This window comes from Bacillus cereus group sp. RP29 (assembly GCF_040459765.1).
Lineage (GTDB): Bacteria > Bacillota > Bacilli > Bacillales > Bacillaceae_G > Bacillus_A > Bacillus_A paranthracis.
Map to the genome: position 1 here is coordinate 115,344 of NZ_JARVHN010000001.1, position 115,343 is coordinate 230,686.

Here is a 115,343-nt window from a genome sequence, read left to right on the forward strand (position 1 = left end):
CATTTTTTACATTTCACGGTGCAGAGCATAGTCGCTTTACTCATTCGTTAGGTGTATATGAAATTATTCGTCGTATGATTGATGATGTGTTTGATGGCAGACCGAATTGGAATGCTGAAGATAGATTGTTATGCTTATGTGCGGCATTACTTCATGATGTCGGTCACGGTCCGTTTTCTCATTCGTTTGAAAAAGTATTTTCATTAGACCATGAGAAATTTACGCAAAAGATTATCGTTGGAGATACGGAAATTAATCGTGTATTAAGTCGTGTGGATAAAGATTTCCCACAAAAGGTAGCCGATGTAATTGCGAAAACATCTACTAATAAATTAGCGATTAGCATGATTTCCAGTCAAATTGATGCAGATCGCATGGACTATTTATTAAGAGATGCGTATTTCACTGGCGTAAAGTATGGAAACTTTGATATGGAACGTATACTGCGCGTTATGCGTCCGTACGGAAATCAAGTAGTTATTAAAAATAGTGGTATGCATGCTGTTGAACATTATATTATGAGTCGTTATCAAATGTACTGGCAAGTATATTTCCATCCAGTAACGCGCAGTGCTGAAGTTATTTTAACGAAGATTTTACACCGTGCAAAATCATTGCACGAGAAGTACTATACATTTAAAAATCATCCGGTTCATTTCTATTCTTTATTTGAAGAAGAAGTAACAGTAGAGGATTATTTAAAGTTAGACGAGAACGTTATGTATTATTACTTCCAAGTATGGCAAGACGAAGAGGATCCAATTTTAAGTGATTTATGCCGTCGTTTTATGAATCGAAACCTATTTAAATATGTAGAGTTTACAGATAAGCACGGTTTAGATAATTGGATGGAATTAAGTAGCTTATTTAAAAAGATTGGACTCGATCCAGAATACTATTTAGTAGTTGATTCAACATCAGACTTACCGTACGACTTTTACCGTGCTGGTGAAGAAGAAGAACGTCTGCCAATCTTACTTCTTATGCCAAATGGAGAGCTTAGAGAGCTTTCACGTGAATCGGATATTGTTGAGGCAATTACTGGTAAGAAGAGAAGGGATCAAAAGCTATTCTACCCGCATGATTTAATCTATGAAGATGGAAGAAAAGGAAAATATAAAGAGAGAATCATCGAGTTACTCGAAGGAAAAAAATAAGAAGCAGCTAAAAGCTGCTTCTTATGAAAGAACTTGAAATTATTTGTCGCTTAAGCGTTTTCCGCCAACTGCATAATGGTTTTTAGACATTTCTTCGATGAAAACAACGATGTTTTCTTCAGGAGCACCAGTTGTTTCGCTTACTGCTGCTGTTACTTTCTCAGCAAGAGCTTTCTTTTGTTCCTCTGTGCGTCCTTCTAGCATTTTCACTGTTACGTATGGCATATATAATCGCTCCTTTTATGTAAGTTACACTCTTATTATAGCGGATTATGTGGAAGAACAATCAAAAAACAAATAATTTCTTTTTTTGACATATTGAAGAGGAGATGAAGCATGGATCAGTTATTTAGATACCCGTTGCACCAAATTCCTTTGGTAGCAATGGCCATTATTATCGCATTATCAGTGCATGAATTTGCGCATGCATATGTAGCATATAAATTTGGAGACGATACAGCAAAGAGACAAGGGCGCTTAACTTTATCGCCGATGGCACATTTAGATCCTATCGGGATGATTGCTGTATTAATTCTTGGTTTTGGTTGGGCGAGACCAGTTCCTGTTAACCCATATAACTTTAAAAGACCTCGTCTTGCAGGTATATTAGTTTCAATTGCAGGACCGATTAGTAACTTAATTTTAAGCGCAATCGGTTTAATTATTTGGTATAGCTTATTAACATTTGGTGTATTAGACTCAATTCCATTTGCAGTAGCAGATACGCTAGCTCAATTTTTCCAGATTTTTATTATGTTGAATATCGTTTTACTTGTCTTTAACTTATTACCAATCCCGCCACTTGATGGATATCGCGTAGTGGAGGATTTAGCACCAACAAATATTCGTGCGAAAATGACACAGTATGAAAAGTACGGGGCAATTGCTTTATTAATTCTAGTTATTACACCGCTTAGCAATTACACAATCCAACCTATTTTTAATGTTGTCATTCCATACGTATTTGCATTTTTAAACAGTATTATTGCGCCTATCTTTGGCCTTTTATAATCATTAAGTGAGGAGGAATTTACATATGACAGAGAAAAAGAAAAAAATCGGTTTTAATATCGTGAAAAATGATTCAACAGATGGACATGGTGGTTTTGGCGTTGGGGCATTAAGTCTAGAAAACATTTCACCTGTATTTGTCGATGTACTAGAGAAAACAGCATTTGTTGATATCGGTGCGATGCATGCACGTAGTACAGTAGAAAAAGGTATTAAATTTTTAACAAATAAAGATGAAGTTCCAAACGGAAAACCATACTGGCTTGTATGGGTAACGATTGAAAGAACAGCAACAGGTGCGTATTACGCAGGTGTAACAGCTTGTGAAATGACAGTTGACCGTGAAATTCGCCGCGGATATAAGTCACTTCCAGAGCACGTAAACAAAATGGATAAATCATTGAAGCGTCACATTATGGTTGAACATATGGACGAATCATCTAAAAAAGTACTTGGTACATTCTTAAAAGAACATAATGAAGCGATTTGGAACGAGTCTAGCGAAGAATTGCGCCGTGCATTATTAAGTGAATAAAAGAAAAGGATGTCTCACTAGTCGATTGTTGACTAGTGAGACATCCTTTTTATTTTGGCTTGTTGTATGAAGATATATCAACGATTCGACTAGGAGGCTATTCCACGTTCAGTGAAATAGCTTGATATTCTACCAAGGAAGATATTTTTTCCACCAACTTGTTTTTTTCTTTTCTTCAGTTGTCTTTTCAAATTCCTCTTTATCATCAACGTGATCCATACAATATTCAGTTGGTTCTGTACCTTTTGCAAAATACATTTTCACTGAAATTGGACAATTTTTTGTAGCGATTTTCCCGTTTTCAGGGTTAATATCGACTGCAACGACGTCACTTGGTTGTTTAAACTCTTTTTTAGGTTGTCCATCTAAGCCTTTCTCCATCGTATCAGTCCATATTCTTTTCGCATAGCCTTGTTCTGCTACGTTTGAAATTGATTTAGGTTGATCATATCCAACCCATACGCCAGTTACGAGTTGCGGGGTAAACCCAATCATCCAACTATCTGTTTCGGTAGAACCAGATTTTCCGGCATAGGTTCTTGATAGTTTAGATAACATTGATTGACCAGTTACAGCAGCATAACTGCTTAGTTTTTTATTAAACATGCCTGTCATCATTTCTTCCATCACAAATGCTTTGCTCTTATCAAGAACTTGTTTACTATCCAAATGAGCATCGTATAAAATATTTCCTTCATGATCCATAATGCGGCGAATGAAAATAGGTTTTACTTCTCTTCCCCCGTTTGCGATCATGCTATAAGCGTTAACCATTTCAATTGGTTTTACAGGAGATGTACCGAGCGCGAGGGAAGGGACATCTTTTAATGCACTTTTAATGCCGAATTGCTTCGCCGTTTTTGTAAGAATGTCTTCGCCTAAAAATAAATTGGTCTTCACGGCATATATGTTATCAGAGACCGCAAGAGCTTGCGCCATTGTTACAAAATCGTCTGCATAATAGTCTTTATAGTTTTTCGGTTTATACTTTGAAACACCGTCACCTAAAGTGAACACGGTGTATTCGCTTTTTAAGCGCGTAGCAGGGGTGAATCCTCGTTCTAATGCCGCATAATATAGAAATGGCTTAAATGTAGATCCAGGCTGGCGAGCGGCCTGTGTAGCCCTGTTAAATTGACTTGTATTATAATCAGTTCCACCAACAAGGGCAGCTACTTCACCTGTTTTTGGATTCATAGAGACGAGCGCAGTTTGTATGTTTGTCGTGTCAGGTATGTGGTCTTTTACAGCTTGTTCTGCAACTGATTGTAATTTTGGGTCTAGCGTTGTATAAATACGCAAGCCGCCTTTTTGTAAGGCTTGCTCATCTAATCCGACATCGCGAAGAAGAGAAGCTTGTACAGCATCTTGGAAATAAGGCGCAACCTCTGCGACTTTTTTCGTATCTAATGAAGCGAAAGTTAGTGATTCTTTCTTTGCTGAAGCTGCTTGTTTCTTCGTAATATAGCCTTGTTCTACCATTTCATCTAATATAAGAGATTGTCGTTCTTTCGCACGATCTTTTTTTAAAAAGGGAGAGTAGACACTAGGTCCTTTTGGTATACCCGCGAGCATACTAGCTTCCGCTAATGTTAATTCTTTTGCTGTTTTATCAAAATATAGACGGGACGCAGCTTCGATTCCATAAGCACCATGCCCGTAATAAATTGTATTTAAATATCCTTCTAAAATATGATTTTTATTATAATTCACTTCAAGACGGATTGTGTACATTGCTTCTAATAGTTTACGTTTCCACGTTTTATCATGATCTAAGTATAGGTTACGGGCATACTGTTGTGTAATCGTACTAGCGCCTTGGACTTTTGCCATCGCTTTTAAATCAGCAACAATGGCACCAGCGATACGCTTCATATCAAAGCCATGATGTTTGTAGAATCTTTGATCTTCGATAGAAAGTGTTGCCTCTTTTACGTAAGGAGAAATTTCATTGAGAGATACATTGTATCGTTTTTGCATCTCATTACTTTGTCCTATAACAGTGTCATCATTAGCATAAAAGACACTTGTTTGCGGGACAGCGACAGGAGGAGGTCCCATAATTTTTGCAACTATAATAATAACAAAAAAGGAAAAAACGAAAAAAAGAACAGAAGAAAACATTACGGTGAAGAAAAGACGTTTATATTTTTTAAGTTTTGGATTCATAGTTTGATCCATCTTTTTCAGCCCCTCATTCATACAAACATTATTGTATTAGTATTGAGGGTTTTCGATTATTTTAAACAATGAAATTTCGAAAATAAAGAGCTCCTTCAATCAAGAAAGGAGCTCAAATGCACGTGCTGGCCAATCGGTAATAATGACATCTACGCCATAATCAATCATAGTTTGTAAATCTTTGTATTCGTTAATTGTATAAGGGCGGAAAACGTACCCTTGTTTTTGCGCGAGTTGAACAAATTCCTTTGTTAGTAGTTGAAAGTTTGGGTGTAAACCAGTTGCATCTCTATTTTTTGCTTCGGCGATAGGATCAGCAAGTGGCTGGTCATATAAAATGGCTCTTGGGATTTCAGGAGCAATTTCTGCTAATAATGAAACAGAGTCGTGATTAAATGAAGAGAATACAATTTGATTAGAAAGATGATATTCTCGAACGAGAGCAACAACTTTTTCTTCAATGTTTGGATAGTGAATGACATCTGTCTTTAACTCAATGTTGAGCTGTAACTTTGTTGTAGATAACCAAATGAATACTTCGCGTAACGTTGGGATTTTTGCTTCATGGAAAGAAGGATCTTTATGGCTGCCGGCATCTAAAGCTTGTAACTCTTTTACCGTTTTTTCAGAGACAAGACCTACATCATTCGTTGTACGATCGACTGTTTCATCGTGAATTACGACAAGTTCACCATCTTTTGATAGGTGGACATCAAGTTCAATGCCATGGGCGCCGATGCGTTCAGCTTCTTGGAAGGCAATCATCGTATTTTCTGGATGTGTTCCTTTTACGCCGCGATGAGCGAAAATAAGTGGTTTACTCATGTGAAATTCTCCTTATGATTTCTTTTCTTTCATTATGAAACTGCTTTTGAAAAAATACAATTTAATATGACAAACATTTACAAAAGTCTAACAGTTGCACAAAAGTTAACGTTAACGTAAAATGTAATAATCGAGTGAAGGGAGGAATAAACATGTATAAGATTGATGAAGTTACAAAGCAAGTTGGTTTAACAAAACGTACACTTCGTTATTATGAGGAAATTGGTTTAATTCATCCCCCAGAACGTAGTGAGGGGAACATTCGCCTGTATACAGACGAAGATATCGCTAGAATTAAAAGAATTGTGGAAGCGAAAGAAGTGTTAGGGATTACGCTTCAAGAAATGCAACATTTTTTATCGTTAAAAGAAAGAATGGAGCAAAGAAGAAATAGTGAGAATCCCCGTGATCGTGAAGTGATTCAAGAAATTAAAGAGATGCTTGAAAAACAAGTGCAAACGCTAGACGAGAAAATGGAGCAAATGCAGCGTGTAAAGGGAGAACTTGAAGACAGCTTACATCGTGCAGTGACATTTTTAGAGAATACAAAAGGAGAGTAATCAAAATGGAGAGCAAACAAAAACTAGGGAGATTGATTACAGTGTTGGCTACTTTCCTTGCCTTTTCAGGTATAGGGGTAGTCGATCCAATTTTGCCAATTATTGCTGAAAAGATTGGTGCATCGCATTGGCAAGTAGAGATGTTATTTACAGCATATATTTTAACGATGGCAATTATGATGTTACCAGCTGGAATATTTGCATCGAGATTTGGTGATAAACGAATGATGACAATCGGTCTTGCCATCGTGACTGTATTTGCGTTTATATGCGGTATATCGCAAACGATTGCTCAGTTATCTCTTTTCCGCGCTGGATGGGGATTAGGGAATGCGATGTTCTTCGCAACGGCGATGACTTTATTGATTGCATTAAGTAAAGAAGTTCATGAAGCAGTAGGGTTATATGAAGCAGCTATCGGTTTAGGAATGGCAGGTGGACCATTATTAGGCGGGATATTAGGTGGACATTCTTGGCGTTACCCATTTTTTGCGACGAGTATTTTAATTTTCTTAGCATTTATTTTAGTTTTCTTCTTTGTGAAAGAACCAGAGCGAAAAGTGAAGCGTAAAGCGGCAGGCGTAGGAGAATTACTTAACCTGGTGAAGTATAAGCCGTTTATGCAAGGCGCCATTTCAGGAATGTTATACTACTACGGATTTTTCGTTGTGTTAGCATATTCACCACTTATTATGCATTTATCTGCTATTCAATTAGGTTTTGTATTTTGTGGATGGGGACTCGCGTTAGCTTACGGTTCTGCAATTTTAGCACATAAGCTAGAAGGGAAATATGAGCCGAAAACATTGTTGAAAGGCAGTTTACTCGTATTTGCGCTGTTCTTAATTGCACTATTCTTCGTGAAAATTATGTGGTTACAAATTGTATTAATTGTTCTATCAGGATTAGCATCAGGATTAAATAATGCATTATTTACAAGTTATGTAATGGATATTTCACCTTATGAAAGATCTGTTACATCTGGTGTTTATAACTTCGTTCGTTGGTTAGGTGGCGCAATTGCCCCCATTTTATCAGGGATTATCGGCCACGCTGTTTCACCGCAAAGTCCATTTTTAGTAGGTGGGATTGTTGTATTAGCTGGTTGTGTAATGATTTTAATTCCGATTCGAAAACAGGTAGAAGTAGAGAGAAAAGCCCTTTCTTAAGAAAGGGTTTTCTTTATATGTATATGTTAGAACGCTCTGACTAAAATATATTTTCGGTATTTTTGTACTTTTAACTATACATTTTGGATGTTTTGTTTTATTTTTGTTAGGGGACATTAATGATGTCCCTATTATAAATTTGCATTGAAAGGCGTGATTGTACGATGGAACTATGGTTCACTGAAAAACAAACAAAACATTTTGGGATTACGGCGCGTATTAACCGCACATTACATACGGAGCAAACAGAATTCCAAAAACTTGATATGGTCGAAACGGAAGAGTTCGGAAACATGCTTATTTTAGATGGCATGGTTATGACAACAGAAAAAGATGAGTTCGTTTATCATGAAATGGTAGCGCACGTACCTTTATTTACACATCCAAACCCTGAAAACGTATTAGTTGTAGGTGGCGGCGATGGCGGTGTTATTCGTGAAGTGTTAAAACACCCAAGCGTAAAGAAAGCAACTCTTGTTGAAATCGATGGAAAAGTAATTGAGTACTCTAAACAGTACTTACCATCAATTGCAGGTGCATTAGATAATGAGCGTGTAGAAGTAAAAGTAGGAGACGGTTTCCTACATATCGCAGAAAGCGAAAATGAATATGACGTAATTATGGTAGATTCTACTGAGCCAGTAGGACCAGCAGTAAACCTATTTACAAAAGGCTTCTACGCTGGAATTTCAAAAGCGTTAAAAGAAGATGGTATTTTCGTTGCACAAACGGACAACCCTTGGTTTACGCCAGAACTAATTACAACTGTGTTTAAAGATGTAAAAGAGATTTTCCCAATTACTCGTTTATACACAGCGAACATTCCAACTTACCCAAGCGGTCTTTGGACGTTCACAATCGGATCTAAAAAACATGATCCATTAGAAGTAAGTGAAGAGCGTTTCCACGAAATCGAAACGAAATACTACACAAAAGAATTACACAATGCAGCATTCGCATTACCGAAATTTGTTGGCGATTTAATTAAGTAAGAGAATCGCACGGAACAAATAAAGTGTAAATAGCTCATTTAAGGTGTTTGTCCAGAAGACTTGAACATGCTAGCTATTTACACTTCTGTAAAGAAAATTGTCTTCTTTGTATGAAATAGAAGACCCGGTAAATCGAGAAAGAGGAGCAACTCGCTCCAAATTTGAGAAATAATGAAAGGTTGGGATACCTTAAGTTCCACATAAGGAGGAAAAGAATATGCGTTTTGATGAAGCTTATTCAGGTAAAGTATTTATTAAAAGTCATCCAAGTTTTGAAGAGTCGAAGGTAGTTATTTATGGGATGCCTATGGATTGGACAGTAAGTTACCGTCCGGGATCTCGCTTTGGCCCTGCACGTATTCGTGAAGTATCAATCGGTCTTGAAGAATATAGTCCGTATTTAGATCGTGAACTAGAAGAGGTAAAATATTTTGATGCGGGTGATATCCCATTACCATTCGGAAACGCACAGCGCAGCTTAGACATGATTGAAGAATATGTATCAAAACTTTTAGATGCCGATAAGTTTCCACTAGGTCTCGGCGGTGAGCACTTAGTGTCTTGGCCAATTTTTAAGGCAATGGCAAAAAAATATCCGGATTTAGCAATCATCCATATGGATGCTCATACTGATTTACGTGAATCGTATGAAGGGGAGCCTTTATCCCACTCTACACCAATTCGTAAAGTGTGTGATTTAATTGGTCCGGAAAACGTATATTCTTTCGGAATTCGTTCTGGAATGAAGGAAGAATTTGAATGGGCGAAAGAAGTAGGTATGAACTTATATAAATTTGACGTATTAGAACCGTTAAAAGAAGTATTACCGAAACTTGCAGGACGCCCAGTCTATGTCACAATCGACATTGATGTATTAGACCCAGCTCACGCTCCAGGAACAGGAACGTTAGAAGCTGGTGGTATCACATCTAAAGAATTATTAGATTCCATCGTAGCAATTGCAAATTCAAATATAAATGTAGTTGGAGCAGACTTAGTAGAAGTAGCTCCTGTCTACGACCATAGTGATCAAACACCAGTCGCAGCAAGCAAATTCGTGCGGGAAATGCTGCTCGGTTGGGTGAAATAAAAGCGGAATCCGCTGTAGCTGGATAAAATAAGAGCCCTCTATATGATTAGGGGCTCTTATTTTGTCGTTATGTGTCGGTAAGTCGATATGTCTTGTCGAATCGTCGATATAATGAAAAAATCGTTGATATATTTTGAGTTGTGATCGATATATTTGAAAAATCGTCGATATAATTTCATTTACCATTACGTAACATTAAAAAGAGCTATTCCTAAACAACGGGAATAGCTCTTTTTCTTATGCAACCTTCTCTTCCGAAGTAATGCCGCGAATGTCATCAGCAGAGCGAATTGGATATTTACGGAACACAATTGATCCGATGTATCCAACAATCGTGGTAACGATTCCACATAATATAGCAGCAATTGTTACTTTTACAACGTCATTAAATCCGAATAAAACAAGAAGTCCTGGGATTGGTGATGCTGTTCCTGGTGCATTATTAACGAGCTGGAACAGAGATGTAATAATACCAGCAAGTGCACCGCCAACGAAGTTTGTCGCATAAATTGGAATTGGATTTGCTGAAACAACATCGGCTTGTGTTAAAGGCTCGATTGCTACAGCAATTGTGTCTTTCTTTGAACAAATCTTTAGTCGTTTAAAGAAAATAAAGTTCATTGGGGCTGAGGCTGCTACGGCAAGACTACCAATTGCCATTGGTAAACCTGTTAATCCAAGCATTGCAGTGAGTGCCATAGAACTCAGTGGAGAGGTAGAAATAACTGTTATTAATCCACCAAGCATAATACCCATGATAATAGGGCTTTCTGTAGTTGCAACTGAAATCATAGAACCAATTTTACCAAGTGTTGCGTTAACGAGCGGATCCATAAGCATTGCCATTCCGCGTGAGATTGGTGCAGCGATAAATAAAATTGCTAAAAACTCTACACCAGCCGGCAATTTCTTTTCGAGAAATTTTACGACGAAGGCACAAACGTATCCAGCGAAAAATCCTGGTAAAATACCAAATCCACTAGTAGCGATACCGATTAAAACAGCATATACGGGGGAAACACCGATTGCTAATGCGACTAAAATCGCTGCTGCGACACCGCTCATACTACCGGAAGCTTCTCCTACTGATTGTAAAAAGTCATTATGAAACATTTCTCCACCTATATAACGATGAAATGCTTCAATAAGAAAACTTGCGATTGCTGCATTAGCTAAAGCACCCATTGCTTTCATGCCGTAAGGAGCACGGTAACTAAAAAGTGTAAATAGACAAAGTACAACAAGTAATAGTGCTAAACCTTGCAAGATAGCCATTTGAAAACTGTCTCCTTTGATTTTTGTAATAAAAATTTGTATCATTCAATAATAATATAAAAGTGTATGAAACGGAAAAATTTTTTCTTGGGAAATTGCTATAAGGTGAAAATGCCTTACAATAATGTAAGGAAAGTGTAAGACTTTTAGATAGAGTATAGTATGCCATTTTTCGTATAATACAAGTATAGATATATGACTAGGGAAAAAGAAGTGCAAACAGGAGGTTCATGTATGAAATTGGTAATTAAAGTTTTAGTTGTATTCGCCATTATTCTAGGTGGAACAGCGTATTATTTGAACACAAAAACAGAAGGTGTACATGCTTTTGTAGACAACTTCTTTTCAAATAAAGAAATACAAGATTATTATGCGGTTATAGATAAAGGTGAGAAAAAAGACGGAGAATACTTGTATACTTTTAAAGGGTATACAGAAGACGGAAAGTTACAGGTTATTAAAAGAATGATGAACCGTGAATTGCATACGGGTGCTTTTATAAAAATTTATGCAAAAGGTATGCAAGGAAAAGGATGGGCTGAAATCCCGAAAGAATCAATTCCGCAAAAAGCGTTGGAGAAAATAGAAAAACGATAAAAGGAGCGACCTATTCGCTCCTTTTTTAGTGCGTTAAAATAGTGATAGATGTTTTTTCTTTGTTAGAAATGATTGTTGCACGTCCGCCAATTGGGAAAGTGAAAATCGGGGTTGTATGACCGAAACTTGCGTTTGCAATGATAGGGATATGTGCAAGCTCAGGCTTTGAAGCAATCATTTCTTGCACGTCTTCTATCGTACATTCTGCGCCTTTTTGCATCTTTCCTATAACGATGCCTTTTACATGTTCAAAATCTTGCTGCTGCATAAGAGAATGTAAATATCGATCAAAAGTTTTAAGAGTAGCTCTCCCAGTTAAACTATCCTCTTCAAGAAATAAAATTTTATCTTTTAAGTTTGGCATATATGGTGTACCTTGCAGTAAGTTCAATGTGCTCATATTACCACCGATAATATCTCCCGTAGCTTCTCCTTCGTGAATCGAAACGTATCCTTCATTCTTAATAAACTCTCGATTTTCCTGATCAATGTACCAAGAATCATCACTCCATGTTTCAGATGGTAGGACTTCAATCGGCTCATTAGAAGTTACGCATTTTAAAAAGTAATCTGTTGTATACTCGAGCCCTTTCTCCATTCCAAATGAAGAGAAATGGGGGCCTGAATATGTAACAAGTCCTGTTTTAGTGTAAATTGCATTATTTAGTGCAGTGATATCCGAATAGCCACAGAAAAATTTCGGGTTTTCTCGAATTAAATCGTAATCGAGATGTTTTAATAAGCCATTAGAATTGTATCCGCCAAGTGTCGTCAAAATGGCTTTTACATTCGGGTCTCTAAATGCTTCGTGAAGGTCTTGAACGCGTGAAGAAATAGAAGAGGAAGCAAATCTGTCTATCTCATCAGCATATGTTGAAAATGTAACGTGAAAGCCCATGTCGGTTAACTTTTTTACAGCAAGCTTCCTGTTTTCAGTTGAGACAATACTTAAACTACAAGATGGTGAAATCACTCTAATTTCATCACCTTTTTTCAATTTTGTTGGTAGCACTTCATTCACCTCTTTAAAAGAAAGAATATTTAGATTTAAGAAATATTTTATCATATGAAATAAAGTGAAAGTGAATTATGTTTTGAAATGGAGTTTTCCTGATTTTTCAGCAGACAGACAGAGGTTTTTTTTGATATGATAGGAAAAGTGATTTATTATATACATTATTTAATATCTATAACAGTTGAAAGGTGTGCAAGACGTGGAGAAACAACTTGCAGGCTTGCCGGTACACGTTCATTTCGTAACAGAAATCCGTGAAGGGGCGAGGAAGGAAACCGTTGCTTTTGAAGCAAATGGTCAATACTATGTAAAAGGTCAAGGTACATACGTAACATTCCAAGAGCCGAACGAACAAGGCGAAGTGAAAACAATTATTAAAATTCAAGATGAACAAGTTCTCATTATGCGTTCAGGTGCTGTTTCTATGCGTCAAACGCATGTGAAAGGTGAATGGACAACTGGTACGTACACGAGTGAACTTGGTACGTTTGCATTGCAAACAAAGACTGATAACGTTCTTTTTAAATGGTCGGATGAAAAGAAAAAAGGACAACTCTTCTTAACGTACGCATTGCTTCTAAGTGAACAAGAAGCTGGCAGATATACAATTACGATTAATTTGAAGGAGGCAAAATAATGAATTCTTTAGAACAAGTAAAAGGATTAATTAAAGAAGAAATTCAAGCTGCTGTATTAAAGGCAGAATTAGCGACAGAAGAACAGATTCCAAATGTAGTATTAGAATCTCCAAAAGATAAAACAAATGGTGACTTCTCTACAAATATGGCAATGCAACTTGCACGTGTTGCGAAAAAAGCACCTCGTATGATTGCAGAAGAATTAGTTGCAAACTTCGATAAAGCAAAAGCTTCTATTGAAAAGATTGAAATCGCAGGTCCTGGTTTCATTAACTTCTACATGGATAATAGCTACTTAACAGACTTAATCCCAACGATCGTTAATGCTGGTGAAGCTTACGGTGAAACGAATACTGGTAAAGGTGAAAAAGTACAAGTTGAGTTCGTATCTGCGAATCCAACAGGTGACCTTCACTTAGGGCATGCACGTGGTGCAGCAGTAGGTGACACGTTATGTAACTTATTAGCAAAAGCAGGATATGATGTATCTCGTGAGTACTACATTAATGATGCTGGTAACCAAATCCATAACTTAGCTCTTTCTGTTGAAGCTCGTTACATGCAAGCTTTAGGCTTAGAGAAAGAAATGCCAGAAGACGGATACCATGGTGCGGACATCATTGCAATTGGTAAGCGTTTAGCTGAAGAGTTTGGCGATCGTTATGCGAAAGCTGATGAAAAAGAAAGTTATGAATTTTACCGTGAGTACGGTTTAAAATATGAGTTAGCAAAACTTCAAAAAGACTTAGAAAGTTTCCGTGTTAAATTTGATGTATGGTTCTCAGAAACATCATTATACAAAAACGGAAAAATCGATCAAGCTCTTGCTGTATTAAAAGAGCGCGACGAAATCTTTGAAGAAGACGGTGCAACTTGGTTCCGTTCAATGACTTACGGTGACGATAAAAACCGTGTGTTAATTAAAAATGATGGTTCTTACACGTACTTAACGCCAGATATCGCGTATCACCGTGATAAATTAGAGCGTGGTTTCGATAAGTTAATCAACATTTGGGGTGCTGACCACCACGGTTACATTCCACGTATGAAAGCTGCTATTCAAGCGCTAGGTTACGATAAAGAAACACTTGAAGTAGAAATCATCCAAATGGTACAACTATACCAAAACGGTGAAAAAATGAAGATGAGTAAACGTACAGGTAAAGCAGTTACACTTCGTGAGCTTATGGAAGAAGTAGGCGTGGACGCAATGCGTTACTTCTTCGCAATGCGTAGTGGCGATTCTCATTTAGATTTCGACATGGACTTAGCTGTATCAAAATCTAATGAAAACCCAGTATATTATGCACAATACGCTCATGCTCGTGTATGCAGTATCCTTCGTCAAGGTGAAGAATTAGGATTAGCTACAGGCGGAGACGTGAACTACAAACTTGTTACTTCTGAGAAAGAAGTAGAATTACTGAAAAAACTTGGTGAATTCCCAGCAGTAGTTGCGGATGCAGCACAAAAACGTTTACCACACCGTATTACAAACTATGCATTTGAATTAGCAGCAACATTACACAGCTTCTACAATGCAGAAAAAGTATTAAACCAAGATAACTTAGAATTAAGTAAAGCTCGCTACGAGTTAATGAAAGCAGTACGCACTACACTTCAAAACGCATTAGCAATCGTAGGAGTATCTGCGCCAGAAAAAATGTAATTAAGAAAAGCGGAGCCGACTGTTTAGTCCCGAAGGCTAAGGTTCTTTCCCACAGAAGATGCATTTTATCTTCTCGTGGGGAAGGTTCTTAGACGGAAGGGGCTAGGAGGCAGAGCTAGACATAAAGAAAAGCGGAAGCGGCTCGTTCAGAATAGGAGGGGGATGGAGCTCCTGACAGAGAGGCGTACTTTGCCTCGGAGGAAGGCGCGAAGCCACCGAGTATTCTAGCCGCTGGAGCTGGACAATAGAGAAAAGCGGAGCCGATTTTTCGCTTTCAGTAAAAGGCAATCACACGATGTTGTGATTGCCTTTTTGTATGGAAATAATAAAAAAATAAAATTTTATCAAACAAAAGGAGAATTTGCGTCGTCTTATATAAATGACAGGAGGTTTATGATGGAAGAAAAGGTAGAAGAATTGATTGACATATATAAGCAGCAAATATATTCCTTATGCTATAAGTTAGCGAAAACGAAAGAAGATGCGGAAGATATTTTTCAAGAGACATGGATAAAAGTTTTTTCATCGCGGCACCAACTTTCTTACGTGGAAAATTATAAAAAGTGGATTACTACGATTTGTATTCGTACGTTTTATGATTTTTATCGTAAAAAGAAAAGATGGAAAGATCGTGTATTGGATTTATTTCATAAAGAAGATGGCGGAGAAATAGAGCATGCAGATGATATGAATATATCAGAAGAGTTTATTCAAAAAGTCGAAGCAGAAATGATACGAGAAGTTATACAGTTATTAAATGAAAAATATAAAACAGTGCTCGTACTCTACTACTATGAACAATATTCTTACAAAGAAATGAGTGAAATATTAAATATACCAATTGGTACGGTGAAATACCGCCTTAATTATGCGAAGAAGCAAATGCGAGAACATTTGGAGGGGTTCGTTTATGAAGGAAGATAAATTTGATCAAAAGATAAAAAGTAGTTTAGCGGGAGAGATGATTCCTAGCGAAGAGCTAATAAATAATACGAAGCAGGGCATGCGAAATGCTCGGAAATTAGAGAAGAGATGGGTTGTTTTCATTCATGCTATTTGGATGATTGTATTAACAGTCACCCTAGAGCAGTTTATTAGTCATTTGGATCATAAAATAACTATCATTATAACGATAGTTATTATGATGCACCTATACATTCCTATATATGTTGTCATACAGTCATTTTTAAAGAAGGAGTATAAATTACATGATAGAGTTCGCTAACCCGTTTGTAATATTTGAAGTAGCTGGAGTGACAATGCTTTTAGCTTTTATAGCACTGTTAATATGTGTTGCATCATGGGTATATACAGATGCGAAAGCACACCAAATGAGTAAAGGGTGGAGTGTTTTAGCGGTTATATTGCCATTCTTTATTGGATTTTTATTATATATGGTAAGAAGAAGTAAAAAGAAAGTTGAAGGAGAATATAAGATGAATTTTGTTAAAAAACAGAAGGTAACATTAGTTGCGATATTGGCAAGTACAATGTTTGTATTACTTAGTGGTTTTACTTTTGCACAAACGTTAGATGATGCGTGGAGAGCAGGAGATATATATTTAGAAAATGAGAAGCAAGGGGAAACAAGTTACGAGGCAAAATTTTCATCATGGGATATTGCTGGGAAGGAAATTGAATTTGAGTATGCAAAAGATACAGAAGTAACATTTTCTTATGAGACGGATGCAAAACGTGGGAATTTATGCTTTAGCTTGTATGAAAGGAAAGGAGAAGGAGAAGGTATAAAGGAGTTAAAAGAAATCTGTGAATCCAAAAAAGGTACTTTTAAAGCTACATTGAAAGCGAATGAAAAGTATGTATTTAGTATAAGTGGTTTAATGGTGAAAGATGGTTTTGTAAAAGTGAATTGGGAAACAAAATAAAGGCCCTTGGGAAGGGCCTTTATTTTATCGGATTGTATACGTAACCGAAAAGCTAACAGGACTATAGTAAACATAAGGTGCATGAAATTGAACGTACATATTCCCATCTGTTTTTGCAGTGAAAATTCGGCCGTAGCCATCAGAATAACGTCCAATAAGGTTATGATTTGAGTCATAAACACTGTAACTAGGGGTTTTGCTGTTAGGTTGAACTGTTAACTCTTGTCCCTTTTGAAGGAAAACAGGTTCTTGTTCAGAACTACTTCCAGTTTGCAAAGAATAAAATTTTGTAAAGCTTTGTTCTTGAGTAGCGGCAGCGGCCTTTGTTTCAGGAATAAACGCGGTAGCACCAGTAATTCCTGCTAAAGTTAATGCACCGGCTAAAATCATTTTTTTCATAGTAAAAAAGCCTCCTTATTAGTTGTAATCATTTTTGTTACAGTTAATATTGTATACGATAATGAGTAGGAGAAAATATGCTTTTATGCATATATATTTTTTCTCAATAAAAGACCACTGATAAAAATCGGTGGTCTTTTAAATGACTAAGCAGCTTTTTGTTCAGTTTGAGCGACAGGTTTTTGAAGTGTATTATAAACTCCTGTTCCAATAACCTCTAATGCCATTTTCATACGTTCAGGTGAAATGTTCTCAAATACGTTATCTTGAGGTGTGTGATATACCTTTTCGATATGATAGATTAATGGATTCCAACTATCGACACCCATCCAAATAAATAGAGCGGCAGGAATCCCAACTTCAGCAAATGGTACGTGATCACTAGAGCCGAATTTTCCTTGCAGTACAAGGTCATTATTTAACTGTTTACCTGCTTGCAAGGCTGCATCTGTTACAAGGTTTGGAGAACCGTTAGGCGTCATAGCATATAAATTCTTTGCTTTATCGTAATTTGTTGCGACCATGTCTGCGTTAAAGACACCTAAAATTCGATCGCGTTCTTTTTGGGATAAACTATTAACGTAATAATCGGAGCCAAGTAAGCCAGTCTCTTCAGAACCGAAAGCAATAAAACGAATTTCTTTATCAGTTTCTACATTTTGAAAAGCACGAGCTAATTCTAATACTAATCCTGTACCAGAAGCATTATCATTTGCTCCAGGTGCTCCAACGACACTATCGTAGTGTGAACTTACAACGACAGCTTTTTCATTACCTGTACTGTTTTTTGGTTTCTTTTTAGCGATGACGTTTAATGATGTTAAATTAGATTCATGTCTCGCTTTTAGGGAAAGAATTGTTGTTCCTTTTTTAGCGATTTCTTCTTTAAATGCATTTCCTTGCGCATAAGCAAGACCGAAGACAGGGATAGATTGCTTTTTCGTTAGGCGGGGATTGAAAGTTTGTCCGTAGTTTCCACGTCCACCAATTAAACTGTATAAAAGAACACCTTTTGCTCCTTTGCTAACGGCATTTTCAACTTGTTTATTATAGTCAGCTACTGTTGTTCCTCTTTCGAATAGAACAATTTTTCCATTTACTTCATTTGGGATATCCTCTAATTTTGTCCCACCTTGAACAAAGATAAGAGGAGCCGTAACAGATTCTGTAGAAATTAGTGCGTTAGGGGCAGCACCAGCTTGCCAATTACGCTTTGTGGATAATGGTGATTCAATAAATCCAACGTATTGATCCGGCACTTGGAATGGTTGATATTCTACTTCGTAGCCCATTGATTTAAGCTGCATACCGACGTAGCGAGAAGCCCATTCTTCTGATTTTGTCCCGCCAGGTCGAGGACCAATTGTTTCGGATAAGAAACGGATGTGTTCGATAGCGCGGCTTGCATCAACTTGTTTTGTAATAGATGAAGTCTGTGTGATTTCTGAAGTGGAATCAGCTTTGGCTTGTCCAATCGGAGCTAAGCTAACAGCGAGTGATACAGCAAGCAAAGAGCTTACTATTTTTTGTTTCAAAGATTTTTTCATTTTTTCCTCTCCTATTCTTCTATTCTCTCTGACTGACAAAAGAAGACGGATAACGACTTCATTTTACCCTTATCTTTATTGTTTTTCAATATTCTGACATTGAGAAATAAAAAACGCTATATGCACATTTGCATATTTTTGACGGAGATATGTATGCTATCATTTTAAACGAAGGTTCGCTTTCTATTTGGAAAGCTCCTACATTGCATGAATCTAGTGTACCCAAACTTTAGATTATGTAGAGAAAAGAATCCACTGTAGGGTTTCTTTTCTCGTGTTTGAATCATGTGATGATAAATATGTTTCCGCATTTCATAATTATCATCAGTGATATATGTAAGGCATCCATATGAAAATACGAGGCTGTTCAAAGGTTTTCCGTACTTTTGGACAGCCTCACCCCGTTAAAAGGACGATACGCTATGTATCGTCCTTTTTTGTATAAAAAAACACCCAATCAAATGTTCACTTGATTGGGTGTGAAAAACTATTAATAATATTTTTTGCGTTTTGTAGCTAAAATACTTAACAAACCAGCTAGTAGAAGTAAGATACCTACTGTTTGAGTAGAATCTTTTTTGTGACCTGTATTTGGAAGTTCTTTCCGCTTATTTTGGTCATCTTGCTGTTTGTTTATTTGTGTTTCAGAGTTACCTTTTTCTAGTTCTTCGGAAGTTCCTTTACCGTGTGCTTCAGGATTTCCCTTTTCTAGTTCTTCAGAAGTTTCTGTACCAGGTGTTTCAGGATTTCCTTTTTCTAGTTCTTCGGAAGTTTCCTTACCTGGTTTCTCTTCTTTATTCGGAGGAGTAATTGATTCATTATCTCCACCTGATGAAGATTCAATCTTTTTATTTGAAACTGTAATTTGTAGTGGTGCAGCTTGGGCTTTTTCAATTGTAAAGCTTATTGGTGATGCATCTAATTGATAGCCTTCAGGAGCTTTTGTTTCCACTAGTTGATAATTGCCAGGTTTCAAATCATTTACGATTAATTTACCATGCCCATCTGTTTTTAAGCCTTCTCGTGCTACTTTTCCATCTTGATCTAAAATATTGAAAATGGCACCCTCAAGTGTTCCATTGTGATCCATATCAACTTTAGTTAATTCTATTGAACCTGTTGTTAAACTATTTAACGCTGTAACAGAAGTAACTTGAGATTGTCCTTTCGTAATAGTGAAAGGAATTGGCTTAGCGTTTAAATCGTACCCAGTAGGAGCTTTCGTTTCAATAAACTGATAGTCACCCGGACGTAAATCAGAAACAGAAATTTTTCCATCTTTATCAGTAGTTAAATCAGAGTGAACGTCATTGCCGTTCACTCTGATTTAACTACTGCACCTTTAAGAGCAGTACCATCGACATCATCTACTTTAGAAAGTTCCACAGCGCCCTTCGTTAAGCTATTTGTAGCAGTAACAGAAGCTGTAGCGGTTTGACTCTTTTCAACAGTAAAGTTGATAGGAGTTTGATTTAAGTCGTAATGAGTAGGAGCCTTTGTTTCAATGAATTGATAGTCACCCGGACGTAAATCAGAAACAGAAATCTTGCCATCTTTATCAGTAGTTAAATCAGAACGAACGTCATTGCCGTTCATATCAACAATTTTAAAGATAGCTCCTTCAAGAGTAGAGCCGTCGATGTCATCGACTTTCGTTAATACCACAGCGCCTTTTGTTAAGCTATTCTTAGCAGTAATGGAAGCTATTTTTTCTTGTCCTTTTTTAACTGTGAACTTAATAGGTGTTTCGTTTAAGTCATAATGGTTAGGAGCTTTTGTTTCGATAAACTCATAGTCTCCTGGCGGTAATTCATCCACAACTAAACGGCCGTTTTTATCAGTAGTTAAATCAGTACGGACGTCGTGTCCATCCTTATTAACAATTTTAAATACCGCACCCTCGAGTGTTGTGTTTTCTTCAACATCATCAACTTTAATTAACTCCACACTACCTTTCGTTAAGCTGTTAGTAGCTGTAACGAAGACATGTTTTGTCTGACTTCTTTCAATTGTGAACTTAATAGGATCTTCATTTAAGTCATAATGTTTCGGAGCTTTCGTTTCAATAAATTGATAGTCTCCAGGTTGTAAGTCTTTAGCGATGATTTTTCCGTCTTTATTGGTAACTAAATTCGTACGAATATCATTACCGTTCATATCAGTAATTTTAAATACCGCACCTTCTAGCGTTTCTTTCGCATCTAAAGAGTCAACTTTCGTTAATTCAACGCCACCCTTAGTTAAGCCATTTTTAGCAGTAACAGAAACGTGAGTTGTTTGGCTTTTCTCGATAGTGAAAGGAATCGGTGTTTGATTTAAATCATAATGTTTCGGAGCTTTCGTTTCCACGAATTGATAATCTCCTGGTCTTAAATTAGAAGCAGAAACTTTCCCGTCTTTATCAGTAGTTAAATTTGTGCGAACAATTTTCCCTTTCGCATCAATGATGTTAAATACTGCATCAGAAAGTTTTGTATCTGGATTTATATCATCCACTTTAATTAACTCTACCGCACCTTCAATTAAGCTGTTCTTAGCAGTGACTTGTAACTTCTCTGCTTGGCTTTTCTCAATTGTAAATTTAATTGGTGTAGCATCTAGTTTATAGTGCTTAGGAGCCGTTGTTTCAATAAATTGATAGTCTCCAGGATGTAAATCGGGAATAGAAACTTTACCTTTCGCATCTGTCGTAATGCCAGTGCGAACGTCATTGCCGTTCATATCAACAATTTTAAATACTGCACCTTCAAGAGCAGTACCGTCGATATCATCCATTTTAGAAAGTTCTACCGCACCTTTTGTTAAACTATTTTTAGCAGTAACAGAAATCGGTTCGGTTTGTCCTTTTTCAATAGTGAAAGGAATCGGTTCTTTATTTAAATCGTAATGTTTCGGAGCCTTTGTCTCGATGAATTGATAATCACCTGGACGTAGGTCAGGAACGCTAATTTTACCTTGTGAATTTGTAGTAAGATTCTCGCGAATTACAGTACCCTTCATATCAACAATGTTAAATACTGCGCCTTCAAGAGTAGCCCCGTCGACGTCATCCACTTTAGAAAGTTCAACGCCGCCTTTTGTTAAACTATTTTTCATAGTAACAGTAGCAATACCTTTTTGGCTTTTTTCAACTGTAACTACAATTGGTTTTTTGTCTAAATCATAATGTTTCGGAGCTGTTGTTTCGACAAATTTATACGTACCAGGACGTAAATTTTCAACAACGATTTTTCCTTCATTATTTGTTTTTAAATCTGTTTTAAGCACTTTCCCGTTTTGGTCTAGTAAATTAAATACCGCATCAGAAAGTTTCATTTGATCGTTTAGATCATCTACTTTAAGTAGTTCAATACTACCTTGTTGTAAGCTATTTTTAGCAGTTAAAGAAATAGCTTTCTTTTGTCCTTTTTCAATAGTGAAAGGGATCGGTGTTTCATCTAAAACGTAATGCTTAGGAGCTTTCGTTTCGATGAATTGATAATTACCTGGACGTAGGTCATCGATTTCGATTTTCCCTTTACTATTTGTAACAAGATCTTTATGGATTACAGTACCCTTCATATCAACAATGTTAAATACTGCACCTTCAAGTTTAGTGCCATCGATGTCATCTACTTTAGAAAGTTCAACGCCACCTTTTGTTAGAGCGTTTTTAGCCGTAATATGAAGAGTTTCAGTTTGGCTTTTCTTAATTGTAAATTCGATCGGTGTTTTATTTAAATCGTAATGTTCAGGAGCTATTGTCTCAACGAATTGATACGTACCAGGACGTAGGTTTTCAACAACAATTTTTCCTTCAGCATTTGTTTTTAAGCCTTCTTCAACTACTTGTCCGTTTTCATCTAATAAATTAAATACAGCATTAGCAAGATTCGTATTAGTATCAATATCATCAATCTTTGTTAGTTCAACGCTACCTTTTTTCAAAGTGTTTTTACCTGTAACGTTGATCTCTTTCGTTTGACTTCTTTCAATTGTAAATGGAATCGGTGTTTCGTCTAATACATAGTGCTCAGGAGCCTTTGTTTCAATGAACTGATAGTCTCCAGGACGTAAATCAGAAACGGAAATTTTTCCATTTTTATCTGTACCAAGGTTTGTGCGAACTTCGTTACCCTTCATATCAACAATTTTAAAGATTGCACCTTTTAGCATTGTACGATCGATGTCATCAATTTTCGTTAATGTGACTGCACCTTTCTTTAAGCTGTTAGTAGCAGTAACAGTAATGTTTTCTTTTTGACTTTTTCCGATAGTGAACGGAATAGGATCGTTGGCTAACGTATAGTCTTTGGGAGCTTTTACTTCAATAAATTGATAGTCACCTGGGCGCAAGTCAGAAGCAGAAACTTTACCCTGCTTATCGGTAGTTAACTCTTTACGAACCACCTTTTTCGTATCATGAGCATCAACAATGATAAATTCTGCGCCTTCAAGAGTAGCGCCATCAACGTCATCAACTTTTGTTAAAGTAACGCCACCTGTAAGTAAACTATTTGTTACAGTGACAGGGACTGGAAGATCATCCTTGCTACCTTTTTTAATTGTGAACTTAATAGGTGTTTGATCTAATTTATAATGTTCAGGAGCTGATGTTTCAATAAATTGATAATCTCCTGGTGCTAAATCAGGAATAACTATTACTCCGTAATCATCTGTTTTTAAATCTTTCGCAATTTCTTTGCCTGTTGCGTCTTGTAATGTGAACACTGCGCCGGCAAGAGCGATACTACTCTCCACATCATCTTCTTTAATAAGTTTAACTTTTCCTTTCGTTAAACTATTTTTAAATGTAAGTGGAAGAAGTTTTTGTTGTCCTTTTTCGATTGTAAATTCAATAGGTTCTACATTTACATCGTAATAAGTTGGAGCCTTTGTTTCGATAAGTTTATAGTTACCAGGACGTAAGTCGTCAACAACTAGCATTCCTTTACTATTCGTAACAAGTTCCGTACGAACATCTTCATTTGTATCTCTATTAACGATTTTAAATACCGCACCTTCAAGTGTTTCCTTTTCATCTGCAGCATTCACTTTTGTTAATTCAATACCGCCTTTTGTTAAGCTGTTTTTAGCAGTAACAGTAGCCGACGTTGTTTGACTTTCTGTAATTGTGAACTTGATTGGATTTGTATTTTTATCGTAATACTTCGGTGCTGTTACTTCGATAAATTTATAATCGCCAGGGCGTAAGCCAGTAGCGATAGCTTTACCATCCGCACCAGTTTTTATATTTTCGCGAATGACTTTCTTTTCATCATTAGCATCGACAATTTTAAATACCGCACCTTCAAGAGCTGTACCATCGATATCATCAACTTTCGTTAATTCAACATCTCCTGGTTTTAAAGCATTTTCAGCTTTCACAAGTAGAGTTTCTTTCTGACTTCTATCGATTGTAAATTCAATAGGTTCTGCTCGTAAAACGTAATGTTCAGGAGCAGCTGTTTCAATAAATTTATACGTACCAGGACGTAGCTTATCAGCTTTTGTTTTTCCATCAGCATCTGTAGTTAAGTCAGTACGAACATCATTATTATTTACATCCACAATTTTAAATACGGCACCTGCAAGAGGTTTTTTATCACCGAATTCATCAACTTTTAATAATTCAACTTCTCCTGTTTTTAAACTGTTTGTTGCCGTAACAGTAGCAAAAGACTGTTGGCTTTTATCGATTGTAAACTCGATAGGCTTTGTATTTAACACATAATCCTTAGGAGCTTCTGTTTCAATAAATTTATACGTACCAGGCTCTAAGTCTTTAACAGTTACTTTACCATCGGCACCAGTTTTTACATTTTCGCGAATGACTTTCTTTTCATCGTTAGCATCGACAATTTTAAATATAGCACCTGCAAGAGCTGTACCATCGATATCATCAGTTTTTGTTAAAGTGACGCCACCTTTAATGAGGTGATTTGTCGCAGTAACAGTAACTGCCTTCTGTTGACTTTTTACAATTGTAAACTCAATTGGTGTTTTATCTATGTCGTAATCTTTAGGAGCCTTTTCTTCAACAAATTGATAGTCTCCAGGACGTAAATTTGTTGCTTCGATTTGTCCCTGATCATTTGTCGTTAATTTTCCATAGCCGGGGATTATTTTGTTTTTTCGGTCCCGTACACTGAACTCCGCACCTGCTAAAGTTTTTCCATCTTTATCGACTTTTGTTAAAATGGCCGAACCTGGAATCAAGCTGTTTGTTGCAGTGCGGTTTATTACTGTTGTTTGATCTTCCGCGATTTTAACCTCAATCAGTCGATCATCTAATTTATAATGCTCAGGAGCCTTTGTTTCTTGTAAGTAGTAAGTTCCTGGTTTTAAATGATCTACAGTAATTTGTCCTTTATCATTTGTTGTTAATTTTTCATGTTCTGAAATTATTTTTTTGTCTTTATCAAGTAGTGTGAAAACGGCACCTTGTAGTGTTACGTTTTTGTTCAGGTCATCAGACTTTGTTAAAACTACTTTCCCGACAAACTTCTTATTTACAAGTTTATATGTTGTAGTCTCTTGTGTACCAAGTTCAACAATTTTCCCTTGTTTTAACTCCCAGCTAATTACATAGCCTTCAGGAGCCTTTGTTTCTTTTAATAAATATTTATCGCGTTTTAAGTTATTAAATTTAGCGATACCATCTTTGTCTGTTGTAATTTTACGGATAACAGTTTTACCTGTACGATCGTATAAAGTGAATTCTGCTCCAGCTAATGGAGTGTTCTTATTGTCGTTATCTACCTTTATAATTTCAAGGTTTCCACGACCTTTAGTAGCAGATCCTCCGCCGGAACCGGAAGACATTCGTACTTCAATCGTTTCGGTAGTTTCTGTATTTGTTACTGTTAACTTATTGCCTGTGATTTTTGCTTTATTACTTACTTTTTCTTTATCGTCTGCATTAATAAATGAACGATATTCTAAAATATAAGCTCGATTAATTTTCTTCAAGAAAGCAATTTCAAAATGTTGCTTTCCGGTATTATTGTCTGTTGTTATTTTGAGTTTATAGTCTGTTCCTTGTTTTAATTCATTTGCTGTATCTTTTGTTACATTTCCATAGTAATCGACAGTTGTAGGATATAAGTGGAATGAATCTTCCACAAGTACTTGATTCTCTGTTGGATCGTCTGTTACAACTGCGTCTGCAATGGTCGATTGGCTTTCATTAATTGCAATACTCCAATTAATATAGTTGTCATCTTGCACAGCTTTTTTAGTAACGAAGCTGCCACCTTTATTTACTTGAGCATCACCTTTAAGCGTGTTTACAATTTTAGAGCCATCTTTTAACTCTGCCTCGTTTTTGTAGATGCCTTGGATAAGTTCACCATCGAGGCTTGTTTTAAAGATAATATAGTAAGGTGAATTAATTGATTGTTTGAAATGAACCTTTAGGGTGTTTTTATTTTTCTCTGTAGGTTCTTCAAGTTCATATTTCTCAGTTGGTACAGCATTACCAGGTTGTGCATTGTCAGGACTTCCATTTAAAATCATATCGCGCACTTCAATGGATCCTGGTACTAACTTTTGTTTATCTTGTATTACGTCTATAACATATGGGTCTTTAATCTCAACATTATTATAATTAAAACCTATTATCCAAGTGATTTCTTTCGTTTGGGCGTTATAAGAACCGTATTTATATCCATTCGCCTTTGTGAAAGTATCAGGATCAAAGTCCGCTTCAACTTTATTTGATTGTGGATTGGACCCTGCGTCTATCCAAGATAGGTTACCTGTATTTTTAAATGAAGTTTTACCACTTTCTAATTTTGTATAGTCAAAGTCTGTCGTATATTTTACGACTAATGTCTTTGTCATATTAGACTGATATGTACCTATAAGGGTAATTTTGAAACCTTTATCTGTTACATCTAAAACATAATCAGTCCCAGCTTGAAGGGTATAATCTCCGTCTTTAATTTCTAGTTTTTTATCTTTTAATTGTAATCCACCATGGTCAAAGGTATCCGTAATGATCGCGTTGTTTAATGGATAGTTGTTATTATTTACCGTAATTGTCCAGGTTGTTGTTTTGTCTTTATAGTTTGTTTCAGCTTTATTATTAGATTTAATAATATTTTGCTGCTTGAAGCCAACTTCATTTTCTTTACTTGAACCATTATCAGCTGTAACTGTATTTTTTATTTTTCCATCTTTTATGACATTACTAGTTGGCTTTGTTTTATAGGAAATTACATAAGCACTATTAATATCCTCATTAAACTGTAAGTCGAATCCATTCTTCTTGTTACTTACAGTGTAATTATTAACAGTATCTCCTGTTACAAGCCTTCCATTATCATCGTAGGAAGCGTTTTTCACAACGATAGAATTTGCATCTAGTTCATGTGTATCGTCAAAAATATCTTTTAAAAGTGCATCAGTTTTTTTGATATTTTTTTGATCACCGTTGTAAGTAATTGTCCATTCAATCGTTTGCGTCTTTGGATCATATTTACTTGTTTTGTTTAAATGTGTACCACGAGAAACCGTTACAGTAGAGCTTGCGTTTTGTTGTTTTTGATTATCACTCGTTATCGTAACGTTATTTCGGAAGTCTTTTATATTTTCATCAGTAATTTTTGTGGCATATTCGATTTGGTATGCTTTACTGATATTCTCCTTAAAAGCAATCTCCAATTTTGAACCATCTGATGAAATAATTTTGTAATCTTCTGGATCGGCTTCTTTACCACGTGTTGCGTTCCCGTTAACATCAACTTCTAAATAATAAACTTTAATAGAATCTTTATTTAAGCTTGTACCTTGTGGGATGTTATCTTTAAAAACGGCGTTTTTAAGGGTGTCTTTCGTTTTATTCATCTCTACTGTCCAATTAATCTCATTTGTATTAATTGGTCTATCAGGTAACCCCTTTTTATTCGTGGCTGTTTTTACATTAGGCTTAAAGTCAACTGTAATAGAAACATCGTTATCTTTAATTGGGAAAGGAATTTCTTGTGTTGTTGTACCTTTAATTTCAGCTTTATTAAATTCTGTCTTTAATTGTAGGTTACCAACAACATCTGGATGTTCTTCAACATAATCGTTAAATGTCATCGTGACTTTTCCATCTTTTGTAACAGTAAAGTTACCAATTGGATTGTTTTCACTATCGTATAAAGGACTGTTAATTGTATTGTAAATCTTAAAGTGTTTAGGAAGATCAAAAATATAGTAATCTCCATTTTTAACATTCATCGATTTTAAAAGTTCCCATGTAAACTCAATATTGGCAGGGGAATCTGTACTTGGACGGTTATCCTCTGTAAATGGTTTTCCGTCTTTATCCGTCAACTTTACACCCGTTAAAATGTTTGTTGTTATTTGCTTTGGACCTGAATTTGTACCCTCAGCAGGATCGCTTGCTAGATTTTGTTCTTGGTTATCAGCAGCAGGTTTAGTTGCTGGATTTTGTTCCGGATTGTCAGTAGCAGGTTTAGCTACTTGATCTGGCACTTGTTTATTAGTATCCTGTTTGGTTCCATCTTCTTTAGAATCTTCTACTTGAATAGGAACTGTTATAGGCTGAACCAGTGTTCCTAAAGGAAAAGCGATTTGAACTGATTTTTCTTCAGTCTTTAAAGTTGGGTTAAACACAGTATCAATTTTAATTTTTCCTTTAGCGTCTTTCGAATTTTCTACTTGATCATTAAATATTAGTTTTAATTTATTATCTTTAGCTGTTATAAAATATTGACCAATATTTTTTTGATCTGTTACTAAATCTCCTTGTAAATCTTTAGATACTTTTAATGCAAGTGGTATTTGAAGTACTGCTGTATCGTTTGCATGTACAACTTGTTGATCCTTTATTGACCAAGCATATTCTACTTGAATGGTTGATCCTATCTTTATTAAGTTGTTAGGATTTTTTGCTTCGTCAATAATCTGATCCGTTGCATCTTTCATCTCAACAGTGTCAAATAATGAAGTTTCCTTTAAAGTCTCAGCTTTTGCCTGATTGTACGGGAAACTAATAAACTGTGAAAATAGTACAAATACAATTAAACATATATTGAAAAGTTTTTTCATTTTGCCTCCTTTGAACATTCATTTGTTCACTGAGGAATATATTCCACATGAACAAATGGAATATAAAAAAAGTTAATTATTATAAAGTATTTGTTGCTACTATCCCTCCGTTTCTATGTACGTTCTCTGACAGAATAGATGTTTAATTAAAGGCATATACAAAGTAACGTAAAAATCTGGAATATACATAATTCGACAAAAAATGTCGAAAGTATGCTGATAAAAGGAACGATATCAGACCTTTATATACAAGAGCATTTTCTTGTGAATGTGTTATGAACTGGATAGTCATAAAGGTAGGTTTTACGATACATGCTAACCAAAGTAATGTATCCCAAGTTAAAAGTTTGTTTTTTGTTTTAAAATTATGTGGAAAAAATCTGAATAGGGTTGATTTTGGTTAGGGTGAAGACAATATGCACTTTGAAAATATTCATTTATGTAATATGAAATTGAGATAATTGTATCTTAAGAATGTCACTTATTACATTTATGAAAATTAACTTTCTGCCTAGAGAGAGTTGTACAATTTGTGGACCGAAGTTAAGATGGTACAGTTCCTTTTCGGATTTAGTGGAATATAAGTTATTTATAATATTCGGCTAAATCATTACTGCGGTCATTTTTGAAGCTGTTTTACATAAGAAAAAAGAAGGTATCCCTTTTGATAATAGTGTTATCTTCTCTTAAAGATGATTATGAATAACCTTCGCTAAAGATTATATACTTAAATGATAAAGAGTTCAACAGCGGTTTAACAAATATTTTCCAAAAATTAAAAATGACCGTTTTAGTAGAAAAATTCTAAAAAACGGTCATTTTTAATTTTATATTTCTGTTAAAATAATCGGTTCGCCGCGTGTTACGACAACTGTATGTTCACATTGTGCAACAAGGCTTTTATCAGGTGTAACGAATGTCCAACCATCATCGCCACGTTCGATAATGTGATCAGCTTTCATAGAAATGAATGGCTCTACAGCGATAACAAGACCGTCTTTTAGAAGCGCATTATCCATTGGATCAAAATAGCTTAAAATGTGGTTTGGTGCTTCATGTAAGCTAAGACCAATACCGTGGCCAGTTAAGTTTTGAATAACATTGTATCCATTTTTATGTGCAAAGTTTGAAACGGCACGACCAATTTGGTTTTGTTTTGAACCAGCTTTCACCTTTTTCATTGCTGCCCAAAAGGCATCAACAGCTGCTTGGCAAAGCTTTTCTTTTGCTTCATCTTCTCCAAGTACAAATGAAATACCTGTATCTGCATAATAACCATCAAGTGCTGCAGATACGTCGACATTTACAAGGTCGCCTTCTTTTAATACACGATCACCTGGAATACCGTGAGCAACTTCTTCATTTACACTGATGCAAGTTACGCCAGGGAAATCATATTCTTTTTCAGGCGCAGAAATAGCACCATGCTCATCTAATACTTTTTTGCCAATCAAATCAAGCTCTTTCGTTGTCATACCTGGCTTCGCTTCTTTTTTCATTTCTTCACGTGCAAGCGCAACGATGCGGCCGATTTTTCGTAAGCCTTCTAAATCTTGTTCATTACGAATAATCATGAAAACCACTGTCCTTCCTCGAATATATATCTTATCCGATTGTATCATGTTTATTTTCGTCCTGCTACTCGCTTGCGGTATGCAGGCTGATTCCTCTCATAAAGAATACATGACAATTGTCATATCGATGTCATGACGCATCATACTGTTTCCTAAGTTTTCCAAGGAATACAATGTAAATATAAGAAACAGCGGGGGTGGAGAGATGGAAAAGATTATTGAAGTAAATAGTGTTTCTAAAACATTTAAACATAAAAAAGCAGTAAATAACGTTTCATTTCATGTGAGTAAAGGAGAAATCGTAGCACTGCTTGGACCGAATGGTGCAGGGAAAACGACGACGATGTCGATGATGCTTGGATTAAAGGATCCGACGGAAGGAATGGTTTCTACATTTGGAAAGAGTCCAAAGCATAGAGATGTTCGTAATAGACTCGGCGCGATGTTACAAGAAGTAAGTGTTATTGATAGCATTACGGTGGAAGAGGCAATTGAGTTATTCCGCAGCTATTATACGAATCCGATAGCGAAAGAAACGTTGCTACAGTTATCGAATTTAAAATCGGAACGAAAGCAAAGATGTGAGAAATTATCAGGTGGTCAAAAGAGAAGGTTAAATTTCGCACTCGCACTTGCAGGAAATCCAGATTTGCTATTTTTAGATGAACCGACAGTTGGAATGGATATTACGTCTCGAAGAACGTTTTGGGAAACGATTCGAAAGTTAGCAAGTGAAGGGAAAACAATTATTTTAACGACGCACTATTTAGAAGAAGCGGATGCATTGGCGAATCGTATTTTATTGTTTGCAAATGGAAAGATTATCGCAGACGGTACACCAGATGAGATGAAAGCGACGATTTCACGAAAAACAATTACATTTTATTCGAAGGAAAGTATTCCTGTAAAATTATTAAAAGGGTTACCAAGCGTAACAGAAGTACAATCAAACGAAGGTCACTTCACTTTAATAACTGAAGATACGGATGCAACCTTAAAAGCAATTTATGAAAAGAACTTACCTGTAACAAATATTTCAGTTGAACGTGGAAGTCTTGATGAAGCATTTGAACAGTTTGTCGCAAATCAGAAGGGGGAAATCGCATGAAAGCTTTATGGATGCAATGCAAAATAGAAATTTTACGTACGTTCCGCAATAAATTATTTATCTTTTTCTCATTATTAATGCCAGTTATGTTTTACTACATTTTCACTAATGTTATTCAAGTGCCACAAAACGGAGATGCGTGGAAAGCGCATTATTTAATCTCAATGGCGACGTTTAGTATTGTAGGGACAGCACTTTTTAGTTTCGGTGTAAGGATTTCTCAGGAAAAAGGGCAAGGGTGGACACATTTGTTGAAAATTACACCACTTCCAGAGGGAGCGTATATAACAGCAAAGATCATCGCTCAAACAGTAGTAAATGCTTTTTCAATCTTAGTTATTTTTATTGCAGGAATATTAATTAATCATGTTGAGTTAACGGTAGGGCAATGGATTGGTGCTGGATTATGGTTGTTGTTAGGTGTAACACCATTTTTAGCATTAGGAACAGTAATAGGTTCTATTAAGAAGGCGGATGCAGCAGCGGGTTTAGCGAATATTTTAAATATGAGTTTAGCTGTAATTGGCGGTCTATGGATGCCAATCGAAGTATTCCCGAAAATATTAAGATCTATCGGTGAATGGACACCAACATATCACTTCGGAAGTGGTGCATGGGATATTGTAGCTGGAAAATCAATTGGTTGGGAAAATATCGCGGTATTAGGAGGTTATTTCCTTATATTTGTTGTAGTATCAATATATATAAGAAAAAGACAGGAAGCGGTATAAATGACAGAGAAGAAGAGGATTGAAATTTTTCCGAAACATATGGGATTCTTTCCGTATATGTGGCTCGTTTACTTGTTATTTCCAATTTATAATTTAACACAAGTATCGGGATGGAAGCTTGTAATAGGAAGCGGTATGTTGATAGTTTTCATGATCACATACCGTCAACTTTATTTTGTTCAGAAGACGTTTATTTTATGGGCTTGTACTCAAATGATACTTACGCTTTTATTTGCTTTATTTTATAATCCCTTCATGATATTCTTTGGCTTTTTCACAGCAAGTGCAATGGGGTTTGCACCAAGTAAGAAAGTATTTCGGATATTACTATGTTTGTTAGTTGTAATGCTTGGAGTATTTGTATTTATAAATATGAATCAACTAACACCGACAAGTTTAGTAAATATCGTTCCGATGTTTATTTTAATGTTACTTACACCATTTGGAATGCGTAATTTTAATCAAAAAAAGATGTTAAGAAATCAATTAAACGAAGCGAATGAGCAAATTAAAGATTTAGTGAAACGTGAAGAACGGCAACGAATTGCAAGAGATCTTCATGATACGCTCGGGCATACGCTATCACTCATTACTTTAAAGAGTCAGCTCGTGGAGAAATTAATTGTAAAAAATCCGGAGCGTGCAAGTGCGGAAGCAAAGGAAATTACACAAACATCTCGTACTGCTTTAAAGCAGCTAAGAGAATTAATTTCGGATATGCGTATGATTACAGTAGAGGAAGAGCTAGAGCAAATAAAGGCGATCTTACAAGCTGCTAATGTTGAATTAGAGATCAAACAAGAAACGAGTGCAAGTTCGCTATCACCCATTGAACAAAATATTTTAGGAATGTGTTTACGTGAAGCTGTTACGAATGTTGTAAAGCATAGTAAGGCAACGCGGTGCATAGTTTCTGTACGAGAATTACAAGGTGAATTGATTTTGACAGTAGAAGATAACGGAATTGGTTTAGCGGATCAAAATCACGATGGGAATGGTATTCGTGGTATGAAGGAGCGAATCGCTCTTATTGATGGATTTGTTGAACTGGGTACGATTAATCCAGGAACACTATTAACAGTAAAAGTTCCAGTTGTTATTAGAACAGGAAAAGATGAGGTGAAGGCATGATTCGAATTATTATTGCAGAAGATCAGCGAATGCTTCGTGGTGCGTTAGGAGCCCTACTCGATCTAGAAGATGATATTGAAGTAATTGGGCAGGCTGCAAACGGGGAAGAGGCGCTAAAACTAATTGAATCGTTAAAGCCTGATGTAAGCATTATGGATATTGAAATGCCAATTCAAAGTGGATTAGATGTTGCGGAAACGTTAAAGAAAGAAAATTCAGCGTGCAAGGTAATGATTTTAACGACATTTGCGCGTCCTGGATATTTTGAACGAGCAATGAAAGCTGGTGTGCACGGATATTTATTAAAAGATAGCCCAAGCGAGGATTTAGCTGCATCGATTCGCAACGTAATGAAAGGTAAACGAGAGATTTCTCAAGATTTAATGTTCGGCTTATGGCAGGAGCAAAATCCGTTATCAGATCGTGAAAAAGAAGTATTGCTACTTGCGAAAGAGGGAAAGACGGCAAATGAAATCGCCAAGGCACTTTATCTTTCGCCAGGTACAGTACGTAATTATATTTCTGAAGTATTAACGAAGCTTGATGCGAAAAATAGAATTGAGGCAATTACAATTGCGGAAGAAAAGGGATGGATATGAAAAGAAGTTTACCTATGAATGGTAAACTTCTTTTTTTCTTATAAACAACGGTTTCACTAGAGAATTACGTCTTAGTTGAATTGCTTGGAAGTTGAAGTGTAGTACATAATGAAGATTTTACTTCATTTTTCGACAAAAAATTTGTTATAGTTAGATTAAGTTGTTGGTCTAAATTTTGGACCAATTTGCCACTAATAGTTGTAATTACTCCATTTTTATCTACTTTTACAATGAAATCTTGACCATATACTTTATAGTTTTTGAAAGATTGTTCAAGATGAAATTCGGTTTGATTTTCTTTATCGGTAGGTTGAAATTCTCCATTTTTTTCAGTTTTTACTTGCTCTTGTTGAGCCTTAGCCCCATTTACCTCACCTTTTAAATAGTTTTTCGCAATATTTTCTTTCGTATCATTTTGGGGTTGTGTTAATTTCTAAATTGTTAAACTAGGCTGAGCAATTTCAACTTTTAATTCATTTTGTCTAATTCTTGGGTGTGGATCGCTTTTGCTGATAAAGGATAAAAAAGACCGAGTGTAATAAAAGCATGGGCAAGTTTTCTATAATTTATCTATAATACTCCTAATCTATTATTGTATATGGGATGGATTGTATGAAAAATTTGCCGAATTTTATATATATATTATGCATTATTTCATATCAAAAATTGTCGAATTCACTTTATTGTAGTGGTATGACAACTCGAAAAATTAGATTGTTATAGTGGGATGGTGAGTAAGTATGCACGCAGAAAAATTAGGAAGTGAAATTAAGAAAATTAGGGTGATGAGAGGATTAACACAAAAACAGTTATCCGAGAATATATGTCACCAATCGGAAGTGAGCCGAATTGAATCGGGCGCGGTATACCCAAGTATGGACATATTACAAGGTATTGCAGCAAAGTTACAAGTTCCCATTATCCATTTTTATGAGGTACTTATCTATTCTGACATTGAAAGGAATAAGCAGCTAAAAGACCGAATTATTACGCTTTGTAAGCAAAAGAAATATAAGGAAATTTATAATAAAGTATGGAATGAGTTGAAAAAGGAAGAATATCATCCTGAGCTTCAGCAGTTTCTTCAATGGCAATATCATGTGGCTGCTTACGTATTGAAAAAAATTGATTACGAATATTGTATTTTAGAATTAAAGAAATTGCTCAATCAACAATTGGTAGGTATAGATGTATACCAGAACCTGTATATTGAAAACGCAATTGCAAACATTTACGCTGAAAATGGCCATTTTAAGAAGAGTATTGAGTTATATGAAAATATATTAAAGCAATTAGAAGTATTGCATGATAATAAAGAGTTTGATGTGAAGGTGAGACATAATTATGCAAAGGCATTATACTTAGACAATCAATACGAAGAAGCACTTTGTCACGCAAATAAAGCCATTGAACTATCGTGTCAAATTAATAGTATGACATTGATTGGACAGTTATACTATCGAAAAGTTGAGTGCCTAGAAAAGCTAGAGTGTGATAGAGCAGAAATTGAAGATGCTTACGAAAAAGCTTACTTCTTTTTCGATATATTAGGAAACCATACATTAAAAGAATCAATTATAAAAAGGATGAAGAAATAAAAAAGATTTAAAAAGAAAATATGCATAATTGCATAAGATGTGGATAAATTTTCATGATATATTTAAAGAAAAAATGTGGGTGATGGAATATGAAAAAACTACTTATTGGTAGTCTGTTAACGTTAGCAATGGCATGGGGTATTTCATTAGGAGATACAGCTTTAGAGAAAAACCAAGTAATTTCTCATAATGATCAAGAAGTACAATTAGCTTCAGATGTACCTTTTGAATATTAAAAAAAACAACCGTCTTACTTAGACGGTTGTTTTTTTGTGGAGTAACCTCCAAACGTCTTTACTAGAAACGGGCTTGCTAATAAAGAATCCTTGAATGTGGTCACAGTTTTGCTCATATAAAAACTTCCATTGTTCTTCAGTTTCTACACCTTCTGCGATAACTTCTAAATTTAGTTCTTTTGATAGTGTAATAATGGAAGAAATAATCGCTTCCTCTAAAGGACTAGTTGTAATTCCGCAAATAAATTCTCGAGCAATTTTTAATGTATTAATTGGATATTTTGTTAAATAAGCTAAAGAACTATAACCAGTTCCAAAGTCATCAATTGAAATTTGAATACCGAGATTTTGAAGTTGTTCTAGTTTTGCAACTACAGATTGATTTTGGTTAATGGCGATACTTTCTGTAATTTCGATATCTAGTGCTTCTGGTTTTAACTCTGTTTCTTCTAAAACTTTTGAAATAGTTGGGATTAAATCTGCATGATTAAATTGAACTACAGATAAATTTACACCGACTTTTAAGTGAGAGAAACCTTGATTATGCCATCTTTTCGCTTCTAAGCAAGCAGTACGTAAAATCCAATTTCCAAGTTCAATAATGAATCCAGTTTCCTCTGCTAGAGGGATAAATTGGGCTGGGGATACGATACCGAGCTTTGGATGTTTCCAACGAATTAATGCTTCAAAACCAATAACTTGTTTTGTTTTTGTGCTTACTTGTGGCTGGTATTCAAGGAAAAATTCATTTTGTTGTAATGCTTTTGAAAGTTCTCCTTCTAAGAAGTTACTCTCATTTTGAGCGATACTCATTTCTTTTGAGAAGAAAACAAATCGGTTTTTTCCATTTGCTTTCGCGCGATACATAGCCATATCAGCATTTTTCATTAATGCTGTTACATCAGTTCCACAATCAGGGTACATTGCAATTCCGATACTTGGTGTAATAGACAGTTCTTCATCTTTAATGAAGAATGGTTTGTTTAAAATATTTAAAATTTGTTCAGCTATAAAGGCCGCACTTTTTTCTGAGTACATATCTGGTAATAGAATTGTAAACTCATCTCCACCTTGGCGAGCAACGACATCTTTTGAACGTAGGCAACTGCGTAATCGTTTTGCTACTTCAATTAATAACAAGTCTCCGACGTCATGACCGAGTCTATCGTTAATTTTTTTGAATCGATCTAAATCCAGAAACATGACGGCAACATCATTTGCGCTAGCCTGAGCGGTATTTAAAATGTTTTTTAAATCTTTTTCAAACTTACGGCGATTTGGTAATCCGGTAAGTGCATCATGAAAGGCTAAATGTTCTACTTGTTTTTGTTTTTCATATAAAGTTGTAATATCACGTGCTATGCCAAACATCCCGACAACTTCCTTGTTTATGAAAGTAGGGATGAGTGTAATGTGAAGGTAATAGTAGTAACCTTCTTTTTCCTTTGTACGAACTTCTAAAGTTTGTGGTCTACCTTCTTTCGTTAGTTGTAAAGCTTTCTTTAGTAAATCATGGTCTTTTGAGTCAATAAAGTGTAAAAGGGAATAGCTTTCTACTTCACAATAGTAGGCAGTAAATAAGCTTTCGCAAGCTGTATTAGACTGCTGGAAAATACCATACATATTTAAAGAGAAAACAGCATCCGGGTGATCTTCGAATAAAGATTTATAACGTTGTTCACTTTTTGATAAAGCAGATGCACCTTCTTCTACTTTATCTTCTAGTTGTGTAGTCAACTGTTCGTATGTATCGATTAGTGCCTGATTATCTTTCCACATATAAAGTTGTCGTAAGAATAATAAGATAAGAGATAATACTAGACCGATCAACATGAACTTATCATCCCAAGGTTGAAAGATAATAAAAGAAAAAGTAATGATTATACTAAAATAAGGTAATATAAAGCGCACATAATCAAACCGATAATATTTTGTTTTCGTTTCATGCTGTATTGGTTTATCTAAAATATATAGTATGGATGACAAACCAATTAATAAAATCGAAGCAGTATGTATTAAGTAAGAGACTTCAGAAGAAGGTTTTATCCCTGCGTTTAATTGAAACAGGTGTATATATCCGTACACGAGTATAATAGTAAAGCCGATAATTAATGAAATTCTGCTAGAAGAATATTCTTCTCTTCTATATAGACTAATTACGGCGTAGATTACTAATGATTGTGCAATAAAATATCCAATTAAAACCCAGGTATCTGTTGTTAACATACGAAAGCTTGAAATGTCCAAAATAAAAGTTAAGGTAAAATAAATATTCATAATAACGATAAAGATGCTATCGAATGAAAATTGAGCTAGTCCTCTAATAGAGTAATGTTTTATGAACTTTATAGCAAAGCCAGAAAAGAGCAAAATATATTGTACGATAAAAAAGGGCAATGCCTTATATGAGAATATGACTTGGTCATATATAGAAAGTGAATGAAGAAATAGAGTTATCTCCATTGTCAATCCACATAGGCAAGTGCATAGTACTAAAACCCAAAATAATTTGTCACCGCGCTTCATTTTCTTAATTGCTTTATATAGGCAATAGCAAGAAAAGAGTGTAGCGAAAAAAAATAAGAAGAGAATTCCAATTTCTTTTATATTTAAGTCCTTAGGGATAAGAAATATCCAAAGAGAAAATATAATTATGTACATCGTGACAAAGTGTACGTATTTTTTTTGATTAATCATATTATGACTCCGTTTCAATAAAGTTGAATCACAGGTGGAAAATGCTAATTCCAATCATAGCATATAAAATAGGATGTTTTTTACTAAAAAAATTACTTTTTTTGAAAAAAATAGCTCAACATTACAATTTACCATTGTAATGTTGAGCTACTTATTCTTTTTACCCCTCTTATAGAGGATAATTCATGTATGAATTGCAGCATCGCTAAATCTTTCTGTTTACTTTCAATCATAATATCGAAATTATGATTGATTTTTTTTGCAACGTGTAAGAAAGGTTTAATAAACTCTAAATCAATATATTCCGCGTGAGCCCTAAATTCTTTTTTTGATTTAGGAGAGGAAATGTGAACTTTAGGAACGATATTTGTATGTGACCAAGTTTCAAAAATTGCAGGAAGTAACTCTTCTAACGGTTCTTCGCAAAGATTTGCCATGTGATGGTGATAATCAAATACGAATGGGATCTTTTCTTTTTGGCAAATAGATAAAGTTTCAGCAGTTGTATATGTTTTATCATCATTTTCAAGTGTCATTTGCCTCTTTATATGTGCAGGAAGTTTTTTTATGTTGTCATGGAAACGTTCAACCGCTTTTTCTTTATTTCCGTAGGCACCACCTACATGGATGTTAATATAAGAAGAATCTGCAATGCCTATTGCATCTAATACTTTATAATGATAGGTCATATCTGTAATAGCGTTAGTCGTAATGTGTGGTTTGTCGCTTGTAAATAGTGTAAATTGATTCGGATGAAAACTTACTCGTAAATTATGTTCTTGAATTAATGCCCCAATTGTACGCCAAAGCGGTGTGAACAATCCGATGTAATCAAACTCGACTTCGGGATGTGTTGCAAGTGGGACGATGGAAGAAGATAAGCGATATAATGGAATTTCATGCGCTATATTGTAATGAAGAATACGTATTGTATGCTCAAGATTCTGCCGCGTAACATCGTATAATTTATCTTCTCGTTCTTGTTTACTAAGCTTTTGAAAGCTTGTAAATGTCATCGTTTTAGCCGGAGAACAGTCCCAGAGTGCCATTGCATGTGAGACATATCCGAAACGCATAATCATAATGAATACATCTCCTTTATGCATTATCTTTCCTATAGGAAGAAAGCAAGTATTGTTCCTATCCATTCTTTGCCTCTATTAATGAGAGAATTCGGACTAACATCTTTCAAGGAAAGTAATGACGCATTTTCTAGATCTTCGTGGAATTTATTTTTTACTGTTTGTATAAAATGTTCATCATATAAAAGGCAGTTGATTTCATGGTTAATATATAAACTTCTCATATCAAAGTTTGCAGTTCCGATATCACAGATATAGTCATCAACTATAATAACTTTAGCGTGAAAAAAACCTTGTTGAAATGCGTAAATATTACAGCCAGCTTGTATTAACTTTCGGCAATATGGGAATTTTGCTTCTCGAACAAGGGGGTGATCCGCTTTTTCTGGAACGAGAATCGTGATTTGAACCCCTCGTTTTCGTGCTTCTAATAATGCGTTCATAATTTTTCTTCCAGGAATGAAATAGGGTGTACCGATAAAGAGTTCCTTTTTTGCACCTTCAATTAAATGTAAAAAAGTATGTTGTAAATAGGCACCATCAGTTGGAATAAATTGATGTTCGATAGTACCGGGTTGCTGTTTCGGAAAATAAAGAGAAGCGTCCAATAAATTTTGGTTTGTATCATCAAACCAGTCATGTAAAAATTGCTTTTGTAAATCTTGTACTCCTTCGCCTGTAAGACGTAAATGATAGTCCCTCCATAATCCTAACCGCTCATTATGTCCCAAATACTCTTCACCAATATTAAATCCCCCAATGTAACCAATTTTCCCGTCGATAACTGTAATTTTTCTATGGTTTCTTTGATTTGCAGAAAAGAAAGGAAAAGGAAACTTTACTTTGTGACAAAATGAAAAAGAGATACCATGTTTTTGTAGGGAGCGAACGGCCTCGTTTGATAAATGATGGCTTCCCAATCTATCGAGTAAAAGTCTTACTTCAATTCCTTCCTTTGCCTTATCAATAAGTAACTTTAAAAATTCTCGGCTGATTGTATCGTTTTTTACAATGAAAAACAAAACGTGCACATGGTGTTTCGCCTGTTTTATATCAGTAAATAGAGTGTCATACAAATCTTTTCCGTATGTATAAAGGTGAAAATCACTTTGACGTAAAGGGAAAGAACGAGAACGTACACGCCTTAAATGAACAATTCTCCCATAAGAAAGATCAATTACAATCCAGAGAGCAATACCTATTAATAAGAGAGATAAGAAGAACATGAGTAAATTCCCTCCTTCACGGTCTTTTCACCATTTGTTTTTTATAAATCAAACATTCATTTTATTCGGTTATTTGTGGGCTAATAATTAGTAGGGAGTAAATAACTTCTAATGATTAAAGTTTCACTTTATAGTTTCACCGAAATAAACAGCTTTATTAAAAAATATGTTGTTGTATAACAAAAAACTGTTGACTGAATGCTCACTCATTATATAATGAAGGTAGGGGATAAAATTCAGAAAATTATATGTTTTTGAAGATTCTAAAAAAGAAAGAGGGCTTACAAAGAGAGGGGTAGCATAAAAATGAATAGCTTACTGATCATGAATTGGCTGGCTGCCATTGCTGTTATTGCTTATGCGGGATATTTGTTTGTGTATCTTATACGAACGAGGATGGCCTACATACAGTTAGGAAAAAAGATTGAATTTGACCGTCGTTTTAAAGAGCGTTGGGATCTCCTTAAGGTCAATGTTTTCGGTCAGAAAAAGCTGCTGAAAGATAAAAAGAGCGGCATTATTCACGTTATGTTCTTTTACGGATTTATTCTTGTCCAATTTGGAGCAATTGACTTCGTTTGGAAAGGACTCGCACCAGGATCACATCTTCCACTTGGACCACTATACCCTGCATTTACATTCTTCCAGGAAATTGTCACACTTGTTATTTTAATTGCAGTCTTTTGGGCTTTTCATCGACGTTATGTTGAGAAGCTAGTTCGTTTAAAACGTAATTTCAAATCAGGCCTTGTTCTTATCTTTATCGGTGGCTTAATGATTTCTGTGCTACTTGGTAATGGGATGGGAATTATATGGCATGGCGAGGAGCTTTCATGGAGTGAGCCAATCGCTTCTGCAATCGCTTACGTTTTCTCAGGGATAAATGAAACCGTAGCCATTTCTGTGTTCTATTTCTCTTGGTGGGTGCATTTACTAATTTTGTTAACATTTTTAGTTTATGTTCCACAATCGAAACACGCGCATTTAATTGCGGGACCAGCTAACGTTTTCTTCGGCCGTCTTTCAAATCCAGGGAAACTTGAAAAGATTGACTTTGAAGATGAAACACAAGAAACATTTGGTGTTGGTAAAATCGAAGATTTTAGACAAAATCAGCTTATTGACTTATACGCTTGCGTAGAGTGTGGTCGTTGTACAAATATGTGTCCGGCAACAGGAACAGGTAAAATGTTATCGCCGATGGATTTAATTTTAAAACTTCGCGATCATTTAACTGATAAAGGAGCGGCAGTAACATCAAAAGCGCCTTGGGTTCCAGTAGTTGCTTTTAATAATACACAAGGAAATCAGTTAGCGATGATGGCAGCTGGGAAAGGGCAACAAGAATCAGCGGCTGCAACACTCGCTTACGATCCAAGTTTAATTGGAGATGTTATTACAGAAGAAGAGATTTGGGCTTGTACAACGTGTCGTAACTGTGAGGATCAGTGTCCAGTTATGAATGAGCACGTTGATAAAATTATTGATTTACGCCGCTATCTCGTTTTAACAGAAGGAAAGATGGATGCGGAAGCACAGCGTGCGATGACAAACATCGAGCGTCAAGGGAATCCGTGGGGTCTAAACCGTAAAGAGCGTGAAACTTGGCGCCAAGGTGATGATGAAGTAACGGTTCCAACTGTAAAAGAAAAATCGAAAGCTGGCGAGGAGTTCGAATATTTATTCTGGGTTGGTTCAATGGGATCATATGATAATCGTAGTCAGAAGATTGCGATATCGTTTGCGAAGTTGATGAACGAAGCAGGCATTTCATTTGCGATACTCGGTAATAAGGAAAAGAACTCTGGAGATACACCGCGCCGTCTTGGAAATGAATTTGTCTTCCAAGAGATGGCGACAAAAAATATCGAGGAATTTGAAAAAGCAGGAGTGAAGAAAATCGTTACGATTGACCCTCATGCTTATAACACATTTAAAAATGAGTATCCGGACTTTGGCTTGCAAGCAGAAGTCTATCATCATACAGAACTGTTAGCTCAGTGGGTGAAAGAAGGACGCTTAAAACCGGTTCACGCTATTGAGGAAACAGTTACGTACCATGATTCCTGCTACTTAGGAAGATACAACGAAGTATACGAAGCCCCGCGTGACATTTTGAAAGCGATTCCTGGTGTGAATCTTGTAGAAATGGCACGTAACCGTGAAACGGGAATGTGCTGTGGAGCAGGTGGTGGCTTAATGTGGATGGAGGAAACAACAGGTTCACGCATTAACGTTGCTCGTACAGAACAAGCATTAGCTGTACAGCCATCCATTATCGGTACAGGATGTCCGTATTGCTTAACGATGATTAGTGATGGGACGAAAGCGAAAGAAGTTGAAGAGAAAGTTCAAACTCTCGATGTAACAGAGATTTTAGAACGCTCAGTGATTGGACAGAAGAAAGAAGCAATCTAGTTTGTAGGAATGCATACAACTTTAGAAAGAGGTGCAATGATTGCACCTCTTCTCAACGTAGGGATACCGAGCGAGCGCTCAGTGTTAAAAAATGAAATGGGGGAAAGAAACATGAGTAAAACAGTTATTTTAAGTGCTGCAAGAACACCAGTTGGAAAATTTGGAGGATCTTTAAAAGATGTAAAAGCAACAGAACTTGGAGGGATTGCAATTAAAGCGGCGCTTGAAAGAGCAAATGTTTCTGCTAGTGATGTTGAGGAAGTTATATTCGGAACGGTTATTCAAGGTGGGCAGGGGCAAATTCCGTCGCGCCAAGCGGCGAGGGCTGCTGGAATCCCTTGGGAAGTGCAGACGGAAACAGTGAATAAAGTTTGTGCATCGGGGCTTCGTGCGGTTACGTTAGCGGATCAAATTATTCGTACTGGCGATCAATCATTGATTGTAGCTGGTGGTATGGAGTCGATGAGTAACAGTCCTTACATTTTACGAGGAGCAAGATGGGGATATAGAATGGGCAACAACGAAGTCGTTGATTTAAACGTTGCTGATGGTTTAACATGCGCATTTTCAGGTATACACATGGGTGTTTATGGCGGAGAAGTTGCGAAGGAAGATGGAATTTCTCGCGAAGCGCAAGATGAATGGGCATATCGTAGCCACCAGCGTGCGGTTTCAGCACATAATGAAGGACGTTTTGAAGAGGAAATCGTGCCAGTAACGATTCCGCAAAGAAAAGGCGATCCTATTGTCGTTGCAAAGGATGAGGCGCCACGCGCGGATACAACAATTGAAAAGTTAGCAAAATTAAAACCTGTATTTGATAAAACAGCGACAGTGACAGCTGGTAATGCACCAGGCTTAAACGATGGTGGTGCTGCACTTGTATTAATGAGCGAAGAAAGAGCAAAGCAAGAAGGAAAAAAGCCGTTAGCGACAATTTTGGCACATACAGCAATTGCAGTGGAGTCTAAAGATTTCCCGAGAACGCCAGGTTATGCAATTAACGCATTGCTTGAAAAAACAGGCAAGACAATTGAAGACATCGATTTATTCGAGATTAATGAAGCATTTGCAGCAGTAGCAATTGCAAGTACAGAAATCGCAGGAATTGACCCAGAAAAATTGAATGTAAATGGCGGCGCAGTAGCGATGGGACATCCGATTGGAGCAAGCGGAGCGCGCATTATCGTTACACTAATCCATGCACTTAAGCAACGCGGCGGTGGAATTGGAATTGCTTCGATTTGTAGTGGTGGCGGTCAAGGCGATGCAGTGATGATTGAAGTTCACTAATTAAGATTAGAAGATATATAGTTTATTAAAAATTAAGGGGGAAGAAGAAATGGGTGTACAAAAAATTGTTGTAATTGGTGCAGGACAAATGGGATCAGGAATTGCGCAAGTATGTGCAATGGCAGGATACGATGTGAAGGTACAAGATTTAAAACAGGAGCAATTAGATAGAGGATTGGCTATTATTACGAAAAACTTAGCACGCCAAGTAGAAAAGGGGCGCATGAAGGAAGAAGAAAAGGAAGCGACATTAAACCGTCTTGCAGTAACGCTTGATTTAGATTGTGTGAAGGAAGCGGATCTTATTATCGAAGCAGCTGTCGAGAAAATGGATATTAAAAAGAAAATCTTTGCGAATTTAGATGAAATTGCTCCAGAACACGCAATTTTAGCGACAAATACGTCATCTTTGCCAATTACAGAAATTGCCGCGGTAACGAAACGTCCGGAAAAAGTAATCGGTATGCACTTTATGAATCCGGTTCCGGTTATGAAACTTGTTGAAATTATTCGTGGTTTGGCTACAGATGATGCGGTATACAAAACAATTGAAGATATTACGAAGAAAATTGGCAAAGTACCAGTTGAAGTAAATGATTTCCCAGGATTTGTATCGAATCGTATTTTATTGCCGATGATTAACGAAGCAATTTATACGTTATATGAAGGTGTAGCGACGAAAGAAGCGATTGATGAAGTAATGAAACTTGGTATGAATCACCCGATGGGTCCTTTAACGCTCGCTGATTTTATCGGTTTAGACACGTGTTTATATATTATGGAAGTGTTGCATGAAGGTTTAGGTGATAGTAAATACCGCCCATGTCCATTACTGCGTAAGTACGTAAATGCAGGATGGTTAGGACGTAAAACAGGTCGTGGTTTCTACGTTTACGAATAAATCCCCCTTTGTTACAAAATAGTGGTCTTACCAAATTATTAAAAGGATTTATAGCAAATGGAGGCGGAGTATATGAACTTTCGTTTTAATGAAGAGCAACAAATGATGAGAAAAATGGTTCGAGATTTTGCACAGAAGGAAATTGCTCCCTTTGTTCCTAGTATGGAACAAGGGGTGTTTCCAAAAGAGATTTTGCAGAAGATGGGTGAGCTTGGATTAATGGGAATTCCAGCGCCTGCAAAATACGGCGGGGCAGAAATGGATTTTATTTCTTACATTTTAGCAATTGAAGAAATTTCAAAGGTAAGCGCAACGGTTGGTGTAATTTTAGCTGTACATACGTCAGTTGGAATGAACCCGATTTTATATTTCGGAACAGAAGAACAGAAAGAGAAATACGTTTCTAAACTTGCGACTGGTGAATATTTAGGTGCATTTGCATTAACAGAACCAAATGCAGGATCGGATGCAGGAAGTTTGAAATCAAGAGCTGTGAAGAAAGGCGATCATTACATTATTAATGGATCGAAGGTGTTCATTACAAATGGTGGTGAAGCAAGTACATATATTGTATTCGCTTCTACAAATCCAGAGGCAGGAAAGAGTGGGATTTCTGCATTCATAGTAGAGAAAGATACACCAGGCTTAATTATCGGTAAAGATGAGCATAAAATGGGACTGCTCGGTTCTCGCACTGTACAACTTACGTTCGAGGATATGAAGGTACCGGCTGAGAATTTACTTGGTGAAGAAGGACAAGGATTTAAGGTAGCAATGGCGAATTTAGATGTTGGAAGAATTGGGATTGGGGCGCAAGCATTAGGGATTGCTGAAGCGGCGCTTGCATGTGCGATTGATTATGCGAAAGAACGTGAGCAATTCGGAAAGCCAATTGCGGCGCAGCAAGGGATTGGCTTCAAACTTGCAGATATGGCAACTAGTGTAGAAGCGGCGCGATTACTCGTATATAGGGCGGCATCGCTAAGAGCGCAAGGATTACCATGTGGTAAGGAAGCATCTATTGCGAAATTATTCGCTTCTAAAACAGCTGTTGAAGTTGCGATTGAAGCGGTGCAAGTATTTGGGGGATACGGTTATACGAAGGACTATCCAGTAGAAAGATTTTTCCGTGATGCGAAAATCACGCAAATATATGAAGGAACGAGCGAAATACAGAAACTTGTTATTAGCCGGGCTTTATAAAAGCATAAGGGGGAGACGGGCATGCATTTTAAACTATCAGAAGAACATGAAATGATAAGAAAAATGGTTCGAGACTTTGCTAAGAATGAAGTAGCACCGACGGCAGCTGAGCGTGATGAAGAAGAGAGGTTTGATCGTGCAATATTTGATCAAATGGCCGAGCTTGGTTTAACTGGTATTCCGTGGCCTGAAGAATACGGCGGAATTGGAAGCGATTACTTAGCGTATGTAATTGCTATTGAAGAATTATCGCGTGTATGTGCTTCTACAGGTGTAACATTGTCTGCACATACTTCGCTTGCTGGTTGGCCAATTTTTAAATTTGGAACAGAAGAGCAAAAGCAAACATTTTTACGACCGATGGCTGAAGGAAAGAAAATTGGTGCGTACGGCTTAACGGAGCCAGGGTCTGGATCGGATGCTGGTGGAATGAAGACGATCGCCAAAAGAGATGGAGACCATTATGTATTAAATGGATCAAAAATATTTATCACTAATGGTGGTATTGCTGATATTTATGTTGTTTTCGCATTAACTGATCCTGAATCGAAGCAGCGTGGCACGAGTGCATTTATAGTGGAAAGTGATACACCAGGATTTTCAGTTGGGAAGAAGGAGAGTAAATTAGGGATTCGCTCTTCACCAACAACTGAAATTATGTTCGAAGATTGCCGTATTCCTGTAGAGAATTTACTTGGTGAAGAAGGACAAGGGTTTAAGATAGCGATGCAAACATTAGATGGTGGCCGTAACGGTATTGCGGCGCAAGCGGTCGGTATTGCACAAGGGGCTTTAGATGCTTCCGTAGAATATGCAAGAGAGCGTCATCAGTTTGGGAAGCCGATTGCGGCGCAACAAGGGATTGGCTTTAAACTTGCAGATATGGCAACGGATGTGGAGGCGGCGCGTCTTCTAACATATCAAGCAGCTTGGCTGGAATCGGAAGGGCTTCCGTATGGGAAAGAGTCAGCGATGTCAAAAGTATTTGCAGGTGATGCAGCGATGAAGGTGACGACGGAAGCGGTACAAGTATTTGGTGGTTACGGTTATACGAAAGATTATCCAGTAGAGCGATACATGCGAGATGCAAAGATTACACAGATATATGAAGGAACACAAGAGATTCAAAGGCTCGTAATTTCTCGTATGTTAACGAAGTAGGATCAAAGGCGTAGGTATTTTCCTACGCTTTTTCCTTCCAAAAAATAATAGAGAGGTGAAGGGGATGGTTAAACATAATGTGCATGCATCAGTGAAAGATGAAAAATTAGTTGCGTTAAGGCGTGAACAAATGATTAAAGGTGCAGTACAACTGTTTAAACAAAAAGGATTTCCGCGTACAACAACGAGAGAGATTGCAAAGGCAGCTGGATTTAGTATTGGAACGCTTTATGAATACATTCGTACAAAAGATGATGTTTTGTATTTAGTTTGTGATAGTATTTATGAACATGTAAAAGAAAGGTTAGAGGAAGTAGTTTGTACGGAAAAAGGAAGTGTAGAAAGTTTAAAGATAGCAATAACGAATTATTTTAAAGTGATGGACGAATTGCAGGAAGAAGTATTAATAATGTATCAAGAGGTACGCTTTTTACCGAAAGAATCACTCCCGTACGTATTAGAAAAGGAGTTTCAAATGGTAGGAATGTTTGAGAATATTTTAGAACAGTGTACGGAAAACGGAACATTTACATTAAATAAAAAAGAAATACAGCTTCTTGCGCATAATATTTTTATACAAGGACAGATGTGGGGATTTCGACGTTGGGCGTTGCAAAAGCTATATACGCTCGAGGAATATACAGACATGCAAATTAGGTATGTATTACAAGGGGCCCATATGCTTCCGAAATAAGGAATGCACAAATTATAATTTTACTACCCTATAAAAGTTTCCCGTTTTTTTTGTAGCATATTTGTGCGACTTTTGTTTATAATGAATAGTATGGATTTTTTTAAGCAGGCCGTTATATATAAGGTTATATTTGATGAAAGGAAGTGCCGCATAAGTGGATTTTAAGCAATATTCACCAGAAGAGCTAAAAGAATGTTCAATGATTGAAGTTGTACATAGCGTTTTAGGGGATAAAAAACAAGCAACGACATTCAACGAGTTGGTTCAAGAAATCGCTCAAGTGCTGGGACTATCTCAAGAGCAAGTTAATGCGAAGATCGCACAATTTTATACAGACTTAAACATCGATGGACGTTTCATTAATTTAGGAGAAAATCGTTGGGGATTACGTAGCTGGTACCCATATGAGCAAATCGATGAAGAAATCTTGCCTCAACCAAAACCGAAGAAGAAACGTAAAGTTGAAGAAGACGGTTTTGACGACTACATTGAAGAAGATGAAGATGACTTTGATGATGTAGACGGAAATGAAGACGAAGATGATGATGTAGAAGATTTGGACAAGGTTCTTGAAGACGAAGACGGAGACGACGATGATCTTGATGATTTAGAGGACGATGAAGATGACTTCGCTGAAGAAGAACTTGAGTATGATGAAACTGAAGAAGAAGAAGAGGAAGAACTGTAGTTCTTGACTTTTCATTATCGTCCATGTAGAATCATTTTTGGGCTCTTTAAAAAAGGACGATAATACTTTTAAAGTGTAAATATAAAAGAAAATTGCTCCCTACTTATTACTTTATGTGATGAGGGGAGCAATTTTCTTTTTTGTTTTTTGTTTAGAAAATAAAAAGAGTCTAACAATAAGATGGATACAGTGTTATCTACATACGTTGCGCTTTGCAACGGTGATTATATAACAGCAAAATAGAAGGGAGCTTTTTCATGACTAAGTATATTTTTGTAACAGGCGGTGTAGTATCGTCTTTAGGTAAAGGTATTACAGCAGCATCTCTTGGAAGACTTTTAAAAAATCGTGGTTTAAACGTAACAATTCAAAAGTTTGATCCATACATTAACGTAGACCCAGGGACTATGAGCCCATACCAACACGGTGAGGTATTCGTAACAGATGATGGTGCAGAAACTGACTTAGACCTTGGTCACTATGAGCGTTTCATCGACATCAACTTAAACAAATACAGCAACGTAACAACAGGTAAAATTTACTCTTCAGTTCTTCAAAAAGAGCGTCGTGGTGAATACCTAGGAGGAACAGTTCAAGTTATTCCTCACATTACTAACGAAATTAAAGAGCGCGTATACCGTTCTGGTCGCGAAACAAACGCGGACGTTGTTATTACAGAAATCGGTGGAACTGTTGGTGACATCGAGTCTCTACCATTCTTAGAAGCAATCCGTCAAATTAAGAGCGACATCGGTCGTGACAATGTAATGTACATTCACTGTACGTTAATCCCGTACTTAAAAGCAGCGGGTGAAATGAAAACAAAACCAACGCAACATAGCGTTAAAGAGCTTCGCAGTTTAGGTATTCAACCAAATATTATCGTTGTTCGTACAGAAATGCCTGTTTCTCAAGATATGAAAGACAAGCTTGCATTATTCTGTGACATTGATACAAAAGCAGTTATTGAAGCACGCGATGCAGATACTTTATATGCAGTTCCATTATCTCTTCAAGAGCAAAATATGGACCAAATCGTTTGCGATCACTTAAAATTAGACAATCCAGCTGCAGATATGACAGAGTGGACTGCGCTAGTTGAAAAAGTGCGTAACCTTTCTAAGAAAACAAAAATCGCTCTTGTTGGTAAATACGTAGAGCTTCAAGATGCATACATTTCTGTTGTAGAAGCACTTCGTCATGCGGGTTACTCTTTCGACACAGATGTAGAAGTGAAATGGGTAAATGCTGAGCACGTAACAGCAGAGAACGTACAAGAATTAGTAGGAGACACAGATGGTATCCTTGTACCAGGTGGCTTCGGTGATCGTGGTGTAGAAGGTAAAATCGTTGCAATTCAATATGCTCGTGAAAACAAAGTTCCATTCCTAGGAATTTGCTTAGGTATGCAACTTGCATCAATCGAATTCGCACGTAACGTATTAGGATTAGAAGGAGCTAACTCTTCTGAAATCAATCCTGACACACCTTATGCAATCATCGACTTATTACCAGAACAAAAAGATGTAGAAGACTTAGGTGGTACACTTCGTCTTGGTCTATATCCATGTAAGCTTGCTGAAGAAACAAATGCATACAATGCTTACAATGAGCCGGTTGTATATGAGCGTCATCGTCATCGTTATGAGTTCAACAATCAATTCCGTCCGGATATGGAAAAAGAAGGATTTGTATTCTCTGGTACAAGCCCAGATGGCCGTCTAGTTGAAATCATTGAATTAAAAGATCACCCTTGGTTCGTGGCAGCACAGTTCCACCCAGAACTTGTTTCTCGTCCAAACCGTCCACAGCCATTGTTCCATGACTTCGTAAAAGCTTCTATTACGAATAAAGAGAGCAAGTAATAAAAAAGCGCCTGAAATAGGGCGCTTTTTTTAATATTCATTTAACATTTCATCGATTGTAAATTTGATTCCGTGATATGCAAATAAAGCTATCATTAAGCTTGGGAATCCGTAGCGATTACCTTCATCGTCTGGAATAAGCCCTTTTAACAGTTTTGTATCAATATGTACGTCTGTATATTGTTCTAGTGATTCATTGCCTTCTTGAATAGCAGAGATGCCGACAATAGAGTGTCCATCTGCTTGCAGTTTTTTTGCTATTGCTACAACTTCTTCATCTGTTGAAAAACGGCTAATAAGAAGCACACGATCTGCAGAAGTTACTTCTACTTCTTTACCATTTTCAAAAAATCGTTTTGCTTGCTTCATTGGTTCAGCACCGAATAGTGCTTCAGCAACAACGCCCTCCATTTCATTTGTACCATGTAAATAAATGAAACCTTCGCCAACTAATGCTTGAGCAAGTAGACGGGCGCTATCTTCTATATTCATTTCCTCTTTTTGAGAAACTCTGGAGAAATAACCGCTTAATTGGGTTGAAAAAATTTTTAACATAATGTTACTCCCTTCGTACGTGTTTACCGGCTTTCATTATAGTTTATTTTTTTAGAAAGGTGAAATCGAAGGTGGCATAACAAAATAGGAAATGGTAAAATAAGAAAGAAATAGGAAGGAATTTGGTAAAGAATAGCGAAAATTAATCGTTAAGATATAAGAAGCTTTAAATCTTGTACTTACACAGAAAGGTTGGGAGTTATGGAAGGGAAAATTTTAATCGTTGATGATCAATATGGCATTCGTGTGTTATTACATGAAGTGTTCCAAAAAGAAGGTTATCAGACATTCCAAGCAGCGAATGGATTTCAAGCTTTAGATATCGTGAAAAAAGATAATCCAGATTTAGTTGTGTTAGATATGAAAATTCCAGGTATGGATGGTATAGAGATTTTAAAGCATGTAAAAGAAATTGATGAGAGTATTAAAGTGATTTTAATGACTGCTTATGGAGAGCTTGATATGATCCAAGAAGCAAAAGATTTAGGTGCTTTAATGCATTTTGCTAAACCATTTGATATTGATGAAATTCGTCAAGCGGTGAGAAATGAACTCGCTGTAGAGGCTTAAAAATGAATTTTTTATAAAAAATATGGAAAAAAGCGTTTACATGGACTATTGTGCAGGTGAATACGGTTGAGTTTTTGAGTACAAGTTGTTATCCTATTGAGTGTAGAAAAAAGTCCGGTATGTAGATATACATATTTTACCTTATTCTGGTCATACTACCAGCGATAAGAACTTATCGGATACAAAAAACGTTTTTTAGGAGGATTCACCATGCCTTTAGTTTCTATGAAAGAAATGCTAAACAAAGCACTAGAAGGAAAATACGCAGTTGGTCAATTCAACATGAACAACTTAGAGTGGACTCAAGCTATCTTAGCTGCTGCGGAAGAAGAAAAATCTCCTGTAATCCTAGGTGTATCTGAGGGTGCAGCTCGTCATATGACTGGTTTCAAAACAGTTGTAGCTATGGTTAAAGCTTTAATCGAAGAAATGAACATCACTGTTCCTGTAGCGATTCACCTTGACCATGGTTCAAGCTTCGAAAAATGTAAAGAAGCAATCGATGCAGGTTTCACATCTGTAATGATCGACGCTTCTCACCACCCATTCGAAGAAAACGTAGAAACTACTAAAAAAGTAGTAGAATACGCACACGCTCGTAACGTATCTGTTGAAGCTGAGCTTGGAACAGTTGGCGGACAAGAAGACGACGTAATCGCTGAAGGCGTAATTTACGCTGACCCAGCTGAGTGTAAGCACCTTGTTGAAGCAACAGGTATCGATTGCCTAGCTCCAGCTTTAGGTTCTGTACACGGTCCTTACAAAGGTGAGCCTAACTTAGGATTCGCTGAAATGGAACAAGTTCGTGACTTCACTGGCGTACCTTTAGTATTACACGGTGGTACTGGTATCCCAACTGCTGATATCGAAAAAGCTATCTCTTTAGGTACTTCAAAAATCAACGTAAACACTGAGAACCAAATTGAGTTTACAAAAGCTGTTCGTGAAGTATTAAACAAAGACCAAGAAGTTTACGATCCTCGTAAATTTATCGGACCTGGCCGCGACGCTATCAAAGCAACTGTTATTGGTAAAATTCGCGAATTCGGTTCTAACGGTAAAGCGTAAGAATAAAATTCCGTTTTGGAAACCGTCTACTCTTTTAGACGGTTTCCTTTCGTTGTATAATGAAAGCGTGAACAAGTCTAAAGATTTTATCATTTTGTTTTTGAAATAGAAAATAATGTGCATAGTCCTATTAATAAATGTGATAATGTATCTAAATTGATAAAGTAAATTCGATAAATAGTTAATCTTTATCTTTTTGTATTACAGGAGAAATGAAGATGATGGTTTCCTATTTATTGAGTGTTAGGGTGGAAAGAGTGATTGAGATTCTTAAGGGGGAGCTTTCTATAAAAATATAGAAAGTAAATACATTCACAAGAAGGGAGCTCAATATGGAAAAATTGCTAATTGAAGGCGGAAGAGCTTTAAATGGAACAATTCGTGTGAGTGGTGCAAAGAACAGCGCCGTTGCACTAATTCCAGCGACAATTTTAGCAGATACTCCAGTAACTATTGGTGGTGTCCCTAATATTTCGGACGTGAAAATGTTAGGAGACTTACTAGAGGAAATTGGAGGAAGAGTAACGTATGGACAGGAGGAAGAGATGGTAGTCGATCCCTCTAACATGGTTGCAATGCCTTTACCAAATGGAAAAGTGAAAAAATTGCGTGCTTCTTATTATTTAATGGGTGCGATGCTTGGCCGTTTTAAAAAAGCTGTTATTGGGCTTCCAGGTGGATGTCACTTAGGACCGAGGCCGATTGATCAGCACATTAAAGGATTTGAAGCGTTAGGTGCACATGTTACGAATGAACAAGGTGCTATCTATTTAAGAGCAGATGAACTACGAGGGGCACGTATTTATTTAGATGTTGTTAGTGTAGGAGCTACGATTAATATTATGCTAGCAGCTGTACGAGCGAAAGGTAGAACTGTTATTGAAAACGCAGCGAAAGAACCAGAGATTATTGATGTAGCTACATTGTTAACTAGCATGGGAGCACGCATTAAAGGTGCTGGTACAGATGTAATCCGAATTGATGGTGTGGATTCATTGCACGGTTGTCATCATACGATCATTCCAGATCGTATTGAAGCGGGTACGTATATGATTTTAGGTGCTGCGTCAGGAGGAGAAGTAACAGTTGATAATGTTATTCCTCAGCATTTGGAGTCAGTTACTGCAAAATTAAGAGAAGCTGGTGTCCAAGTTGAAACGAATGATGACCAGATTACAGTGAACGGTGATAGAAGATTAAAAGTAGTTGATATAAAAACGCTTGTATATCCAGGTTTCCCAACAGATTTACAACAGCCATTTACAACACTTTTAACAAAGGCGCATGGAACGGGTGTTGTAACGGATACGATTTATGGCGCACGTTTTAAACATATTGATGAATTACGTCGCATGAATGCGCAAATTAAAGTAGAAGGTCGGTCAGCTATCGTAACTGGTCCTGTTTTATTACAAGGTGCAAAAGTGAAAGCGAGTGATTTGCGAGCTGGAGCAGCTCTTGTTATTGCAGGATTGATGGCGGATGGAATTACAGAAGTAACCGGACTTGAGCATATTGATCGTGGCTATGAAAATATAGTAGACAAGCTTAAAGGGCTTGGTGCAAACATTTGGCGAGAACAAATGACAAAGCAAGAAATTGAAGAAATGAAGAACGCATAAGTGATACTTCCGCGAGGGGGAAGCGAAGCATCACTACTTGCGGAAGTACACTTTATAGAAAAACACGGTTCACAAAATACGGCAGAAATATAAAGACTTAAAGGAGAGGGATTATCGTGGAAAGAAGTTTATCTATGGAGTTAGTACGTGTAACAGAGGCTGCAGCTTTATCATCAGCGCGTTGGATGGGACGCGGGAAAAAGGATGAGGCAGACGGTGCAGCAACATCAGCTATGCGTGATGTATTTGATACAATTCCGATGAAAGGTACAGTTGTAATTGGTGAAGGTGAAATGGATGAGGCACCAATGCTATATATCGGAGAAAAATTAGGTACAGGATATGGTCCGCGTGTAGACGTTGCAGTTGATCCTTTAGAAGGGACAAACATTGTAGCAGCTGGTGGATGGAATGCTCTTGCTGTTATTGCAATTGCAGATCATGGTAATTTGTTACATGCTCCTGACATGTACATGGATAAAATCGCGGTTGGCCCAGAAGCAGTTGGGGCGGTCGATATTGATGCGCCTATTATCGATAACTTACGTGCAGTTGCGAAAGCGAAAAACAAAGATATTGAAGATGTTGTAGCGACAGTTTTAAACCGTCCACGTCATCAAGCAATTATTGAAGAAATTCGTAAAGCTGGTGCTCGCATTAAATTGATTAATGATGGAGACGTAGCTGGCGCAATCAACACCGCATTTGATCGTACAGGTGTAGATATTTTATTCGGCTCTGGTGGCGCGCCTGAGGGTGTGTTAGCAGCAGTTGCATTAAAATGTTTAGGTGGAGAAATTCACGGGAAATTATTACCACAAAACGAAGCTGAATTGGCGCGTTGCAAAAAGATGGGCATAGAAGACATCAACCGCATCCTTCGCATGGAGGACTTAGTAAAAGGTGACGATGCAATCTTCGCAGCAACAGGCGTAACAGACGGAGAACTACTACGCGGCGTTCAATTTAAAGGTAGCGTAGGAACAACACAATCCCTTGTTATGCGCGCAAAATCAGGCACAGTACGCTTCGTAGACGGACGTCACAGCTTAAATAAAAAACCGAACTTGGTTATTAAGTAAAAAGCGGAGGTGGCTTGCTCAGAGGGGGGAATGACTGATCCTTCTAGCCACCGAACATTCTAGCCGCTGAAGCTGGATTAAATAAAAAGCGAAGACAAATTTTCTTGTCTTCGCTTCTTGTATTTGTGTTTCAACGTATTGATTAAAACTAGATAAAAGGGTTACAATAGTGAATATTACCCTACTTGAACTTATTGCCTTTCATTATTAATTATTTGCCTTCCGTATTTTTTCCCTTTACCCATGTGAAAAGAGAATAACGTTAAAGTGTGGTGTCTGAATGAATTTGTCAATTGCAGCATTAGAAAACATGAAATTAAAAGAGTTATACGAGCTTGCGAAAGAATTTAAAATTTCGTATTATAGCAAATTAACGAAAAAAGAGTTAATCTTCGCCATTTTAAAAGCTCGAGCAGAAAAAGAAGGTTTCTTCTTCATGGAAGGCGTATTAGAAATTATTCAATCAGAAGGATTTGGATTCCTACGTCCTATCAACTACTCTCCAAGCTCAGAAGATATTTATATCTCAGCTTCGCAAATTCGTCGTTTCGATTTACGTAATGGAGATAAGGTTTCTGGTAAAGTACGACCTCCGAAAGAAAATGAACGCTACTTTGGGTTATTACAAGTTGAAGCTGTAAACGGAGATGATCCAGAGTCAGCCAAAGAGCGTGTGCATTTCCCTGCATTAACACCATTATACCCAGATCGCCAAATGAAATTGGAAACGGAACCGAAAAAGTTACCGACACGCATCATGGATTTAATTGCACCAGTTGGATTTGGACAACGTGGTTTAATTGTCGCGCCTCCAAAGGCTGGTAAAACTAGTCTATTAAAAGAAATCGCACACAGTGTTACAACAAATCATCCGGAAGCTGAATTAATTGTCCTTTTAATTGATGAGCGTCCAGAGGAAGTAACAGATATTGAACGTTCTGTTAAAGGAGATGTTGTAAGCTCTACTTTTGATGAAGTACCAGAAAATCATATTAAAGTAGCAGAACTTGTGTTAGAACGTGCAATGCGTCTTGTAGAGCACAAAAAAGATGTTATCATTTTAATGGATAGTATTACCCGTTTAGCGCGAGCTTACAACCTTGTTATTCCGCCAAGTGGTAGAACATTATCGGGTGGTATCGACCCAGCTGCCTTCCATAGACCGAAGCGTTTCTTTGGAGCTGCACGTAATATCGAAGAAGGCGGTAGCTTAACAATTTTAGCAACAGCTCTTGTTGATACAGGATCTCGTATGGACGATGTAATTTACGAAGAATTTAAAGGAACTGGAAATATGGAACTTCATTTAGATCGTTCATTAGCTGAGCGTCGTATCTTCCCGGCAATTGATATTCGCCGTTCTGGTACACGTAAAGAGGATCTATTAATTCCGAAAGAACATTTAGACAAACTATGGGGTATTCGTAAAACAATGCGTGATACACCAGACTTTGTTGAAGGTTTCTTACGTAAACTTCGTCAAACAAAGACAAATGAAGAATTTTTACAAAACATTGTTGCAGATTCGAAAAGATATGTAACAACGAAGTAAAGGGAAAAGATTGGGACTCGCTTATTTTATGGTAAGCGAGTTTTTTATGTTTTTTAGGTGATCTTAAAGAGAGATGAGCGGCCTCCATTTTAAGATAATATCCAGCTTCAGCGGCTAGAATCTCCGGTCATTTCACTCTCTCGCTCGAAGCAAAAAGCGCTTCAAGGTCGAGAGTTCCAAATAGCCTGCGATTCTGAGCGAGCCGCTTCTGCTTTTAAAATTAAAAAGACAAAAACAGGTAGTTGCAAAATGAAGTTAGCCTTGTTATAATTTCATCATATGTGTTTCATCAATATAGTTGTGTATGCAGCTGAAGATGAAAAACTCTGTTTCGAAAATGATTCAGGGCGGAAGGAGATGAAAAGAATGAAAGCAGGAATTCACCCAGATTACAAGAAAGTTGTATTCATGGACACAAACACAGGCTTCAAATTCTTAAGCGGATCTACTAGAGGATCTAACGAAACTGTTGAGTGGGAAGATGGTAACACTTATCCATTACTAAAAGTTGAGATCAGTTCTGATTCTCACCCATTCTACACTGGACGTCAGAAGTTTGCTACTGCAGACGGACGCGTTGACCGCTTCAATAAGAAATACGGTCTTAAGTAATAAAAACATAAAACAGGCAAGTGTATCTATTCGCTTGTCTGTTTTTTTTGCGAAAATATTATACCTTTACCCTACTTTTAATTAAAAAGTAGATGAAAGGAGAGCTTCATGTACTTAATAAATCAGAACGGTTGGATTGAAGTGATTTGCGGTAGTATGTTTTCTGGTAAATCAGAAGAGCTTATCCGCCGTGTGCGTCGTACGCAATTTGCGAAACAACATGCAATTGTATTTAAACCATGTATTGATAATCGCTATAGTGAAGAAGACGTTGTATCACATAACGGATTAAAGGTAAAAGCAGTTCCTGTTTCAGCTTCAAAAGATATATTTGGACATATCACTGAAGAAATGGATGTAATTGCAATCGATGAGGTGCAATTCTTTGATGGGGACATTGTGGAAGTGGTGCAAGTATTGGCAAATCGTGGCTATCGTGTCATTGTAGCTGGTTTAGACCAAGATTTCCGTGGTCTACCATTTGGACAAGTTCCTCAGCTGATGGCGATTGCTGAACATGTAACAAAACTACAAGCAGTATGTTCTGCATGTGGATCTCCGGCAAGTCGTACACAACGATTAATTGATGGAGAACCAGCGGCATTTGATGATCCGATTATTTTAGTTGGTGCTTCAGAATCGTATGAACCACGCTGTCGTCATTGTCATGCAGTTCCTACAAACAAAGATAAGTAAAACTCGCTGCACAAGGCGGGTTTTTTTCAGAATAGAGAGTGTGAGTGGTGTGAGCCACTTGCGCTTTAAGTTGTGATATCTAGCTCCAGCGGCTAGAATCTCCGGCCATTTCACTCTCTCGCTTGAAGCAAAAAGCACTTCAAGGTCGAGAGTTCCAATGGCCTGCGATTCTGAGCAAGCCGCTTACGCTTTTAAATATATCTAGTTCTGGTGGCTAGCTCTTCGCATCTAAGAACCTTCCGCCCGAAAGGTAAAAAGCACCTTTAGGTCGAAAGAACTTTAGCTGGTCAGAGCTGAACGAGCCACCGCCACTTTTAAATATAATTTGCGTTTTTTTGAGTAAGTACCATATACTATTTGTATTAGATACTAGGATGTAGAGGTGAATGATGTGTTAGATCGTTTGCAAGCTGTAGAAAATCGTTATGAGAAGTTAAATGAATTGCTAAGCGACCCAGCAATTATTAGTGATTCAAATAAGCTTCGTGAATATTCAAAGGAACAGTCTGATATACAGGAAACGGTAGAGGTGTATCGTGAGTATAAGGATGTTCGTGAGCAATTAAAAGATGCGAAAGCAATGTTAGAAGATAAGTTAGACGCAGAAATGCGTGAAATGGTAAAAGAAGAGGTTTCTGAGTTAGAATCACAAGAAAAAACATTATCAGAGCGTCTGAAAATTTTACTTGTACCAAAAGACCCTAACGATGATAAGAACGTTATCGTTGAGGTTCGTGGAGCTGCTGGTGGCGACGAGGCCGCTTTATTTGCTGGTGACTTATATCGTATGTATAGCCGTTATGCTGAGGTGCAAGGTTGGAAAACGGAGATTATCGAGGCTAGCTATACAGAGTTAGGTGGATATAAAGAGATTATCTTTATGATTAATGGTAAAGGTGCTTTCGCGAAGCTGAAATTCGAGAATGGCGCTCACCGTGTACAACGTGTTCCTGAAACGGAATCTGGTGGACGTATCCATACATCTACAGCAACTGTAGCTGTATTACCAGAGGCAGAAGAAGTAGAAATTGATATTCATGAGAAAGATGTTCGTGTTGATACATTCGCTTCTAGTGGACCTGGTGGACAGAGCGTTAATACAACGATGTCAGCGGTACGTTTAACGCATTTACCGACTGGTGTAGTTGTATCATGTCAGGATGAGAAATCACAAATTAAGAATAAAGAAAAAGCGATGAAAGTATTACGCGCACGTGTTTATGATAAGTTTAGACAAGAAGCGCAAGCTGAGTATGATCAAAACCGTAAACAAGCTGTTGGTACGGGTGATCGTTCAGAGCGTATTCGTACGTATAACTTCCCGCAAAACCGTGTTACAGACCATCGAATCGGTTTAACGATTCAAAAGTTAGATCAAATCTTACAAGGTAAGTTAGATGATTTCATCAATGCCTTAGTAATGGAAGATCAGGCTCAAAGGATGGAGGCAGCTGAGTAATGCGTGTCTATGAAGCCCTGAAATGGGCTTCTTCTTTTTTACAGGAGAATGGACGAGATGAAAATGCGGGAGAAATTGTCCTTTGTCATGTATTAAAGACGAATAGAACAGGATTATTGATGAACATGCGTGAAGAAATAACTGCGGAACAAGAAAAAAGTTTTACAGAGTTTATCCACAAGCATGTAGAAGGTATTCCTATTCAATATATGATTGGTCATGAAATGTTTTATGGAAGATCGTTCTTTGTGAATGAAGAAGTATTAATACCAAGACCAGAAACAGAAGAGCTTATAGTAGGAGTGTTAGAAAGAATCGAGCGTCATTTTGGTGATGAGAAAATACATGTAGCAGATATTGGTACAGGTAGCGGAGCGATTTCGATTACGCTTGCTTTGGAAAATAAAAATCTTCATGTGTATACGGTAGATATTGCGCAGGAGTCGATTGAAGTTGCAAAAGAAAATGCGAAAACTTTGGGCGCAGAAGTAACGTTCTATCATGGTGATTTATTATCACCATTTTATGAAACGGGTCAAAAGTTAGATGTTGTTGTTTCAAATCCTCCATATATACCGGAAGAAGATTGGCGTGGTCTTTCTCCCGTGGTGAAAGAGCATGAGCCAAAGAGAGCGCTTGTTGGGGGTGAAGACGGATTAGATTTCTATCGCCGCTTTATGGAAGAGTTGCCGAATGTGTTGCAGAAGAAAGCAATTGTCGCATTTGAAATTGGAGTAGGGCAAGGTGAGGACGTGAAAGGGCTGTTACAACAAGCATTTCCACATGCTCATGTTGAGGTTGTTTTTGATATTAATGGAAAAGATCGTATGGTATTTGCGGAGATAGAGTAAGGTTTACACCTTACTCTATTTTTTTGTGGAAAAATTCATATAGATTTTGAATTTAATAGTTTAGAAAGATGAAAGTCTGTCCACACTGTTTGTAGAAGGGACGGTGGAGGAAATGAAAAAACAAGTTATTGCTTATCTTCTTCTATTATTAATTGGTGCACAGTTACTTGTGCAGTTTGGATATATGAAAGCTGATGCGAAAGGGCCTTCAGTTATTCCGAAAGAGGCCGTTCGATTACGGATTTTAGCAAATAGTGATTCAGATAAAGACCAGGCGTTAAAGCGCAAAGTGCGTGATGAAGTAAAAGCACAAATTGATGGATGGGTAGCTGATTTAACTTCATTTGAAGAAGCGCGCAAAGTCATTCAAAGTCATATTCCAGAAATCGAAAAAACAGTAGCAAATACGTTGAAAAAAGAAGGAAGTAAAGATTCATTTCAAGTGAAATTCAGTAAAAATGTAAAGTTTCCTACAAAGGTATATGGGAATTTTATTTATCCGGCAGGGGAATATGAAGCAGTCTTAATTACAATTGGGGAAGGTGAAGGGGCAAACTGGTGGTGTGTACTATTTCCACCAATGTGTTTCTTAGATTTTTCAAGTGGTACAGCTGTAAGGAAAGAAGAACATGTTGTGAAGGCTGAATCTCCTGAAGAGGAGCAAGTGAAACAAATAGATGATGAAGAAGTAGTAAATGCAGAAGAGAAAAAAGAGGATGAGGTGAAAGAAAAGAAAGTTGTAAAGCAAGAAGTCGCAAAAAAAGTAACAGCTTCTGAAAAGAAAGTAGTAAAAAATGAAACGAAAGTAGAAGAACAACCTGTAAGTAAAGAGGAAACAAAAACTGTGGAAAAAGTGGAGAAACCTGTGGAACAAAAACAAGAAAAGCGAAATGAGTATGTAAAAGTAGAGGAGGAAGAAGAAAAGCCGGAAGTTAAGTTATTTATTGTAGAAGCTTTTACATCTTTATTCTCTAAATAGTACTATTCGTAAATCCCTTCTCATATATAAAAAAGAGGAGGGATTTATTATGAAGAAGGTATATTTTGCGACGAAGGCAGATGTGGAAAGATTGCATTCTTTTTTCGGACAAGCTAATAAAAAAGATGATAAAATAAATGAGTTGTACGCACAGTTTATGATTTTGGAAGAGGCGGAAGAAATACGGGCAGTCATTGGATATGAACAAAGTGAAGAAAACGCACTTATTCGTTCTTGTTTATTCACACCTAATGTGGATAAACAGACTTTCTTATATTTTTTTGAAATGTTTTTGCAGTATATGAAAGAAAAAAATATTCGACAATTGTACTTACTAACAAATCATCCACAATCTATAACGATCTTTCAGTTTTTTGACTTTGTTACGATAGAGAAAGAGAACGTACCAGAGGGAATTCGACAGTTAGAACACTTTTGTAAAAATATAAAAGAGCCAAATGCAATAATACTAAATTGTCAGCTATTCACAAAGTTATCCACGGATTAATTAGGTTTATCCACATTTTGTGGATAAACCTTGTTTGTCTTTTGGATAAATCTCATAGTAAACTAAAAATAGACAAGTATTTCAGGGTAGAAAAGGACGTGGGAAAAAATGCATACAAATATGTGGGTTGTGGATAATGTTGTGGAAAGAAAAAAATATTATCCACAGTTACAAGAAGCAGCAAAATTATTAAGGGAAAATGAGGCGATTGCCTTCCCTACAGAAACGGTATATGGACTAGGTGCAAACGCGATGAATGATGAAGCGATTGCGAAAATTTTTGAGGCGAAAGGAAGACCGAGTGATAATCCACTTATTGTCCACATCGGTACAAAATCGCAGTTAGATGGTATTGTGAAGGAAATTCCGCCAGTTGCAGAGAAGTTGATGGAGCATTTTTGGCCAGGTCCGTTAACAATTATTTTACCTAGAAAGGAAGGAATTTCAGAGAAGGTGACGGCAGGACTTCATACAGTTGGAGTGAGGATGCCTGATCATCCGGTAGCTCTTGCTCTTATTGAAGAGGCAAATGTACCTGTTGCAGCACCGAGTGCGAATCGTTCAGGTCGTCCAAGCCCGACGTTAGCATCTCACGTATATGAAGATTTAAATGAGAAAATCGCAGGTATTGTAGATGGTGGTGCAACAGGAGTCGGTGTTGAATCGACTGTAATTGATTGTACGAGCGCTATTCCAACGATTTTACGCCCGGGTGGGATTACGAAAGAACAATTGGAAGCGGTGATTGGCACGGTTTCTTTAGATCCAGCTCTAAAGGATGAGAAGGAAAAACCGAAATCACCTGGAATGAAGTATACACATTATGCACCGAAAGCGCCGCTCAGTATTGTTGAAGGATCACGTGAGTTTATCCAGCGCCTTGTGGATGAGAAGAAGGAAGAAGGATTCAAAGTAGGTGTATTAACGACAGAAGAGTATCACCATATATATAATGCGGATGTTGTATTATCATGTGGTGTTCGAAGTGATTTAGCTAGCGTTGCGACTAAATTATATGATGTACTTAGAACGTTTGATGCAAGTGAAGTGGATGTTATTTTTAGTGAATCGTTCCCGAATGAAGGAATAGGAAACGCGATTATGAATCGCTTAACAAAAGCGGCAGGACATCATATTATTACTGAATGATAAGGTACGATTAGCAAACAGAATATTTCTCCTCGGATAAGCATATTGTGAAGTAGCACGTCCGAGGAGGGACATGAATGACGTTTGAACAGCTAATACCTTTAATAATTATGGCATTCGCCTTAGGGATGGATGCATTTTCGGTGAGTCTTGGTATGGGAATGATGGCCTTAAAGATAAGACAGATCCTGTATATCGGTGTGACGATAGGGATATTTCATATTATCATGCCATTTATTGGGATGGTATTAGGTCGTTTTTTATCAGAGCAGTATGGAGACATTGCACATTTTGCAGGTGCTATTTTATTAATAGGACTAGGATTTTATATTGTGTATTCCTCTATTTTAGAGAATGAAGAGACTAGAACAGCCCCTATTGGAATTAGTTTATTCGTATTTGCATTTGGTGTTAGTATAGATAGTTTTTCAGTAGGGCTTAGTCTTGGTATTTACGGAGCACAGACAGTTATTACGATATTACTCTTTGGATTTATTAGTATGTTATTAGCGTGGACTGGTTTATTCATTGGTAGGCATGCGAAAGGTATGCTCGGTACATATGGTGAGATAGTAGGTGGTATCATTTTGGTTGGATTTGGATTATATCTCCTTTTTCCTATATAATTTTAGGGGGAGGGCGTTATGAACAAATTATTGGAATGGTATATTCGATTTGTAACTTTTTTTCCGAGATGGTTACGACTACTTGTTATTTGGGGTATTATTTTACAAATTTCAATTTTAGGTTGGATTAAATTAATTCGCGAATGGTAAGATAGTTCCTTTCTGTGCATAGTTTTGTTTGTACTATACTGATTGCGCTAAAAAATTAAACATATAGAAAGGATGAGATGGATGACGAGATTGAAGCAAGTTTTTGGTATTATTATTAGTTTTTTTGTTTTTTGGTTTAGTATGCTCGGTGTACAAATGTTTGCTGAGTTTTTAGATATTGAGTCATTGAAGTTTGTTGCGGGGAAAACGGAGGCAGCGCGTGCTTTTTATTCTCCATACCCGTTTTTAATTGTTTTTCTTATTACATTGCTTTCCCTTTACTTCTTCGTAATTAAGCTTGGGAAACCGAAAAAAGAGAAGATACCGGCTTTAGAAGAAAAGAAGGAAGAATTACAATGATAAAAATCCCCTGCTATTTAGCAGGGGATTTTATGTTTGAGTGGTGAAAGTAATTAATTTGCCTCCACTTTTAGATATTATCCAGTTCCAGTGGTCAGCTCTTCGCATCTAAGAACCTCCCGCACGAAAGGTAAAAAGCACCTTTTGTGCGAGAGAACCTTAGCTGGTCAGAGCTAAACGGCCGCTTCCACTTTTAAACATATCCAGCTCCAGCGGCTAGAATGGTCGGTGGCTTCGCGTCTTCCTGCGAGGCAAAAGGCGCCTCTACGTCAGAAGCTCCATCCTCCTCCCATTCTGAACGAGCCGCTTCCGCTTTTAGATTGGCCTCACTAATTCAAATTGTTCTCCTAGTTTTGCGTAGTTGTGTCCTGCTAGGCGGCTTACTGGTTTTAGTCCTTCGGCATGAATGCGTCCTTTTTCGTATAGGTGTTCTGCGACGTGGAAGCGAACGACGCGTCCGATTAGTAAATCGCAAGCTGGTGAGTCTTCTGTTCCGCCAAGGGGGATTGCGCGTTCTAGTACGCATTCCATTCGAATATTTGCTTCTTTTACACCTGGAACGGAGATGACATCACTTTCAATTGGTGTTAATTTTGCTAATTCAATTTCACTTTCATTTGGAGGGAGATTTGCTGCTGTTTCGTTAATTGCCGCTACATATGATTCATCAGAGATATGTACAACAAATTCTCCTTTTTCAATTGCGTTTCGAGAAGTGTCTTTTCTTTCTCCAGCTTTTCGTTGTACAGAAACTGAGATAAGTGGCGGATTAGCAGCAACAATATTGAAATAACTATATGGTGCTCCATTTAATACGCCGTCTTTTGTTACAGAAGTAACGAATGCGACAGGGCGTGGAATAATACTTCCTGTAAGTAATTTGTAATTCTCTTTTTCCGATTGTTCATTTGGATTAATGGATAACATGATTGAAATCCCCTTTCTAAATATGACGACTTATTGTTTGTTTACAAGATGTTAGTGGAAAACTCCTGCTGAAAATAATATTTTTATTACATAAAAAGAACTTACTTCAACCACAATGAAGTAAGTTCCACCTAAATAATCTCGGATTCAAGATAAAAATTATAGTAAAACGTATGCGCCAGGACCGATTAAAGCTACACCGATAGCAACAGCGATTAACATTAAGTTATATTCATATCCATTTTGAGTTACCCAGTAACCGTTTTTTCCATGAACAGTGAAGATCGCCATTAACATTGTTCCAACAATAAATAATGAACCGATTGCAGTGAAAATACCTGATGCGAATAAGAAACCACCTAATAGTTCAGTTGCACCAGCCATAAATGCCATAAATACACCAGGGCGTAAACCGATTGATTCCATCCAGCCACCTGTTCCTTTTAAACCGTAACCGCCGAACCAACCAAATAATTTTTGAGCACCATGACCCATGAATGTAATACCTATAATAAGACGAATAATAAGAAGACCGAAATCCATCATTTTTGAAAACCTCCTAAAAGTTATTAACTTACCTTACGTAAGTAATAATAAAATAGTTACTTACTTTAGTCAAGTGGATTTCGAAAAAAGTTTGAAAAAAATTTTACAAATTAACAACAAAAAATAAAATGTAGTAAAGACCTCTAGACAAGTTAGGTAAAAAAAGAGAAAATATAAGTAGAAGTTAACTTCTTATTGTTATTCAGACAATCAGAATTGACTGGAATTTTGTGAGACGCTACAATAAGAGTCTAGTAGTAATGACGTAATTTATTTCGAAAGCGTTTTTACAGTATAATATTCGAAGTATGAAGTCTTACGTTTATTCTGATCTTTAATAGAGATTGCCCTATAAACTTTTAGGTAAATTATAAGGAGGACTATCCTATGTTTAAAAAATTATTCGGTCTTGGTTCAAAAACAAATGAAGAAACAATTGTAGCTCCATTAACTGGAGCGGTGAAAAATATTGAAGAAGTACCAGATCCAGTATTCGCTGGTCGTATGATGGGTGACGGTGTTGCAATCGATCCTACTGAAGGTGTAGTTGTATCTCCAGTTGATGGCGAAATCGTACAATTATTCCACACGAAACATGCAATTGGAATTAAAGCGAAAAACGGTACAGAAATTTTAATCCACGTTGGATTAGAAACTGTAAAAATGGAAGGCGAAGGTTTTGAAGCTCACGTTTCTGAAGGACAAGCTGTAAAAGCTGGAGATAAATTAATCTCATTCGACTTAGAATTAATTCGTGAAAAAGCGAAAAGCACAATTACTCCAATCGTTATTACAAACACAGATGCAGCTGAGTCTATTAAGACAACTGTAGGTGTAACTGCTACAAAAGGTTCAACAGAAGTAATGAAAGTTACAATGAAATAATTATCACATGAAAGGAATCCGTTTCGTATGAAATGGATTCCTTATTTTGTTTTGTAGTCTGTTCCTTATATATGGTAAAATACTTTGGGCACTTGGAAATAGGGTTTCACATATATGTGGATAAGGCGCATTTTTCTTAGAAAAAATATAAGAGAAATGCGCCTTTCGTATATTCACATTTCTTTTGTTCTATTGTAATGTACGCTATGATAAAAGGAAGGAAATAGAGAAAAGGGGTGGGTTTAGATGAAACGAGTATTATTTGTTTGCACTGGAAATACATGCCGTAGTCCGATGGCTGAGGCGTTACTGCGCCATTATGGAGAAGGTAAGTTTGAAGTGCAATCTGCTGGTGTTTTCGCCTATCCTGGAAGTGATGCGTCGGTACATGCAAAGGAAGCTTTAGCTGAAAAGGGAATTGCAATCGATCATGCTTCGCAGCAGGTAAACGAAGCCTTAATTGATTGGGCAGATATTGTAGTAACAATGACGGAAAACCATAAGGAAATTATCCTTGGGCATTATCCAAGTGTTGAAGGGAAAGTAGATACATTATATGGAGTAACTGAGGGGATGAGTAAGGATATTTCAGATCCGTTCGGCGGATCTCTCTCTATTTATAAAGAAACATTAGAAGAGATGGAAAAACTTGTACAAACTTTACTGAAAAAACATTCAGAAGGTTGATGTTTCGTGTATAATACGATATTGGAGATCACTTCGTCCCATTAAAGGATTAAGTGAGAATGAAGATAATGGATTGAAACTTTGGAGGGGTAAAAATGAAAGTAGTAGTAGCATCTGATCACGGCGGTATGAATATCCGTAAAGAACTTGTAAGTTTATTAGAAGAGTTAAATATTGAATATATTGATTTAGGTTGTGAATGTGAAGCTGGTTCTGTTGATTACCCTGATTTTGCGTTTCCAGCAGCGGAAATGGTAGCAAATGGCGAAGTAGATCGTGGTATTTTAGTTTGTGGGACAGGCATCGGTATGTCAATTGCTGCAAACAAAGTAAATGGTATTCGTTGTGCGTTAGTTCATGATACTTTCAGTGCGAGAGCAACGAGAGAGCATAACGATACAAACATGTTAGCAATGGGCGAGCGTGTAATTGGTGCTGGTCTAGCACGCGACATCGCAAAAATTTGGTTAACAACTGAATTTGAAGGCGGCCGTCACGAAAACCGCGTAGGAAAAATTAAAACATACGAAGCAAAGTAATAGATTCTAACTAGAAGCAGTAGGAAATATAATTTGGTGAACCAACCTGTGAAAGGAAGAGGCGTAATGACAGAAATCGTAAAGGTAAGAGAACAGCTACAAATTTCGCTTTCTGATTTCCAAGAACAAGCTTCATTACAAAGTGGTCAAATTTTTGTAGTGGGGTGTAGTACGAGCGAAGTGCTAGGAGAAAGAATTGGGACATCAGGAACGATGGAAGTAGCAGAGGCGATTTTTTCTGAGTTAAAACAATTTCAAGAACAAACAGGTATTGAGTTGGCGTTTCAATGTTGTGAGCATTTAAACCGTGCTTTAGTAGTTGAGAAAGAGTTGGCGATGAAATATCAATTTGAAATTGTAACAGTTACGCCTGTTAGATCAGCAGGTGGTGCATTAGCAACATATGCTTATCACAATTTGAAAGATCCGGTAGTAATTGAGTTTATTAAAGCAGATGCGGGAATGGATATTGGTGATACATTTATCGGTATGCATTTAAAGCACGTAGCTGTTCCGGTTCGTACTAGTGTGAAGGAAATTGGAAGTGCACATGTAACGATGGCAACAACACGTGGAAAGCTAATTGGTGGAGCACGTGCTGTTTATGCGGCGAAGGAAGAGACTATCACTTGCCGTTAAAGTTATGAATAAGGTATGTTGTCTGACTTTATTATAGAAGAAAGAAAAGACCGATTTTCGGTCTTTTTTTTCTTTTATGATATAGAAAGTCATGTTAGAATGTAGTTGAAAACATGAAGGTTCGAAAGAATTACAACCTGAATTTTCGTTTTTTCTGAATAAATAAGAAAAAACTGTTGGGAATCGATGTAATTCGTTCAGAAAAGGGGGATTTTGGTGGATCATTTAAAACGTCAAGATGAAAAGGTATTTGCTGCAATTGAGGCAGAACTAGGAAGACAGCGTTCGAAGATTGAGTTAATTGCTTCGGAAAATTTCGTAAGTGAAGCAGTAATGGAGGCGCAAGGTTCTGTTTTAACGAATAAGTATGCTGAAGGATATCCTGGGAAACGTTACTATGGTGGTTGTGAACATGTAGACGTAGTAGAAGATATCGCACGTGATCGCGTAAAAGAAATTTTCGGCGCAGAGCACGTAAATGTTCAACCGCATTCTGGTGCACAAGCGAACATGGCAGTATACTTCACGATTTTAGAGCAAGGCGATACAGTACTTGGTATGAATTTATCTCATGGTGGTCACTTAACACACGGAAGCCCTGTTAACTTCAGTGGAGTACAATATAATTTCGTAGAATATGGCGTGGATGCTGAATCTCACCGTATTAATTACGATGATGTATTAGCAAAAGCGAAAGAACATAAACCAAAATTAATCGTTGCAGGTGCAAGTGCATACCCTCGTGTTATCGATTTCAAACGATTCCGTGAGATTGCAGATGAAGTGGGCGCATACTTAATGGTTGATATGGCACATATCGCAGGTTTAGTAGCGGCTGGTTTACATCCAAATCCAGTGCCACATGCACATTTCGTTACAACAACAACACATAAAACATTACGTGGTCCACGTGGTGGTATGATTTTATGTGAAGAGCAATTTGCAAAACAAATTGATAAATCAATCTTCCCTGGTATTCAAGGTGGTCCACTTATGCACGTAATCGCTGCAAAAGCTGTTGCGTTTGGTGAGGCACTTCAAGATGATTTCAAAACATATGCACAAAATATCATTAACAATGCGAACCGCTTAGCTGAAGGTCTTCAAAAAGAAGGACTTACACTTGTTTCTGGTGGAACAGACAATCACTTAATCCTAATTGATGTTCGTAACCTAGAGATCACAGGTAAAGTAGCAGAGCACGTATTAGACGAAGTTGGTATTACAGTGAACAAAAATACAATTCCATTTGAAACAGCAAGCCCATTTGTAACAAGTGGTGTACGTATTGGTACAGCAGCTGTAACATCTCGTGGTTTCGGTTTAGAAGAAATGGATGAAATTGCGTCACTTATTGCTTACACATTAAAAAATCATGAAAATGAAGCTGCATTAGAAGAAGCACGTAAGCGTGTAGAAGCGTTAACGAGCAAATTCCCAATGTATCCAAATCTATAATAGATTGAAGAAGACTGCTGAGACATAATTGTTTTGGCAGTTTTTTTTGTGGACATATATTGTTCTTTAAGTATGTATACAAATGATGAATAAATTTTGGCGATATAATGAAGGATACAGCTCCCATAATTGGTAAAGATACTAGATAGATTCATCGTAAATCATGACTTTTCCAAATTTGCCCTTGAATATTAGTAGCGTTTTCTTTACAATCGTAAATAGTGTAAAAAAGCGTGCAAACGCATGAATATCATCTAAAGGAGAGATTCACATGGGAAAACTGTATGTATTTGATCACCCGTTAATTCAACATAAGATTACATATATTCGCGACAAGAATACAGGTACGAAAGATTTTCGTGAATTAGTGGACGAAGTAGCAAGCTTAATGGCTTTTGAAATTACTCGCGACCTTCCACTTAAAGACATTGAAATTGAGACTCCTGTAAGCAAAGCGACAACAAAAGTGATCGCTGGTAAAAAACTTGGTTTAATTCCGATTTTACGTGCAGGTTTAGGAATGGTTGATGGAATTCTGAAATTAATTCCAGCAGCAAAAGTAGGACACGTTGGCTTATACCGCGACCCTAAAACATTGCAACCGGTAGAATACTATGTGAAACTTCCAACGGATGTAGAAGAGCGTGACTTTATCGTACTAGATCCGATGCTAGCAACAGGTGGTTCTGCAGCTGAAGCAATTAACTCTCTGAAAAAGCGCGGCGCAAAACAAATTAAATTAATGTGTATCGTTGCAGCTCCAGAAGGAGTAAAAGTAGTACAAGAAGAACATCCTGATGTTGATATTTATGTAGCAGCATTAGATGAGAAATTAAATGACCACGGATATGTAGTACCAGGTCTTGGTGATGCCGGTGACCGTTTATTCGGAACGAAGTAAGACAACTGACGAGCAGGGGGATTCCTCAGCTCGTCTTTTTTTGATGTAAGCAAGTAGGGGAGGGGAGAGGATAAATATACATAGTATATACAACATAAGTTGCATACACATCACATATAATATAGAAGTCTTACGTCTAAAGAGCACTATATTATGGAAGGAAAGCGTTATATCGTAAAAATATAATAGTGACAAACTTGTGAACATTTCCTTCTATTATAAAGAGAAAACTGTTAGAAATTGCATATCTCTAACCAGTATTTAGAAGGGGAACGTTTTCATTTTTGGGAGGAAATGACTAATACTCAAATTTTTTGATTTTTTACGATTTCTCGTTGACACTGTTAATACCCTATTGTATGCTAACAACGGGGATAGATGGTAGGGCTTTCAGTGACAAAAATACATCTATTCCGTGACGAAAATGTAAACTTTTTATTTTGTATAGGATTTATGCAAAAAAATGAGTTATTATTAACACATCGTGAATGAGGGTTACATATTGGAGGGATGAATCCTTGCAAAAAAACGATCGCAGCCATATAAAAGCTTATGCTTTAATGTCAGGTATTCTTGCTCAGTTAGTCGGTTCTATTCTTGTTGGGATCTTTGGTGGGCAGTGGATTGATAATAAGGTTGGAACGTTTCCATTGTTTCTTATTATAGGGTTATTACTCGGATTAGGAACAGGGGTATACGCAATGATTCGACTCATTCGACATTACTATTCGGGAGAGCAATGATGATAGACGTACATGGACTTGTCCAAAGACAAAAGAAATATATGTACTACTTGCTTGCGCTTCTAGTGCTAGGATGGGGATTCACCTCTTACAAGGATGTATTTCTTGGACTGATTATCGGAACGATTTTCAGTTTTCTTAGTTTGCGCATCATTGCACGCAGGACAGACAAGCTGTTGGATCGCGTGACAAATGGAGAAAACGTGAAGTTTAAGGCGACAGCGGTAAGTACATATTCAAGATTCGCCACGATTGGGTTATTAATTTTATTTGCAGCCAAATATCAAGAGTTAATTGCGATGTGGGGCTTAGGTGTAGGATTGCTGACAGGATACCTTGTCATGATCATAGATTTTCTTTATTTAGAGTATAAGAGCAGGGAAGAGAGGTGAATTACTAGTGGAACACGGTAAATTAGTTGAATTTCTAGGTTTAACGTTCGATTTGTCATCAGTTATGATGGTTACTGTAGCAGCAGTTATTGTTTTCTTAATCGCTGTTATCGGAACTCGCAGCTTAGCTCTTCGCCCAACAGGAATGCAAAACTTCATGGAATGGGTGTTTGACTTCGTGAAAGGGATTATCAATAGTACGATGGACTGGAAAACAGGTGGACGTTTCTTAACGCTTGGCGTTACGCTTATCATGTTTATCATCGTATCGAACTTCCTTGGTTTACCATTCATGTATTCAGCAACTGAAGCTGGCGAACATATTGCATGGTGGAGATCACCAACGTCTGATCCAGCAGTTACATTAACATTAGCCGTGATGGTAGTTACCCTCACCCATTATTATGGAATTAAGATGAAGGGTACGAAAGAATACGTAAAAGGTTATTTCCAACCTATGAAATTCTTATTCCCATTAAAGGTTATTGAGGAGTTTGCTAACACATTAACGTTAGGTCTTCGTTTATTTGGTAACATTTATGCAGGTGAGATCTTATTAGGATTACTTGCTAAGCTGGGTGGAGCATCATTCCTTGGAGCATTAGGTGCACTTGTGCCGATGTTAGCATGGATGGGATTCAGTGTATTCGTTGGATCAATCCAAGCATTTATTTTCGTTATGTTAACGATGGTTTATATGGCTCATAAAGTAAGTCATGACCATTAATATAATTTAAGTAAGAAAAAATTTATTTTTTTATAATACAAAGGAGGACAAATTAAATGAGTTTAGGTGTAATCGCAGCTGCAATTGCAATTGGTTTATCAGCATTAGGTGCAGGTATTGGTAACGGTCTTATCGTATCACGTACAATCGAAGGTGTTGCTCGTCAACCAGAATTAAAAGGCGCACTTCAAACAATTATGTTCATCGGGGTTGCTTTAGTTGAGGCACTTCCAATCATCGGTGTAGTTATTGCATTCATCGTAATGAACAAATAAGGGAGACTCCCCTTACATAGATGGCGAAGAGTGTTTTTCCGAACTTTCTTCGCCATTGCTTTATGAACGAAACGTATGTCTTTTTTTTTCATATGATCAATTTAGATATTTTGAAGGGAGTGAATCCTTGTGCCAACTTTATTATTAGGGGCTGCCATTCCATTTGGAACGATTGCTTATACATTGTTCATTTTCTTACTTCTATTAGTAATGCTACGCAAATTCGCGTGGGGTCCTTTAATGGGGATTATGAAAGAACGTGAAGAGCATGTTACTAATGAAATCGACGCTGCAGAAAGAAGTAACGCTGAAGCGAAGAAGTTAGTAGAAGAACAACGTGAAATGTTAAAACAATCACGTGTTGAAGCACAAGAGTTAATCGAAAGAGCGAAAAAACAAGCTGTAGATCAAAAAGATGCTATTGTTGCTGCTGCGAAAGAAGAAGCAGAATCAATTAAAGCATCTGCTGTACAAGAAATTCAACGCGAAAAAGAGCAAGCGATTGCTGCTTTACAAGAACAAGTTGCTTCTTTATCTGTTCAAATTGCTTCTAAAGTAATTGAAAAAGAATTAAAAGAAGAAGATCAAGTGAAGTTAATTCGCGATTATATTAAAGAAGTAGGAGAAGCGCGATGAGCAATGGGATTGTAGCAAAACGTTATGCTGTCGCTCTTTTTAAAATTGCTAAAGAAAAACACGTATTAGAAATGTTTGAAGAGGAATTACGCCTTGTACAAAACGTTTATATAAAGAACGGAGAACTACATAGCTTTTTAACGCAACCGAACATTTCAAAGGAACAAAAGAAAACGTTTCTTGCAAACGTATTCGGGTCTGTTTCTGAATCTATTTTAAATACGTTATATATTTTAATTGATAACAAGCGCATTGATATCTTACCTGAAATTGCAGATGAATATGTTGTTCTTGCTAATGAAGAACGTAACGTAGCGGACGCAACTGTATATTCTACTCGTCTTCTATCAGAAGAAGAGAAGCTTAACATTGCAGAAGCATTTGCAAAGAGAACAGGAAAAGATGCAATTCGCGTAAAAAATGTTGTAGATGAAGATTTACTAGGCGGCATTAAAGTACGTATTGGAAATCGCATTTATGACGGAAGTTTACAAGGAAAATTAGCACGTATTCAGCGTGAATTAATGAAGAATAGATAGGGGTGAAGCACATGAGCATCAGAGCTGAAGAAATTAGCGCACTGATAAAGCAACAAATCGAGAACTATCAGTCTGAAATCGAAGTTAGTGATGTTGGTACAGTTATCCAAGTTGGTGACGGTATCGCGCGTGCTCATGGTCTTGATAACGTTATGGCTGGTGAACTTGTAGAGTTCTCTAACGGCGTTATGGGACTAGCACAAAATTTAGAGGAAAACAACGTAGGTATTATCATTTTAGGACCTTACACAGAAATCCGTGAAGGTGACGAAGTTCGTCGTACTGGTCGCATCATGCAAGTACCAGTAGGAAAAGAACTAATTGGTCGTGTTGTAAACCCATTAGGTCAACCAGTTGATGGTTTAGGCCCAATCAATACAACAAACACTCGTCCAATCGAAAGTCCAGCACCAGGTGTAATGGATCGTAAATCTGTTCATGAGCCACTTCAAACAGGTATTAAAGCGATTGACGCTCTTGTACCAATTGGCCGTGGTCAACGTGAGTTAATCATCGGTGACCGTCAAACAGGTAAAACAGCAGTTGCACTAGATACAATCATTAACCAAAAAGATGAAGATATGATTTGTATTTACGTAGCTATCGGACAAAAAGAATCAACTGTACGTAACGTAGTAGAAACACTACGTAAGCATGGTGCATTAGAGTACACAATCGTTGTAACTGCATCTGCTTCTCAACCAGCTCCATTATTATACTTAGCTCCTTACGCTGGTGTAACAATGGGTGAAGAGTTCATGTACAATGGTAAACACGTATTAGTAGTATATGATGACTTATCAAAACAAGCAGCAGCTTACCGTGAGCTGTCATTACTATTACGTCGTCCTCCAGGTCGCGAAGCTTACCCAGGGGATGTATTCTACTTACATTCTCGCTTATTAGAGCGTGCAGCAAAATTAAGTGATGCAAAAGGCGGCGGTTCTTTAACTGCACTACCTTTCATCGAAACACAAGCAGGGGACGTATCAGCTTACATCCCAACAAACGTAATCTCAATTACGGATGGACAAATCTTCTTACAATCTGACCTATTCTTCTCTGGCGTACGTCCAGCGATCGATGCGGGTACTTCTGTATCTCGTGTAGGTGGATCTGCTCAGATTAAAGCAATGAGTAAAGTATCAGGTACACTTCGTCTTGACCTTGCATCTTACCGTGAGTTAGAAGCGTTCGCTCAGTTCGGTTCTGACCTAGATAAAGCAACTCAAGCGAAACTAAACCGTGGTGCTCGTACTGTTGAGGTATTAAAACAAGGATTACACAAACCGTTACGTGTAGAGAAACAAGTTATCATTCTTTACGCTTTAACACGTGGATTCCTAGATGATATCCCAGTAGTAGATATCACTCGTTTCGAAGAAGAATTCCATGCTTGGTTAGATTCTAATGCGACTGACTTATTAGAAGAAATCCGCACAACTAAGAAACTTGCGGATGACGACAAATTTGCAGCAGCAATTAACGGATTTAAAAAAGTATTCGTAGCTTCTGAATAATAAAAAGTGAAGCCGACTGTTTAGCCCCATCGGCTAAGAGGCGGAACTAGATTAATAAAAGCGGAAGCCGCTGGAGCTAGATAATATATAAAGGCATCTCAATTTCTGAGATTGCTGACGGTTATGTAAAGGAAAAGAGTAGGTGCACCTATTCTTTTCCTTCAATCATGAGCAAGAATATCTTGCAACGTAGATTAGGAAGAGGATTCTTACTAATCGTGCCAACTTCCGGAAAAAAGGTGGTGAAAACCTGTGGCATCTTTACGCGATATAAAAGCGAAGATTAACTCGACAAAGAAAACGAGTCAAATTACGAAAGCGATGGAGATGGTATCTGCATCTAAGTTAAACCGTGCAGAGCAAAATGCTAAATCTTTCGTTCCGTATATGGAAAAGATTCAAGAAGTAGTAGCGAGCATTGCGCAAGGAAGTAAAGGAATTAATCATCCAATGCTAAATGCGCGTCCTGTAAAGCGTACAGGATACATCGTTATTACATCTGATCGCGGACTAGCAGGTGGTTATAACAGTAACGTATTACGTACAGTAAGTAACGTAATTCGTGAACGTCATAATATGGATTCAAACCAATATTCAATTATTGTGCTTGGACGACTAGGACGTGATTATTTAAAACGTCGCGGCTTTAACATCATTGATGAAGTAGTTGGATTATCTGATCACCCATCATTTACTGATATTAAAGACCTTGCTTCTCGAGCAATTGCGATGTTCGCAGATGGTGCTTATGATGAGCTGTATATTTACTACAACCATTACGTAAGTAAAATTTCACAAGAAGTAACGGAAAATAAAATTTTACCGCTTACTGATGTGGCGTCTGATAAACCGACGACAGCTTATGAATTCGAACCTTCTGAAGAAGAAATTTTAAAAGTACTATTGCCACAATACGCAGAAAGCTTAGTGTACGGTGCATTACTAGACGGTAAAGCAAGTGAGCACGCAGCGCGTATGACAGCAATGAAGAGTGCTACAGACAACGCAATGGAAGTTATCGATTCACTTACACTTTCATTCAACCGTGCGCGTCAGGCAGCGATTACGCAAGAAATTACGGAAATCGTTGGTGGAGCAGCAGCGTTAGAATAGTAATAAAAAGCGTAGGCGGCTCTGTCAAAAGAGTCGCGTAAGCTATAAACTAATAAAAAATGAAAAGCTAGCTGCTCGTAGAAAGTTAGCTAATTAAAAGAAAGCTAGGAGGGAACCCGATGAATAAAGGGCGCGTTACGCAAATCATGGGTCCGGTTGTAGACGTTAAGTTTGATGGCGGAAAGCTACCAGAAATCTACAACGCCCTTACGGTAAAACAGAGCAACGAAAACGGTGAACTTAACTTAACATTTGAAGTTGCACTTCATTTAGGTGATGATACAGTTCGTACAGTTGCGATGTCTTCCACAGATGGACTTGTTCGTGGCACAGAAGTAGAAGATACTGGTAAAGCAATCTCTGTACCAGTTGGTGATGCAACACTTGGTCGCGTATTTAACGTATTAGGTGATGCTATTGACTTAGATGGTGAGGTTCCTGCGGATGTACGCCGTGATCCAATTCACCGTCAAGCACCTGCATTCGAAGAATTATCTACTAAAGTAGAAATTCTTGAAACTGGTATTAAAGTAGTAGACTTACTTGCTCCTTACATTAAGGGTGGTAAGATCGGCCTATTCGGTGGTGCCGGTGTAGGTAAAACAGTATTAATTCAGGAGTTAATCAACAACATCGCACAAGAGCACGGTGGTATCTCTGTATTCGCTGGTGTAGGTGAGCGTACTCGTGAGGGTAATGACTTATACCACGAAATGAGCGATTCTGGCGTAATTAAGAAAACTGCGATGGTATTCGGACAAATGAACGAGCCACCTGGAGCACGTCAACGTGTTGCATTAACAGGCTTAACAATGGCTGAATATTTCCGTGATGAGCAAGGACAAGACGTACTTCTGTTCATCGATAATATCTTCCGTTTCACGCAAGCAGGTTCTGAAGTATCTGCCCTTCTTGGCCGTATGCCATCTGCGGTAGGTTACCAACCAACACTTGCAACAGAAATGGGGCAATTACAAGAGCGTATTACATCTACAAATAAAGGGTCTATCACGTCTATCCAAGCGGTATATGTACCAGCCGATGACTATACTGACCCAGCACCAGCTACAACGTTCGCTCACTTAGATGCAACAACAAACTTAGAGCGTCGTTTAACACAAATGGGTATTTACCCAGCCGTAGATCCATTAGCATCTACATCTCGTGCACTTTCTCCAGAAATCGTAGGAGAAGAGCATTATGAAGTGGCTCGTCAAGTACAGCAAACTTTACAACGTTACAAAGAGCTTCAAGATATCATTGCTATCTTAGGTATGGATGAGTTATCTGAAGAAGATAAGTTAGTTGTACATCGTGCTCGTCGTATTCAATTCTTCTTATCTCAAAACTTCCACGTAGCGGAGCAGTTTACAGGTCAAAAAGGTTCTTACGTACCTGTAAAAGACACAGTTCGTGGTTTCAAAGAAATTCTAGAAGGAAAATATGATGACCTTCCAGAAGATGCATTCCGCTTAGTTGGTGGCATTGAAGAAGTTATTGAAAACGCGAAGAAAATGATGGCGTAAGGCCTTAGGAGGGACGAAGTATGAAGACATTTCCAGTCAGTATTGTAACTCCTGATGGACCGGTTTACGAAAAAGAAGTAGAAATGGTAAGTGTAAAAGCAGAGAGTGGGGAAATGGGGATTTTACCAGGTCACATTCCAACTGTTGCACCATTAAAAATTAGTGCAGTTCGTCTGAAAAATGGTGGACACACTGATTATGTAGCGGTAAGTGGTGGCTTTATCGAAGTTCGTCCAGATAAAGTAACTGTATTATCATCATCTGCTGAAGAAGCAAACCATATCGATATCCATCGTGCAAATGAAGCGAAGCGTCGTGCTGAGCAACGTCTGCAAGATAAACAAGCACATGTTGACTTTAAACGTGCAGAAATGGCATTACAACGCGCTGTGAACCGTTTAAACGTTTCCGATATGAAATAAAAAAATCCGTAAAGGCAAAGCCTTTACGGATTTTTTTTATGTAGTTAATGGATAATTTTACAAAAATGGTATAATTATATTGGTGCTCGTATAAGTAGAGAATGTACAACAATTTATAAAGGGGATGAATAAATGATCGGTGAAATGAAGCGAGAAGCATTGCACTCTTTAAAAGGAAAATGGGGACTAGGTGTTGGATCAACGATTTTATATCATATTGTAAGTTACGTCGTTTCAATGGCTGTAATGCTTATAGTATTAATTCCAGGAGTTATAATATTTATTTTAGCATCTATTTTAACTGGTTCAATTGAAGAAGAAACAATGGCAATTGGAGCTGCTATTACGTTTGGGGTTTTTTACTGCCTTATGATAATTTTAAGTTATGCGGCTTATGGCATTACCACATATGGTCATACGAATTTGTTTCTACAAATAAGCAAACGAGAAGATGCTAGAGTGGATTATTTATTTGAAGGATTTCGTGGCTTTAAAAGAATGATGAAAACAATGTGGGCTATGCTTGCAATTTTGTTATATACAGGTACATGGGTTCCGATGTTAGGAACGATTGTATTTGGGCTATTAGGTTTTCTTGATGAGAATGCAAATTCATCATTTATAATTGTTTTCTTTATTTTATTAGCTATTTCGTTTATTGTAATGGCTATTTTGTATTTTTCATATTCGATGACATATTATGTGATGGTTGAAAAACCGGAATACAGTGTTTCGCAAGCAATGAAAGAAAGTAAGAATCTGATGAAGGGGCATAAATTAGATCTATTTCTTTTATGGCTAAGCTTTATAGGGTGGGCTATTTTAGCGATTTTTACACTTGGAATAGGTTTTCTATGGCTTAGTCCGTACGTGAGTACAACGACAGCGCATTTTTACCGCTATATTTCAAAAGATGAATTGTAGTAGGAACATGCTATACTAATAGAGTTATTGTGTATAGGAGGTTACGTATGATTGGTGATTTAAAAGGAGAAGCATTAGATTCATTAGAAGGGAAATGGGGATTAGCTGTCGGGGCGACATTACTTATTTCAATTCTAATCATGATTTTTAGTTTTAGTATTGAGTGGGGATTTTCTTCAATTTTTGATTGGAAAGAAACGAAAAATTCAATTTCAATAAATATCCTTACATTTTTTGTTACTGGGCCTTTAACTTTAGGTGGATATTATCTTGCTTTAAATATCCTTCGTGAAAAGCAAGCTAGTATCGGTAATGTGTTCATTTGGTTTTCAGAGGGAAAGAGATTTTTAAAGTCATTTTTATTATATTTATTAGTAAATTTTTATCTTTTCTTATGGACGTTACTGTTCATTATCCCAGGCATTATTAAATCATTTTCTTATGCGATGACGTACTTTATTATAAATGATCACCCGGAGTATTCTATAAATCAAGCGATTACAGAAAGCCGTCGTATGATGGATGGACATAAGATGGAGTATTTCATTTTATGTTTGAGTTTTATTGGTTGGTTTATATTAAGTTGTATTACACTCGGGATTGGATTCTTATGGCTAATTCCATATTTTTATACGACGTCAGCAGCTTTTTATGAAGAGATTGCAGAGGAATATTACGAAAAAAAAATTCCGACATTATAAAGTGAGTCGGACACTCTGCGTCGATGAATAGCTTTGTAGTCCGCAAATAGCATGATAAAAACACCTAGTATGAGTTATTGGTTCATACTAGGTGTTTTTTGTAGAAATTTTATAAATTGATGACTAGTAAGTGGTTTACTGAAATAGTAACCTTGCATATATTTACAGTTGTTCTTTTGTAGAAACTTAAGTTGTTTTTCTGTTTCAATTCCTTCAGCAACGACAGATAGGTTTAACGTATTTGCAAGGGAAAGGATAGTGGACACGATGGCTCTCTCTTCAGGTCGATGATCAGCTAGTTGTGTAAATTCTCTCGGTACTTTTAATGTATCGATAGGGAAAATAGATAAATAAGCGAGAGAAGAATAGCCGGTGCCGAAGTCATCAATGGACGTTTGAATACCATATTCCTTTAATTGTTTTAGCTTGGATAACGTTTCCTTTTCATCGATCATTGCAATTCGTTCTGTTAATTCAAGTGTTACATCTTTTGGATCGACTTTAACGTCTGTTATTATTTGTAAAATGTTCTCGATTAAATTATTTTGCTGGAACTCTTTAGCTGATAAGTTAACACTTATTTTTAAATCTTTGTAGCCAAAAGTATGCCATATTTTTAGCTGACGACAAGATTCATTTAATACCCAATGACCAAGTGGAATGACTTGAGGAGTCTCCTCTACAATTGGAATGAACTCACATGGCGGAATGTCACCAAGGAGTGGGTGTTTCCAGCGTAGTAATGCTTCAGCACCAATAATCTTTTTCGTCGTAATATCAATTTGTGGTTGATAGACGAGATAAAATTCTTCGTTTACTAAAGCGAGTGGTAAATCTTTTTCAATTCGGGCTTTTCGTTCCGTTTTTTTATACAATTCTTTCGTGTACAGAGAGCTACCATTTTTTCCTTTATTTTTTGCTTCGTACATGGCCATATCAGCATGTTGTAAAATTGATAACGGATCTTCACCTGCTTCAGGATATATTGCAATCCCGATGCTCGGTGAGATTTGTAAATGTTGATTTTCAATTTCGAATGGTTCGTTCATGGCTGCTACAATTGTATCAGCTATTTTTTTTACGTCTGGCCTCTTTTTATAATTTTCGATAAGGATTGTGAACTCATCTCCAGCTAATCGGGCAAGCTTCATATTTGGTGTCGCTATACTTTCGAGTCTTTTTGCTACTGCAATTAATAGAAGGTCTCCTACCCTATGACCGAGGGTATCGTTAATAACTTTAAAGCGATCTAGGTCAAGAAACATAACAGCAAAAGGCATTTTTGATATTTTGGATCGCGCAATTGCTTGTTCTACATATTGATGAAATGCACGTCGATTTGCAAGCTCTGTTAGTGTATCATGATATGCTAAAAAATTAATTTGTTCTTGTTGTTGTTTGCTTTCCGTAATATCTTTAATCATTAAATAAACTCCGGAAATATGATCCTTTAAAAAGATAGGAACAGCTGTCACATGCAAGTAGTAAATATCTCTATTTTTATGATATGCCCGTATTTCTAAAGAAATAGATTTCCCCTTTTTTACGCGATGAAAGGCATTAATGATTTCTTCCAAATCTTCTTCATACGTAAGTGAATAGTAAGGCTGATTTAATAATTCATTCGTTTGATAACCGAGTAAAGTCGTACCAGCGTTATTCACGTTAAGAAAATTACCGTATAAATCTAATGTGAAGATTGGATCTGGATGATGCTCGTATAAAGATTTAAACATTTGTTGGTTATGATACAGTTCATTTTTTTGTTCTACTAAATCTTCTGTACGCAGTTCAATTTGTTTTTCGAGTTCTGAGTTGAATTGCATTTGGGCTAATAATAATATTTTATTTTGTTTTCGAACTAAACTATGGCGTATGAGAACGAAGGAGAAAGTTATCATAAGCCCAATTACTACAATAGGCGCGAAAACATATTCGACTAATATGAAAACAATAAGCATTACGACAGAAATATAAGGTAATGATAATCTGATCGCTTCCCCAAATTTAGGTGTTAATAGCACTTGTTCTTGTTTTTCAGGTTCTTTTGTATGGATAATACATGCGATTGCTACTAGTACTAAAGTTACTTGATAAAGAGGAGTAACTGTAAACATAGAATACTCGGGTATGAAGTATTTGATATAAGCATAAATCGCATCTGTAGTAGCATATAAAAGTAAAGCACTGCCAAGAAGTGCGCCAACCTTTTTGGATAATAAAGATAAAGGCTTGAATAACAGATTAATTCCTATGAGGAAAAAGAGTAAATCGGTCATTGGATAAGTAAGTTGAACAAATATGTCGATATAGGATGTTGAAGAAATGTGAATGGTTCTTTCAATAAGTAAGTAGTAACTTAAAGTGAATTGTGCTGTAACAATAATACAAATATCACATATCATAAAAAGCTTTTCTAATAAATCTCGGTTATAAATGATTTCATATAGAAAGGCAAATGCAAAGCTAATTAAAAAAAGTAAATAAAAAAAGTCGGACGGATCAACGAATGTATAGTAGTCCTTTAAAATTAAACGTTGATAGGCAACGACGATATCCCCGATGAAATAAGAGAGAGTTCCAACGCATAATATCGTCCAAAATAAACGAGGTAACCCTTCTTTCATATTTGAAAAATAAAGTATATAACTACAAGCGATAATATCAATGAATAAAGTACTCATTCCAATTAATATTTGAAAAGGAAATGAGTATTCATATAGAAAAGGCATTGCCACGTAATGAATTACTATAGATAGCAATGTAATGCTTATAAGAATACTTACATGTGTTTGTTTTTTCATCTATCTCACCCACGGTATATACATATAAATTCCTCTTTTGTATTTTTTATAGTTTCTTAAAAAACATATATAACCTATATACTTATTTTGCGCAAGTATAGCAAGTTATAAAAACAGATTTTAATAATTCTCGTTTCTGTCCCCAACATATCGACATAGGAATTTGAAGTTTGCTATAATGATTAAAATAGTTTCATTATTTAGAAAAATTTAAAAATAATAATTACTGCAACTAGGACATATTGTTTACTAAGTGAACTTGTTCTTAATTTAGGGGGGAGGGTTTCACAATGGCAAGTGTATATGAAAATAGTTATATGATCGTTTTGATTTTCTTGCTATTAGGTATATTGCTGCCGGTAGTGGCTCTTACATTAGGAAGGATGCTGCGCCCAAATAAACCAAGTGCAGCGAAAGCGACGACGTATGAGAGCGGGATTGAGCCTTTTCATGATGCGAATATTCGGTTTCATGCTCGTTATTATATTTTTGCTTTATTGTTTGTCATCTTTGATGTAGAAACTTTATTTTTATATCCATGGGCTGTTGCATATGACAACCTCGGTTTATTTGCACTGATTGAAATGCTCATCTTTGTTGTAATGTTGCTAGTTGGATTAGCGTATGCTTGGAAAAAGAAGGTGTTACAATGGTTATAAATTTTGAGGAATTACATCCAAATGAGCGAGCAGAATTAGAACGAAATATCTTTTTTTCTACATTGGAACAGTTGAAAGGATGGGCGAGAAGTAATTCTTTATGGCCGATGACATTCGGACTGGCATGCTGTGCAATTGAAATGATGGGAGTAGGTTCATCACATTATGATTTAGATCGATTTGGGTCATTTTTTCGGACTTCACCAAGGCAATCGGACGTTATGATTGTGTCGGGAACGGTAACGAAGAAGATGGCTCCTATTGTTCGGCGCTTATATGACCAAATGCCTGAACCGAAATGGGTTATTGCAATGGGATCTTGTGCGACAGCAGGTGGTCCATATGTAAATTCGTACGCTGTTGTGAAAGGTGTAGATCAAATTGTGCCAGTTGACGTGTATATCCCTGGTTGCCCACCAAATCCTGCAGCTTTAATTTATGGAATTAATAAATTAAAAGAAAAAATTCGTTACGAAGCAAAGACTGGAAAGCAGGTGACGAATAAATGAGTGATCCTAACAAAGACTTAGAGGATTTAAAAAGAGAAGCGGCTAGGCGTGCGAAAGAAGAGGCGAGAAAGCGTCTTGTTGCGAAACATGGTGTGGAAATAAGTAAACTTGAGGAAGAAAATCGCGAAAAAGAGAAAGCGCTACCAAAAAATGACGATATGACTATAGAAGAAGCAAAACGACGTGCAGCCGCGGCGGCAAAAGTAAAAGCAGCGGCGTTAGCGAAACAGAAAAGAGAAGGAATAGAAGAAGTAACGGAAGAGGAAAAGGCCAAAGCGAAGACGAAGGCAGCAGCAGCCTCAAAAGCGAAAGCAGCGGCGTTAGCAAAGCAAAAAAGAGAAGGAACAGAAGAAGTGACGGAAGAGGAAAAGGCAAAAGCAAAGGCGAAGGCAGCAGCGGCTGCAAAAGCAAAAGCAGCGGCGTTAGCGAAACAAAAAAGAGAAGGAACAGAAGAAGTGACGGAAGAAGAAAAGGCAAAAGCAAAAGCGGCGGCGTTAGCGAAACAAAAAAGAGAAGGAACAGAAGAAGGAACAGAAGAAGGAACAGAAGAAGAAAAGGCAAAAGCAAAAGCAGCGGCGTTAGCGAAACAAAAAAGAGAAGGAACAGAAGAAGTGACGGAAGAAGAAAAGGCCAAGGCGAAAGCGAAGGCAGTCGCCGCCGCGAAAGCAAAAGCAGTGGCGTTAGCGAAGCAGAAAGCATCGCAAGGTGATGGGGATTCGGGGGATGAAAAGGCGAAGGCAATTGCAGCAGCGAAGGCAAAAGCGGCAGCGGCTGTAAGGGCGAAGATGAAGGGTGCTGAAGGTAAGAAGGAAGAAGAGACGAAGCAGGAAGAGCCATCTGTGAATCAACCGTATTTAAATCAGTATGTTGAAGTTATTAAGGGAAAAGTAGGAGAGGATGCTTTAGTAGATTGCTACATTAATAAACTTTCCAAAGATGTACCAACTCTTGTAGTGGAGCCCTCAAAATATTATGAAGTAATGGAGTTACTGCGATTCCATGAGGGACTTGCATTTGATTATATGTCAGAGCTACATGCGACGGATTTTATGACACATATGGAAGTGTATGTTCATTTATTTTCATATGGAAAGAAACAGTCAGTAGCGGTGAAGGTGAAGTTGGATAGGGAAGCACCGCAAGTGGAATCGGTGACAGCGCTTTGGAAAGGGGCAGATTGGCCAGAGCGGGAAGCGTATGATTTGCTTGGTATCGTATTTAAGGGGCATCCGAATTTATCACGTATTTTAATGCCTGATGATTGGGTAGGGCACCCGCTTAGGAAAGATTATGAACCGTATGATGTGGAGGTGTAGCTAAATGATCCGTACGGAAGAAATGCTTTTGAATGTAGGTCCTCAGCATCCGAGTACGCACGGTGTGTTCAGGCTCGTTATTAAAATTGACGGGGAAATTATTAAAGAAGCTACACCGGTTATTGGATATTTGCATCGCGGGACCGAAAAGATTGCAGAGAGCTTACAGTATACGCAAATTATCCCTTATACAGATCGGATGGATTATTTATCGGCTATGACGAATAATTACGTCATTTGCCATGCTGTAGAGACGATGATGGGGCTTGAAATCCCGGAGCGTGCCGAATACTTGCGAGTACTTGCAATGGAGCTTGGAAGGATTGCGAGCCACCTCGTTTGGTGGGGGACAAATCTTCTTGATATAGGAGCGGTTAGCCCGTTTTTGTACGCGTTTCGTGAACGAGAGATGATTATAAATTTATTAAACGAATTATGCGGTGCCCGGCTCACTTTTAACTATATGAGAGTCGGCGGTGTAAAGTGGGATGCACCGGATGGTTGGATTGAAAAAGTGGAAGAATTTGTTCCGTATATGAGAGAACAATTGGCAGGGTATCATGATCTTGTTAGCGGCAATGAGATTTTCTTAAATCGTGTAAAAGGCGTTGGTATATATAGCGCGGAGGAAGCGATTTCGTATTCTTTAAGCGGAGCGAATTTGCGGTGCACCGGAGTAAACTGGGATCTTCGCAAGGATGAACCGTACTCCATTTACGACCGTTTTGATTTCGATATTCCTGTTGGGAGCGTGGGGGATGCTTGGGATCGCTACGTTTGCCGCATGAAGGAAATTGAGGAGTCGTTAAAAATTGTCGAGCAAGCAGTCCAGCAGTTCCCGAAAGAAGGAGCAGTACTTGCGAAAGTACCGAAAATTATTAAGGCTCCTAAAGGGGAAGCATTCGTCCGTATAGAGTCGCCGCGAGGAGAGATTGGTTGCTATATTGCTAGTGACGGAAAGAAAGAGCCGTACCGCTTGAAGTTTCGCAGGCCGTCTTTTTACAATTTGCAAATTTTACCGAAGTTATTGAAAGGTGAAAACATCGCCAATTTAATTACGATTTTAGGTGGAGTGGATATTGTACTTGGGGAGGTTGATGGCTAATGATTGAAACGCTCTTACAATCACCTTCTAGCTGGACGAATTTCTTCATTTTTTTCGGATTAGCGGTGCTCCTATTATTTGCAGTCCTTGGCTTCGTTACATATGGTATTTTGGCAGAACGGAAAGTGATGGGTTTTATGCAAGGGCGGATTGGGCCAAACCAAGTCGGGGGCCGGTTTGGTCTGTTGCAAACGGTAGCCGATGTTTTAAAACTATTATTGAAAGAAGATAGTATTCCGAAGGCGGCAGATAAACCGTTGTTTATATTAGCACCTGTCATTGCGTTCGCACCAGCATTTATGGTGCTTGCAGTTATCCCATTTACTGATAAATTTCAGTTCGCGGATATTGGCGTAGGCTTACTGTATTACATTGCTGTTTCTGGCATTACGACGATTGGTGTCGTAACCGGAGGATGGGCATCGAATAATAAATATTCCCTTTTAGGAGGGATGCGTGCAGCGGCGCAAATGATTTCTTATGAAATTCCGCTCGTAATGAGTGTAATTGGGATCGTTTTGTTAGCTGGTAGTTTAAATTTAAATGAAATCGTAGCAGCGCAGGAGAATGTTTGGTACATTTTCGTGCAACCAATCGGTTTCATCGTATTTTTAATCGCAGCAGTAGCAGAGTTAAATAGGACGCCGTTTGATTTACCAGAAGCTGAGTCGGAGCTTGTTTCTGGATATCATACGGAATACTCAGGGTTTCGCTGGGCATTCTTTATGCTTTCAGAGTACGTATATTTCTTCGGGATGGCATCTTTAATTACAGTGCTCTTTTTAGGCGGATGGAATCCAGTTATGTTCCTTGGATTTATCCCAGGTGCCGTATGGTTTGCTTTAAAGTTTAGCAGTGTAGTTTTTCTATTAATTTGGTTCCGCGTTACGTTTCCACGTATAAGAGGTGATCAGTTAATGGAGTTTGGCTGGAAAGTATTATTGCCAATTGCACTTGCAAATATTTTCTTAACGGCATTGATTAAGGAGTTATTCTTCTAATCTATGAAGGGGGTGCCAGTAAGAGATGAAAGGGCTATTTAAAGGATTAAAATATACATTAAGCAATTTGAGTAAGAAGAAAGTGACGTATGATTATCCGAATCAACCGTTGCCATTGCCAGATCGTTTTCGAGGGATTCAAAAGTTTTATCCAGAAAAGTGTATCGTTTGTAACCAGTGCTCCAATATTTGTCCGACAGACTGTATTCAGTTAACGGGGAAAAAACATCCGGATCCTACGAAAAAAGGAAAAATTATCGACACGTACGATATTAATTTTGAAATTTGTATTCTTTGTGATTTATGTACAGAAGTTTGTCCGACAGAGGCGATTGTTATGACAAATAACTTTGAACTCGCGGAATATTCACGGGATGACTTATTTAAAAATTTGCAGTGGCTTGATGAGAACGACGAAAACGTCAGGAAGGAGAATAAAGCATGAATGGCGAGTTTATAGCATTCTTTATACTATCCTTGTCTGCAATTATCGGCGGCGTTCTTATGTTGAATTTAACGAAAGTCATGCATATGATGCTAGCTCTCGTTCTGACATTTCTCAGCATTGCAGGTTTGTACTTTCTTTTATCAGCTGAATTTATCGGGGTTGCACAAATCTTACTTTACTCGGGTGCGATCACCATTATTATGATTTTTGGCATTATGTTAACGAAACATAATGCAGAAAATGAATCTCGTCTTACTCTTCGAAAATGGATTATCTTCTTTGCGGTTGTAGCATTTGGGGCAGTTATGTATTTCGCTGTTAACAATATTGATTTTGCAAATGAAAGCACACAAGGAAGTTTACCTCTCCATGAAAAAAACACACTTCAAATCGGTACACTTCTCTATTCAAAATATATTATTCCATTTGAGCTCACCTCAGTTATTTTACTTGTAGCACTTGTTGGCGCAATTATTCTTGCGAAGAAGGATGAGAAAGAGGAGGATTCCAATGAGTAGCGTTCCTGCTTCTGCATATTTAACGCTTGCGATTATTTTATTTTGCATCGGTTTATTTGGAGCTTTAACGAAGCGAAATACAGTGATTGTATTAGTTTGTATTGAATTAATGCTTAACGCAGCCAATTTAAATTTAGTAGCGTTTAGTAAATTAGGTTTGTTCCCAAATTTAACAGGGCAAATTTTCTCTCTGTTTACGATGGCCGTAGCAGCAGCGGAGGCGGCGGTAGGACTCGCCATTTTAATTGCTTTATATCGTAATCGTACGACAGTTCATGTAGATGAAATGGATACGCTTAAAGGATAACATTGTGACCGAAAAGGGGGAAGGAAACAATGATCGATTATGCATGGCTCATACCGCTTTTCCCGCTTGTTTCGTTTTTGTTATTAATTATATTCGGGAAGAAAATTAGAGAAGGAAGCAGTGTACTTAGTATTTTCTTCGTCTTTCTCTCCTTTATATTTGCGGTACTTGTATTAATAGAAAGATTTTCGACAGTACCAGTGAAGCATAAGTGGGTATGGCTTAGAGCTGGAGATATTGATATATCATTTGGCTTTGAAGTGACAGCATTAGGGGCTTTAATGTTGTTTATCGTTACACTTGTGAGTTTACTTGTACACGTGTATTCGAAAGGTTATATGAAAGGTGAGGAAAGATTACCAACCTTTTATGCCTATTTAGGACTCTTTACATTTGCGATGCTCGGGCTTGTTATATCACCGAATTTATTACAGCTTTATATATTTTGGGAGTTAGTCGGCCTTGGTTCGTTCTTACTCATCGGTTTTTATTTCTTTAAAGAAGAAGCGAAGGCTGCTGCGAAAAAAGCTTTTATTATGACACGTATTGGCGATGTCGGTTTATTTATTGGGATGATCTTAATTTTCTGGCATGCAGGTAGTTTTGAATATGACGCAATTTTTAGAGCGATTCATACGGGTGATCTGACTCCGACAATGATTACAATAACGGCGATATTAATTTTTATCGGGGCGATGGGGAAATCAGGTCAGTTCCCGCTTCATACGTGGTTACCGGATGCGATGGAAGGGCCGACGCCTGTTTCGGCACTTATTCATGCGGCGACAATGGTCGCAGCTGGCGTATATTTAGTGGCAACGATGTTTCCGCTATTTTCAGCAAGTGCGGTGGCGATGCAGACGGTAGCAATTGTTGGCGCCTTTACTGCAATCTTTGCAGCTTCCATCGGTCTTGTACAAACGGATATAAAGAGAGTACTTGCTTATTCTACAGTTAGCCAGCTCGGGTATATGATGCTTGCATTAGGATCTGCCGGTTATGTAGCTGGTGTGTTCCATTTAACGACACACGCTTTTTTTAAAGCGTTGCTATTTTTGGCGGCAGGAAGTGTCATTCATGCCGTGCATACGCAAAACATTAATAAAATGGGCGGCTTACAGAAGAAGATGAAAGTAACTGCTGCGCTATTTTTAATCGGTACCCTTGCAATAAGTGGTGTGCCGCTCCTTTCCGGTTTCTTTAGTAAAGATGAAATTTTGGCGGCGACTTGGATGAACGGCAATTACGTTTTATTCATATTAGCAGTAATTGCAGCATTCCTAACAGCGTTCTACATGTTCCGCTTATACTTTCTCGTCTTTACGGGGGAAGCGAAGACGAAGGAAGATGTGCATGAATCGCCTCGCATCATGACATATCCGATGATTGTCCTTGGCGTCCTTGCAGTCGTGGCAGGTTATATAAATACACCGTGGTTTGGAACGTTTCTCGGAGATTGGCTTACGAAAGATGTAGCATTTAAAGTGCAAGAAGCACACGGCCCAGTTTGGATTATGATTGTTGCGACGCTCGTTTCTTTGGCTGGGATTGCTCTTGCATATTTCATATATGGCAAGAAATCTATTGCTAGAGATTGGGCTGGTGGCGAGGAAGCACCTCTTTATAAAATTTTGAAAGAAAAATATTATGTGGATGAACTATACAATATGACAGTCATTCCTATTACGAAAGGAATCGCTCATGTGCTTCACTTATTTGAAGTGTATGTAGTCGAAGGGATTGCCGTTTTAATAGGGAGTTTAGTTAAAGGGATAAGTGCAATCGGCTCTAGACTCCAAAACGGAAATGTACAAGTGTACGGGACTGTAACAGCTGTTTCACTTGCGGTACTCTTCATTATTTTGCTCTATACGGGAGGGGATTTACGATGAATGATTTGTTATTAACGTTCTTCATTTTTTCCCCGCTTTTAGGAATTCTCTTACTTGCATTAACACCGAAAAAAGAATCGCGTACAGTGCGAGCGCTCGGTTTATTTGGAACGGTGCTTCCATTTGGAATGGCTATCGTCCTCGCTTGTACATATGCTTCTGGAAGGGATTTGTCTCTATTTGATGAAAAAGTGAAATGGATTAAATTCGGGGATTTTGCAGCGGTAGATAAAAGATGGTTTTCCATTTATTACGAACTTGGTATAGATGGTTTATCGCTCGTTATGATGGTGTTGACGGCCCTTCTAGCGATGCTTGCAGCAATTGCAGCATTTACGATTAAAAGGAATTTGAAAGCATTTTATATGCTGTTACTCATGTTAGAAATAGGAATGCTCGGCGTCTTCGCTGCTCAAAATTTAATGTTGTTCTTTATCTTCTTTGAAATTACATTGCCGCCGATGTTTTTATTAATTGGGAAGTGGGGGAAATTGTCGAGTGAAAAGGCTGCTTATAGTTATTTAATATATAACGGTATTGGCTCCGCTATTTTGCTTATCGTTTTCTCGGTTTTATTTGCGAAAACAGGTACAACAAATATTACAGAGCTTAAAGAAATATTAACGAGTGTAGGTGCTGGGGGAGGAATGGTTGTCCCAAGTAGCTTACAGTTCGGCTTGTTTCTTGCCATAATGATTGCTTTCGCAATTAAATTACCCGTTTTCCCGTTACATCGCTGGATGGTCAATGTACATATTGAAGCGCATCCGGCTGTAGTAATGCTTCATGCAGGTGTTTTACTGAAGATTGGAGCATACGGTATAATTCGCTTCGGGCAGGGGCTATTCCCGGAATACTTTCGCGAGTTTGCAACGCTCATTGCGATTTTAGGAGTTATCAATTTATTGTACGGAGCCTTCTTAGCGCTCATTCAAACAGACTTTCGGAAGGTGCTTGCTTACTCTAGTATTTCGCATATGGGTATTGTATTAATGGGCCTTGCGGCGTTAAATGCACCAGGTACACAAGGGGCACTATTCCAAGTTGTGTCGCATGGCTTAATTGCAGCCTTACTCTTTTTCTTACTTGGTGTTATAGAACAGCGTTTTGGAACGTCGGATATTACAGCGCTTGGCGGACTTGCAAAAAGTGTACCAGTACTTAGCGGTTTCTTTTTAGCGGGAGGAATGGCATCGCTTGGATTGCCGGGAATGTCTGGATTTGTTAGCGAGTTTCTTGCCTTTCTCGGTTTATTCCAAGTAGAGCCAGTCATTGCTGCGGCCGGAGTACTTGGTATCATTTTAACAGCTGTATACGTATTAAGAGCGACACTTCAAGTAACATTTGGTAAGAAAGAGTGGGAAGCGAAAGCTGATATACACGGATGGGAGTATGTTCCTATCTTGCTACTTATCTTCTGCATTATTGCAATTGGCGTAATGCCAGAAATACTAGGGGATCCGCTTCAAAATACATTGAAAACATTGGGGGTGAAGTAGGATGGATATGAATACGTTACTTAGCTTATCGTGGCATCTCATGGTGCCAGAATTCATCATTCTCGGGGCTGCCATCCTTCTTTCCATATGTGATTTGTTTTTTAAGCTGAACCATAGGTATGTAGCGCTTGGTGCAATCGCAGCTATCGTATTAGCGATCGTATCATTAATTATGCTATACGGTGAACCAGCGGGAGATATTTTAAATGGCTCGTTTGTGTTAGATGGGTTTTCAAAAGGATTTAAAACGTTGTTATTAGGCGGAGCGGCTCTCATCTTATGCACCGCAATGAGCGATGATAAGAAAAATCCAATTGAAGATAAGGGAGAATATTATTACTTATTTTTAATGGCGCTTCTTGGGGCGATGTTTATGGCTTCTAGTGTCGACTTCATTACACTTTTCGTCGGCCTAGAATTGCTTTCACTTTCTTCTTATATTTTAGTTGGGATACGAAAAAAGAACCGTGCATCAAATGAGGCAGCCATGAAATATGTCATTAATGGAGGAATTGGAACGGCAATTACGCTCTTTGGAATGAGTTATTTGTACGGTATTACAGGGTCAACCAATATCGTGGATATGCAAAAAGTATTTGCCGGGGAACTGGCTGGTGGTATTCAGTTATTGCTAGCTCTCGCATTTCTACTCTTACTCGTTGGGCTCTCATTCAAAATTGCGACAGTGCCGTTTCATATGTGGGCGCCTGATGTGTATGAGGGAGCGGCTACACCTGTTACTGCTTTTCTAGGGACGATTTCTAAAATTGCTGGGTTTTTACTCATTATCCGTCTGTTCCTCATGGTTTTTGCAAGTGTATCGGTGCAAGGAGACATGCAATCTTTATACGGACGTATGAGCATATACATCGCTGTGCTAGCTAGTATTACGATGATTATTGGAAATGTAGTCGCATTAAAGCAATATAACGTAAAACGCTTATTTGCTTATTCAGGAATCGCGCATGCAGGATATTTACTCGTACCGCTTGTAGCATTATCGCCATTTACGATGGATAGCATGTGGTTTTACATGCTTGCGTATATGCTTATGAATATAGGCACGTTTGCAATTATCCACGCCTTAATCTTACAAAGCGACAAAGAAAATATCACCATTTTCACCGGATTATATAAAAGGTCGCCATTTACAGCAATCGTGATGACGATTTTTATTTTATCGCTAGCAGGGATACCAGGAACAGCTGGTTTCATTGGGAAAATTAACATCTTTTTAGGGGCCCTTCATGTAGAGCCAGCTCATTACGTACTAGCTTCTATTATGATGGGGACGACAGTCATTTCATTCGTATATTATTTCCGTATTTTACAGCAAATGTTTTTCCGTACGGGAGAAGTAGAAGAGAAAATTCGCTTGCCACTCAATATAAAGGTTGTGATGAGCCTTTGCGCAATTTCGATTGTAATACTAGGGATTATGCCGATGGTTGGGTACAATTTCTTTTATGAATATTTTCCATTAATGAAAGATTTCTTCTTCTTAGGGAACGTGGTACAATAGTGAAAATAAAAGGTGTGGAGTCGTTACTCTGCGCTTTTTATTTTGTGTGAACTACGATTGAAAATGCATATAAGTATACGCTTTTAAAGAGAAAATTACGATGTAACATGTAAGATGCTTATTTGTATTTGAAAAAGTGTGGCTCCTACTTATTATGGTATCGTTTTTATAGTATTTCGTAAGTAGTGGCTAGGTAAAAAGGAGTCGGTTTTTTGGCACATCTTTTAGGGCAACAAGCACTGATTGCCATCGTTTCGCATTTATTGTTTATTACCATTACGTGGTGGGCCTTACAAGGTATTCACATTGAGCGTTTAATGAAGCCTGGAAAGGTGATGCAGACGAGAGTATTACTCATCTTAATTACAATTGCAATTGGGACATCTGTAAGTAACTTTTTCCTTGATTATTTAGGCTATTCAAAGAGTTTAACGTATTTAGTAAAGTAAGTGTATAGAACCTCATATCTCCGTTAACAATGGGGATAGGAGGGGATGAAATTGAAGCTTAAAGCCATTCTTATTGTTGCACTTAGTGTTGTTTTATTTTTGGTTGGGTATAGAGAGATGAAACCAATCAGTGATGAACAGAAGATGGAGGGCATGATCGCATCCTTAGAGAAAAATGATGCGAAAGTAGAGAAATGGTCATGGTTAGCGCGAGAAACAAAAACAATTTCTAATATACATACGTTTCAAAAGTTGTTAAACGATGTGAAGGAGAAGGCGAATATTCAAAAGTGGGAATTAGAGCAATCTCCAGATGGATATAAAGCTACATCCTATAAAAAATTTTCTTCTTATGAAGAACGAGTAGTAGTAACTTGGAGTAAGGAAAATACTAAAGAAAACACTTTCATTATCTTTGAAGTGAGCGGGGCAAAATGGGACCCGAAGTATATTCAAAAAACGAATAAAATTTTTAGTGAAAAACCTATAATTTACACTTGTGTTCAAGGTGTACTGAATGATAAGATTGAAGGTGTTTTGCAAAATAAAACCAATCAGGTTTTGAAAGATCTTTCAGCAAGAGCGATCGAACAGATAGAAGAAAGAGCATTTGTGTCAGTCTCCGCATACAATAAAAAGTGGGATGACGCTCTTTCAACAAATAGAGAGAAAATAAATGTGCAAATAGCAATACGTTCTACAGACAACAAAGATACAATTGTGGTTGGCACACCGATCATAACTTCTGAGTATTGAGTGAATAGATACTGAAAAAAGGACACGGAGGGGAATAATTTGGAAAAGATCATCGTCCGTGGCGGAAAGCGGTTAAACGGCACAGTGCGTGTTGAGGGCGCAAAAAATGCTGTATTACCTATAATCGCTGCAGCCCTATTAGCGAGTGATGGAAAGAATGTACTATCTGAAGTACCAGTTTTGTCTGATGTATACACAATTAATGAGGTATTACGTCATTTAAATGCTGAAGTCGTATTTGAAAATAACCAAGTAACAATCGATGCTTCTAAAGAGCTAAACATTGAAGCACCATTTGAATATGTACGTAAAATGCGTGCATCTGTTCAAGTAATGGGACCATTATTAGCACGTAACGGTCGTGCTCGTATTGCACTTCCTGGTGGATGTGCAATTGGTTCACGTCCAATTGACCAACATTTAAAAGGCTTCGAAGCAATGGGAGCAAAAGTACAGGTTGGTAACGGTTTTGTTGAGGCATACGTTGAGGGAGAACTAAAAGGAGCTAAAATTTATTTAGACTTCCCAAGCGTGGGCGCGACAGAAAACATTATGTCTGCAGCTACATTAGCAAAAGGGACAACAATCCTTGAAAACGCAGCGAAAGAACCAGAAATCGTTGACTTAGCTAACTTCTTAAATGCGATGGGAGCGAAAGTACGCGGAGCTGGAACTGGAACGATTCGTATCGAAGGCGTTGATAAATTATATGGTGCAAACCACTCTATTATTCCTGACCGTATTGAAGCGGGAACATTCATGGTTGCAGCGGCAATTACTGGTGGAGACATCTTAATTGAAAATGCTGTACCTGAACATTTACGCTCAATTACAGCGAAAATGGAAGAAATGGGTGTTAAAATTATCGAAGAAAATGAAGGTGTACGTGTTATCGGCCCAGATAAGTTAAAAGCGGTTGATATTAAAACTATGCCTCACCCAGGTTTCCCAACAGACATGCAATCACAAATGATGGCATTATTACTACAAGCTGAAGGAACAAGTATGATTACAGAAACGGTATTTGAAAACCGCTTTATGCACGTTGAAGAATTCCGTCGTATGAATGCTGATATTAAAATCGAAGGTCGTTCTGTTATTATGAACGGTCCAAACAGCTTACAAGGTGCTGAAGTAGCAGCAACTGATTTACGTGCTGCAGCTGCATTAATCTTAGCTGGTTTAGTATCAGAAGGTTACACTCGTGTAACTGAGTTAAAACATCTTGACCGTGGCTATGTAAACTTCCATAAGAAATTAGCTGCATTAGGTGCAACTATTGAACGTGTAAACGAAAAAGTAGAAGAAGTGAAAGAACAAGAAGTTTCTGATCTTCACGCTTAATTGAAATAGTCTCTACGTCTTTTGACATAGAGGCTATTTTTTTGGGCTTATTACTGTTATAGTCAAGAAATTCTATACTTATGCACGTACCAGTAAAAATATTTAGAAAATTTTCGTTTTATATGGTTCCCCTTAAGTATGTTCTAAAAGAAAGAGTTGTTCCATAAGAATGAATGGAGTAAAGCTTTTTCATATTGGGGGAAATAAGATGAAATTTTCAAAGCCACTTTTTATTACAGTAGCGCTTCTCATAGCGCTCGTTATCATTGTACCTGCTGCTCTTGTGATTCCGTTTGCGAAAGCAAAAGTAGAGGAAAAAGCAGCTTCTAAAACTCCTCCAGCGATAGAAAGTATACCAGCTCCAGGGAAAGTGGATACAGCGGTTCAAGTTGCTGTATATCGCGAGAAACAGAAAAAGGTAGAGTCATTACCTATGGAGGAGTATGTGACCGGTGTAGTAGCTTCTGAGATGAATGCCAGTTTTGAAATAGAGGCGCTAAAGGCGCAGGCATTAGCAGCGAGAACATTTGTAGTCCAGCGTATGCTAAGCGGAGGTAAGAAAAACAATGCGGACGTGACAGATACGGTGAAAGATCAAGTGTACAAAAGCAAAGAAGAATTGAAAAAACAATGGGGCAATAACTACGAAAATAATTTGAAGAAAATCGAGGAAGCTGTTTCGAAAACCGCAGGACAAGTTTTAACGTATGAGGGAAAACCAATCTCAGCATCCTTCTTCTCAACGAGTAATGGCCGGACAGAAAATGCAGCCGATTATTGGGGAAATGATTATCCGTACTTAAAGAGTGTAGATAGTCCGTGGGATCAAGCTTCTCCGAAATTTACGAGCGAGCAAACCTTTACAGTAGCTGACTTTCAAAAACGTCTCGGCGTGAAAGTGCTAGCAGACGGAAAAGTTGGCGACATTAAAGGGCGTACGGAAGGAAAACGTGTAAAAGATGTAGCATTTCAAGGGAAAACATTAACCGGAAGAGATGTGCGTGACAAATTAGATTTACGCTCCTCTGATTTCACGTGGAAACAAGAGGGAGATAAAATCGTTGTTACGACGAAGGGCTTCGGTCACGGCGTTGGCATGAGTCAATACGGCGCGAATGGTATGGCAGCAGAGGGCAAGAAATATACAGATATCGTCGCTCATTACTATAAAGGCGTTGAAATAAAGACGATGAATGATTATGAAGGTAAGTTGATGGTGAAGAAGTAGGTGTCAGGGTCTCCTGGCACCTGCTTTTTGTTTAAAATATCATAATTTTCCAGTAATTGTTTGGTATAATAAGATAAAAAGTATTTGGGGGAGACAAAATGGCGTTACTGGAGTTGAAACAGTTAGGTAAGACGAACCAGTTACCGGCAGTTGAACTGAAGGTTGAGAAGGGGCAATGTGTTGTTTTGCAATGTAATAACCATACAGCTAAAGTGTTGCACCGCATTATTATTGGTCAGGAAGAAGCTTCAACTGGCAATGTGCTATTTGAAGGTGAAGCGATTGGAAAGAGAAATTATTCTCGCATCGGCTTTTGTTTTTTGAAAGATGAAGCATATGATCGTTTGAAGGTAAAGGAATACTATAAGTTTTTATTAGGGCTGTATGAATCAAATATGAGTATAGAAGAAGTTGTACAATATGTCGGCCTTTTAGATAAATTAAACGTTAAAATAGAAAAACTATCATTTTCAGAGAAACGTCGTCTTCATATTGGGCGAGTTATGATTCATAATCCGGATTTAGTTATTTTGGAAGAACCAGAGCAAAATGTAGATACAGAGAGTACGATTATGATTCGAAAAGCAATTATGAAAATGAAAGAGCAAGGAAAGGCGATTTTTATTACATCATCTTTCCTATCAGATGCCCTTTCGTTAACAGAAGATGTATACATATTAAACAATGATGGTGTGAAAAAAGTAGAGATTGAACAAGAGGAAGCAGAAGAGGTTGATGAAGAAAAAGTCGTTCAAATGATTCCGCAAATGAAGTTAGAAAGAATACCAGCGAAAGTAAACGATAAAATCATCTTATTAGACCCAATGGAAATCCATTTCATTGAAACGCAAAACGGAGTGACCCATATTCACGTTCGTGAAGGTGATTTCGTATGCGTATTAACATTAAGTGAACTAGAAGCGAGATTAACAGGTTTTGGTTTCTTTAGATGTCATCGCTCTTACCTTGTGAATTTACAAAGAGTACGAGAAGTAATTACTTGGACCCGTAACAGTTTCAGCTTAATTTTAGACGACGAAAGAAAAAGTTCAATTCCGCTTTCGAAAGGACGAATGGATGAGTTGAAAGGTGTAATTGGGCTATAAAAAGTGCTCCAATAAGCTCAAAATATGATCCATTCACCGGTAAAAATACTCCTTTTACCGGTATTTTAATGCGTAAACCCTTTGATTTTCATATGATTGAGTCAAGAAAAGCGAAACAAACAAACGAAAAGCGCTAAAGCGACTTTCATCTATAAAAGAAAAAAACAAAGGGGATGACGAGATGACATTGGCAATTGAAATGAAAGATGTAATGAAAAGTTTCAATGAAAAAACGGCACTTCGAAATGTAAATATTGAGGTGAAGCAAGGAGAGATTTTCGGGTTCCTCGGACCGAGTGGATCTGGAAAAACAACAACAGTAAAAATTTTAACTTCTCAATTACTTCATAGTGTTGGAACGGTAAGAGTACTAGGAAAAGATATTACAGGGCCAAGTAGTATCGATTACAAACGAATTGGTATTTTAACAGACAACAGTGGCTTATATGAAAGACTTAGCATTTATGATAACTTACTATTATTTTGTGACTTATACGATTGTAAAAAAGAACGAATCGATGAAGTGCTAGCGCAAGTGAATCTATTAGATGATAAAAAAACATTAGTAAAGAAATTATCAAAAGGAATGAAGCAGCGCGTCACATTAGCTAGAGCAATACTTCATAAACCGGATATCCTCTTCTTAGACGAACCAACATCTGCACTCGATCCAGTTAACGTACAAAACATTCATAAAATCTTAAAAGACTTAAATAAAGAAGGAACGACGATTTTCTTAACGACGCACAACATGGACGAAGCAGAAACGCTTTGTAACCGTATTGCCTTTCTATGTAGCGGAGAAATTGTAGCGCTTGATACACCAGAGAACCTTCGCTTACAGTACGCGAAAGACCAAATACAAGTCGTGTTAAAGGATAAGAAGAAAGAAACGGTACAAAAAGATGAGTTAGGTGCAAAACGCATTTCAGAATGGATGAAAAAAGGAGAACTATTATCCATTCATTCTTATGAGCCAACGTTAGGTGATATCTTTATTGAAGTTACTGGGAGGGGATTATAATGACATTTTCAATGAGACGTGTATCAGCTATTTTTAGAAAAGAAGTACAAGATTTTAAGACAAATTCACAAGTGTTGCTAATGGCATCTTTACCAATTATATTTGCATTCATATTTAGCCGATTTGGAGAAGGACAGGCAGGGGTTGGCATTATTACTTTAATGGCCTTTCTATTTGTTGCTGGGTTTGTTCAATCGATGGTAATCGCAGAAGAAAAAGAAAAACATACATTGCGTGTGTTAATGCTATCGCCAGCTTCTTCTGTTGAAGTTCTTCTTGGGAAAAGTATATTAACAGCATGTTTAACGCTAGGTATCTCTATTGTAAACTTATTCATTTTAGATCAATTAAGTGGAAATTTCTTATTACTAGCATTTGTTTTCTTATGTGGAACAATTTTATTTACTTTAATTGGAACGATGATTGGATTACTAGCTGAGTCTGTCCCACAAACATCACTAATTGGAATGCCGATATTAATGACGATGTATTTAGCTGTGCAATTTGAACCAATGGTTGAGAATAAAGTAATTAAGACAATAATTAGTTATCTTCCAACATCTCATCTTGAAAAAGCAATTAAAAGCTTAGTAGAGGGCGCTGGGTTTAGTAGTATTAGTGGGCATATGATAAATGTTGGAGCTTGGCTTATTATTTCACTTATTGCATGTTTAATCGTATATAAAAAGAAACAATTAGACTAAAAACTGAGCCGAAACGCTCAGTTTTTTCTTTTTTCTATCATTTCCTCGGAAATTTTGCAATTCCTATACATATTTTTACAGATTTTGTCGAAAAGTAATTAGTTATAGGTTGTATAGGATGCGTGAATATTGTTCAAAATGATTGCTGAGGTGATGATGGAATGCGAGGAAGAAATAATAAAAAGTCGCAAAAGGTAGTACATTTATTTCAAAAAAGATGGGTATTTCCGGCACTATACATTGCTTGTGCAGCGGTAATTTTAATGGTTGCGCTATGGTTCCAAGGAGCTAATCCGAAGAAGACTCCGAACCAAGATCAAGCAACGCCGTATACACAAACGGAAGATCCAGCAGTACCAGTAACGAAGTCTTCAGAAGTAGTGAAAATGCCAGCTCCTGCTAATGCGGAAGTAGTTGTACAGAAGAAGTTCTATGAAGATGCAGCAACTGAGGCGGAACAAGAAAAAGCACTTGTCTTTTATAACAACACATATTCCCCGAACAAAGGAATTGACATTGCTGCGAAGAATGGAAAAGAATTCAATGTTACAGCTGCTTTAAGTGGTACAGTAACGAAAGCTGAAAAAGATTCACTTCTTGGTTATGTTGTAACAGTTGATAGTGGAAATGGTGTAGCAGCTTCTTATCAAAGCTTAGGCAGTGTGAAAGTAGAAAAAGGTGCACGAGTTGTACAAGGTGAAGTATTAGGAAAATCCGGTCTAAGTGCAATGAATAAAGAAGCAGGTTCTCACGTTCACTTTGAAGTACGTAAAGACAATGTGGCTGTGAACCCTGAGCGCTACTTAAATAAATCAGTAGCAGAAATTAAAGCTGATGCAGGTGCTGCAAAGGCAACGAACGCTTCTGGTAAAAAAGCTGATGACAAATCTCAAAAAGAAGAAAAGTCAACGAGCACGAAACCAGAAAGTAAAACAGAAGACAAGTCTCAAAAAGAAGAGAAATCAACTAGCGGTTCAACTAGTGACAAAAAAGAAGAACCGAAGAAAGAAGAAAAATCAACAAATGGTTCTACAGAATCATCTAACAGTTCTTCTTCACAAGAATAAGAAAGTGAAAAAATCAGTTCTCAATAGAGAGCTGATTTTTTTATTTCTATATAAAAATACTCAATTTCGAGAAAAAAGTTGCAATAACAAGGAAAAATGACGAGATTCACGAATATATATTACAAAAAGGAGGGGATACTGTGTCATTTTTGTTTGTTCTGTCGACTGCTATTATTTTATTGTTTGTTTTATTTACTTTATATTATTACATTGCCGGTAAGAAAGAGGTTCCCCACCATCAATTGTTAGAAGAAGAGTTAGAACGAGAAGAATGACGCCTTGTATACAAGGTGTCATTTTTTTCGCCAAAATAGTCACTGTTAACGTATTTCTCACAAAAAAACGTAATTTTTCTTAACTTAGTCCGCAAAAATAGTGAACATGTAGCATATATCAGTAGTGCGGGCAATACAATGGTATAAACCAAAGCAAAGAGAGTGTTTGAGGTGAGAAATCGTGAATCATTTCATTATAAATCCAAGAATGTTTAACGCTTACAAACAGCACTCACACTTACTTCTAAGTCGTATGCAGCGAGGCTCATTTCACCCTTCTCACATCCAATTTAGGGAGGCGAGTGGTGTGCACGATTACATCAAAGAGAGAACTATCAAGATTGGTAAGTATATCGTGGAGACAAGAAAGACAGTGCGTGTCATTGCAAAGGAATTTGGGGTATCAAAGAGTACAGTCCATAAAGACTTAACGGAACGTCTACCAGAAATTAATCCAGAGCTCGCAAATGAAGTGAAAGAAATTCTTGATTATCATAAGTCTATTCGTCATTTAAGAGGCGGAGAAGCAACAAAACAAAAGTATAGAAAAGAAGATGTAGAAAAGCCGGTACGTCAATAAATATGCGATCGCAAACATTCCGTTTCAATTCGGTAATATTTTTCAGAAGAATTCTTTTTGCGAATATTACGTTTCTGTTAAATTTATGATAAAATCAGAAATTAGGTGTAAAAGAATTCGGGTGTAACCTGATTTTGAATATCGAGGAGGAAAAGACGGGAATGTTTGCGCGAGATATCGGAATTGACCTAGGTACGGCTAACGTATTAATCCATGTTAAAGGTAAGGGTATTGTATTAAATGAGCCATCTGTTGTTGCTATTGATCGTAACACAGGTAAAGTATTAGCAGTAGGTGAAGAAGCAAGAAGTATGGTGGGACGTACGCCTGGTAATATTGTAGCCATTCGTCCACTAAAAGATGGTGTAATCGCAGATTTCGAAATTACAGAAGCAATGTTAAAGTATTTCATTAACAAATTGGACGTAAAGAGCTTCTTTTCAAAACCTCGCATTTTAATTTGTTGTCCAACAAATATCACATCAGTAGAACAAAAAGCAATTCGTGAGGCTGCTGAACGTTCAGGTGGTAAAACAGTATTTTTAGAAGAAGAACCAAAAGTAGCCGCAGTTGGTGCTGGTATGGAAATCTTCCAACCAAGCGGTAACATGGTTGTTGATATTGGTGGAGGTACAACAGATATCGCTGTACTATCTATGGGTGATATTGTTACCTCTTCCTCTATCAAAATGGCTGGCGATAAGTTTGATATGGAGATCTTAAACTACATTAAACGTAAGTATAAGCTATTAATTGGAGAACGTACTTCAGAAGATATTAAAATTAAAGTTGGTACAGTATTCCCAGGTGCACGTAGCGAAGAACTTGAAATTCGCGGACGTGACATGGTAACAGGTTTACCACGTACAATTACAGTATGCTCAGAAGAAATTACAGAAGCATTAAAAGAAAATGCGGCTGTTATTGTACAAGCTGCAAAAGGCGTACTAGAGCGCACACCACCAGAACTATCAGCGGACATCATCGACCGCGGTGTCATTCTAACAGGCGGTGGAGCTTTACTACACGGTATCGACATGCTTCTAGCAGAAGAACTAAAAGTACCAGTATTAATTGCTGAAAACCCAATGCACTGCGTTGCGGTTGGTACAGGTATTATGTTAGAGAATATCGATAGATTACCAAAGCGTGCTTTACGATAAAGTGAAAGGAACTAAGGTGTAAACCTTAGTTCTTTTTTTGTATTTTTATTTTTTTATTTCGATTTTTTGAGAAAATAGAAGAAAAATAAAGAAAAACGAAGAATATAGGTAAAATATTCATATATATGGTTAAATTTAATATTTCCGTATTTGAAAACGTTTATAATATAATGAGTCGAATACGACATTAAGGCAAATCATGTTTTAATACATATTGCCTTTCCCTAATCTGGGCATACACTCTTTTCTACCTCCGTGTCAGTTGCAAGTATATGCAACTATTTTAAGGGAATAGAGTGTGTGCATTTTTTTGTATATAAAGCTGAAAAGATATTAAAGTTTCACTTTATAATGACAAACAATAAACAAAATGGGATAATAAACAATATGTCCAAGTGGTAAGACCAATATTACAAAAGGGGCGATTGTTATATGCTAAATATAGAACAAATTAAAGAAATCATTCCTCACCGCTATCCATTTTTACTTGTTGATAAAATAGTAGAAGTAGATGAAGGAAAAAGAGCGGTTGGAATTAAAAATGTATCCGCAAACGAAGAATTCTTTAACGGGCACTTTCCTGACTACGCAGTTATGCCCGGTGTACTTATTGTAGAAGCATTAGCACAAGTTGGAGCAGTTGCTGTATTAAAGAAAGAAGAAAACCGCGGAAGACTTGCTTTCTTCGCAGGTATCGACAATTGTCGTTTCAAAAAACAAGTACGTCCAGGTGATCAACTTCGTCTAGAAGTAGAAATGACGCGTGTACGTGGTCCAATCGGAAAAGGAAAAGCAATCGCAACAGTAGATGGTGAAGTTGCATGTGAAGCTGAAATTACATTTGCGATTGGTGATAAAAAAGAATAGAGAGTAATGAAAAATCCTTCTGTGAAGTGCAGAAGGATTTTTTATTACTCTTTTTTGTTCGAAATATTAAAATGCAGATTAATCAGAATTTTTATTGTAAATGAATGGAAATTTGTATATAATGGCGCTATAAATATCTTGAAATTAAGATAAATGATAGCGCGATAAAAATAGAGATATCGTTGTCACATTATAGAAGGTGTGGGATAGGACAAAGATTATTCTGATTCGTTATGATGAAGAGTAGAGGAAAGTAATGGAGAAATTTAACGGTAGAAGTAAATGGAAAATTGGCGTAGCATATCGAGCATAAAAGAGAAAAAGGGGAAAATGTCGTATTCTGAAAAAAGGAGACCATAACATGTTCGGAAGAAAGAAAAGAAAGCCATTAAGACAATTAATTACACATAAAGAGCCTAAATCACGCATTACGGAACAGTACCGTAATATCCGTACAAATATTGAATTTACATCTGTAGATAACCATATTCGCTCTATCATTGTCACTTCGGCAGATCCAGGTGATGGGAAAACAACGACCATTTCTAATCTAGCAGTTGTTTTTGGACAACAAGGTAAAAAAGTATTGTTAATTGGAGCTGACTTACGTAAGCCAACATTGCAAAATTTATTCGCTGCACACAATCCAAATGGATTAACGAATTTATTATCAGGACAAGCATCATTTGTGCAATGTATTCAAAAAACAGACATAGAGAACGTATATGTTATGTCAGCGGGTCCAATCCCACCAAACCCAGCAGAGCTACTTGGGTATCGTAAAATGGACGAATTACTTCTAGAGGCATATAACATGTTTGATATCGTTTTGATTGATACACCACCTGTATTGGCCGTTACAGATGCACAAATACTCGCTAATAAATGTGATGGAGTTATATTAGTAGCACGCAGTGAAAAAACAGAAAAAGATAAACTAATAAAAGCAAAACAAATATTAGATAAAGCATCTGGAAAACTACTTGGTGTTATATTAAACGATAAAAGAGAAGAACAAGAACAATATGGATATTATTAGAAAATAATGTATGAAATAGTATTTTTTAAAGCTAGTAATTTTTTTGCTAGCTTTTTTGAATTGTTATAAAATTTTGTATCGTATTATATAACAAATATGATATAATAGAATTTTTGCCAAATTGATGGAATGTGTTGTCATATTTAAGATTATTTTGTAAGATTATATGTTATAATTTTTGTTATGTGTAAAATTTAGAAAGTTGGAGGAACTTATGGAAGAAACAATTAGTTTGAAAGAGTTATTTCATATTTTAAAAAAACGTTTAGCAATGATCCTCGTAATCGCCTTTGGTGCAGCTATTGTAAGTGCTATCATTAGCTTCTTCTTTATGACACCAATCTATCAATCTTCGACGCAAATTCTTGTTAACCAGAAGAAACAAGAGGGATCGATGTTTCAAGCTGGGGAAGTTCAAACGAATATTCAATTAACGAATACATATAAGGTTATTATTAAAAGTCCAGTAATCTTAGAACAAGTAAATGAAAAATTAAATTTAAATATGACAGCGCAAGCTTTAACGAAGAAGATTAATGTTGCGAATGAAAAAGATTCACAAGTTATTTCTGTTACAGCTGATGATAAAGATCCAAAAGTAGCTCGTGATATTGCAAATGCAACTGCGGATGTATTTAAAGGTGAAGTTGCAAAAATTATGAACGTGGATAACGTAACAGTACTATCTAAAGCAGAAGTTGCAGAAAATCAATCTCCAATTAAACCACGTCCAATGTTAAATGTGGCAATTGCCTTCGTTGTTGGCTTAATGGCCGCAGTTGGTCTTGCATTCTTACTAGAATACTTAGATAACACAGTAAAAAAAGAAGAAGATGTAGAGAACTTACTTGGTTTACCAGTGTTAGGTATTGTAGCTCGTATGGATGAAGAAACAATGAACGTGAAATCACACGCTCCATCATCAAGAAAAGTGAGGGGACAAACAATTGGCTCTTAATTTATTTAAAAAGAAGAAGAATCATCGTCAACGTCGTCAATTAATTGCTCATCAACAACCGAAATCACCAATTTCAGAACAATATCGTAATATTCGAACGAATGTCGAATTTGCAGCCGTTGATACGAATTTACATTCATTAATGGTAACATCTGCGAACCCGAGTGAAGGGAAAACAACAACGACAGCAAATATGGCAGTCGTGTTTGCCCAACAAGGAAAGAAAGTATTATTAATTGATGCAGATATGCGTAAACCAGCGATGCACCAAATGTTTCAAGTAGATAATATTTTCGGATTGACGAACGTATTAACGCATAGTGAACGTTTAGAAAAATGTGTACAAACTACATCTGTAGAGAATTTACACTTTTTAGCGTGTGGGCCAATTCCGCCGAATCCAGCAGAATTGTTAGGCTCAAAATCGATGCAAGAACTACTTGCACAAGCATATAGCCTTTATGATTTAGTTATCTTTGACCTACCACCAATTTTAGCTGTAACTGACGCACAAATTATGGCGAATGTATGTGATGCGTCTATTCTTGTCGTTCGTAGTGAATCGACAGAGAAAGAAACAGCTGTAAAGGCAAAAGGATTATTGGAATCGGCAAAAGGTAAACTGTTAGGCGTTGTTCTGAATGATCGTGAACGTGAACAAGGCTTATATTATTACTATGGTGCAAACTAATTTCAAAGCGAGATATGTTTTTATCATATCTCCTTTTTCCTCTTGAATATGAGATGTCTCATATTCAAGAGGAAAAAGCTTACTATGAGAGAGGGAGGATGACATAAATGATTGATTTACATTGTCACATTTTACCTGGTATCGATGACGGTGCACAGACAGTAACAGATAGTTTAGTGATGGCACAAAAAGCAATAGAGGAAGGTATTCATACAATTGTCGCAACACCACACCATCAAAATGGAAAATACATAAATGAACGTACCTCAATTATTCATCAAGTAAAACAACTAAATGATGAACTGCAAAAACATAATATTCCACTTACCATTTTACCGGGGCAAGAGGTCAGGTTATATGGTGACTTATTAGAAGACTATGAAGCTGGTAAAATCGTTACTTTAAATGAAACAAACAAATACATATTCATTGAATTTCCGTCTAATCATGTACCTCGTTATGCAGAACAACTATTTTATGAACTACGTGTAAAAGGAATGATTCCAATTATCGTTCATCCGGAACGTAATGCCGAGTTAATCGAGCGGCCAGATAAGTTATATAACCTCGTCAATAAAGGTGCATTAACACAAGTGACGGCAGGCAGTCTCCTAGGTAAATTCGGGAAAAAGATTAAAAAATTCTCACTACAACTTGTTGAACACAATTTAACGCATATGATCGCATCAGATGCACATAACACAACATCAAGAGGATTTCATCTAGCAGAAAGCTATGAACTAATAGAGAAAGAATTCGGTACAAGTGTTATGAATGATTTAAGAGAGAATCCGTATTTAATCATTAGCGGGAAAGCAATTTATAAAGAAGATCCAGAACAAATTCGCCGTAAAAAATTGTTCGGTATTTTTTAAATAAAGAACCAGGTGATGTCTCCTAACCGTTATCAACGGAGGCACTCGGTCGTGCTGTGGGTAGAAATTACATTTCAACCTACCTTAGACGCTTGTCGTCGGGAGTATGGCGTGAGGATGGGTTAGATGCCCATAATTTTATTTATGATAGAAACTCTACCTATGGAGTTATAATAATGACTCTATAGGTAGGGTTTTTGTTATTGTTACATATAAATAAAAGGATGTAGGGGGACTAAAATTGAAAAAAGTAAGAAAAGCGATTATTCCAGCAGCTGGTCTAGGGACGAGATTTTTACCAGCGACGAAAGCGATGCCGAAAGAAATGTTACCTATTGTTGATAAACCAACAATTCAATACATAATAGAAGAAGCAATAGAATCAGGAATTGAAGATATTATTATTGTGACTGGAAAAGGAAAGCGCGCGATTGAAGATCATTTTGACCATTCATTCGAACTAGAACAAAACCTTTTAGAAAAAGGAAAGTATGAAATGCTTGAGAAAGTACAAGCATCTTCAAAGATTAACATTCATTACATAAGACAGAAAGAACCAAAAGGTCTAGGACATGCAGTATGGTGTGCACGTAAATTTATTGGAAATGAACCATTTGCGGTATTACTTGGTGATGATATTGTACAAGCAGAAACGCCATGTTTACGTCAATTGATGGATCAATATGAAGGTACACAATCGTCAGTTATTGGTGTACAAACAGTACCTGAAAATGAAACACATCGTTACGGTATTATCGATCCGGTTGAACAAAACGATCGTCGTTATCAAGTGCGTCAATTTGTGGAGAAACCAGCAGAAGGTACAGCACCATCTAATTTAGCGATTATGGGACGTTACATATTAACGCCGGAGATTTTTACGTTTCTTGAGAACCAACAAACAGGTGCGGGTGGAGAGATTCAGTTGACAGATGCAATTCAGCGCTTGAATGAAATTCAACGTGTATTTGCTTATGATTTTGAAGGTACTCGTTATGATGTTGGAGAAAAGTTTGGATTTATTAAGACGACGATTGAAATGGCGCTTCAACATGAAAATTTAAATGAAGAATTAATAAATTACATGAATGAAGTTATAAAAAGAGAAAAGGTAACTGTATAAAGGAAAGGTGATATATTTGGGGAATCGTGAAATAGCAAGTGAGTCATTGGAACAAAGTACGCTGGAAATAAGGGAACCTAGTGTTATATATTTATGTTTAAAAAGGGTAATGGACCTAAGTGGGGCAATAGTTGGATTGATAATCTTTTCTCCAATTTTTCTTTTAATTTCAATTTTATATATGACAGGGGATAATAAAGGACCTGTCTTTTTTAAACAGATTCGTATGGGAAAGAATGGAAAAGAATTCCATATTTATAAATTCAGATCAATGATTGTGAATGCAGAAGAGAAATTAAGAAGTAATGAAGTATTATATAAAAAATATATAGATAATAATTATAAATTAGAACCAAGTGAAGATCCACGTATAACAAAAGTAGGCCAATTTTTAAGAAAGACTAGCTTAGATGAACTTCCACAATTCTTAAATGTTTTAAAAGGTGATATGAGCCTTGTTGGTCCAAGACCAGTAGTACAAGAAGAGTTAATAGAGTATGGTAAAAGAAAAGATGAATTTTTATCTGTAAAACCAGGTCTGACAGGTTATTGGCAAGTAAGTGGTAGAAGTGATGTAGGGTATCCAGAGAGAGTAGAATTGGAACTTCATTATATTTATAATTGCTCTATTTTGTTTGACATGAAAATAATCTTTTTAACAATGGTACATGTAATAATGAGAAAAGGAGCATATTAAATAGATGAATAAAATCTCTGTATTAATACCAACCTATAATGCGGAACCGTACATATATGATTTGTTAACTAGGTTATATAATCAAGATTTAAGAAATAATCAAGAGTTAGAAATTATCATTGTAGATTCTGCATCTAAAGACAGAACGATTTCAATTATAGAGGAAAAATTCCCTGAAACGATTGTAAAATTAATTAATAATCAAGACTTTGATCATGGAGGGACACGCAATTATTTGGCTTCACTGGCGAAAGGGAATATTTTATTGTTTATGACACAGGATGCTATACCTTGTGATAATCAATTAATATCCAAATTGGTAGATTCCTTAGGAGATGAAGAGGTAGTTGTAAGTTATGCAAGGCAAATTCCAAGGGCAGATGCGAATCTTTTGGAAAAATTCGCTAGATCATTTAATTATCCGGAGATTTCGATAGTAAAAAGTAAGGATTTAATTGAAAAAATGGGAGTAAAGGCTTTCTTTAATTCTAATGTATGTAGTGCATATAAGAGGGATTGGTTTTTACAGTTAGGAAAATTTCCAACGAAAGTTATCCTTAATGAGGATATGATTTTTGCAGCTAAATCGATTTTTAGTAATAAAAAAGTTTATTATTGTGCAGAAGCTAAAGTTTTTCATTCCCATAATTATGGGCTTATTCAACAATTTAAAAGATATTTTGATATAGGTATGGCTTTTGAGGAGACGAAATACCTTTTAGAGCATGTTTCTAATGAAAAAGAAGGTATTAAAATGATAAAAAAACAAATGTCTTATTTAATTGATAATAGAAAATATCATTTAATAATATACGCTTTAATAGAATCAGGTATAAAACTGGTAGCATATCGTTTAGGGAAAATTCATAAAATATTTCCATATAAATTAAAGAAAAAGTTATCAGCCTATATGAAATGAATTAGTGAGGGATATAATATTGGAATTACTATTTTATTTAGTTATATCACTAAGTATATTAATGACTATCTTGATCATAGGTTATACAAAAGATTTATTTAATCCAGTGAGTTTAACTTGTTTCTTTTGGATATTACCAGTACTATTCAGTAGTTTTAAATTATCTGGATTACAGCAGGATGAATGGACAGATTTGACATATGTTTTATTAATTTATAGTATGTTAGCATTTGTTATATTACCGTCAATTTTTATATTTGCAAGTTATAAAAAAGACGTATTAAATAATTCAAAAGAAAAATTGGAAAAACTAAGCATGAGAATTAATAAAAATTTTGTATTAGTTCTTATGTTTATTGTTGTTGGTGCGTATTTCTTAGAGAATAAGATTTCTTCAGGGTATATATTCCCTATACTATTAACTAATAGCTCAATAGATATTCATACAGTTTCTGTAAGTGTTTTGTCAATTATTACGAGGAGTTTTGTTCCGGTTGTTAGTTTATTATTGTTCATGGTATACCTTAATGAGAAAAAGAGGTTGTATATATTCTTTATTATTTTAGTAATGTTATTACCAGTTACTAGATTAGCGCGTTTTGATATTGTAATGGCAGTAATACCCTTAATGGGATTGTTATTTACTATTGCCAAAAATAAAAGGAAATTTATGTTTAGATTTGGAATAGTTTTTACCATTATGGTAATATTGGGGGCCGCTATTGGTGAGTTGAGAATGACCCATGGATATAAGTATGATATTAGTTATTCAGAAGGAATTTCTTTTCATGGATACGGAGGACCTTTTGATGTTTTTGCTATATTATATGGATATTTTGCATTGTCTGTAGAAAATTTAGATAGATTTATTAGTGCCAACTATCAATTTGCAGATTTCCAGTATGGAAAGTTTATGTTAAGGCCAGTATTTGTGGGGATTTTAAAATTTAATAATATATTTGCTGATTATCCCTTATATGAATATGTTAATGAAATGCGTAATCCAGTTGCCGGTTTTGCTACAGTTCATACTGCATTAGTTGATTTTAGTATGGACTTTGGATATTATTTAGCAATTATTCCTATGGTTCTGTTTTCGATGATAGGAGTATATATGTATGTTAATTCATATAAGAGTATTAAGAGTAAAATTATGTATCTAGTGTATTCACAAGTTTATATTTTTATGGCATTTCAAAACCTGTTTATAGAGCCTAGATTATGGTATCAGTTGTTATTTTTCTTCTTATTATTTAGGTTTATAAGAAAAGAAAAGAATGGATAGTAAATTATAAAAGTTTAAGGAGTATGTTATGGGGAAAATAGGCATTGTAATTTTAAATTGGAATAATTCTTTGGCAACTATAAATTTAATAGATAATATAATGGATAATATTGGAAGTAAGTTCGTTTATAAATTATATGTAGTTGATAATGGGTCTGAAGATAATTCAGTGAAGATAATAAAAGAACATTTATCAAGGTATCCTGAATCTTTATTCCGAGTAATTGAGAGTGATATTAATTTAGGATATGCACAAGGGAATAACTTAGGAATAGAGGAATGTATAAAGGAAGAATGTGAATATATTACTATATTAAATAACGATATAATTTTAAAAGCTTCAATTTTTGAGGAAATGGCAGATTTTTTATCTCTTAATGATGATATAGGGCTAGTTACTCCCAAAATACTAAATGAAGATCAAAGTATTCAAAAATGGTGTGCTAGAAAAGAAACAAAAATAATACATAGATTTGTTGTGTATAGTCCATTACAACGCTTATTATCAAAAACAAAAACTTATCAAGAATATTTTTATGATGTTCAAATGATGGATAGTCCAACTGAAATAGAATTATTTTCAGGAGCAGCTTTTATGATGAAAAGAGAAATTTTCGAACGGGTTAAAATGTTTGATCCAAATACATTTTTATATGAAGAGGAACTGATTTTAGCGCAAAAAATAAGAGCAATAGATAAAAAGATATATCTATTACCTAACGTTAGTGTTATTCATGAAGATGGTGGAACAACTAGTAGATTAGGCCTAATAAAGTATAAATATATGCTTGAAAGTGAAGATTATTATCTTAATAAATATGCAGAAGAGCGATTTTTATTTTTAAAAAAAGTCACATTAAAATTATTTAGAAATGTGATTTTTTTATTGAAAAAATGTAAGGCTTAATTATTTTGTTGAGGAGAGCGTATCAAATGAAAGTATTATATATGAGTAGGAGTGATTTATTTACCAAAAGGGGAGGGGATACGGTACAAATTGAAAATACTGCAAGGGAATTAAGAGGGAAAAATGTTGAAGTAGAATTTTATTCCGGGCCCATGGATTTGAAGAGTAATAAATATGATATTGTCCATATATTTAACTCATACAACGTGGCTGAAACATTGTGTAATATTAAAATAGCAAAGAATTTGGGGAAGAAAGTGGTTTTAACTCCTATATATCATCCTGATTTTTATTTGAAAAATATGTTGGAAGCTGGTATTGATAAGAAAAAGAAATTTTTATTTTCATTTTTGTCATATCAATTTTATATGACAATTAATAATTTTATTAAAGATTTACTATTAAATAAAAGAATTAATTTGTCTTTATTAGCACAGGGGTATAGGATAAAAAGAAAAAAAATCTTTAATTTAGTAGATGGTATCTTGCCAAATTCTCAAATGGAAAAGGATTATATATTAAAGGAAAATGATTTAAAATCGCCCCCCTTCATCCAAATTATTCCTAATGGTGTAGATAATAATATTTTTAACATAGTTCAAGGTGTGAGGAAACAAAAAGATAAGAAAATAGTATGTATTGGGAGAATAGAACCACTAAAAAATCAAAGTTTAATATTAAAAGCTTTTCAACAATCCGTCTTATATAAGGATGGGTATCAATTATTATTTTTTGGTGCAACTAATAATAATCATCATAATTATGTTGAAGATTTCATTACAAATGTTAATCTGGATCCGCAGGTTCAGTATATAGGTGAGGTAAAACAAGAAGTATTGTTTGAACATTTGTCTAAAGCAAGGGGCCTAGTGCATGCAAGTTGGTTTGAGACAACTGGATTAATAGGATTAGAGGCAGGTATTTTTGAAATACCCGTTGTAATGACTAATTCAGGATTTACTAAAAGTTATTTTAAAGATAATGTTATTTATTGCTCGCCTAATGATGAAGTATCTATAGAGCATGCATTAAATGCATTACAGAATATTAATGAGAAAAAAGTGAGTGAATTAAAGAAAGACATAGATAATTTTTATAACTGGGATTATATTTCGGGTGTAACTTTATCTGCTTATGATACAGTTTTAAATAAAGATTATAAGGAATGTTAGCATGATTAAAGATTCATTATATATGATGGTAACGATGTTTGTTAGGATAATGGCCAATACTTTGCTTTTCATTGTTTTAGCTAGGACATGGGGAGTAGAGGGATTTGGTCAATTTATGTTTTGTTTTACTATTGGTGCAATACTAGTAGTCATTGTAGACTATGGCTTTGGTTTAAAATTAGTTAAAGATATAAGTAAAAAACCAAATAAAATTAAAGAATATGTTAATGAAGCATTTTATTCTAAAGTAATTTTAACCATATTCTTACTGATTTTAAGTTACTTAAGTTTATATACTTTTGAATGGCGCGAAGGAAATTTTAAAATATTCTTTTTATTGCTAGTATCTCACATATTTTGGAGTTTTGGTACATTTTTATGTTTACCTTTGAGAAGCCTCTCTTATTTTAATGTGGAGGCAAAAATTAATCTTTATGGGAATATAGTGCATATATTGGTAGTTATGATATCCCTATATATGAATGCGGATAAAACTATGGTAGCAGTTGCTTTCATATGTTCACGTTTATTCAACTTTGTATATGCGTATAGAGTCTACATTAAATATGTAGGGAAAATAGCGATAAAACATATAAAAATAAAAAAAATAATATTAAATTTAAAGCAAAACTTCCCGTATGCAATTCACTTAGCAATAGGAACATTATATTTTCAAGTAGATACTATTGTTGTACAGTACTATATTGGTAACACGGGACTTGGTTTATATCAAGCTGGTATAAAAATCTTAACAGCAGGTTTAATATTTAGTGATGCCCTAACTAATGTTTATATTACGCGTT

At 36.8% G+C, this 115,343-nt stretch carries 112 protein-coding genes and 1 pseudogene (2 of these 113 cut by a window edge); 95 read left to right on the top strand and 18 right to left on the bottom strand.

Translation table 11 applies throughout. The features are described 5' to 3' along the window. Positions 1–1,157, top strand: partial view of an HD domain-containing protein gene (locus QCI47_RS00580; RefSeq protein WP_000262739.1) — the 3' portion only. Its footprint begins 148 nt before the window's first position; the window shows 1,157 of its 1,305 coding nt (coding positions 149–1,305); its start codon lies beyond the left edge, outside the window; its stop codon occupies positions 1,155–1,157. A gap of 39 nt (positions 1,158–1,196) precedes the next feature. Here the strand turns inward: QCI47_RS00580 and QCI47_RS00585 are convergent, their stop codons facing one another. Continuing rightward, positions 1,197–1,382 (bottom strand): 2-hydroxymuconate tautomerase, encoded by a 186-nt coding sequence (locus tag QCI47_RS00585; protein WP_001147171.1) that lies wholly within the window; start codon positions 1,380–1,382, stop codon positions 1,197–1,199. Between the two features lie 111 nt (positions 1,383–1,493). On the opposite strand from QCI47_RS00585, the gene QCI47_RS00590 reads away from it, so the two are divergent. Both QCI47_RS00590 and QCI47_RS00595 read left to right on the top strand, forming a co-directional pair. Continuing rightward, positions 1,494–2,168: a site-2 protease family protein gene (locus QCI47_RS00590; protein ID WP_000372461.1), complete on the top strand. Its 675-nt coding sequence runs from the start codon at positions 1,494–1,496 to the stop codon at positions 2,166–2,168. Between the two features lie 25 nt (positions 2,169–2,193). Next, positions 2,194–2,703 carry a YwhD family protein gene (locus QCI47_RS00595; RefSeq protein ID WP_000136688.1) on the top strand — a complete coding sequence of 170 codons (510 nt, stop codon included), beginning with the start codon at positions 2,194–2,196 and terminating at the stop codon, positions 2,701–2,703. 129 nt (positions 2,704–2,832) lie between these two features. Here QCI47_RS00595 and QCI47_RS00600 read toward each other — a convergent pair whose 3' ends face one another. Further along, positions 2,833–4,884, bottom strand: a complete 2,052-nt coding sequence (locus QCI47_RS00600; protein ID WP_309422489.1) for a transglycosylase domain-containing protein — start codon at positions 4,882–4,884, stop codon at positions 2,833–2,835. 99 nt (positions 4,885–4,983) lie between these two features. Next, positions 4,984–5,709, bottom strand: a complete 726-nt coding sequence (locus QCI47_RS00605; RefSeq protein ID WP_061131890.1) for a glycerophosphodiester phosphodiesterase — start codon at positions 5,707–5,709, stop codon at positions 4,984–4,986. 152 nt (positions 5,710–5,861) lie between these two features. Between QCI47_RS00605 and QCI47_RS00610 the strand changes: the two genes are divergently transcribed. From QCI47_RS00610 to speB, 4 genes are all read left to right on the top strand, one after another. After that, positions 5,862–6,269, top strand: coding sequence for a MerR family transcriptional regulator (locus tag QCI47_RS00610; RefSeq protein ID WP_000276568.1), 408 nt, complete (start codon positions 5,862–5,864; stop codon positions 6,267–6,269). A gap of 5 nt (positions 6,270–6,274) precedes the next feature. Further along, positions 6,275–7,438, top strand: a complete 1,164-nt coding sequence (locus QCI47_RS00615; RefSeq protein ID WP_163072275.1) for an MFS transporter — start codon at positions 6,275–6,277, stop codon at positions 7,436–7,438. A gap of 164 nt (positions 7,439–7,602) precedes the next feature. After that, complete coding sequence (gene speE, locus QCI47_RS00620) at positions 7,603–8,430, top strand: polyamine aminopropyltransferase (protein WP_000424696.1); 828 nt, start codon at positions 7,603–7,605, stop codon at positions 8,428–8,430. A gap of 217 nt (positions 8,431–8,647) precedes the next feature. Then, positions 8,648–9,520 carry an agmatinase gene (gene speB / locus QCI47_RS00625; RefSeq protein ID WP_001209831.1) on the top strand — a complete coding sequence of 291 codons (873 nt, stop codon included), beginning with the start codon at positions 8,648–8,650 and terminating at the stop codon, positions 9,518–9,520. Between the two features lie 237 nt (positions 9,521–9,757). On the opposite strand, the gene QCI47_RS00630 is transcribed toward speB, so the two are convergent. Further along, positions 9,758–10,795: a PTS sugar transporter subunit IIC gene (locus QCI47_RS00630; RefSeq protein ID WP_000996317.1), complete on the bottom strand. Its 1,038-nt coding sequence runs from the start codon at positions 10,793–10,795 to the stop codon at positions 9,758–9,760. A gap of 234 nt (positions 10,796–11,029) precedes the next feature. On the opposite strand from QCI47_RS00630, the gene QCI47_RS00635 reads away from it, so the two are divergent. Further along, entirely contained in the window at positions 11,030–11,392 is a 363-nt protein-coding gene (locus QCI47_RS00635; RefSeq protein ID WP_000779936.1) for a YxeA family protein, read from the top strand. 25 nt (positions 11,393–11,417) lie between these two features. On the opposite strand, the gene QCI47_RS00640 is transcribed toward QCI47_RS00635, so the two are convergent. After that, positions 11,418–12,404, bottom strand: a complete 987-nt coding sequence (locus QCI47_RS00640; RefSeq protein ID WP_071742874.1) for a S66 family peptidase — start codon at positions 12,402–12,404, stop codon at positions 11,418–11,420. Between the two features lie 202 nt (positions 12,405–12,606). Between QCI47_RS00640 and QCI47_RS00645 the strand changes: the two genes are divergently transcribed. The 5 genes from QCI47_RS00645 to QCI47_RS00665 all read left to right on the top strand — a co-directional run bounded on the left by QCI47_RS00645 (position 12,607) and on the right by QCI47_RS00665 (position 16,600). Further along, entirely contained in the window at positions 12,607–13,044 is a 438-nt protein-coding gene (locus tag QCI47_RS00645; RefSeq protein ID WP_000414867.1) for a YwiB family protein, read from the top strand. Further along, on the top strand, positions 13,044–14,714 hold the full coding sequence (gene argS, locus QCI47_RS00650) for an arginine--tRNA ligase (protein ID WP_001086449.1): 1,671 nt from the start codon (positions 13,044–13,046) through the stop codon (positions 14,712–14,714). The genes QCI47_RS00645 and argS overlap by 1 nt, the downstream gene beginning before the upstream one ends. Positions 14,715–15,110: 396 nt before the next feature. Then, positions 15,111–15,638 carry an RNA polymerase sigma factor gene (locus QCI47_RS00655; RefSeq protein WP_163072276.1) on the top strand — a complete coding sequence of 176 codons (528 nt, stop codon included), beginning with the start codon at positions 15,111–15,113 and terminating at the stop codon, positions 15,636–15,638. Then, positions 15,625–15,939: a hypothetical protein gene (locus tag QCI47_RS00660; RefSeq protein ID WP_048553440.1), complete on the top strand. Its 315-nt coding sequence runs from the start codon at positions 15,625–15,627 to the stop codon at positions 15,937–15,939. Before QCI47_RS00655 ends, QCI47_RS00660 begins: the two co-directional genes overlap by 14 nt. Beyond that, entirely contained in the window at positions 15,923–16,600 is a 678-nt protein-coding gene (locus QCI47_RS00665; protein WP_309422485.1) for an anti-sigma factor, read from the top strand. The genes QCI47_RS00660 and QCI47_RS00665 overlap by 17 nt, the downstream gene beginning before the upstream one ends. A 24-nt stretch (positions 16,601–16,624) precedes the next feature. Here QCI47_RS00665 and QCI47_RS00670 read toward each other — a convergent pair whose 3' ends face one another. The 5 genes from QCI47_RS00670 to map form a co-directional block, all read right to left on the bottom strand. Further along, complete coding sequence (locus QCI47_RS00670; protein WP_061131885.1) at positions 16,625–16,999, bottom strand: hypothetical protein; 375 nt, start codon at positions 16,997–16,999, stop codon at positions 16,625–16,627. Between the two features lie 146 nt (positions 17,000–17,145). After that, positions 17,146–18,546: a M28 family metallopeptidase gene (locus tag QCI47_RS00675; RefSeq protein WP_000749145.1), complete on the bottom strand. Its 1,401-nt coding sequence runs from the start codon at positions 18,544–18,546 to the stop codon at positions 17,146–17,148. A 490-nt stretch (positions 18,547–19,036) separates the two neighbouring features. Next, positions 19,037–19,867: an MSCRAMM family protein gene (locus QCI47_RS30230; RefSeq protein ID WP_483299100.1), complete on the bottom strand. Its 831-nt coding sequence runs from the start codon at positions 19,865–19,867 to the stop codon at positions 19,037–19,039. Next, the gene (locus QCI47_RS00680) at positions 19,864–28,587 is read right to left on the bottom strand and encodes a SpaA isopeptide-forming pilin-related protein (RefSeq protein WP_483299101.1); all 8,724 of its coding nucleotides are present in this window, start codon (positions 28,585–28,587) and stop codon (positions 19,864–19,866) included. The genes QCI47_RS30230 and QCI47_RS00680 overlap by 4 nt, the downstream gene beginning before the upstream one ends. A gap of 827 nt (positions 28,588–29,414) precedes the next feature. Then, a complete protein-coding gene (gene map, locus QCI47_RS00685) occupies positions 29,415–30,209 on the bottom strand; it encodes a type I methionyl aminopeptidase (RefSeq protein WP_097889515.1) in 795 nt (264 codons plus the stop codon). Positions 30,210–30,366: 157 nt separating this feature from the next. Here map and QCI47_RS00690 point away from each other — a divergent pair, with 157 nt between their 5' ends. The 4 genes from QCI47_RS00690 to QCI47_RS00705 are packed head-to-tail and all read left to right on the top strand — an operon-like array spanning position 30,367 to position 33,730. Then, positions 30,367–31,269, top strand: a complete 903-nt coding sequence (locus QCI47_RS00690) for an ABC transporter ATP-binding protein (RefSeq protein ID WP_071741895.1) — start codon at positions 30,367–30,369, stop codon at positions 31,267–31,269. Further along, positions 31,266–32,000 (top strand): ABC transporter permease, encoded by a 735-nt coding sequence (locus tag QCI47_RS00695; protein ID WP_061131882.1) that lies wholly within the window; start codon positions 31,266–31,268, stop codon positions 31,998–32,000. Before QCI47_RS00690 ends, QCI47_RS00695 begins: the two co-directional genes overlap by 4 nt. Further along, positions 32,001–33,131, top strand: a complete 1,131-nt coding sequence (locus QCI47_RS00700) for a sensor histidine kinase (protein ID WP_076868014.1) — start codon at positions 32,001–32,003, stop codon at positions 33,129–33,131. Then, positions 33,128–33,730: a response regulator transcription factor gene (locus tag QCI47_RS00705; RefSeq protein WP_000619261.1), complete on the top strand. Its 603-nt coding sequence runs from the start codon at positions 33,128–33,130 to the stop codon at positions 33,728–33,730. The genes QCI47_RS00700 and QCI47_RS00705 overlap by 4 nt, the downstream gene beginning before the upstream one ends. A gap of 67 nt (positions 33,731–33,797) precedes the next feature. Here the strand turns inward: QCI47_RS00705 and QCI47_RS00710 are convergent. After that, positions 33,798–34,300, bottom strand: a pseudogene (locus QCI47_RS00710) (M4 family metallopeptidase); the annotation flags it as partial. 170 nt (positions 34,301–34,470) lie between these two features. Here QCI47_RS00710 and plcR point away from each other — a divergent pair. Both plcR and papR read left to right on the top strand, forming a co-directional pair. After that, complete coding sequence (gene plcR, locus QCI47_RS00715; RefSeq protein ID WP_000542931.1) at positions 34,471–35,328, top strand: transcriptional regulator PlcR; 858 nt, start codon at positions 34,471–34,473, stop codon at positions 35,326–35,328. Between the two features lie 89 nt (positions 35,329–35,417). Further along, positions 35,418–35,564: a quorum-sensing peptide PapR gene (gene papR / locus QCI47_RS00720; RefSeq protein WP_000734728.1), complete on the top strand. Its 147-nt coding sequence runs from the start codon at positions 35,418–35,420 to the stop codon at positions 35,562–35,564. A gap of 18 nt (positions 35,565–35,582) precedes the next feature. Here the strand turns inward: papR and QCI47_RS00725 are convergent, their stop codons facing one another. The 3 genes from QCI47_RS00725 to cls all read right to left on the bottom strand — a co-directional run bounded on the left by QCI47_RS00725 (position 35,583) and on the right by cls (position 40,569). Then, the gene (locus QCI47_RS00725; RefSeq protein WP_061131880.1) at positions 35,583–38,261 is read right to left on the bottom strand and encodes a DUF4084 domain-containing protein; all 2,679 of its coding nucleotides are present in this window, start codon (positions 38,259–38,261) and stop codon (positions 35,583–35,585) included. A 128-nt stretch (positions 38,262–38,389) separates the two neighbouring features. After that, on the bottom strand, positions 38,390–39,343 hold the full coding sequence (uvsE, locus tag QCI47_RS00730; RefSeq protein WP_309422480.1) for a UV DNA damage repair endonuclease UvsE: 954 nt from the start codon (positions 39,341–39,343) through the stop codon (positions 38,390–38,392). A gap of 32 nt (positions 39,344–39,375) precedes the next feature. Beyond that, positions 39,376–40,569 carry a cardiolipin synthase gene (cls, locus tag QCI47_RS00735; RefSeq protein ID WP_076868018.1) on the bottom strand — a complete coding sequence of 398 codons (1,194 nt, stop codon included), beginning with the start codon at positions 40,567–40,569 and terminating at the stop codon, positions 39,376–39,378. Between the two features lie 306 nt (positions 40,570–40,875). Between cls and QCI47_RS00740 the strand changes: the two genes are divergently transcribed. The 8 genes from QCI47_RS00740 to pyrG all read left to right on the top strand — a co-directional run bounded on the left by QCI47_RS00740 (position 40,876) and on the right by pyrG (position 50,792). Next, positions 40,876–42,987 carry a (Fe-S)-binding protein gene (locus tag QCI47_RS00740; RefSeq protein WP_001086790.1) on the top strand — a complete coding sequence of 704 codons (2,112 nt, stop codon included), beginning with the start codon at positions 40,876–40,878 and terminating at the stop codon, positions 42,985–42,987. Positions 42,988–42,996: 9 nt separating this feature from the next. Further along, a complete protein-coding gene (locus QCI47_RS00745) occupies positions 42,997–44,280 on the top strand; it encodes an acetyl-CoA C-acetyltransferase (protein WP_270727742.1) in 1,284 nt (427 codons plus the stop codon). 49 nt (positions 44,281–44,329) lie between these two features. Beyond that, positions 44,330–45,181: a 3-hydroxybutyryl-CoA dehydrogenase gene (locus tag QCI47_RS00750; RefSeq protein WP_000538858.1), complete on the top strand. Its 852-nt coding sequence runs from the start codon at positions 44,330–44,332 to the stop codon at positions 45,179–45,181. Positions 45,182–45,253: 72 nt separating this feature from the next. Next, complete coding sequence (locus QCI47_RS00755; RefSeq protein ID WP_001011168.1) at positions 45,254–46,384, top strand: acyl-CoA dehydrogenase; 1,131 nt, start codon at positions 45,254–45,256, stop codon at positions 46,382–46,384. 21 nt (positions 46,385–46,405) lie between these two features. Then, positions 46,406–47,545 carry an acyl-CoA dehydrogenase AcdA gene (gene acdA / locus QCI47_RS00760; RefSeq protein ID WP_000545521.1) on the top strand — a complete coding sequence of 380 codons (1,140 nt, stop codon included), beginning with the start codon at positions 46,406–46,408 and terminating at the stop codon, positions 47,543–47,545. Positions 47,546–47,609: 64 nt separating this feature from the next. Continuing rightward, entirely contained in the window at positions 47,610–48,239 is a 630-nt protein-coding gene (locus tag QCI47_RS00765) for a TetR/AcrR family transcriptional regulator (protein WP_000238604.1), read from the top strand. Between the two features lie 154 nt (positions 48,240–48,393). Continuing rightward, on the top strand, positions 48,394–48,927 hold the full coding sequence (gene rpoE / locus QCI47_RS00770) for a DNA-directed RNA polymerase subunit delta (RefSeq protein WP_000346283.1): 534 nt from the start codon (positions 48,394–48,396) through the stop codon (positions 48,925–48,927). Positions 48,928–49,184: 257 nt separating this feature from the next. Continuing rightward, positions 49,185–50,792 carry a CTP synthase gene (gene pyrG, locus QCI47_RS00775; protein WP_000170454.1) on the top strand — a complete coding sequence of 536 codons (1,608 nt, stop codon included), beginning with the start codon at positions 49,185–49,187 and terminating at the stop codon, positions 50,790–50,792. A gap of 30 nt (positions 50,793–50,822) precedes the next feature. Here the strand turns inward: pyrG and QCI47_RS00780 are convergent, their stop codons facing one another. Next, positions 50,823–51,347 (bottom strand): DUF2529 domain-containing protein, encoded by a 525-nt coding sequence (locus QCI47_RS00780; protein ID WP_000912421.1) that lies wholly within the window; start codon positions 51,345–51,347, stop codon positions 50,823–50,825. 201 nt (positions 51,348–51,548) lie between these two features. Here QCI47_RS00780 and spo0F point away from each other — a divergent pair, with 201 nt between their 5' ends. From spo0F to QCI47_RS00855, 15 genes are all read left to right on the top strand, one after another. Continuing rightward, on the top strand, positions 51,549–51,917 hold the full coding sequence (spo0F, locus tag QCI47_RS00785) for a sporulation initiation phosphotransferase Spo0F (protein WP_000398594.1): 369 nt from the start codon (positions 51,549–51,551) through the stop codon (positions 51,915–51,917). Between the two features lie 210 nt (positions 51,918–52,127). Beyond that, the gene (locus tag QCI47_RS00790) at positions 52,128–52,985 is read left to right on the top strand and encodes a class II fructose-bisphosphate aldolase (RefSeq protein WP_001131850.1); all 858 of its coding nucleotides are present in this window, start codon (positions 52,128–52,130) and stop codon (positions 52,983–52,985) included. Between the two features lie 332 nt (positions 52,986–53,317). Beyond that, complete coding sequence (gene murA / locus QCI47_RS00795) at positions 53,318–54,607, top strand: UDP-N-acetylglucosamine 1-carboxyvinyltransferase (RefSeq protein ID WP_000413260.1); 1,290 nt, start codon at positions 53,318–53,320, stop codon at positions 54,605–54,607. Between the two features lie 116 nt (positions 54,608–54,723). Next, a complete protein-coding gene (glpX, locus tag QCI47_RS00800) occupies positions 54,724–55,689 on the top strand; it encodes a class II fructose-bisphosphatase (RefSeq protein WP_000442336.1) in 966 nt (321 codons plus the stop codon). A 280-nt stretch (positions 55,690–55,969) separates the two neighbouring features. Further along, positions 55,970–57,241, top strand: coding sequence for a transcription termination factor Rho (rho, locus tag QCI47_RS00805; protein ID WP_001053898.1), 1,272 nt, complete (start codon positions 55,970–55,972; stop codon positions 57,239–57,241). A 366-nt stretch (positions 57,242–57,607) separates the two neighbouring features. Beyond that, complete coding sequence (locus QCI47_RS00810; protein ID WP_000643437.1) at positions 57,608–57,853, top strand: type B 50S ribosomal protein L31; 246 nt, start codon at positions 57,608–57,610, stop codon at positions 57,851–57,853. Between the two features lie 108 nt (positions 57,854–57,961). Further along, positions 57,962–58,549, top strand: a complete 588-nt coding sequence (locus tag QCI47_RS00815) for a thymidine kinase (RefSeq protein ID WP_076875525.1) — start codon at positions 57,962–57,964, stop codon at positions 58,547–58,549. Between the two features lie 391 nt (positions 58,550–58,940). After that, positions 58,941–60,008, top strand: a complete 1,068-nt coding sequence (gene prfA, locus QCI47_RS00820) for a peptide chain release factor 1 (protein WP_000887065.1) — start codon at positions 58,941–58,943, stop codon at positions 60,006–60,008. Further along, positions 60,008–60,859: a peptide chain release factor N(5)-glutamine methyltransferase gene (gene prmC, locus QCI47_RS00825; protein ID WP_070807228.1), complete on the top strand. Its 852-nt coding sequence runs from the start codon at positions 60,008–60,010 to the stop codon at positions 60,857–60,859. The genes prfA and prmC overlap by 1 nt, the downstream gene beginning before the upstream one ends. A 112-nt stretch (positions 60,860–60,971) precedes the next feature. Continuing rightward, positions 60,972–61,838, top strand: coding sequence for a stage II sporulation protein R (gene spoIIR, locus QCI47_RS00830; protein ID WP_076875529.1), 867 nt, complete (start codon positions 60,972–60,974; stop codon positions 61,836–61,838). 49 nt (positions 61,839–61,887) lie between these two features. Further along, positions 61,888–62,346, top strand: a complete 459-nt coding sequence (locus tag QCI47_RS00835) for a GNAT family N-acetyltransferase (protein ID WP_000758435.1) — start codon at positions 61,888–61,890, stop codon at positions 62,344–62,346. 108 nt (positions 62,347–62,454) lie between these two features. Further along, on the top strand, positions 62,455–63,495 hold the full coding sequence (locus QCI47_RS00840) for an L-threonylcarbamoyladenylate synthase (RefSeq protein ID WP_061131877.1): 1,041 nt from the start codon (positions 62,455–62,457) through the stop codon (positions 63,493–63,495). Positions 63,496–63,572: 77 nt separating this feature from the next. Continuing rightward, a complete protein-coding gene (locus tag QCI47_RS00845; protein WP_000142468.1) occupies positions 63,573–64,121 on the top strand; it encodes a manganese efflux pump MntP in 549 nt (182 codons plus the stop codon). 18 nt (positions 64,122–64,139) lie between these two features. Continuing rightward, positions 64,140–64,271, top strand: a complete 132-nt coding sequence (locus QCI47_RS00850; protein WP_001037628.1) for a hypothetical protein — start codon at positions 64,140–64,142, stop codon at positions 64,269–64,271. A gap of 81 nt (positions 64,272–64,352) precedes the next feature. Beyond that, positions 64,353–64,631 carry a DUF3935 domain-containing protein gene (locus QCI47_RS00855; RefSeq protein WP_000197470.1) on the top strand — a complete coding sequence of 93 codons (279 nt, stop codon included), beginning with the start codon at positions 64,353–64,355 and terminating at the stop codon, positions 64,629–64,631. A gap of 315 nt (positions 64,632–64,946) precedes the next feature. On the opposite strand, the gene QCI47_RS00860 is transcribed toward QCI47_RS00855, so the two are convergent. Further along, positions 64,947–65,558, bottom strand: a complete 612-nt coding sequence (locus QCI47_RS00860; RefSeq protein ID WP_000949039.1) for a flavin reductase family protein — start codon at positions 65,556–65,558, stop codon at positions 64,947–64,949. A gap of 159 nt (positions 65,559–65,717) precedes the next feature. Then, positions 65,718–66,104, bottom strand: a complete 387-nt coding sequence (locus QCI47_RS00865; protein WP_000968618.1) for a DoxX family protein — start codon at positions 66,102–66,104, stop codon at positions 65,718–65,720. Positions 66,105–66,491: 387 nt separating this feature from the next. Between QCI47_RS00865 and QCI47_RS00870 the strand changes: the two genes are divergently transcribed. The 19 genes from QCI47_RS00870 to QCI47_RS00960 all read left to right on the top strand — a co-directional run bounded on the left by QCI47_RS00870 (position 66,492) and on the right by QCI47_RS00960 (position 80,731). After that, positions 66,492–66,989: a PTS sugar transporter subunit IIA gene (locus tag QCI47_RS00870; RefSeq protein WP_000473666.1), complete on the top strand. Its 498-nt coding sequence runs from the start codon at positions 66,492–66,494 to the stop codon at positions 66,987–66,989. Positions 66,990–67,235: 246 nt separating this feature from the next. Then, on the top strand, positions 67,236–67,676 hold the full coding sequence (locus tag QCI47_RS00875; protein WP_000832384.1) for a low molecular weight protein arginine phosphatase: 441 nt from the start codon (positions 67,236–67,238) through the stop codon (positions 67,674–67,676). A 95-nt stretch (positions 67,677–67,771) separates the two neighbouring features. Continuing rightward, positions 67,772–68,215, top strand: coding sequence for a ribose 5-phosphate isomerase B (gene rpiB / locus QCI47_RS00880; RefSeq protein ID WP_000869919.1), 444 nt, complete (start codon positions 67,772–67,774; stop codon positions 68,213–68,215). Positions 68,216–68,281: 66 nt separating this feature from the next. Beyond that, entirely contained in the window at positions 68,282–68,854 is a 573-nt protein-coding gene (locus QCI47_RS00885) for a TIGR01440 family protein (RefSeq protein ID WP_000136362.1), read from the top strand. 216 nt (positions 68,855–69,070) lie between these two features. Then, a complete protein-coding gene (gene glyA, locus QCI47_RS00890) occupies positions 69,071–70,312 on the top strand; it encodes a serine hydroxymethyltransferase (protein WP_000349817.1) in 1,242 nt (413 codons plus the stop codon). Between the two features lie 271 nt (positions 70,313–70,583). Next, the gene (gene upp, locus QCI47_RS00895) at positions 70,584–71,213 is read left to right on the top strand and encodes a uracil phosphoribosyltransferase (protein ID WP_000517539.1); all 630 of its coding nucleotides are present in this window, start codon (positions 70,584–70,586) and stop codon (positions 71,211–71,213) included. 378 nt (positions 71,214–71,591) lie between these two features. After that, the gene (locus QCI47_RS00900; RefSeq protein WP_000232961.1) at positions 71,592–71,705 is read left to right on the top strand and encodes a DUF4024 domain-containing protein; all 114 of its coding nucleotides are present in this window, start codon (positions 71,592–71,594) and stop codon (positions 71,703–71,705) included. Between the two features lie 26 nt (positions 71,706–71,731). Beyond that, positions 71,732–71,956: an AtpZ/AtpI family protein gene (locus QCI47_RS00905; RefSeq protein ID WP_001171223.1), complete on the top strand. Its 225-nt coding sequence runs from the start codon at positions 71,732–71,734 to the stop codon at positions 71,954–71,956. Next, a complete protein-coding gene (locus QCI47_RS00910; protein WP_000567600.1) occupies positions 71,956–72,348 on the top strand; it encodes an ATP synthase subunit I in 393 nt (130 codons plus the stop codon). Before QCI47_RS00905 ends, QCI47_RS00910 begins: the two co-directional genes overlap by 1 nt. A 7-nt stretch (positions 72,349–72,355) precedes the next feature. Further along, complete coding sequence (gene atpB / locus QCI47_RS00915; RefSeq protein ID WP_000399870.1) at positions 72,356–73,075, top strand: F0F1 ATP synthase subunit A; 720 nt, start codon at positions 72,356–72,358, stop codon at positions 73,073–73,075. A gap of 56 nt (positions 73,076–73,131) precedes the next feature. Beyond that, on the top strand, positions 73,132–73,350 hold the full coding sequence (gene atpE, locus QCI47_RS00920; protein ID WP_000052064.1) for a F0F1 ATP synthase subunit C: 219 nt from the start codon (positions 73,132–73,134) through the stop codon (positions 73,348–73,350). Positions 73,351–73,479: 129 nt separating this feature from the next. Further along, on the top strand, positions 73,480–73,986 hold the full coding sequence (gene atpF, locus QCI47_RS00925; RefSeq protein WP_001142617.1) for a F0F1 ATP synthase subunit B: 507 nt from the start codon (positions 73,480–73,482) through the stop codon (positions 73,984–73,986). After that, entirely contained in the window at positions 73,983–74,525 is a 543-nt protein-coding gene (gene atpH / locus QCI47_RS00930) for a F0F1 ATP synthase subunit delta (protein ID WP_061131872.1), read from the top strand. The genes atpF and atpH overlap by 4 nt, the downstream gene beginning before the upstream one ends. 11 nt (positions 74,526–74,536) lie before the next feature. Next, complete coding sequence (gene atpA / locus QCI47_RS00935; protein WP_000027518.1) at positions 74,537–76,045, top strand: F0F1 ATP synthase subunit alpha; 1,509 nt, start codon at positions 74,537–74,539, stop codon at positions 76,043–76,045. 252 nt (positions 76,046–76,297) lie between these two features. Beyond that, the gene (atpG, locus tag QCI47_RS00940) at positions 76,298–77,158 is read left to right on the top strand and encodes a F0F1 ATP synthase subunit gamma (protein WP_000157696.1); all 861 of its coding nucleotides are present in this window, start codon (positions 76,298–76,300) and stop codon (positions 77,156–77,158) included. 119 nt (positions 77,159–77,277) lie between these two features. Next, on the top strand, positions 77,278–78,684 hold the full coding sequence (atpD, locus tag QCI47_RS00945) for a F0F1 ATP synthase subunit beta (protein ID WP_001032591.1): 1,407 nt from the start codon (positions 77,278–77,280) through the stop codon (positions 78,682–78,684). A gap of 20 nt (positions 78,685–78,704) precedes the next feature. Beyond that, the gene (gene atpC, locus QCI47_RS00950) at positions 78,705–79,106 is read left to right on the top strand and encodes a F0F1 ATP synthase subunit epsilon (protein WP_000847211.1); all 402 of its coding nucleotides are present in this window, start codon (positions 78,705–78,707) and stop codon (positions 79,104–79,106) included. A 132-nt stretch (positions 79,107–79,238) separates the two neighbouring features. Next, positions 79,239–80,030: a DUF975 family protein gene (locus QCI47_RS00955; RefSeq protein WP_242231433.1), complete on the top strand. Its 792-nt coding sequence runs from the start codon at positions 79,239–79,241 to the stop codon at positions 80,028–80,030. A 47-nt stretch (positions 80,031–80,077) separates the two neighbouring features. Continuing rightward, entirely contained in the window at positions 80,078–80,731 is a 654-nt protein-coding gene (locus QCI47_RS00960) for a DUF975 family protein (RefSeq protein ID WP_000578699.1), read from the top strand. 74 nt (positions 80,732–80,805) lie between these two features. On the opposite strand, the gene QCI47_RS00965 is transcribed toward QCI47_RS00960, so the two are convergent. Next, positions 80,806–83,535 carry a putative bifunctional diguanylate cyclase/phosphodiesterase gene (locus QCI47_RS00965; protein WP_000744988.1) on the bottom strand — a complete coding sequence of 910 codons (2,730 nt, stop codon included), beginning with the start codon at positions 83,533–83,535 and terminating at the stop codon, positions 80,806–80,808. Between the two features lie 290 nt (positions 83,536–83,825). On the opposite strand from QCI47_RS00965, the gene nuoA reads away from it, so the two are divergent. The 34 genes from nuoA to QCI47_RS01135 form a co-directional block, all read left to right on the top strand. Continuing rightward, on the top strand, positions 83,826–84,194 hold the full coding sequence (nuoA, locus tag QCI47_RS00970; RefSeq protein ID WP_000179275.1) for an NADH-quinone oxidoreductase subunit NuoA: 369 nt from the start codon (positions 83,826–83,828) through the stop codon (positions 84,192–84,194). Continuing rightward, entirely contained in the window at positions 84,185–84,703 is a 519-nt protein-coding gene (nuoB, locus tag QCI47_RS00975; protein ID WP_000236331.1) for an NADH-quinone oxidoreductase subunit NuoB, read from the top strand. Before nuoA ends, nuoB begins: the two co-directional genes overlap by 10 nt. Then, the gene (locus tag QCI47_RS00980; protein WP_353811669.1) at positions 84,700–86,019 is read left to right on the top strand and encodes an NADH-quinone oxidoreductase subunit C; all 1,320 of its coding nucleotides are present in this window, start codon (positions 84,700–84,702) and stop codon (positions 86,017–86,019) included. Before nuoB ends, QCI47_RS00980 begins: the two co-directional genes overlap by 4 nt. A gap of 4 nt (positions 86,020–86,023) precedes the next feature. Next, complete coding sequence (gene nuoD / locus QCI47_RS00985) at positions 86,024–87,124, top strand: NADH-quinone oxidoreductase subunit NuoD (protein WP_000621432.1); 1,101 nt, start codon at positions 86,024–86,026, stop codon at positions 87,122–87,124. Next, positions 87,124–88,125, top strand: coding sequence for an NADH-quinone oxidoreductase subunit NuoH (nuoH, locus tag QCI47_RS00990; RefSeq protein WP_000573429.1), 1,002 nt, complete (start codon positions 87,124–87,126; stop codon positions 88,123–88,125). Before nuoD ends, nuoH begins: the two co-directional genes overlap by 1 nt. A gap of 25 nt (positions 88,126–88,150) precedes the next feature. After that, positions 88,151–88,570, top strand: coding sequence for an NADH-quinone oxidoreductase subunit NuoI (gene nuoI / locus QCI47_RS00995; RefSeq protein WP_000677191.1), 420 nt, complete (start codon positions 88,151–88,153; stop codon positions 88,568–88,570). Further along, positions 88,567–89,091 carry an NADH-quinone oxidoreductase subunit J gene (locus tag QCI47_RS01000; protein WP_001012803.1) on the top strand — a complete coding sequence of 175 codons (525 nt, stop codon included), beginning with the start codon at positions 88,567–88,569 and terminating at the stop codon, positions 89,089–89,091. The genes nuoI and QCI47_RS01000 overlap by 4 nt, the downstream gene beginning before the upstream one ends. Then, positions 89,084–89,398 (top strand): NADH-quinone oxidoreductase subunit NuoK, encoded by a 315-nt coding sequence (nuoK, locus tag QCI47_RS01005; protein WP_000100078.1) that lies wholly within the window; start codon positions 89,084–89,086, stop codon positions 89,396–89,398. Before QCI47_RS01000 ends, nuoK begins: the two co-directional genes overlap by 8 nt. A 29-nt stretch (positions 89,399–89,427) precedes the next feature. Beyond that, the gene (gene nuoL, locus QCI47_RS01010; protein WP_262718240.1) at positions 89,428–91,290 is read left to right on the top strand and encodes an NADH-quinone oxidoreductase subunit L; all 1,863 of its coding nucleotides are present in this window, start codon (positions 89,428–89,430) and stop codon (positions 91,288–91,290) included. Next, on the top strand, positions 91,287–92,789 hold the full coding sequence (locus QCI47_RS01015) for an NADH-quinone oxidoreductase subunit M (RefSeq protein WP_071728312.1): 1,503 nt from the start codon (positions 91,287–91,289) through the stop codon (positions 92,787–92,789). The genes nuoL and QCI47_RS01015 overlap by 4 nt, the downstream gene beginning before the upstream one ends. Before the next feature lie 7 nt (positions 92,790–92,796). Next, positions 92,797–94,311 carry an NADH-quinone oxidoreductase subunit NuoN gene (nuoN, locus tag QCI47_RS01020; RefSeq protein ID WP_353812000.1) on the top strand — a complete coding sequence of 505 codons (1,515 nt, stop codon included), beginning with the start codon at positions 92,797–92,799 and terminating at the stop codon, positions 94,309–94,311. Between the two features lie 212 nt (positions 94,312–94,523). Beyond that, entirely contained in the window at positions 94,524–94,760 is a 237-nt protein-coding gene (locus QCI47_RS01025) for a DUF1146 family protein (protein ID WP_000940742.1), read from the top strand. 51 nt (positions 94,761–94,811) lie between these two features. Beyond that, the gene (locus tag QCI47_RS01030; RefSeq protein ID WP_000767901.1) at positions 94,812–95,516 is read left to right on the top strand and encodes a YwmB family TATA-box binding protein; all 705 of its coding nucleotides are present in this window, start codon (positions 94,812–94,814) and stop codon (positions 95,514–95,516) included. A 39-nt stretch (positions 95,517–95,555) separates the two neighbouring features. Further along, positions 95,556–96,860: a UDP-N-acetylglucosamine 1-carboxyvinyltransferase gene (murA, locus tag QCI47_RS01035; RefSeq protein WP_061131866.1), complete on the top strand. Its 1,305-nt coding sequence runs from the start codon at positions 95,556–95,558 to the stop codon at positions 96,858–96,860. Positions 96,861–97,068: 208 nt separating this feature from the next. After that, entirely contained in the window at positions 97,069–98,088 is a 1,020-nt protein-coding gene (gene spoIID, locus QCI47_RS01040; RefSeq protein WP_000672637.1) for a stage II sporulation protein D, read from the top strand. Positions 98,089–98,186: 98 nt separating this feature from the next. Continuing rightward, positions 98,187–99,194, top strand: coding sequence for a LytTR family transcriptional regulator DNA-binding domain-containing protein (locus QCI47_RS01045; RefSeq protein WP_240814394.1), 1,008 nt, complete (start codon positions 98,187–98,189; stop codon positions 99,192–99,194). Between the two features lie 181 nt (positions 99,195–99,375). Beyond that, positions 99,376–100,218 carry an ABC transporter ATP-binding protein gene (locus tag QCI47_RS01050; RefSeq protein ID WP_000170849.1) on the top strand — a complete coding sequence of 281 codons (843 nt, stop codon included), beginning with the start codon at positions 99,376–99,378 and terminating at the stop codon, positions 100,216–100,218. Then, a complete protein-coding gene (locus tag QCI47_RS01055) occupies positions 100,218–100,922 on the top strand; it encodes an ABC transporter permease (RefSeq protein WP_062922086.1) in 705 nt (234 codons plus the stop codon). Before QCI47_RS01050 ends, QCI47_RS01055 begins: the two co-directional genes overlap by 1 nt. 161 nt (positions 100,923–101,083) lie before the next feature. Then, on the top strand, positions 101,084–101,989 hold the full coding sequence (gene spoIIQ, locus QCI47_RS01060) for a stage II sporulation protein SpoIIQ (protein ID WP_001214941.1): 906 nt from the start codon (positions 101,084–101,086) through the stop codon (positions 101,987–101,989). Positions 101,990–102,129: 140 nt separating this feature from the next. Next, positions 102,130–102,264 carry a hypothetical protein gene (locus QCI47_RS01065; protein ID WP_000008903.1) on the top strand — a complete coding sequence of 45 codons (135 nt, stop codon included), beginning with the start codon at positions 102,130–102,132 and terminating at the stop codon, positions 102,262–102,264. A 307-nt stretch (positions 102,265–102,571) separates the two neighbouring features. Beyond that, a complete protein-coding gene (spoIIID, locus tag QCI47_RS01070; protein ID WP_000544012.1) occupies positions 102,572–102,844 on the top strand; it encodes a sporulation transcriptional regulator SpoIIID in 273 nt (90 codons plus the stop codon). Between the two features lie 161 nt (positions 102,845–103,005). After that, entirely contained in the window at positions 103,006–104,007 is a 1,002-nt protein-coding gene (mreB, locus tag QCI47_RS01075; RefSeq protein ID WP_000457987.1) for a rod shape-determining protein, read from the top strand. 432 nt (positions 104,008–104,439) lie between these two features. After that, positions 104,440–104,874, top strand: coding sequence for a 3-hydroxyacyl-ACP dehydratase FabZ (fabZ, locus tag QCI47_RS01080; RefSeq protein ID WP_220779409.1), 435 nt, complete (start codon positions 104,440–104,442; stop codon positions 104,872–104,874). 361 nt (positions 104,875–105,235) lie between these two features. Further along, positions 105,236–105,913, top strand: a complete 678-nt coding sequence (locus QCI47_RS01085) for a CpsD/CapB family tyrosine-protein kinase (protein ID WP_000467939.1) — start codon at positions 105,236–105,238, stop codon at positions 105,911–105,913. A gap of 214 nt (positions 105,914–106,127) precedes the next feature. Next, a complete protein-coding gene (locus QCI47_RS01090) occupies positions 106,128–106,871 on the top strand; it encodes a YveK family protein (protein WP_048552922.1) in 744 nt (247 codons plus the stop codon). Further along, positions 106,861–107,562, top strand: a complete 702-nt coding sequence (locus QCI47_RS01095; RefSeq protein WP_076873392.1) for a CpsD/CapB family tyrosine-protein kinase — start codon at positions 106,861–106,863, stop codon at positions 107,560–107,562. Before QCI47_RS01090 ends, QCI47_RS01095 begins: the two co-directional genes overlap by 11 nt. 107 nt (positions 107,563–107,669) lie before the next feature. Next, entirely contained in the window at positions 107,670–108,437 is a 768-nt protein-coding gene (locus QCI47_RS01100; RefSeq protein WP_076873391.1) for a tyrosine-protein phosphatase, read from the top strand. A gap of 241 nt (positions 108,438–108,678) precedes the next feature. Then, entirely contained in the window at positions 108,679–109,560 is an 882-nt protein-coding gene (gene bpsC, locus QCI47_RS01105) for a UTP--glucose-1-phosphate uridylyltransferase BpsC (protein ID WP_076873390.1), read from the top strand. Between the two features lie 46 nt (positions 109,561–109,606). Further along, complete coding sequence (locus QCI47_RS01110; protein ID WP_374701071.1) at positions 109,607–110,257, top strand: sugar transferase; 651 nt, start codon at positions 109,607–109,609, stop codon at positions 110,255–110,257. Positions 110,258–110,261: 4 nt separating this feature from the next. Continuing rightward, positions 110,262–111,176, top strand: a complete 915-nt coding sequence (locus tag QCI47_RS01115; RefSeq protein WP_076873389.1) for a glycosyltransferase family 2 protein — start codon at positions 110,262–110,264, stop codon at positions 111,174–111,176. A 19-nt stretch (positions 111,177–111,195) separates the two neighbouring features. After that, positions 111,196–112,461, top strand: coding sequence for an O-antigen polymerase (locus tag QCI47_RS01120; RefSeq protein ID WP_076873388.1), 1,266 nt, complete (start codon positions 111,196–111,198; stop codon positions 112,459–112,461). 28 nt (positions 112,462–112,489) lie between these two features. Continuing rightward, positions 112,490–113,368, top strand: a complete 879-nt coding sequence (locus tag QCI47_RS01125) for a glycosyltransferase (protein ID WP_076873387.1) — start codon at positions 112,490–112,492, stop codon at positions 113,366–113,368. 26 nt (positions 113,369–113,394) lie between these two features. Then, positions 113,395–114,540, top strand: coding sequence for a glycosyltransferase family 4 protein (locus tag QCI47_RS01130; RefSeq protein WP_319611185.1), 1,146 nt, complete (start codon positions 113,395–113,397; stop codon positions 114,538–114,540). A 1-nt stretch (position 114,541) separates the two neighbouring features. Beyond that, a protein-coding gene (locus tag QCI47_RS01135) for an oligosaccharide flippase family protein (RefSeq protein WP_076873385.1) crosses the window boundary here: on the top strand, positions 114,542–115,343 show its 5' portion. It continues 584 nt past the right edge of the window; only the first 802 of its 1,386 coding nucleotides appear in the window; the start codon lies at positions 114,542–114,544; its stop codon lies off the right edge, out of view.

Bases quoted from the DNA above. Each gene is read 5' to 3' on its own strand.
- QCI47_RS00585 (WP_001147171.1), bottom strand. From the start codon at position 1,382: ATGCCATACGTAACAGTGAAAATGCTAGAAGGACGCACAGAGGAACAA.
- QCI47_RS00590 (WP_000372461.1), top strand. From the start codon at position 1,494: ATGGATCAGTTATTTAGATACCCGTTGCACCAAATTCCTTTGGTAGCA.
- QCI47_RS00595 (WP_000136688.1), top strand. From the start codon at position 2,194: ATGACAGAGAAAAAGAAAAAAATCGGTTTTAATATCGTGAAAAATGAT.
- QCI47_RS00600 (WP_309422489.1), bottom strand. From the start codon at position 4,884: ATGGATCAAACTATGAATCCAAAACTTAAAAAATATAAACGTCTTTTC.
- QCI47_RS00605 (WP_061131890.1), bottom strand. From the start codon at position 5,709: ATGAGTAAACCACTTATTTTCGCTCATCGCGGCGTAAAAGGAACACAT.
- QCI47_RS00610 (WP_000276568.1), top strand. From the start codon at position 5,862: ATGTATAAGATTGATGAAGTTACAAAGCAAGTTGGTTTAACAAAACGT.
- QCI47_RS00615 (WP_163072275.1), top strand. From the start codon at position 6,275: ATGGAGAGCAAACAAAAACTAGGGAGATTGATTACAGTGTTGGCTACT.
- speE (WP_000424696.1), top strand. From the start codon at position 7,603: ATGGAACTATGGTTCACTGAAAAACAAACAAAACATTTTGGGATTACG.
- speB (WP_001209831.1), top strand. From the start codon at position 8,648: ATGCGTTTTGATGAAGCTTATTCAGGTAAAGTATTTATTAAAAGTCAT.
- QCI47_RS00630 (WP_000996317.1), bottom strand. From the start codon at position 10,795: ATGGCTATCTTGCAAGGTTTAGCACTATTACTTGTTGTACTTTGTCTA.
- QCI47_RS00635 (WP_000779936.1), top strand. From the start codon at position 11,030: ATGAAATTGGTAATTAAAGTTTTAGTTGTATTCGCCATTATTCTAGGT.
- argS (WP_001086449.1), top strand. From the start codon at position 13,044: ATGAATTCTTTAGAACAAGTAAAAGGATTAATTAAAGAAGAAATTCAA.
- QCI47_RS00655 (WP_163072276.1), top strand. From the start codon at position 15,111: ATGGAAGAAAAGGTAGAAGAATTGATTGACATATATAAGCAGCAAATA.
- QCI47_RS00660 (WP_048553440.1), top strand. From the start codon at position 15,625: ATGAAGGAAGATAAATTTGATCAAAAGATAAAAAGTAGTTTAGCGGGA.
- QCI47_RS00665 (WP_309422485.1), top strand. From the start codon at position 15,923: ATGATAGAGTTCGCTAACCCGTTTGTAATATTTGAAGTAGCTGGAGTG.
- QCI47_RS00670 (WP_061131885.1), bottom strand. From the start codon at position 16,999: ATGAAAAAAATGATTTTAGCCGGTGCATTAACTTTAGCAGGAATTACT.
- QCI47_RS00675 (WP_000749145.1), bottom strand. From the start codon at position 18,546: ATGAAAAAATCTTTGAAACAAAAAATAGTAAGCTCTTTGCTTGCTGTA.
- QCI47_RS00680 (WP_483299101.1), bottom strand. From the start codon at position 28,587: ATGAAAAAACTTTTCAATATATGTTTAATTGTATTTGTACTATTTTCA.
- map (WP_097889515.1), bottom strand. From the start codon at position 30,209: ATGATACAATCGGATAAGATATATATTCGAGGAAGGACAGTGGTTTTC.
- QCI47_RS00690 (WP_071741895.1), top strand. From the start codon at position 30,367: ATGGAAAAGATTATTGAAGTAAATAGTGTTTCTAAAACATTTAAACAT.
- QCI47_RS00695 (WP_061131882.1), top strand. From the start codon at position 31,266: ATGAAAGCTTTATGGATGCAATGCAAAATAGAAATTTTACGTACGTTC.
- QCI47_RS00700 (WP_076868014.1), top strand. From the start codon at position 32,001: ATGACAGAGAAGAAGAGGATTGAAATTTTTCCGAAACATATGGGATTC.
- QCI47_RS00705 (WP_000619261.1), top strand. From the start codon at position 33,128: ATGATTCGAATTATTATTGCAGAAGATCAGCGAATGCTTCGTGGTGCG.
- plcR (WP_000542931.1), top strand. From the start codon at position 34,471: ATGCACGCAGAAAAATTAGGAAGTGAAATTAAGAAAATTAGGGTGATG.
- papR (WP_000734728.1), top strand. From the start codon at position 35,418: ATGAAAAAACTACTTATTGGTAGTCTGTTAACGTTAGCAATGGCATGG.
- QCI47_RS00725 (WP_061131880.1), bottom strand. From the start codon at position 38,261: ATGATTAATCAAAAAAAATACGTACACTTTGTCACGATGTACATAATT.
- uvsE (WP_309422480.1), bottom strand. From the start codon at position 39,343: ATGATTATGCGTTTCGGATATGTCTCACATGCAATGGCACTCTGGGAC.
- cls (WP_076868018.1), bottom strand. From the start codon at position 40,569: ATGTTCTTCTTATCTCTCTTATTAATAGGTATTGCTCTCTGGATTGTA.
- QCI47_RS00740 (WP_001086790.1), top strand. From the start codon at position 40,876: ATGAATAGCTTACTGATCATGAATTGGCTGGCTGCCATTGCTGTTATT.
- QCI47_RS00745 (WP_270727742.1), top strand. From the start codon at position 42,997: ATGCATACAACTTTAGAAAGAGGTGCAATGATTGCACCTCTTCTCAAC.
- QCI47_RS00750 (WP_000538858.1), top strand. From the start codon at position 44,330: ATGGGTGTACAAAAAATTGTTGTAATTGGTGCAGGACAAATGGGATCA.
- QCI47_RS00755 (WP_001011168.1), top strand. From the start codon at position 45,254: ATGAACTTTCGTTTTAATGAAGAGCAACAAATGATGAGAAAAATGGTT.
- acdA (WP_000545521.1), top strand. From the start codon at position 46,406: ATGCATTTTAAACTATCAGAAGAACATGAAATGATAAGAAAAATGGTT.
- QCI47_RS00765 (WP_000238604.1), top strand. From the start codon at position 47,610: ATGGTTAAACATAATGTGCATGCATCAGTGAAAGATGAAAAATTAGTT.
- pyrG (WP_000170454.1), top strand. From the start codon at position 49,185: ATGACTAAGTATATTTTTGTAACAGGCGGTGTAGTATCGTCTTTAGGT.
- QCI47_RS00780 (WP_000912421.1), bottom strand. From the start codon at position 51,347: ATGTTAAAAATTTTTTCAACCCAATTAAGCGGTTATTTCTCCAGAGTT.
- spo0F (WP_000398594.1), top strand. From the start codon at position 51,549: ATGGAAGGGAAAATTTTAATCGTTGATGATCAATATGGCATTCGTGTG.
- QCI47_RS00790 (WP_001131850.1), top strand. From the start codon at position 52,128: ATGCCTTTAGTTTCTATGAAAGAAATGCTAAACAAAGCACTAGAAGGA.
- murA (WP_000413260.1), top strand. From the start codon at position 53,318: ATGGAAAAATTGCTAATTGAAGGCGGAAGAGCTTTAAATGGAACAATT.
- rho (WP_001053898.1), top strand. From the start codon at position 55,970: ATGAATTTGTCAATTGCAGCATTAGAAAACATGAAATTAAAAGAGTTA.
- QCI47_RS00810 (WP_000643437.1), top strand. From the start codon at position 57,608: ATGAAAGCAGGAATTCACCCAGATTACAAGAAAGTTGTATTCATGGAC.
- QCI47_RS00815 (WP_076875525.1), top strand. From the start codon at position 57,962: ATGTACTTAATAAATCAGAACGGTTGGATTGAAGTGATTTGCGGTAGT.
- prmC (WP_070807228.1), top strand. From the start codon at position 60,008: ATGCGTGTCTATGAAGCCCTGAAATGGGCTTCTTCTTTTTTACAGGAG.
- spoIIR (WP_076875529.1), top strand. From the start codon at position 60,972: ATGAAAAAACAAGTTATTGCTTATCTTCTTCTATTATTAATTGGTGCA.
- QCI47_RS00835 (WP_000758435.1), top strand. From the start codon at position 61,888: ATGAAGAAGGTATATTTTGCGACGAAGGCAGATGTGGAAAGATTGCAT.
- QCI47_RS00840 (WP_061131877.1), top strand. From the start codon at position 62,455: ATGCATACAAATATGTGGGTTGTGGATAATGTTGTGGAAAGAAAAAAA.
- QCI47_RS00845 (WP_000142468.1), top strand. From the start codon at position 63,573: ATGACGTTTGAACAGCTAATACCTTTAATAATTATGGCATTCGCCTTA.
- QCI47_RS00850 (WP_001037628.1), top strand. From the start codon at position 64,140: ATGAACAAATTATTGGAATGGTATATTCGATTTGTAACTTTTTTTCCG.
- QCI47_RS00855 (WP_000197470.1), top strand. From the start codon at position 64,353: ATGACGAGATTGAAGCAAGTTTTTGGTATTATTATTAGTTTTTTTGTT.
- QCI47_RS00860 (WP_000949039.1), bottom strand. From the start codon at position 65,558: ATGTTATCCATTAATCCAAATGAACAATCGGAAAAAGAGAATTACAAA.
- QCI47_RS00865 (WP_000968618.1), bottom strand. From the start codon at position 66,104: ATGATGGATTTCGGTCTTCTTATTATTCGTCTTATTATAGGTATTACA.
- QCI47_RS00870 (WP_000473666.1), top strand. From the start codon at position 66,492: ATGTTTAAAAAATTATTCGGTCTTGGTTCAAAAACAAATGAAGAAACA.
- QCI47_RS00875 (WP_000832384.1), top strand. From the start codon at position 67,236: ATGAAACGAGTATTATTTGTTTGCACTGGAAATACATGCCGTAGTCCG.
- rpiB (WP_000869919.1), top strand. From the start codon at position 67,772: ATGAAAGTAGTAGTAGCATCTGATCACGGCGGTATGAATATCCGTAAA.
- QCI47_RS00885 (WP_000136362.1), top strand. From the start codon at position 68,282: ATGACAGAAATCGTAAAGGTAAGAGAACAGCTACAAATTTCGCTTTCT.
- upp (WP_000517539.1), top strand. From the start codon at position 70,584: ATGGGAAAACTGTATGTATTTGATCACCCGTTAATTCAACATAAGATT.
- QCI47_RS00900 (WP_000232961.1), top strand. From the start codon at position 71,592: ATGGTAGGGCTTTCAGTGACAAAAATACATCTATTCCGTGACGAAAAT.
- QCI47_RS00910 (WP_000567600.1), top strand. From the start codon at position 71,956: ATGATAGACGTACATGGACTTGTCCAAAGACAAAAGAAATATATGTAC.
- atpE (WP_000052064.1), top strand. From the start codon at position 73,132: ATGAGTTTAGGTGTAATCGCAGCTGCAATTGCAATTGGTTTATCAGCA.
- atpH (WP_061131872.1), top strand. From the start codon at position 73,983: ATGAGCAATGGGATTGTAGCAAAACGTTATGCTGTCGCTCTTTTTAAA.
- atpA (WP_000027518.1), top strand. From the start codon at position 74,537: ATGAGCATCAGAGCTGAAGAAATTAGCGCACTGATAAAGCAACAAATC.
- atpD (WP_001032591.1), top strand. From the start codon at position 77,278: ATGAATAAAGGGCGCGTTACGCAAATCATGGGTCCGGTTGTAGACGTT.
- atpC (WP_000847211.1), top strand. From the start codon at position 78,705: ATGAAGACATTTCCAGTCAGTATTGTAACTCCTGATGGACCGGTTTAC.
- QCI47_RS00955 (WP_242231433.1), top strand. From the start codon at position 79,239: ATGATCGGTGAAATGAAGCGAGAAGCATTGCACTCTTTAAAAGGAAAA.
- QCI47_RS00960 (WP_000578699.1), top strand. From the start codon at position 80,078: ATGATTGGTGATTTAAAAGGAGAAGCATTAGATTCATTAGAAGGGAAA.
- QCI47_RS00965 (WP_000744988.1), bottom strand. From the start codon at position 83,535: ATGAAAAAACAAACACATGTAAGTATTCTTATAAGCATTACATTGCTA.
- nuoA (WP_000179275.1), top strand. From the start codon at position 83,826: ATGGCAAGTGTATATGAAAATAGTTATATGATCGTTTTGATTTTCTTG.
- nuoB (WP_000236331.1), top strand. From the start codon at position 84,185: ATGGTTATAAATTTTGAGGAATTACATCCAAATGAGCGAGCAGAATTA.
- QCI47_RS00980 (WP_353811669.1), top strand. From the start codon at position 84,700: ATGAGTGATCCTAACAAAGACTTAGAGGATTTAAAAAGAGAAGCGGCT.
- nuoD (WP_000621432.1), top strand. From the start codon at position 86,024: ATGATCCGTACGGAAGAAATGCTTTTGAATGTAGGTCCTCAGCATCCG.
- nuoH (WP_000573429.1), top strand. From the start codon at position 87,124: ATGATTGAAACGCTCTTACAATCACCTTCTAGCTGGACGAATTTCTTC.
- nuoI (WP_000677191.1), top strand. From the start codon at position 88,151: ATGAAAGGGCTATTTAAAGGATTAAAATATACATTAAGCAATTTGAGT.
- QCI47_RS01000 (WP_001012803.1), top strand. From the start codon at position 88,567: ATGAATGGCGAGTTTATAGCATTCTTTATACTATCCTTGTCTGCAATT.
- nuoK (WP_000100078.1), top strand. From the start codon at position 89,084: ATGAGTAGCGTTCCTGCTTCTGCATATTTAACGCTTGCGATTATTTTA.
- nuoL (WP_262718240.1), top strand. From the start codon at position 89,428: ATGATCGATTATGCATGGCTCATACCGCTTTTCCCGCTTGTTTCGTTT.
- QCI47_RS01015 (WP_071728312.1), top strand. From the start codon at position 91,287: ATGAATGATTTGTTATTAACGTTCTTCATTTTTTCCCCGCTTTTAGGA.
- nuoN (WP_353812000.1), top strand. From the start codon at position 92,797: ATGAATACGTTACTTAGCTTATCGTGGCATCTCATGGTGCCAGAATTC.
- spoIID (WP_000672637.1), top strand. From the start codon at position 97,069: ATGAAATTTTCAAAGCCACTTTTTATTACAGTAGCGCTTCTCATAGCG.
- QCI47_RS01045 (WP_240814394.1), top strand. From the start codon at position 98,187: ATGGCGTTACTGGAGTTGAAACAGTTAGGTAAGACGAACCAGTTACCG.
- QCI47_RS01050 (WP_000170849.1), top strand. From the start codon at position 99,376: ATGACATTGGCAATTGAAATGAAAGATGTAATGAAAAGTTTCAATGAA.
- QCI47_RS01055 (WP_062922086.1), top strand. From the start codon at position 100,218: ATGACATTTTCAATGAGACGTGTATCAGCTATTTTTAGAAAAGAAGTA.
- spoIIQ (WP_001214941.1), top strand. From the start codon at position 101,084: ATGCGAGGAAGAAATAATAAAAAGTCGCAAAAGGTAGTACATTTATTT.
- mreB (WP_000457987.1), top strand. From the start codon at position 103,006: ATGTTTGCGCGAGATATCGGAATTGACCTAGGTACGGCTAACGTATTA.
- fabZ (WP_220779409.1), top strand. From the start codon at position 104,440: ATGCTAAATATAGAACAAATTAAAGAAATCATTCCTCACCGCTATCCA.
- QCI47_RS01085 (WP_000467939.1), top strand. From the start codon at position 105,236: ATGTTCGGAAGAAAGAAAAGAAAGCCATTAAGACAATTAATTACACAT.
- QCI47_RS01090 (WP_048552922.1), top strand. From the start codon at position 106,128: ATGGAAGAAACAATTAGTTTGAAAGAGTTATTTCATATTTTAAAAAAA.
- QCI47_RS01100 (WP_076873391.1), top strand. From the start codon at position 107,670: ATGATTGATTTACATTGTCACATTTTACCTGGTATCGATGACGGTGCA.
- QCI47_RS01115 (WP_076873389.1), top strand. From the start codon at position 110,262: ATGAATAAAATCTCTGTATTAATACCAACCTATAATGCGGAACCGTAC.
- QCI47_RS01125 (WP_076873387.1), top strand. From the start codon at position 112,490: ATGGGGAAAATAGGCATTGTAATTTTAAATTGGAATAATTCTTTGGCA.
- QCI47_RS01130 (WP_319611185.1), top strand. From the start codon at position 113,395: ATGAAAGTATTATATATGAGTAGGAGTGATTTATTTACCAAAAGGGGA.